Source organism: Enterobacter cloacae complex sp. 2024EL-00711, from assembly GCF_047529885.1.
Lineage (GTDB): Bacteria > Pseudomonadota > Gammaproteobacteria > Enterobacterales > Enterobacteriaceae > Enterobacter > Enterobacter ludwigii.
Genome location: NZ_JBLIZC010000006.1, coordinates 114387 through 228065 on the forward strand (window position 1 = coordinate 114387; position 113679 = coordinate 228065).

At 55.9% G+C, this 113679-nt stretch carries 107 protein-coding genes, 1 tRNA gene, 2 pseudogenes and 1 other annotated feature (2 of these 111 running past the window's edge); of the genes and pseudogenes, 49 read left to right on the forward strand and 61 right to left on the reverse strand.

Translation table 11 applies throughout. From position 1 onward, the window contains the following. Positions 1-151 carry the 5' end (the start) of an NAD-dependent DNA ligase LigB gene (gene ligB, locus ACMVME_RS17535; RefSeq protein ID WP_068795326.1) on the reverse strand. It extends 1520 nt beyond the left edge of the window, so 151 of the gene's 1671 nt are visible here — the first part of the coding sequence; it begins with the start codon at positions 149-151; its stop codon lies off the left edge, out of view. Between the two features lie 251 nt (positions 152-402). Between ligB and gmk the strand changes: the two genes are divergently transcribed. The 5 genes from gmk to recG are packed head-to-tail and all read left to right on the forward strand — an operon-like array spanning position 403 to position 6269. Continuing rightward, entirely contained in the window at positions 403-1026 is a 624-nt protein-coding gene (gmk, locus tag ACMVME_RS17540; RefSeq protein WP_014168044.1) for a guanylate kinase, read from the forward strand. Positions 1027-1080: 54 nt separating this feature from the next. After that, positions 1081-1356: a DNA-directed RNA polymerase subunit omega gene (rpoZ, locus tag ACMVME_RS17545; protein ID WP_000135058.1), complete on the forward strand. Its 276-nt coding sequence runs from the start codon at positions 1081-1083 to the stop codon at positions 1354-1356. A gap of 19 nt (positions 1357-1375) precedes the next feature. Then, the gene (gene spoT, locus ACMVME_RS17550; protein WP_014168043.1) at positions 1376-3490 is read left to right on the forward strand and encodes a bifunctional GTP diphosphokinase/guanosine-3',5'-bis pyrophosphate 3'-pyrophosphohydrolase; all 2115 of its coding nucleotides are present in this window, start codon (positions 1376-1378) and stop codon (positions 3488-3490) included. 4 nt (positions 3491-3494) lie between these two features. Next, a complete protein-coding gene (gene trmH, locus ACMVME_RS17555) occupies positions 3495-4184 on the forward strand; it encodes a tRNA (guanosine(18)-2'-O)-methyltransferase TrmH (protein WP_068795327.1) in 690 nt (229 codons plus the stop codon). Positions 4185-4187: 3 nt separating this feature from the next. Then, complete coding sequence (gene recG / locus ACMVME_RS17560) at positions 4188-6269, forward strand: ATP-dependent DNA helicase RecG (RefSeq protein ID WP_068795328.1); 2082 nt, start codon at positions 4188-4190, stop codon at positions 6267-6269. Positions 6270-6271: 2 nt separating this feature from the next. On the opposite strand, the gene gltS is transcribed toward recG, so the two are convergent. Then, the gene (gene gltS, locus ACMVME_RS17565) at positions 6272-7474 is read right to left on the reverse strand and encodes a sodium/glutamate symporter (RefSeq protein ID WP_014168040.1); all 1203 of its coding nucleotides are present in this window, start codon (positions 7472-7474) and stop codon (positions 6272-6274) included. A gap of 225 nt (positions 7475-7699) precedes the next feature. Here gltS and xanP point away from each other — a divergent pair, with 225 nt between their 5' ends. Continuing rightward, a complete protein-coding gene (gene xanP / locus ACMVME_RS17570) occupies positions 7700-9091 on the forward strand; it encodes a xanthine/proton symporter XanP (RefSeq protein ID WP_032679316.1) in 1392 nt (463 codons plus the stop codon). A gap of 119 nt (positions 9092-9210) precedes the next feature. Then, positions 9211-10914, forward strand: coding sequence for an AsmA family protein (locus ACMVME_RS17575; protein WP_414743462.1), 1704 nt, complete (start codon positions 9211-9213; stop codon positions 10912-10914). 60 nt (positions 10915-10974) lie between these two features. On the opposite strand, the gene yicI is transcribed toward ACMVME_RS17575, so the two are convergent. Both yicI and ACMVME_RS17585 read right to left on the reverse strand, forming a co-directional pair. Further along, on the reverse strand, positions 10975-13293 hold the full coding sequence (yicI, locus tag ACMVME_RS17580) for an alpha-xylosidase (RefSeq protein ID WP_068795330.1): 2319 nt from the start codon (positions 13291-13293) through the stop codon (positions 10975-10977). 12 nt (positions 13294-13305) lie between these two features. Next, on the reverse strand, positions 13306-14697 hold the full coding sequence (locus ACMVME_RS17585; protein ID WP_020882700.1) for a glycoside-pentoside-hexuronide family transporter: 1392 nt from the start codon (positions 14695-14697) through the stop codon (positions 13306-13308). 287 nt (positions 14698-14984) lie between these two features. Between ACMVME_RS17585 and ACMVME_RS17590 the strand changes: the two genes are divergently transcribed. Then, positions 14985-15079 (forward strand) — tRNA-Sec (locus ACMVME_RS17590). Between the two features lie 321 nt (positions 15080-15400). On the opposite strand, the gene ACMVME_RS17595 is transcribed toward ACMVME_RS17590, so the two are convergent. Continuing rightward, positions 15401-15838, reverse strand: a complete 438-nt coding sequence (locus ACMVME_RS17595; protein WP_068795353.1) for a GNAT family N-acetyltransferase — start codon at positions 15836-15838, stop codon at positions 15401-15403. A 62-nt stretch (positions 15839-15900) separates the two neighbouring features. Here ACMVME_RS17595 and ACMVME_RS17600 point away from each other — a divergent pair, with 62 nt between their 5' ends. Continuing rightward, positions 15901-16056 (forward strand): hypothetical protein, encoded by a 156-nt coding sequence (locus ACMVME_RS17600; protein ID WP_153852750.1) that lies wholly within the window; start codon positions 15901-15903, stop codon positions 16054-16056. A gap of 75 nt (positions 16057-16131) precedes the next feature. Here ACMVME_RS17600 and ACMVME_RS17605 read toward each other — a convergent pair whose 3' ends face one another. Both ACMVME_RS17605 and ACMVME_RS17610 read right to left on the reverse strand, forming a co-directional pair. Next, positions 16132-17178 carry a class I SAM-dependent methyltransferase gene (locus ACMVME_RS17605; RefSeq protein WP_040018368.1) on the reverse strand — a complete coding sequence of 349 codons (1047 nt, stop codon included), beginning with the start codon at positions 17176-17178 and terminating at the stop codon, positions 16132-16134. Positions 17179-17255: 77 nt separating this feature from the next. After that, complete coding sequence (locus tag ACMVME_RS17610) at positions 17256-17780, reverse strand: lipocalin family protein (RefSeq protein WP_068795354.1); 525 nt, start codon at positions 17778-17780, stop codon at positions 17256-17258. 117 nt (positions 17781-17897) lie between these two features. Between ACMVME_RS17610 and ACMVME_RS17615 the strand changes: the two genes are divergently transcribed. The 5 genes from ACMVME_RS17615 (at position 17898) to ACMVME_RS17635 (ending at position 21915) form a co-directional block, all read left to right on the forward strand. Next, positions 17898-18623, forward strand: coding sequence for a MerR family transcriptional regulator (locus ACMVME_RS17615; RefSeq protein ID WP_014168030.1), 726 nt, complete (start codon positions 17898-17900; stop codon positions 18621-18623). A gap of 99 nt (positions 18624-18722) precedes the next feature. Beyond that, the gene (gene uraH / locus ACMVME_RS17620) at positions 18723-19133 is read left to right on the forward strand and encodes a hydroxyisourate hydrolase (protein ID WP_040018366.1); all 411 of its coding nucleotides are present in this window, start codon (positions 18723-18725) and stop codon (positions 19131-19133) included. A 102-nt stretch (positions 19134-19235) separates the two neighbouring features. After that, complete coding sequence (locus ACMVME_RS17625; protein WP_020882705.1) at positions 19236-20195, forward strand: YbgA family protein; 960 nt, start codon at positions 19236-19238, stop codon at positions 20193-20195. 148 nt (positions 20196-20343) lie between these two features. After that, complete coding sequence (locus tag ACMVME_RS17630) at positions 20344-21432, forward strand: AAA family ATPase (protein WP_032679311.1); 1089 nt, start codon at positions 20344-20346, stop codon at positions 21430-21432. Between the two features lie 273 nt (positions 21433-21705). Beyond that, the gene (locus ACMVME_RS17635) at positions 21706-21915 is read left to right on the forward strand and encodes a hypothetical protein (RefSeq protein WP_219822380.1); all 210 of its coding nucleotides are present in this window, start codon (positions 21706-21708) and stop codon (positions 21913-21915) included. A 109-nt stretch (positions 21916-22024) separates the two neighbouring features. Here ACMVME_RS17635 and ACMVME_RS17640 read toward each other — a convergent pair whose 3' ends face one another. From ACMVME_RS17640 to ACMVME_RS17650, 3 genes and pseudogenes are all read right to left on the reverse strand, one after another. After that, complete coding sequence (locus ACMVME_RS17640; RefSeq protein ID WP_251858954.1) at positions 22025-22576, reverse strand: adhesin; 552 nt, start codon at positions 22574-22576, stop codon at positions 22025-22027. A 105-nt stretch (positions 22577-22681) separates the two neighbouring features. Beyond that, positions 22682-23074, reverse strand: a pseudogene (locus ACMVME_RS17645) (VENN motif pre-toxin domain-containing protein); the annotation flags it as partial. 48 nt (positions 23075-23122) lie between these two features. Beyond that, positions 23123-24010, reverse strand: a complete 888-nt coding sequence (locus tag ACMVME_RS17650; RefSeq protein ID WP_020882709.1) for a LysR family transcriptional regulator — start codon at positions 24008-24010, stop codon at positions 23123-23125. A 198-nt stretch (positions 24011-24208) separates the two neighbouring features. Between ACMVME_RS17650 and ACMVME_RS17655 the strand changes: the two genes are divergently transcribed. Both ACMVME_RS17655 and ACMVME_RS17660 read left to right on the forward strand, forming a co-directional pair. After that, on the forward strand, positions 24209-25405 hold the full coding sequence (locus tag ACMVME_RS17655; RefSeq protein ID WP_414743463.1) for an MFS transporter: 1197 nt from the start codon (positions 24209-24211) through the stop codon (positions 25403-25405). Positions 25406-25407: 2 nt separating this feature from the next. Continuing rightward, positions 25408-26436 carry an alpha/beta hydrolase gene (locus tag ACMVME_RS17660; protein ID WP_032679306.1) on the forward strand — a complete coding sequence of 343 codons (1029 nt, stop codon included), beginning with the start codon at positions 25408-25410 and terminating at the stop codon, positions 26434-26436. A gap of 43 nt (positions 26437-26479) precedes the next feature. On the opposite strand, the gene nlpA is transcribed toward ACMVME_RS17660, so the two are convergent. Both nlpA and ACMVME_RS17670 read right to left on the reverse strand, forming a co-directional pair. Then, complete coding sequence (gene nlpA, locus ACMVME_RS17665) at positions 26480-27280, reverse strand: lipoprotein NlpA (protein WP_020882712.1); 801 nt, start codon at positions 27278-27280, stop codon at positions 26480-26482. A gap of 108 nt (positions 27281-27388) precedes the next feature. Beyond that, positions 27389-28906 (reverse strand): MDR family MFS transporter, encoded by a 1518-nt coding sequence (locus ACMVME_RS17670; protein WP_068795356.1) that lies wholly within the window; start codon positions 28904-28906, stop codon positions 27389-27391. Between the two features lie 78 nt (positions 28907-28984). On the opposite strand from ACMVME_RS17670, the gene ACMVME_RS17675 reads away from it, so the two are divergent. Beyond that, a complete protein-coding gene (locus ACMVME_RS17675; protein WP_025206509.1) occupies positions 28985-29632 on the forward strand; it encodes a TetR/AcrR family transcriptional regulator in 648 nt (215 codons plus the stop codon). On the opposite strand, the gene ACMVME_RS17680 is transcribed toward ACMVME_RS17675, so the two are convergent. Continuing rightward, positions 29629-30048: a GNAT family N-acetyltransferase gene (locus ACMVME_RS17680; protein WP_014168016.1), complete on the reverse strand. Its 420-nt coding sequence runs from the start codon at positions 30046-30048 to the stop codon at positions 29629-29631. The genes ACMVME_RS17675 and ACMVME_RS17680 overlap by 4 nt on opposite strands. 186 nt (positions 30049-30234) lie before the next feature. Between ACMVME_RS17680 and ACMVME_RS17685 the strand changes: the two genes are divergently transcribed. From ACMVME_RS17685 to ACMVME_RS17705, 5 genes are all read left to right on the forward strand, one after another. Then, positions 30235-30804, forward strand: a complete 570-nt coding sequence (locus ACMVME_RS17685) for a TetR/AcrR family transcriptional regulator (RefSeq protein WP_014168015.1) — start codon at positions 30235-30237, stop codon at positions 30802-30804. Positions 30805-30950: 146 nt separating this feature from the next. Next, positions 30951-32072 carry an efflux RND transporter periplasmic adaptor subunit gene (locus ACMVME_RS17690; protein ID WP_032679304.1) on the forward strand — a complete coding sequence of 374 codons (1122 nt, stop codon included), beginning with the start codon at positions 30951-30953 and terminating at the stop codon, positions 32070-32072. Then, positions 32072-35182 carry an efflux RND transporter permease subunit gene (locus ACMVME_RS17695; RefSeq protein WP_068795357.1) on the forward strand — a complete coding sequence of 1037 codons (3111 nt, stop codon included), beginning with the start codon at positions 32072-32074 and terminating at the stop codon, positions 35180-35182. The genes ACMVME_RS17690 and ACMVME_RS17695 overlap by 1 nt, the downstream gene beginning before the upstream one ends. Next, a complete protein-coding gene (locus ACMVME_RS17700) occupies positions 35182-36546 on the forward strand; it encodes an efflux transporter outer membrane subunit (RefSeq protein ID WP_063214958.1) in 1365 nt (454 codons plus the stop codon). The genes ACMVME_RS17695 and ACMVME_RS17700 overlap by 1 nt, the downstream gene beginning before the upstream one ends. 131 nt (positions 36547-36677) lie before the next feature. After that, entirely contained in the window at positions 36678-36974 is a 297-nt protein-coding gene (locus ACMVME_RS17705; protein ID WP_020882719.1) for a YicS family protein, read from the forward strand. A gap of 27 nt (positions 36975-37001) precedes the next feature. Here ACMVME_RS17705 and ACMVME_RS17710 read toward each other — a convergent pair whose 3' ends face one another. Then, entirely contained in the window at positions 37002-37952 is a 951-nt protein-coding gene (locus ACMVME_RS17710; protein WP_014168010.1) for a LacI family DNA-binding transcriptional regulator, read from the reverse strand. A 293-nt stretch (positions 37953-38245) separates the two neighbouring features. Between ACMVME_RS17710 and ACMVME_RS17715 the strand changes: the two genes are divergently transcribed. The 6 genes from ACMVME_RS17715 (at position 38246) to ACMVME_RS17740 (ending at position 44175) form a co-directional block, all read left to right on the forward strand. Continuing rightward, positions 38246-38560, forward strand: coding sequence for a PTS sugar transporter subunit IIB (locus ACMVME_RS17715; RefSeq protein ID WP_014830072.1), 315 nt, complete (start codon positions 38246-38248; stop codon positions 38558-38560). 11 nt (positions 38561-38571) lie between these two features. Next, positions 38572-39897 (forward strand): PTS cellobiose transporter subunit IIC, encoded by a 1326-nt coding sequence (locus ACMVME_RS17720; protein WP_014168008.1) that lies wholly within the window; start codon positions 38572-38574, stop codon positions 39895-39897. A 17-nt stretch (positions 39898-39914) separates the two neighbouring features. Then, on the forward strand, positions 39915-41297 hold the full coding sequence (locus tag ACMVME_RS17725) for a glycoside hydrolase family 1 protein (protein ID WP_068795358.1): 1383 nt from the start codon (positions 39915-39917) through the stop codon (positions 41295-41297). Then, positions 41297-41599 carry a PTS lactose/cellobiose transporter subunit IIA gene (locus ACMVME_RS17730; RefSeq protein ID WP_014168006.1) on the forward strand — a complete coding sequence of 101 codons (303 nt, stop codon included), beginning with the start codon at positions 41297-41299 and terminating at the stop codon, positions 41597-41599. The genes ACMVME_RS17725 and ACMVME_RS17730 overlap by 1 nt, the downstream gene beginning before the upstream one ends. A gap of 138 nt (positions 41600-41737) precedes the next feature. Further along, entirely contained in the window at positions 41738-43117 is a 1380-nt protein-coding gene (locus ACMVME_RS17735) for a carbohydrate porin (protein ID WP_014168005.1), read from the forward strand. A 152-nt stretch (positions 43118-43269) separates the two neighbouring features. Then, positions 43270-44175, forward strand: a complete 906-nt coding sequence (locus ACMVME_RS17740; protein WP_063214956.1) for a DMT family transporter — start codon at positions 43270-43272, stop codon at positions 44173-44175. 48 nt (positions 44176-44223) lie between these two features. Here the strand turns inward: ACMVME_RS17740 and nepI are convergent, their stop codons facing one another. Further along, positions 44224-45414: a purine ribonucleoside efflux pump NepI gene (gene nepI, locus ACMVME_RS17745; protein WP_044865934.1), complete on the reverse strand. Its 1191-nt coding sequence runs from the start codon at positions 45412-45414 to the stop codon at positions 44224-44226. Between the two features lie 207 nt (positions 45415-45621). On the opposite strand from nepI, the gene ACMVME_RS17750 reads away from it, so the two are divergent. Next, positions 45622-46620, forward strand: coding sequence for an aldo/keto reductase (locus tag ACMVME_RS17750; RefSeq protein ID WP_068795359.1), 999 nt, complete (start codon positions 45622-45624; stop codon positions 46618-46620). 65 nt (positions 46621-46685) lie between these two features. Here ACMVME_RS17750 and ACMVME_RS17755 read toward each other — a convergent pair whose 3' ends face one another. Genes ACMVME_RS17755 through ACMVME_RS17775 form a run of 5 tightly spaced genes read right to left on the reverse strand, consistent with a single transcriptional unit; the run spans position 46686 to position 50326 of the window. Further along, entirely contained in the window at positions 46686-47861 is a 1176-nt protein-coding gene (locus ACMVME_RS17755) for an acetyl-CoA C-acetyltransferase (RefSeq protein ID WP_068795360.1), read from the reverse strand. Next, complete coding sequence (locus tag ACMVME_RS17760; protein ID WP_068795361.1) at positions 47858-48271, reverse strand: carboxymuconolactone decarboxylase family protein; 414 nt, start codon at positions 48269-48271, stop codon at positions 47858-47860. The genes ACMVME_RS17755 and ACMVME_RS17760 overlap by 4 nt, the downstream gene beginning before the upstream one ends. Continuing rightward, the gene (locus tag ACMVME_RS17765) at positions 48258-49478 is read right to left on the reverse strand and encodes an MFS transporter (RefSeq protein WP_047954855.1); all 1221 of its coding nucleotides are present in this window, start codon (positions 49476-49478) and stop codon (positions 48258-48260) included. Before ACMVME_RS17765 ends, ACMVME_RS17760 begins: the two co-directional genes overlap by 14 nt. A 21-nt stretch (positions 49479-49499) precedes the next feature. Then, positions 49500-50093, reverse strand: coding sequence for an HAD family hydrolase (locus ACMVME_RS17770; protein WP_063214953.1), 594 nt, complete (start codon positions 50091-50093; stop codon positions 49500-49502). Between the two features lie 14 nt (positions 50094-50107). Beyond that, positions 50108-50326, reverse strand: coding sequence for a hypothetical protein (locus tag ACMVME_RS17775; protein WP_063214952.1), 219 nt, complete (start codon positions 50324-50326; stop codon positions 50108-50110). Positions 50327-50697: 371 nt separating this feature from the next. On the opposite strand from ACMVME_RS17775, the gene ACMVME_RS17780 reads away from it, so the two are divergent. Continuing rightward, entirely contained in the window at positions 50698-51618 is a 921-nt protein-coding gene (locus ACMVME_RS17780) for a LysR family transcriptional regulator (RefSeq protein ID WP_032680032.1), read from the forward strand. Here the strand turns inward: ACMVME_RS17780 and ACMVME_RS17785 are convergent. The 9 genes from ACMVME_RS17785 to ivbL all read right to left on the reverse strand — a co-directional run bounded on the left by ACMVME_RS17785 (position 51615) and on the right by ivbL (position 60603). Beyond that, positions 51615-52067 (reverse strand): DUF1198 domain-containing protein, encoded by a 453-nt coding sequence (locus ACMVME_RS17785; protein WP_014167992.1) that lies wholly within the window; start codon positions 52065-52067, stop codon positions 51615-51617. The two genes, ACMVME_RS17780 and ACMVME_RS17785, sit on opposite strands and share 4 nt — an antisense overlap. Before the next feature lie 186 nt (positions 52068-52253). Next, positions 52254-53258, reverse strand: a complete 1005-nt coding sequence (locus ACMVME_RS17790; protein ID WP_020882732.1) for an alpha/beta fold hydrolase — start codon at positions 53256-53258, stop codon at positions 52254-52256. 154 nt (positions 53259-53412) lie between these two features. Further along, a complete protein-coding gene (uhpT, locus tag ACMVME_RS17795; RefSeq protein WP_047355947.1) occupies positions 53413-54804 on the reverse strand; it encodes a hexose-6-phosphate:phosphate antiporter in 1392 nt (463 codons plus the stop codon). A gap of 132 nt (positions 54805-54936) precedes the next feature. Continuing rightward, positions 54937-56256: an MFS transporter gene (locus ACMVME_RS17800; protein ID WP_032679295.1), complete on the reverse strand. Its 1320-nt coding sequence runs from the start codon at positions 56254-56256 to the stop codon at positions 54937-54939. After that, complete coding sequence (gene uhpB, locus ACMVME_RS17805; protein ID WP_025206526.1) at positions 56249-57754, reverse strand: signal transduction histidine-protein kinase/phosphatase UhpB; 1506 nt, start codon at positions 57752-57754, stop codon at positions 56249-56251. Before uhpB ends, ACMVME_RS17800 begins: the two co-directional genes overlap by 8 nt. Further along, positions 57751-58344, reverse strand: coding sequence for a transcriptional regulator UhpA (gene uhpA, locus ACMVME_RS17810; RefSeq protein WP_014167987.1), 594 nt, complete (start codon positions 58342-58344; stop codon positions 57751-57753). The genes uhpB and uhpA overlap by 4 nt, the downstream gene beginning before the upstream one ends. Positions 58345-58417: 73 nt before the next feature. Next, positions 58418-58705 (reverse strand): acetolactate synthase small subunit, encoded by a 288-nt coding sequence (gene ilvN / locus ACMVME_RS17815; RefSeq protein WP_014167986.1) that lies wholly within the window; start codon positions 58703-58705, stop codon positions 58418-58420. Positions 58706-58708: 3 nt separating this feature from the next. After that, positions 58709-60397, reverse strand: coding sequence for an acetolactate synthase large subunit (gene ilvB, locus ACMVME_RS17820; protein ID WP_020882735.1), 1689 nt, complete (start codon positions 60395-60397; stop codon positions 58709-58711). 107 nt (positions 60398-60504) lie between these two features. After that, positions 60505-60603 carry an ilvB operon leader peptide IvbL gene (ivbL, locus tag ACMVME_RS17825; protein ID WP_071605430.1) on the reverse strand — a complete coding sequence of 33 codons (99 nt, stop codon included), beginning with the start codon at positions 60601-60603 and terminating at the stop codon, positions 60505-60507. 525 nt (positions 60604-61128) lie between these two features. Here ivbL and tisB point away from each other — a divergent pair. The 4 genes from tisB (at position 61129) to emrD (ending at position 63985) form a co-directional block, all read left to right on the forward strand. Further along, a complete protein-coding gene (tisB, locus tag ACMVME_RS17830; protein WP_020684667.1) occupies positions 61129-61218 on the forward strand; it encodes a type I toxin-antitoxin system toxin TisB in 90 nt (29 codons plus the stop codon). A 64-nt stretch (positions 61219-61282) separates the two neighbouring features. Further along, entirely contained in the window at positions 61283-61729 is a 447-nt protein-coding gene (locus tag ACMVME_RS17835) for a GNAT family N-acetyltransferase (protein ID WP_014167984.1), read from the forward strand. A gap of 62 nt (positions 61730-61791) precedes the next feature. Continuing rightward, on the forward strand, positions 61792-62625 hold the full coding sequence (locus tag ACMVME_RS17840) for an EamA family transporter (protein WP_020882736.1): 834 nt from the start codon (positions 61792-61794) through the stop codon (positions 62623-62625). 175 nt (positions 62626-62800) lie between these two features. Next, positions 62801-63985, forward strand: a complete 1185-nt coding sequence (gene emrD, locus ACMVME_RS17845) for a multidrug efflux MFS transporter EmrD (protein WP_020882737.1) — start codon at positions 62801-62803, stop codon at positions 63983-63985. Here emrD and ACMVME_RS17850 read toward each other — a convergent pair. After that, entirely contained in the window at positions 63888-64976 is a 1089-nt protein-coding gene (locus ACMVME_RS17850; RefSeq protein ID WP_068795362.1) for a cellulase family glycosylhydrolase, read from the reverse strand. The genes emrD and ACMVME_RS17850 overlap by 98 nt on opposite strands. Before the next feature lie 85 nt (positions 64977-65061). Then, complete coding sequence (gene dsdC, locus ACMVME_RS17855) at positions 65062-65988, reverse strand: DNA-binding transcriptional regulator DsdC (protein WP_025206531.1); 927 nt, start codon at positions 65986-65988, stop codon at positions 65062-65064. A 204-nt stretch (positions 65989-66192) separates the two neighbouring features. Here dsdC and dsdX point away from each other — a divergent pair, with 204 nt between their 5' ends. Continuing rightward, positions 66193-67530, forward strand: a complete 1338-nt coding sequence (gene dsdX, locus ACMVME_RS17860; protein WP_068795363.1) for a D-serine transporter DsdX — start codon at positions 66193-66195, stop codon at positions 67528-67530. Positions 67531-67547: 17 nt separating this feature from the next. Continuing rightward, positions 67548-68840 carry a D-serine ammonia-lyase gene (gene dsdA / locus ACMVME_RS17865; protein WP_032680040.1) on the forward strand — a complete coding sequence of 431 codons (1293 nt, stop codon included), beginning with the start codon at positions 67548-67550 and terminating at the stop codon, positions 68838-68840. Here the strand turns inward: dsdA and ACMVME_RS17870 are convergent. The 4 genes from ACMVME_RS17870 to ACMVME_RS17885 all read right to left on the reverse strand — a co-directional run bounded on the left by ACMVME_RS17870 (position 68824) and on the right by ACMVME_RS17885 (position 72541). Further along, entirely contained in the window at positions 68824-69171 is a 348-nt protein-coding gene (locus ACMVME_RS17870; protein ID WP_014167977.1) for a DUF202 domain-containing protein, read from the reverse strand. The genes dsdA and ACMVME_RS17870 overlap by 17 nt on opposite strands. Further along, complete coding sequence (locus ACMVME_RS17875; protein ID WP_020882741.1) at positions 69161-69508, reverse strand: YidH family protein; 348 nt, start codon at positions 69506-69508, stop codon at positions 69161-69163. Before ACMVME_RS17875 ends, ACMVME_RS17870 begins: the two co-directional genes overlap by 11 nt. A 91-nt stretch (positions 69509-69599) precedes the next feature. After that, on the reverse strand, positions 69600-70922 hold the full coding sequence (locus ACMVME_RS17880; protein WP_068795364.1) for a 6-phospho-alpha-glucosidase: 1323 nt from the start codon (positions 70920-70922) through the stop codon (positions 69600-69602). Beyond that, positions 70919-72541 (reverse strand): alpha-glucoside-specific PTS transporter subunit IIBC, encoded by a 1623-nt coding sequence (locus tag ACMVME_RS17885; RefSeq protein WP_020882743.1) that lies wholly within the window; start codon positions 72539-72541, stop codon positions 70919-70921. Before ACMVME_RS17885 ends, ACMVME_RS17880 begins: the two co-directional genes overlap by 4 nt. Positions 72542-72764: 223 nt before the next feature. Between ACMVME_RS17885 and ACMVME_RS17890 the strand changes: the two genes are divergently transcribed. Next, positions 72765-73511 carry a GntR family transcriptional regulator gene (locus ACMVME_RS17890; RefSeq protein ID WP_014167973.1) on the forward strand — a complete coding sequence of 249 codons (747 nt, stop codon included), beginning with the start codon at positions 72765-72767 and terminating at the stop codon, positions 73509-73511. Here the strand turns inward: ACMVME_RS17890 and ACMVME_RS17895 are convergent. The 3 genes from ACMVME_RS17895 to ibpA form a co-directional block, all read right to left on the reverse strand. Continuing rightward, a complete protein-coding gene (locus ACMVME_RS17895; protein WP_020882744.1) occupies positions 73479-75140 on the reverse strand; it encodes a putative transporter in 1662 nt (553 codons plus the stop codon). The genes ACMVME_RS17890 and ACMVME_RS17895 overlap by 33 nt on opposite strands. A gap of 152 nt (positions 75141-75292) precedes the next feature. Next, on the reverse strand, positions 75293-75721 hold the full coding sequence (gene ibpB / locus ACMVME_RS17900; RefSeq protein WP_025202652.1) for a small heat shock chaperone IbpB: 429 nt from the start codon (positions 75719-75721) through the stop codon (positions 75293-75295). A gap of 136 nt (positions 75722-75857) precedes the next feature. Next, positions 75858-76268, reverse strand: a complete 411-nt coding sequence (ibpA, locus tag ACMVME_RS17905; protein WP_008500162.1) for a small heat shock chaperone IbpA — start codon at positions 76266-76268, stop codon at positions 75858-75860. Continuing rightward, positions 76262-76334: a sequence feature (ROSE (Repression Of Heat Shock gene Expression) occurs in the 5'-region of heat shock genes and acts as an RNA thermometer to modulate expression.), on the reverse strand. (Overlaps the previous gene by 7 nt.) A 248-nt stretch (positions 76335-76582) precedes the next feature. On the opposite strand from ibpA, the gene ACMVME_RS17910 reads away from it, so the two are divergent. Continuing rightward, entirely contained in the window at positions 76583-76900 is a 318-nt protein-coding gene (locus ACMVME_RS17910) for a YceK/YidQ family lipoprotein (RefSeq protein ID WP_025202651.1), read from the forward strand. A gap of 10 nt (positions 76901-76910) precedes the next feature. Here ACMVME_RS17910 and ACMVME_RS17915 read toward each other — a convergent pair whose 3' ends face one another. The 8 genes and pseudogenes from ACMVME_RS17915 to ACMVME_RS17950 all read right to left on the reverse strand — a co-directional run bounded on the left by ACMVME_RS17915 (position 76911) and on the right by ACMVME_RS17950 (position 85089). After that, the gene (locus ACMVME_RS17915; protein ID WP_068795376.1) at positions 76911-78140 is read right to left on the reverse strand and encodes a DUF3748 domain-containing protein; all 1230 of its coding nucleotides are present in this window, start codon (positions 78138-78140) and stop codon (positions 76911-76913) included. 54 nt (positions 78141-78194) lie between these two features. Further along, positions 78195-79529: pseudogene (locus ACMVME_RS17920) on the reverse strand (MFS transporter); the annotation flags it as partial. A 72-nt stretch (positions 79530-79601) separates the two neighbouring features. Next, on the reverse strand, positions 79602-80750 hold the full coding sequence (gene dgoD, locus ACMVME_RS17925) for a galactonate dehydratase (protein ID WP_014167964.1): 1149 nt from the start codon (positions 80748-80750) through the stop codon (positions 79602-79604). Continuing rightward, positions 80747-81364, reverse strand: a complete 618-nt coding sequence (locus ACMVME_RS17930) for a 2-dehydro-3-deoxy-6-phosphogalactonate aldolase (protein WP_068795365.1) — start codon at positions 81362-81364, stop codon at positions 80747-80749. The genes dgoD and ACMVME_RS17930 overlap by 4 nt, the downstream gene beginning before the upstream one ends. Further along, entirely contained in the window at positions 81348-82226 is an 879-nt protein-coding gene (locus ACMVME_RS17935; RefSeq protein ID WP_014167962.1) for a 2-dehydro-3-deoxygalactonokinase, read from the reverse strand. The genes ACMVME_RS17930 and ACMVME_RS17935 overlap by 17 nt, the downstream gene beginning before the upstream one ends. Further along, positions 82223-82912: a D-galactonate utilization transcriptional regulator DgoR gene (gene dgoR, locus ACMVME_RS17940; RefSeq protein WP_020882750.1), complete on the reverse strand. Its 690-nt coding sequence runs from the start codon at positions 82910-82912 to the stop codon at positions 82223-82225. The genes ACMVME_RS17935 and dgoR overlap by 4 nt, the downstream gene beginning before the upstream one ends. A gap of 225 nt (positions 82913-83137) precedes the next feature. Beyond that, positions 83138-83950 carry a sugar-phosphatase gene (yidA, locus tag ACMVME_RS17945; RefSeq protein ID WP_025202646.1) on the reverse strand — a complete coding sequence of 271 codons (813 nt, stop codon included), beginning with the start codon at positions 83948-83950 and terminating at the stop codon, positions 83138-83140. A gap of 113 nt (positions 83951-84063) precedes the next feature. Then, positions 84064-85089, reverse strand: a complete 1026-nt coding sequence (locus ACMVME_RS17950; protein WP_014167960.1) for a zinc-dependent alcohol dehydrogenase family protein — start codon at positions 85087-85089, stop codon at positions 84064-84066. 109 nt (positions 85090-85198) lie between these two features. Between ACMVME_RS17950 and ACMVME_RS17955 the strand changes: the two genes are divergently transcribed. Further along, positions 85199-86146 carry a LysR family transcriptional regulator gene (locus ACMVME_RS17955; protein WP_068795366.1) on the forward strand — a complete coding sequence of 316 codons (948 nt, stop codon included), beginning with the start codon at positions 85199-85201 and terminating at the stop codon, positions 86144-86146. Between the two features lie 33 nt (positions 86147-86179). Here ACMVME_RS17955 and gyrB read toward each other — a convergent pair whose 3' ends face one another. From gyrB to dnaA, 4 genes are all read right to left on the reverse strand, one after another. Further along, positions 86180-88591 (reverse strand): DNA topoisomerase (ATP-hydrolyzing) subunit B, encoded by a 2412-nt coding sequence (gene gyrB, locus ACMVME_RS17960; RefSeq protein ID WP_020882753.1) that lies wholly within the window; start codon positions 88589-88591, stop codon positions 86180-86182. A gap of 28 nt (positions 88592-88619) precedes the next feature. Continuing rightward, on the reverse strand, positions 88620-89693 hold the full coding sequence (recF, locus tag ACMVME_RS17965) for a DNA replication/repair protein RecF (protein WP_068795367.1): 1074 nt from the start codon (positions 89691-89693) through the stop codon (positions 88620-88622). Between the two features lie 147 nt (positions 89694-89840). Then, positions 89841-90941, reverse strand: coding sequence for a DNA polymerase III subunit beta (gene dnaN, locus ACMVME_RS17970; protein ID WP_014167956.1), 1101 nt, complete (start codon positions 90939-90941; stop codon positions 89841-89843). A 4-nt stretch (positions 90942-90945) separates the two neighbouring features. Then, a complete protein-coding gene (gene dnaA, locus ACMVME_RS17975) occupies positions 90946-92343 on the reverse strand; it encodes a chromosomal replication initiator protein DnaA (protein ID WP_020882755.1) in 1398 nt (465 codons plus the stop codon). Positions 92344-92943: 600 nt separating this feature from the next. Between dnaA and rpmH the strand changes: the two genes are divergently transcribed. The 9 genes from rpmH to ACMVME_RS18020 all read left to right on the forward strand — a co-directional run bounded on the left by rpmH (position 92944) and on the right by ACMVME_RS18020 (position 100463). After that, positions 92944-93084, forward strand: a complete 141-nt coding sequence (gene rpmH, locus ACMVME_RS17980; protein WP_000831330.1) for a 50S ribosomal protein L34 — start codon at positions 92944-92946, stop codon at positions 93082-93084. 16 nt (positions 93085-93100) lie between these two features. After that, positions 93101-93460: a ribonuclease P protein component gene (gene rnpA, locus ACMVME_RS17985; protein WP_014172301.1), complete on the forward strand. Its 360-nt coding sequence runs from the start codon at positions 93101-93103 to the stop codon at positions 93458-93460. Beyond that, positions 93424-93681: a membrane protein insertion efficiency factor YidD gene (yidD, locus tag ACMVME_RS17990; protein ID WP_001307474.1), complete on the forward strand. Its 258-nt coding sequence runs from the start codon at positions 93424-93426 to the stop codon at positions 93679-93681. Before rnpA ends, yidD begins: the two co-directional genes overlap by 37 nt. Positions 93682-93683: 2 nt before the next feature. Beyond that, positions 93684-95327, forward strand: coding sequence for a membrane protein insertase YidC (yidC, locus tag ACMVME_RS17995; RefSeq protein WP_014172300.1), 1644 nt, complete (start codon positions 93684-93686; stop codon positions 95325-95327). Positions 95328-95399: 72 nt separating this feature from the next. Next, a complete protein-coding gene (gene mnmE, locus ACMVME_RS18000; protein WP_032679283.1) occupies positions 95400-96764 on the forward strand; it encodes a tRNA uridine-5-carboxymethylaminomethyl(34) synthesis GTPase MnmE in 1365 nt (454 codons plus the stop codon). 111 nt (positions 96765-96875) lie between these two features. After that, the gene (locus ACMVME_RS18005) at positions 96876-98051 is read left to right on the forward strand and encodes an MFS transporter (RefSeq protein WP_068795368.1); all 1176 of its coding nucleotides are present in this window, start codon (positions 96876-96878) and stop codon (positions 98049-98051) included. Then, on the forward strand, positions 98020-98991 hold the full coding sequence (yidZ, locus tag ACMVME_RS18010; RefSeq protein WP_040018322.1) for an HTH-type transcriptional regulator YidZ: 972 nt from the start codon (positions 98020-98022) through the stop codon (positions 98989-98991). The genes ACMVME_RS18005 and yidZ overlap by 32 nt, the downstream gene beginning before the upstream one ends. 122 nt (positions 98992-99113) lie before the next feature. Next, positions 99114-99860: a 4'-phosphopantetheinyl transferase family protein gene (locus ACMVME_RS18015; RefSeq protein WP_014172296.1), complete on the forward strand. Its 747-nt coding sequence runs from the start codon at positions 99114-99116 to the stop codon at positions 99858-99860. A gap of 36 nt (positions 99861-99896) precedes the next feature. Then, positions 99897-100463, forward strand: coding sequence for an NADPH-dependent FMN reductase (locus ACMVME_RS18020; RefSeq protein WP_020882759.1), 567 nt, complete (start codon positions 99897-99899; stop codon positions 100461-100463). Between the two features lie 87 nt (positions 100464-100550). Here the strand turns inward: ACMVME_RS18020 and ACMVME_RS18025 are convergent, their stop codons facing one another. After that, a complete protein-coding gene (locus ACMVME_RS18025) occupies positions 100551-101888 on the reverse strand; it encodes an NCS2 family permease (protein WP_251858948.1) in 1338 nt (445 codons plus the stop codon). A 165-nt stretch (positions 101889-102053) separates the two neighbouring features. Here ACMVME_RS18025 and yieH point away from each other — a divergent pair, with 165 nt between their 5' ends. After that, positions 102054-102719: a 6-phosphogluconate phosphatase gene (yieH, locus tag ACMVME_RS18030; protein ID WP_014172293.1), complete on the forward strand. Its 666-nt coding sequence runs from the start codon at positions 102054-102056 to the stop codon at positions 102717-102719. An 84-nt stretch (positions 102720-102803) separates the two neighbouring features. On the opposite strand, the gene phoU is transcribed toward yieH, so the two are convergent. The 10 genes from phoU to atpG all read right to left on the reverse strand — a co-directional run. After that, positions 102804-103529, reverse strand: a complete 726-nt coding sequence (gene phoU / locus ACMVME_RS18035; RefSeq protein ID WP_008500182.1) for a phosphate signaling complex protein PhoU — start codon at positions 103527-103529, stop codon at positions 102804-102806. Between the two features lie 14 nt (positions 103530-103543). Beyond that, on the reverse strand, positions 103544-104317 hold the full coding sequence (pstB, locus tag ACMVME_RS18040) for a phosphate ABC transporter ATP-binding protein PstB (RefSeq protein ID WP_014172291.1): 774 nt from the start codon (positions 104315-104317) through the stop codon (positions 103544-103546). Between the two features lie 47 nt (positions 104318-104364). Beyond that, positions 104365-105255, reverse strand: a complete 891-nt coding sequence (gene pstA / locus ACMVME_RS18045) for a phosphate ABC transporter permease PstA (protein ID WP_014172289.1) — start codon at positions 105253-105255, stop codon at positions 104365-104367. Beyond that, positions 105255-106214 carry a phosphate ABC transporter permease PstC gene (pstC, locus tag ACMVME_RS18050; RefSeq protein WP_014172288.1) on the reverse strand — a complete coding sequence of 320 codons (960 nt, stop codon included), beginning with the start codon at positions 106212-106214 and terminating at the stop codon, positions 105255-105257. Before pstC ends, pstA begins: the two co-directional genes overlap by 1 nt. Positions 106215-106294: 80 nt before the next feature. Next, complete coding sequence (pstS, locus tag ACMVME_RS18055; protein WP_014172287.1) at positions 106295-107335, reverse strand: phosphate ABC transporter substrate-binding protein PstS; 1041 nt, start codon at positions 107333-107335, stop codon at positions 106295-106297. 321 nt (positions 107336-107656) lie between these two features. Next, positions 107657-109486 carry a glutamine--fructose-6-phosphate transaminase (isomerizing) gene (glmS, locus tag ACMVME_RS18060; RefSeq protein ID WP_044857050.1) on the reverse strand — a complete coding sequence of 610 codons (1830 nt, stop codon included), beginning with the start codon at positions 109484-109486 and terminating at the stop codon, positions 107657-107659. Between the two features lie 228 nt (positions 109487-109714). Next, positions 109715-111085 (reverse strand): bifunctional UDP-N-acetylglucosamine diphosphorylase/glucosamine-1-phosphate N-acetyltransferase GlmU, encoded by a 1371-nt coding sequence (glmU, locus tag ACMVME_RS18065; protein WP_014172285.1) that lies wholly within the window; start codon positions 111083-111085, stop codon positions 109715-109717. Positions 111086-111390: 305 nt separating this feature from the next. Continuing rightward, a complete protein-coding gene (locus ACMVME_RS18070) occupies positions 111391-111810 on the reverse strand; it encodes a F0F1 ATP synthase subunit epsilon (RefSeq protein WP_006177560.1) in 420 nt (139 codons plus the stop codon). Between the two features lie 20 nt (positions 111811-111830). Beyond that, the gene (atpD, locus tag ACMVME_RS18075) at positions 111831-113213 is read right to left on the reverse strand and encodes a F0F1 ATP synthase subunit beta (protein ID WP_006177559.1); all 1383 of its coding nucleotides are present in this window, start codon (positions 113211-113213) and stop codon (positions 111831-111833) included. Positions 113214-113244: 31 nt separating this feature from the next. Continuing rightward, positions 113245-113679, reverse strand: the 3' portion of a protein-coding gene (gene atpG, locus ACMVME_RS18080) for a F0F1 ATP synthase subunit gamma (protein ID WP_020882764.1). Its footprint extends 429 nt past the window's final position; the window shows 435 of its 864 coding nt (coding positions 430-864); its start codon lies off the right edge, out of view; it ends in the stop codon at positions 113245-113247.

Genomic DNA, 113679 nt, shown 5'->3' on the forward strand with positions numbered 1-113679 from the left:
CGCCCTGCTTCCAGTAGGCATCATCCCAGCGTTTGACTTGCGCACTCAACGTCGCAATCTCTTTCTCTGCTTTTGCCTGAGACCACACGGGACACACCGCCGTACCATAGCCGCACCACAACAGCATTAATCCGCTCATCCATCGCCACATCGCCACCCCTCCTTTGCGTTGGTGGAGGTATAACCCGACGCGGAAAACCGTGCTAATGGCAATCTTTCACTCTGCGAGGCGTTGTCAGACGTTTATTTTTATTGCTGCAAAACAGCTGTAAAACCTGAAAACGGCGCGCAAAATTCAATAATGCAGGGGAAAAAGTGTGACAAAGGCTACGTCACACAGCGGCGACGTGTATAATAAGCCCGTATGTAGGACTTCTTCGTTAACACATACAAAAGACTCTCATGGCTCAAGGCACGCTTTATATTGTTTCTGCCCCTAGTGGCGCGGGTAAATCCAGCCTTATTCAGGCACTGTTAAAAACCCAACCGTTGTACGACACACAGGTTTCTGTTTCTCACACCACGCGTAAACCGCGTCCGGGTGAAGTGCACGGTGAACACTATTTCTTTGTTGATCACGATGAATTCAGAGCGATGATTGGCAGAGACGCGTTTCTTGAACACGCAGAAGTTTTCGGTAACTACTACGGCACTTCGCGTGAAACCATTGAGCAGGTTCTGGCCACGGGCGTAAATGTGTTCCTGGATATCGACTGGCAGGGCGCACAGCAGATTCGCAAGAAAATGCCTGATTCACGCAGTATCTTTATTTTACCGCCATCGAAAGATGAGCTGGATCGCCGACTGCGTGGCCGCGGTCAGGACAGCGAGGAAGTGATCGCCCGGCGTATGGAGCAGGCAGTTGCAGAAATGAGCCATTACGCGGAATATGATTACCTTATTGTGAATGATGATTTTGATGCCGCGCTGAGCGATCTCAAAACCATTCTTCGCGCAGAACGCTTGCGTATGAGCCGCCAGAAGCAGCGACATGACGCATTAATCACCAAACTGTTGGCAGACTGAACCCACTTTCAGTATCATGCCCAGTCATTTCTTCACCTGTGGAGCATTTTAAGTATGGCACGCGTAACTGTTCAGGACGCTGTAGAGAAAATTGGTAACCGTTTTGACCTGGTGCTGGTCGCCGCGCGTCGCGCTCGTCAGATGCAGGTAGGCGGTAAAGATCCGCTGGTACCGGAAGAAAACGATAAAACTACCGTTATTGCACTTCGCGAAATCGAAGAAGGTTTGATCAACAATCAGATCCTCGACGTACGTGAGCGCCAGGAGCAGCAAGAGCAGGAAGCCGCAGAACTGCAGGCCGTAACCGCCATTGCTGAAGGTCGTCGTTAATTAAACCTGCGGGTCGCCCTTGTATCTGTTTGAAAGCCTGAATCAACTGATTCAAACTTACCTGCCTGAAGACCAGATTAAGCGTCTTCAGCAGGCGTATCTCGTTGCACGTGACGCTCACGAGGGCCAGGCACGTTCAAGCGGTGAACCCTATATCACGCACCCGGTAGCGGTGGCCTGTATTCTGGCCGAGATGAAACTCGACTACGAAACGCTGATGGCTGCCCTGCTGCATGATGTGATCGAAGATACCCCTGCCACCTACCAGGATATGGAACAGCTGTTTGGCAAAAGCGTTGCCGAGCTGGTGGAAGGGGTCTCTAAGCTTGATAAGCTGAAATTCCGCGACAAGAAAGAGGCGCAAGCCGAAAACTTTCGCAAGATGATTATGGCGATGGTGCAGGATATCCGCGTCATTCTTATCAAACTTGCTGACCGTACCCACAATATGCGCACGCTGGGCTCACTTCGCCCGGACAAACGTCGCCGCATTGCCCGTGAAACCCTCGAAATCTACAGTCCGCTGGCGCACCGTTTAGGTATCCACCACATTAAAACCGAGCTGGAAGAGCTGGGTTTTGAAGCGTTATACCCGAACCGCTATCGCGTGATTAAAGAGGTGGTGAAAGCCGCACGCGGCAACCGTAAAGAGATGATTCAAAAGATCCTCTCTGAAATTGAAGGACGTTTACAGGAAGCGGGAATTCCGTGCCGCGTCAGCGGTCGCGAAAAACATCTGTACTCCATCTACTGCAAAATGGTGCTCAAAGAGCAGCGTTTTCATTCGATCATGGATATCTACGCGTTCCGCGTGATCGTCCACGACTCTGATACCTGCTACCGCGTGCTGGGCCAGATGCACAGCCTGTACAAACCGCGTCCAGGGCGCATGAAAGATTACATCGCCATTCCAAAAGCGAACGGCTATCAATCTTTGCACACCTCGATGATCGGTCCACACGGCGTGCCTGTTGAAGTGCAGATCCGCACCGAAGACATGGACCAGATGGCGGAGATGGGTGTGGCTGCACACTGGGCTTATAAAGAGCACGGTGGTGAAAGCAGTACAACCGCACAAATCCGCGCCCAGCGCTGGATGCAAAGCCTGCTGGAGCTGCAGCAGAGTGCGGGTAGCTCGTTTGAATTTATCGAGAGCGTTAAATCCGATCTCTTCCCGGATGAGATTTACGTTTTCACCCCAGAAGGCCGCATTGTCGAACTGCCTGCAGGCGCTACGCCGGTCGACTTTGCTTACGCCGTGCATACCGATATCGGCCACGCCTGCGTGGGCGCGCGCGTCGACAGGCAGCCTTATCCGCTCTCTCAGCCGCTTTCCAGCGGCCAGACGGTGGAAATTATTACCGCACCGGGCGCACGCCCGAACGCGGCCTGGCTGAACTTTGTCGTGAGTTCCAAAGCTCGCGCCAAAATCCGCCAGTTGCTGAAAAACCTCAAGCGCGATGATTCTGTCAGCCTGGGGCGTCGTCTGCTCAACCATGCGTTGGGTGGTAGCCGTAAGCTGGCTGAGATCCCGAAAGAGAACATTCAGCGTGAGCTGGAGCGCATGAAGCTCGCCTCGCTTGATGACCTGCTGGCAGAAATCGGCCTCGGCAACGCCATGAGCGTGGTCGTGGCGAAGAACCTGCAGCAGGGTGATACCACGGCGATCCCGACGACGACGCAAAGCCACGGTCATCTGCCGATCAAAGGCGCGGACGGCGTACTTATCACCTTCGCGAAATGTTGCCGTCCTATCCCGGGTGACCCGATTATTGCGCACGTCAGTCCGGGTAAAGGGCTGGTTATCCACCACGAATCCTGTCGTAACATCCGCGGCTATCAAAAAGAGGCGGAGAAGTTCATGGCAGTCGAGTGGGATAAAGAGACGGCACAGGAATTTATCACCGAAATTAAGGTGGATATGTTCAACCACCAGGGTGCCCTGGCGAACCTGACGGCAGCAATCAATACGGCCTCTTCCAACATTCAGAGCCTGAACACGGAAGAGAAAGATGGCCGCGTCTACAGCGCCTTTATTCGTCTGACCGCCCGTGACCGCGTGCATCTGGCGAACATTATGCGCAAGATCCGCGTGATGCCGGACGTGATTAAAGTCACCCGTAACCGAAACTAGACTTATGAATTCAAAACGTTACGAGCGTATCTGCGAAATGCTCGCCAGGCGTCAGCCTGACCTGACGGTCTGCATGGAGCAGGTCCACAAACCTCATAACGTCTCTGCAATTGTCCGTACCGCAGACGCCGTAGGCGTGCATGAAGTGCACGCCGTCTGGCCGGGTGCCCGCATGCGAACTATGGCTTCAACTGCCGCAGGCAGCAACAGCTGGGTGTCCGTCAAAACCCACCAGACTATTGGCGAAGCCGTATCGCACCTGAAAGGTCGCGGTATGCAGGTCCTGGCCACTAACCTGTCCGCAAAAGCCGTCGATTTTCGTGAGATCGACTACACCCGCCCGACCTGTATTTTGATGGGTCAGGAGAAAACCGGGATCACCCAGGAAGCGCTGGATCTGGCGGATCAGGATATCATCATCCCCATGATCGGCATGGTGCAGTCTCTCAATGTCTCCGTGGCCTCTGCGCTCATTCTCTATGAAGCGCAGCGCCAGCGTCAGAACGCGGGCATGTACAAGCGCAGCAACAGCATGCTGCCGGAAGAGGAGCAGCAGCGCCTGCTGTTCGAAGGTGGTTACCCGGTGCTGGCTCGCGTCGCGAAACAGAAAAAACTGCCTTACCCCCACGTCAACGCGCAGGGCGAAATTGAAGCCGATGCCGAGTGGTGGGCCATCATGCAGTACGCAGGATAACCGATGAAAGGCCGTCTGCTGGATGCCATACCGCTCAATAGCCTGACGGGCGTAGGTGCGGCGCAAAGCAGTAAACTGGCAAAAATTGGCCTGCATACCGTGCAGGATCTCCTGCTCCATCTCCCCCTGCGTTATGAAGACCGCACCCAACTCTATAAGATTGGCGATCTGCTGCCTGCCATTTACGCCACCGTTGAAGGCGAAGTACTGAACTGCAATATCACCTTTGGCGGACGCCGGATGATGACCTGTCAGATCAGCGACGGCACCGGCATTCTCACCCTGCGCTTTTTCAACTTCAATGCGGCCATGAAAAACAGCCTTGCGACCGGTCGCAGGGTGCTGGCCTATGGTGAAGCCAAACGCGGGAAATACGGCGCAGAGATGATCCACCCGGAGTATCGCGTTCAGGGAGATCTGAGCACGCCGGAGCTGCAGGAGACCCTGACCCCGGTTTATCCGACGACCGAAGGCATCAAGCAGGCAACGCTGCGTAAACTCACCGACCAGGCGCTGGAACTGCTGGATACCTGCGCCATTACCGAGCTACTGCCGCCTGAGCTGGCTCAGGGCATGATGAGTCTGCCCGAGGCGCTGCGCACCCTGCACCGCCCGCCGCCAACCCTGCAGCTTAGTGACCTGGAAAGCGGCAAACACCCCGCTCAACGGCGTCTTATCCTTGAGGAATTACTGGCTCATAACCTGAGCATGCTGGCGGTACGGGCGGGCGCGCAGCGTTTTCATGCCCAGCCCTTAAGCCCGCGAGATGAACTCAAAGATAAGCTGCTGGCCTCACTGCCGTTTAAACCCACCGGTGCACAGGCACGCGTCACGGCCGAGATTGAACGCGATATGGCGCTTGATGTGCCCATGATGCGCCTGGTTCAGGGGGATGTGGGGTCCGGTAAAACGTTGGTTGCAGCCCTGGCTGCCCTGCGCGCAATTGCCCACGGCAGGCAGGTGGCGCTAATGGCCCCCACCGAACTGCTGGCTGAACAGCACGCTAATAACTTCCGCGCGTGGTTTGCCCCGCTTGGGATTGAAGTGGGCTGGCTTGCCGGGAAGCAAAAAGGTAAAGCGCGTCAGGCACAACAGGACGCCATTGCCAGCGGTCAGGTACAGATGATTGTCGGCACGCACGCGATTTTCCAAGAGCAGGTACAGTTTAATGGTCTTGCCCTGGTGATTATCGACGAACAACACCGCTTCGGTGTACACCAGCGTCTGGCGCTGTGGGAGAAAGGGCTACAGCAGGGCTTCCATCCGCATCAGCTGATCATGACTGCCACACCTATCCCGCGCACCCTGGCAATGACCGCCTACGCCGATCTCGATACATCGACCATCGACGAACTGCCGCCGGGCCGTACACCGGTCACCACGGTCGCCATTCCGGACACCCGCCGCAGCGATATCATCGACCGCGTGCGCAACGCCTGCACTCACGAAGGCCGTCAGGCCTACTGGGTCTGCACGTTAATTGAAGAGTCTGAACTGCTTGAAGCGCAGGCCGCGGAAGCGACGTGGGAAGAGCTGAAGCTGGCGCTGCCCGAGCTGAACGTGGGTCTGGTTCACGGGCGGATAAAGCCTACTGAGAAACAGGCGGTGATGCAGTCGTTCAAACAGGGTGAACTGCATTTGCTGGTTGCCACAACGGTGATTGAAGTCGGCGTAGACGTGCCCAATTCCAGCCTGATGATCATCGAAAACCCGGAACGTCTTGGCCTTGCGCAACTCCATCAGCTGCGCGGCCGCGTTGGCCGCGGTGCTGTCGCCTCTCACTGCGTGCTGCTCTACAAAGCACCGCTCTCGAAAACCGCACAGATGCGTTTGCAGGTGCTGCGCGACAGTAACGACGGTTTTGTGATTGCACAAAAAGACCTGGAGATCCGCGGCCCAGGCGAACTGCTGGGCACGCGGCAGACGGGTAACGCCGAATTTAAAGTGGCGGATTTACTGCGCGATCAGGCCATGATCCCCGAAGTTCAGCGCCTCGCACGCCATATTCATGAGCGCTACCCCGAACAGGCGGCAGCGTTAATTGAGCGCTGGATGCCGGAAACTGAACGCTATTCTAACGCCTGATCTCAGGCAAACATCGGCAGCATCAGGTAAAGCTTGATCACCAGCGCGTTGACGATATCAATGAAGAACGCCCCGACCATCGGGACCACCAGAAACGCCATATGCGAAGGCCCAAAACGTTCTGTGATCGCCTGCATGTTGGCGATAGCCGTCGGCGTTGCCCCCAGACCAAACCCACAATGCCCGGCCGCCAGCACTGCTGCATCGTAGTTTTTACCCATCATGCGCCAGGTTACAAACATGGCGTAGAACGCCATAAACAGTGCCTGAACGGCCAGAATAGCCACCATCGGCAGCGCCAGTGAGGCCAGCTCCCAGAGCTTGAGGCTCATCAGGGCCATCGCCAGGAACAGCGACAGGCAGACGTTGCCAAGCACCGATACGGCACGTTCAAATACGCGGTAGAAGCCCATCAGCGCCAGACCGTTACTCAGCAGCACCCCAACAAACAGCACGCACACAAACGTCGGGAGCTCGAACGCCGAACCTGCCAGCCATTGCGCAACCACTTTGCCCACCGTCAGGCAAATGGCAATCATCGCGATAGTTTCAATCAACACCAGCGAAGTGATGGTGCGCCCGACGTCGGGTTTTTCAAAGGCAGTGGGCACCAGCTCATCGTCCGGTCTTCCGTCTGGCGTACCAGAGTGCTTCACCAGATACCGCGCCACCGGCCCGCCGATCAGGCCGCCCAGCACCAGACCGAAGGTGGCGCAGGCCATCGCCACTTCGGTGGCGTTTTCAAAGCCGTAGCGCTCAGTAAACAGCTTGCTCCACGCCGCCCCGGTACCGTGGCCACCAGAGAGGGTGATTGATCCGGCCAGCAGCCCCATCAGCGGATCCAGGCCCAGCAGCGTGGCCATCCCGATACCAATGGCGTTTTGCATCACTAGCAGCCCTACCACCACGATCAGAAATACGCCGAGCACTTTGCCACCCGTCCGCAGGCTCGCCAGGTTGGCATTCAGGCCAATGGTGGCAAAGAAGGCCAGCATCAGCGGATCTTTCAGGGACATATCAAAATCAATTTCCCAGCCCATGCTTTTCTTCAGCACCAGCAGGGCCAGCGCCACCAGCAGTCCGCCGGCAACAGGTTCAGGAATGGTGTATTTCTTCAGAAGGGAAACGCTGTGTACGAGCTTACGGCCAAGCAGTAAGACCAGCGTTGCGGCAACAAGGGTCGACAACGTATCGAGATGAATCATAAAAGGCTCCTGTTATGCGCGTGTTCCATACACACGCGGCGTTATCCTGGGCCGGCTTGCGCTCGTCATGAGCCGCCGGCGCAAAAAGTGTAATTTTTTTTCCCCATGGGTTGTAGAAAACCTGCTCACAGCGGCAGATTTTCTTGTCTTTTTTTGTTGGCAATCGTTTGCTTTTACCAGGTGGTCAGATAAAATGCCCGCTTTTCCACCGTGGGATTGCCGCCGATGTCCGTTAACACCCTTGAGTCTCCCGATGCGCAACCGATTGCGCAGAAGCAAAATAGCGAACTGATTTACCGCCTTGAAGACCGTCCGCCTCTTCCTCAGACGCTCTTTGCCGCCTGCCAACACCTGCTGGCTATGTTCGTTGCGGTGATCACCCCGGCGCTGCTGATCTGCCAGGCGCTTGGTTTACCGGCTCAGGATACACAGCACATCATCAGTATGTCCCTCTTTGCCTCCGGCGTGGCGTCCATTATTCAAATTAAAGCGTGGGGGCCGGTGGGGTCTGGATTGTTGTCGATCCAGGGCACCAGTTTTAACTTCGTTGCACCGCTGATCATGGGCGGTACAGCCCTCAAAACCGGCGGCGCGGATGTTCCAACCATGATGGCGGCGCTGTTTGGCACGCTGATGCTGGCCAGCTGCACCGAGATGGTGATCTCCCGGGTACTGCACCTGGCGCGTCGCGTGATCACACCGCTGGTATCCGGCGTGGTGGTGATGATCATTGGCCTGTCGCTGATTCAGGTTGGCCTGACCTCCATCGGTGGCGGTTATGCGGCAATGAGCGACCACACTTTTGGTGCACCGAAAAACCTGCTGCTGGCCGGCGTGGTGCTGGCAATCATTATTCTGCTTAACCGTCAGCGTAACCCGTATCTGCGTGTGGCATCGCTGGTGATCGCCATGGCGGCCGGTTATCTGCTGGCCTGGGCGCTGGGTATGCTGCCGGAGAACACCCCGCAGACCAACAGTGCGCTGATCACCATTCCAACGCCGCTGTACTACGGCCTGGGCATTGACTGGGGTCTGCTGCTGCCGCTGATGCTGGTCTTTATGATCACCTCGCTGGAGACGATTGGCGATATCACCGCCACGTCTGATGTCTCCGAGCAGCCGGTCTCCGGCCCGCTGTATATGAAACGCCTGAAAGGCGGCGTGCTGGCGAACGGCCTGAACTCGTTTGTCTCTGCGGTCTTCAACACCTTCCCGAACTCCTGCTTCGGCCAGAACAACGGCGTGATCCAGCTGACTGGTGTTGCCAGCCGCTACGTCGGTTTTGTGGTGGCACTGATGCTGATCGTCCTCGGCCTGTTCCCGGCGGTAAGCGGTTTTGTGCAGCATATACCTGAACCGGTACTGGGCGGCGCAACGCTGGTGATGTTCGGGACCATCGCGGCTTCTGGTGTACGTATCGTCTCCCGCGAACCGCTGAACCGCCGCGCCATCATGATCATTGCCCTGTCGCTGGCCGTGGGTCTGGGTGTTTCACAGCAACCGCTGATCCTGCAGTTTGCCCCGGACTGGGTGAAAAACCTGCTCTCTTCCGGCATTGCGGCAGGCGGTATCACCGCGATTGTTCTGAACCTCGTTTTCCCGCCTGAGAAAAATTGATCGCCCTCACGGCAGGCTGTCAACGCCTGCCGTGACATCTCTTTACACCATTCCCGCCTTGAGCATTGCGCATAAATCGTGCATAACTCCCTTATGTGCGTTTCGCGGGATGGAAGACCATGAAATTTATTGGAAAGGTACTCGTCTATCTTCTGGTGGCCCTGCTCATTGTGGTGCTGGCGCTCTATATTCTGCTCCAGACCCGCTGGGGAGCATCTCAGGTCAGCAACTGGATAACGGTGAATACCGATTACGAACTCAATTTCGACCTGATGGATCACCGCTTTTCGTCACCTTCCCACATCATTCTGGAAAACGTCACGTTTGGCCGCGACGGTAAACCCGCCACGCTGGTGGCCAGGAAAGTCGATATTGGTCTGAGTAGCCGACAGGTCACCGATCCGCTGCACATGGACACCATTACCCTGTTCGATGGCACGCTTAATCTTTCTCCTCAGACGGCACCGCTCCCGTTCCAGGCGGACCGTTTGCAGTTGAACAACATGGCCTTTAACAGCCCCAATACGGAATGGGATCTCAGCGCACAGAAAGTGACGGGCGGCGTCAGCCCGTGGCAGCCAGAAGCAGGCAATGTGCTGGGTAAAAACGCACAGATCCAGGTGAGCGCAGGCTCGCTTACCCTGAACGGCGTGCCGGCCACCAACGTGCTGATCCAGGGACAACTCAACGGCAAAGAGGTGGTGCTGAACACCATTGGTGCCGATATGGCGCGCGGTTCGCTCACCGGGTCCGCCCTGCGCAACGCTGACGGCAGCTGGATTATCGACACCATGCGTCTGAATGAGATCCGCCTGCAAAGCGATAAGTCACTGGTGGATTTCTTCGCGCCTCTGACCACCATTCCCTCGCTGCAGATTGGCCGTCTGGAAGTGACTGACGCACGCCTGCAGGGGCCGGACTGGGCGGTGACCGATCTCGATTTAAGCCTGCGCAACCTGACACTCAGCAAAGGCGACTGGCAAAGTCAGGAGGGGCGTTTGTCCATGAACGCCAGCGAGTTTATTTATGGCTCTCTGCATCTGTTCGACCCGATCATGAATGCGGAGTTCTCCCCGCAAGGCGTGGCGCTGCGCCAGTTTACCTCCCGCTGGGAGGGCGGCATGGTACGCGCTTCCGGTAACTGGCTGCGCGAAGGTAACGCGCTGGTGCTGGACGATGTCGCCATCGCCGGGCTGGAATACACCCTGCCGCAGAACTGGAAAACGCTGTGGATGGAGCCGTTACCGGAATGGCTGAACAGCCTGACGCTGAAAAAATTCGGCCTGAGCCGCAACCTGGTTATCGATATCGACCCGGCCTTCCCGTGGCAAATCACCTCTCTTGATGGCTATGGCGCGAACCTGCAGCTGGCGAAAGATCGCCAGTGGGGCGTATGGGGTGGCAGCGCAACGCTGAACGGCGCGGCGGCGACCTTTAACCGCGTGGACGTGCGTCGTCCGTCGCTGGCGCTGAACGCTAACGCCTCAACGGTAAACATTACCGACCTGAGTGCTTTCACCGAAAAAGGCATTCTGGAAGCCACGGCGACGGTTTCACAGCTTCCGCCACGGCAGATCACAATCAGCCTGAACGGACGCGGCGTGCCGCTCAACGTGCTGCAGGCGTGGGGCTGGCCGGCGCTGCCCATTGGCGGTGATGGCAATATCCAGCTAACCGCCAGCGGCAGCGTGCAGGCCAACGCACCGCTGAAGCCGACGGTTAACGGGAAACTGAACGCGGTAAATATGGATAAACAGCAGGTGCAACAGACGATGACGGGGGGAGAGGTGTCGACACTATCCTCGCCCCAGCCCTCTCCCTGAAAGGAAGAAGAAGCAAACCCTTCCCTCCCCCCGTTGGGGAGAGGGTTAGGGTGAGTAAAATTAAAGGTGTACCACCACCTCATTACCCTCCGCTTTCACCACCACGCCCCACTCGCTCCCGGCCTCTGAGCCGCCTTTTACACCACTCAGTTTCTGCACGTTGCGCAAGCAGACCGACCAGTTTCGCGCGTCACCTGTGCCGGTAATGGTCACGGTGTCGCCGCTGCGTGTGGCTTTCAGCGTAAATGCCACAGAACCGTCCGCCGCAGGCACTTCGCTCACCGCCATCGCGCCATCGCCCAGGTTAAACAGCTGGAATGCTGTCCCTTCGTTCCAGGCGTAGTCCGGTTTCTGTTGATTGTTGCCCAACGCCAGCAGGGTGTTATCGCGCACATAGACCGGCAGGCTGCGGAAATCATGCTGCTGTTTATGCCAGCGGCTGCCCTCGATTTCATCGTTATGCCAGAGATGGGTCCAGCGCCCTTCCGGCAAATAAAACTGCACGTCACCGGCCTCAGAAAACACCGGGGCTACCATCACCGACTCCCCCAGCATGTACTGACGGTCGAGGTAATCGCATGCCGGATCGTCCGGGAACTCCAGCATCATCGCCCGCAGCATCGGTGTGCCATACTCGCGAGCCAGGGCAGCCTGGCGATAGAGATACGGCATCATCTGACATTTCAGCTGAGTGAAGTGACGCACCACATCACAGGACTCATCATCGTACGCCCACGGTACGCGGTAAGATTTGCTGCCATGCAGGCGGCTGTGGCTGGATAACAGCCCAAACGCGCACCAGCGTTTGTAGACGTGTGCCGGCGCGGTGTTCTCAAATCCACCGATGTCATGGCTCCAGAAACCAAAGCCGGACAGACCAATCGACAGCCCGCCGCGCAGGCTTTCCGCCATCGACTCGTAGTTGGCGTAACAGTCGCCACCCCAGTGCACCGGGAATTGTTGCGCACCTACCGACGCCGAGCGGGCAAACAGCACAGCCTCATCCGCGCCCACCGTTTCTTTCAGTACGTTCCACACCAGTTCGTTATATAGGTATGCGTAGTGGTTGTGCATCTTCTGCGGATCGGAACCGTCAAACCACTGGACGTCCGTCGGGATGCGCTCGCCAAAGTCGGTCTTAAAGCAGTCGACGCCACTATCCACCAGGCCTTTCAGCTTGTCGGCATACCACCGACACGCGTCCGGGTTAGTGAAGTCATAAATCGCCAGGCCCGGCTGCCATTTGTCCCACTGCCACAGGGAGCCGTCCGGGCGCTTGAGCAGGTAGCCCTTCTCTTTCAGTTCGCGAAATACCGGCGACTTCTGGCCGATGTACGGGTTAATCCACACGCAAACCTTCAGCCCTTTCTCCTTCAGGCGGCGGATCATCCCTTCCGGATCCGGGAAGGTCACCGGGTCCCACTCAAAATCACACCACTGGAAGGCCTTCATCCAGAAGCAGTCGAAGTGGAAGACATGCAGCGGCAGGTCGCGCTCCGCCATGCCATCAATAAAGCTGTTCACCGTGGCTTCATCGTAGTTGGTGGTGAACGACGTGGTCAGCCACAGGCCGAAGGACCACGCGGGCGGCAGCGCCGGGCGTCCGGTGAATCGCGTATAACGGTTGAGCACCTCTTTTGGCGTCGGGCCGTCGATCACGAAGTACTCCAGATACTCCCCTTCGACGCTGAACTGCACTTTGGAGACTTTCTCCGAACCCACTTCGAACGAGACGTTTTCCGGGTGGTTCACCAGCACCCCGTAGCCGCGGTTGGTCAGATAGAACGGGATATTTTTGTATGACTGCTCGGTACTGGTGCCGCCGTCGCGGTTCCAGGTCTCGACCGTCTGGCCGTTACGCACCAGCGCGGTAAAGCGCTCACCGAGGCCGTAGACCGTTTCACCTACGCCCAGATCCAGACGCTCAAAAACATAATGACGATCGGTACGGGTATCCTGCACGTAACCGTTGTTTTTCAGCTGACTGCCAGTAATACGCTGTCCGTTGCGCAGAAAATCCAGCGCCCAGCACTCGCCTTTGGTGACGCGCACGCTGAGGTGACCGCTTTTCAGCTCAGCAAATTCGGCATTGTTTTCAATCTCAACGTTCATCTCTTTGATGACATTCAGAGGATAGTGCGGACCGTTGTTCAGCGCGCCATGGAAGTGCTCGATACGCACGCCGACAATCCCTTCCTGCGGGGAGAAAAGACGGACGGTGAACATCAGGGTATCAAGCTGCCAGGTACGTTCTCGTACATCACGCGGCGCCACGTACACCACAAGGTCATTGCCCTGCTGCTCTACATCGAACACCTGAACCGGGCAGGTGACGTTCAGGCCCGGTTGAATGAGCCAGTTTCCATCACTGATTTTCATACTCTCGTCCTCTTAGTTCTGTAATTCTTTACTCACCGGCAGGTTGTCAAACTCCTGCTGATTGCGGCGCGCGCCGTGTGCCAGCTCGCTCATGATTTTGGTCAGGAAAGGCGTTTTCAGGGTGTAGTAGCGTTTGGCGATGATGGCGCTCAGCACGTAGCAGACCGCCGGGGCCAGGGTGAACAGGCCGATAATGATGCTGATGGTCGCGCTGTTCTGGGTTTTAGCTGCGGCGTCATAACCCCCCCCTGCCAGCATCCAGCCGATCATTGCCCCGCCCAGCGCCAGGCCGAGTTTCAGCACAAACAGCGTGCCCGCGAAGCTGATGCCGGTAAGACGTTTGCCGTTGGTCCATTCGCCGTAGTCGACGGTATCGGACATCATGACCCACTGGATCGGCGTCACCAGCTGATGCAACACCCCAATCACAAAGATGAAGGTGAACATCACCACCGTGGCATGCATGGGAACGAAGAACATCGCCACGCTGACCACTGCCAGGGCGGCGTTGGTCCACCAGAAGATGCTGACCTTGCATTTCCAGTCGGTGAGCGGTTTCGCCAGCGCAGAGCCAATCAGGTTGCCGACACAGTAGGTGGTGAGGAACGCGACAAAGATTTCCGGCGAGCCCATGATCCAGGTGCAGTAGTACATCATCGCACCGCCACGCACGCAGACGGCGAGGATATTAAGAATGGTCAGCACACCAACAATACGCCACTGGTCGTTGTGCCAGATATCTCGCAGGTCTTCGCGCATGGAGGTGGTGCTCGGCGGCACCTGGATGCGCTCTTTGGTGGTGAAGAAGCAGAACGCCAGCATCAGGAACGCGACCACCGACAGCACGGCGATCCCGCCCTGGAAACCGAACGCTTTGTCATCGCCACCAATCAGGTTAACCAGCGGCATCATCAGTACCGTCGAGAGCATGCCGCCCGCGGTCGCCAGCACAAAGCGCCAGGACTGCAGGGAGATACGCTGCGTCGGGTCGTTGGTGATCACCCCGCCCAGCGCGCAATAAGGGATGTTAACCACGGTATAGAGCAGCGTCAGCAGCGTGTAGGTAATGGCGGCATAGATCATTTTGCCGTTGAGGCTGAGGTCCGGCGTGGTGTAGGCCAGCACGCAGACAATGCCGAACGGGATAGCACCGAACAGTATCCACGGCCGGAATTTACCCCAGCGGCTGCGGGTACGGTCGGCGATCAGGCCCATGCACGGGTCCGAAATCGCATCCAGCGCACGTGCCAGCAGGAACATCGTGCCGACAAACCCGGCAGGAATGCCGAAGATATCGGTATAAAAAAACATCATGTACAACATAACGTTATCGAAAATGATGTGGCTGGCGGCGTCACCCATGCCGTAGCCAATCTTCTCTTTTACTGACAATACGTCGCTCATTTTTTTATCCTTCACGCTGTAGGGGGCGCTGAGACCGGTTACAGATTTTTAAACCATTGTTTCAGGAGCGGGTATTGCGTTTTCTTGTTAGTTGGTTACGTTTCTTGTTTTTTGTGATCGCGGTAAATATTGGCGAGCACGAAATGCTAACCTGAGGATTTTCTTAGGAATTAACTGAAACAGGGGTGTTAAGGTCAAAAGAGAGGTGAAAAAAGTGTGCCGGGGTATGTGGTAAATGCCTGAAAGTAGCTATAATGCGCCCCGCCTCCATGTAGCAATGCAGGCGCGGAAGATCGTCATCTCCGGTGAGGTGGCTGGACTTCAAATCCAGTTGGGGACGCCAGCGTTCCCGGGCAGGTTCGACTCCTGTGATCTTCCGCCAAAATTCTTTGAATAGATTTTTCTCATATTTGTTCCACCATTAAACTCAAATAATAATTAAATCTATTCACTAAAATTTTTATGTGACTCTTCTGCTTTTCAGTAATTTTTAAGTCATCCTTTTTCGTTTTTTCACCCACAAATATTCAGGCATTAAACTTTACCCATGTGTTTCAAATAATTAATTACGTTGATGTTTATTTGTTCGGTTATATTACGAATATCATAATAGCCTAACTTTAATCGTAAGGTATAATTCCTGAACGGCAAAACGCGTTTCATTTCATATCTAACGAGTAGGATATCTGCGCTAAGTTAGCATTCACTCACCCAACCGCATATGCAGCAACGGAAATGCATTCCCTTGTCCGTCCCGTTCTGAGCGCCCCACCTGCACAAACCCCATATGCTGATAAAACGCAACGCTCTGCGGGTTTTGCTCGTTTACATCCACTTCATTCGCACCAAAATGCGCAATGGCATATTGCAGCAGCAATTTCCCTACGCCCTTCCCCCGGCTCGCATCATCCACAAACAGCATTTCAATGCGGTTTTCATCGACGCCTAAAAAGCCATGAATAACACCCGCTTCATCGCGGGCAATCATAACCTTGAGATTGGGCAGATAGGCATTGAGCAATAACGGGCGCAGCGCCGCAATATCGCTTTCCTGTAAAAAATGGTGGGTGGCACGAACGGAAGACTCCCAGACTGTGACGAGACGTTCGAAGTGTGAGGGGTGTGCAGATTCGATTTTCATGAGGGGGATCATTATAGAGCGCAGCGATTAAATCAAGTATCCAGAAGCATGGAGGCAATAAAATGAAGACCTTAAATGAAGTAATAAACTCTCGAACCTGTGAAAGTCGAGAGCGTATCAAGGAAATGGCCCGGAAGTTGGTTCAGGAGACTGGTCAGCAGATAGAGCATGAAAAGCAAGAATCCCCAACAGACATTGAGAATAAAGAAACCAGCTAATCCTTCATGGCAGTTGTTCGGGTAAACCGAACAACTGAGGAACGGTAAATATTCTAGCGCCCTGTCCCCCCTAACCTAGCCCTCACCCTCAGGGAGAGGGAACTGACCGTGCGGTTTGTCATCCCCCACCTTAATCTCCATCACCGCATACACCCCGTCTTTCGGGACCACCACGGTGACATTTTCCACCGGCACGCCTGCCGCGATATGAATATCCTGCAGCTGCCGGAGCGTCCGCGGGTAAATATCCTCCCAGCCGATACAGCGCAAAATAAAATCGATTTGTGGGCTGCTGGCCAGCATATTCGAGACAATCACCGCCCCGCCGGGCTTTATCAGCCGCAGCGCACGCTGGAGAAAAATCACCGCATCGGCATCGTTGAAATAGTCGAAAATCCCCAGCGCATCCACCAGTTCGGCCTGATGCTCGCCCAGCTCATGCAGTAAATCTTCGTTACGCACCAGCGTATGGAGCAAGTTGCGCCTGAGCAGGGTCAGCTGTTCACCCACGATAATGCCTTCCTGCGCCGCCATGGTTTCGGCCCAACTGAGCGCCACAGGGTCTTTATCCACCAGCGTCAGATACACCTGCTGGCCGTCGAGCTTCGCCTCGCGCAGCGCCTCCAGCACGGGGATTGCAGCACCGCTCGCCAGGCTCACCCAATTGTTATCGTTCCCGTTGCGGATGTATTTATCCACCATCGCAGCCAGTACTTTTGCACGGGAGCGCACACCAATGGCATCGTTCGCATGGATAAACCACTGGCGGCTGTCGCTGTCCATTCGGGTTCCGTCTGGCAGGCGCTCCTCCAGCGGGTTTTGCACCACAAAAAGCGCCAGCGCAGAGGGAACCAGCCGGGTACGCCACGCGGTGAGCGCCGGACGATTGCGATAGGCTTGCCCGGAATAACGGTTCTGTGGGACAAGCACGGCCTGTCCCCCCTCTTCGTATTCAATCAACGGAGGACGAAGCGCCGGATCGGCTTTCAGCGCCCGGTTAATCGAATTGATCTCACGGGCAGTGTCGTCCTTCATCGGCCACTGGTCGCTAATATCCGGAAATGACGCACTGAAAATGGTCATATTTTCCGGTGCGTCGCCGCGAAAAGGCTGCCAGTTCATGTCGTCGTCTCCCGTTGAGCTTCTAACGGAAGTCTATCCAGGCGAGCCAGTAAAACCCTACGAAGAAAGCACGATCTTCACTGCTTAACCCACACCAGCTGATCAACCTTGAAGCCCAGACTGCGTGCGGTATTCAGGTAGTCCTGTTTCACGGCATCCGGAATCGTCGGCGTACGAGACAGGATCCACAGATAGTCGCGGTTCGGCCCGCTCACCAGCGCATACTGGTACTTATCGTCCAGCTTGATCACGTTATAGCCGCCGTAGAAGGGGCCGAAGAACGACACCTTCAGCGCTGCCGTCGTCGGTTCGCCGGTAAAGTACGCTTTGCCTTCACTCTCATCCCACTTGTTTTTAACCGGGTCGAAACCCCGGTTAAGCACGCTGATGCCACCGTCGCTGCGCTCGCCGTAGGTGGCGGTCACCTGCTCCAGCCCGCGTTCGAAGCGGTTTTCCAGGCGGGCAACTTCATACCACTTGCCGAGATAGCGGCTGGCTTCAAAATTTGAAATGGGCTTTACGCCTTTCGGTGGCGTAGGGGATTTGCAGGCCACCAGAGTCAGGGCAATGGCGACACCCGTCACAACAGGCCATAGTTTCATGAGAATTCCTTTCATTTGCACGGTTGGAAGTAAAGTGTAGTGCACCGTTACGGCGCTTCATCCCGTGAGGGAAAATTCGTAGTATATTGAGAGTATTCCTCCACTCTGGACACGGACATGGCTTACTCCATCGGCGAATTCGCCAGACTCAGCGGGATCACCGCCACGACGCTGCGGGCATGGCAGCGTCGCTATGGTTTACTCAAGCCACAGCGCACGGAGGGCGGCCATCGCCAGTACAGTGATGAGGACGTCCAGCAGGCACTGAAAATCCTCGACTGGGTGAAAAAAGGTGTGCCCATCGGCCAGGTCAAACCGCTACTGGAACGCCCCGTCCCGCGCCGGACCAACAACTGGCAAACGTTGCTTGAGACCATGCTGCAACGCCTGCAGGACGGGAAAATTGAGTCCCTGCGCCAGATGATTTACGACGCTGGCCGCGAATACCCCAGGCCAGAGCTGGTTGCAAATGTGCTGCGTCCGTTGCGCAGCCAGATGTCAGCAAACATCCCTGCCGCCATGACCCTGCGCGAGATCCTCGACGGCATTATCATCGCCTATGCCTCGTTCTGCCTTGAGGGCGACAAAAAAGCGCCGGGTGATAACATCCTGCTCAGTGGCTGGTACCTGAATGACCCGTGTGAAATCTGGCTCGAGGCCCTGACGCGTACCGGACAAGGGCACCGTATCGATATTTTGCCTACCCCCTCCACGTCACTGGCGCCTGAGATTTTCCCCGAGCGTAAATGGCTTCTGGTGACCAGCGGTAAACTGACCGCCGCACGGAAAAAGCAGGTGGCACAGTGGCAGCAGCAGGTATCCCTTGAAGTGATTATCCTCTGATTATTTTCTCCTGCGGTAAACTTCACGAAAAGTTGAATATTTTTCCGTCCCGCAAATGCTAACGTTTTCTTGTGACTGACAACCCCACAGGAAAACACAATGAAAAAAACAACCCCTCTGCTGATGCTGGCCGCCATGGCCTTTACCCCTGTCGCCTTTAGCGCCCCTGCCGGCACCCTGAGCGTACATATTCTCGACCAGCAAACCGGGATGCCGCCATCTGACGTTACCGTCACGCTGGAGAAGCAGCAGCAGAACACATGGACCCAGATTGCCAGCGGCAAAACCGACCACGACGGACGTATCAAATCACTTTATCCGCAGGATCAGGACATGCAGCCAGGCGTGTATAAAGTGACCTTTAAAACCGCTGATTACTTCCACGGCAAAAAGCTGGACACCTTCTTCCCGGAGATCCCAGTGCTATTTACCGTGACCCGAACCAACGAGAAACTTCACATCCCGCTTCTGCTGAGCCAGTACGGCTACTCGACCTACAAGGGCAGTTAAGCCACATTGATTTTAAAGGATAATAAAAAATAACTCCGCCAATACTTGGACAAATTACTCATGTTGTGTAAGTTTTAGATATACGAACTGGAGACACACACCATGACAATGAAACCTGTAATCGGTATTAGCGGATGTTTGACCGGTTCCGCCGTTCGCTTCGACGGCGGACATAAGCGTATGGGCTTTGTCATGGACGAACTGGCCCAGTGGGTGAATTTCAGGCCCGTCTGCCCTGAGATGGCCATTGGCCTGCCGACGCCACGCCCTGCACTGCGTCTTATCGTGACGGACAGCGGTGAAACACAGATGCGTTTTAGCCACGCCCCGCACGAAGACGTTACGCAAAAGATGGCTGACTTTACGGCAGATTATCTGCCTAAAATCGGCGATCTGGCGGGATTTATCGTCTGTGCAAAATCCCCAAGCTGCGGCATGGAACGCGTGCGGCTGTATGATGAAAACGGCAACCGGGGCCGCAAGGAGGGTGTCGGGCTGTTCACTGCCACCCTCCTTGAAACCCTGCCGTGGTTACCCGTGGAAGAAGATGGCCGCCTGCACGATCCGGTGTTGCGGGAAAACTTTGTTGAGCGTGTTTTCGCGCTTCATGAACTGAACACACTGCGCGCCCAGGGTCTGACGCGCCGTGCGCTATTGGACTTCCACAGCCGCTACAAACTTCAGCTGCTGGCGCACCATCAGGCGGGTTATCGTGAAATCGGCCCGTTCGTTGCCACGCTGCACGAGTGGGAAGATCTGGACGCCTTCTTTGTGGCGTACCGCGAAAAGCTGATGACCATCCTGAAAAAACCGGCTTCGCGGAAGAACCACACCAACGTGTTGATGCATATTCAGGGGTATTTCCGTAACCAGCTCAACAGCCGCCAGCGCGGCGAACTTCGCGACGTGATCCTGCACTACCGTAACGGGCAGTTGCCCATCCTCGCGCCGATCACGCTGCTGAAGCACTACCTGGCCGAATACCCTGACCGGTATCTGATGACGCAAAACTACTTTGATCCCTATCCTGATGATTTGGGTCTGCGTCTGGCAGTCAAGTGATCATAAAAATGCGAAGGCCCCATTGACCCTCAGAGGCCCAAAGCAGTACCCCGTTTAGACGACACCCTCACTGTCGTCTCTTTTTTTGCATTTAACCTTAAAGACTGTAATTATATACAGGCCTACAGTGCAAAAAAGGAGCCTGCCTGTGATCAAAAGCCTGCATATCCAAAACTACCGCTCGATTCGCGACATGTCGCTGGAGCTGGAAGCGCTCAATATCGTCTTCGGCCCCAACGGTACCGGGAAATCGAATATCTACAAGGCGATACACCTGATGCACAGCGCGGCGCAGGGGCAGTTCTCCCAGGCGCTGGCAAATGAAGGCGGTATTCTGAAGGTGTTCTGGGCAGGTAAGACCCGTAGCGACCAGCTCCGGCGGATGAACCTCGCGGTGGAAACGGACACTTACGAGTACGAGCTGCAGGTGGGCTTTGTCGAGCAATTGCCCTATCCCTCCCAGTTTCAGCTCGATCCGGTCATTAAAGAAGAGTCCATCTGGCTTACCGGTCAGCGCCGTCGCCCTTCATCACAGCTGATGAAGCGCAGGAATCAGGCGGTATTTCTCAACAACGTGCACCACGAAAAAGTGACTCACAGCGGCACGCTGTATGAAAACGAATCGGTGTTCGGGCAGCTCGGCGAACCGCATCTCTACCCGGAAGTGTCGCAGATGCGCGAGTCCCTGCGTAACTGGCGCTTTTATCATGAATTTTCCGTCTCGTCCGGCTCGGCGATGCGTGCCCCGCAGGTCGGTTTCCGCTCCCCGGTACTGGCCAGCGACGGCGCCAACCTGGCGGCAGCATTTCAGACCATTGTCGAGATTGGCGATGAAATGTTGCTGATGCGCATTCTTGATCAGGCCTTCCCCGGCTGCGAGTTTTACAGCGACAACACCGGCGGCCGCTTTCGCATGATGATGCAGCGCGAGGGGCTGAACAGGCCGCTGGAACCGGCGGAGTTTTCCGACGGCACGCTGCGCTTCCTGTGCCTGGCGGTAGCGCTGTTAAGCCCGCGCCCACCGGCCTTTATCGCGTTGAACGAACCGGAAAACAGCCTGCACCCGCAGATGCTGCCCGCGCTGGCGAGCTTAATCGCCGAGGCCAGCCGCTACTCACAAATTTGGCTCACCAGCCACTCGCCGGAACTGGCGAATTTGATTGAGAAACAGCGGTCGTTTTCATTGTATGAGCTGTCGATGGCGGAGGGAGAGACGAGGGTGGAGAGGCTCGGGTAGTTTTTTGTCTTCTTGCTTCATCAAATTGAGTGATTAATAAGTGACAACGCCTTCGACCAACCACCAGTGAACTGCGGGGATGCGCTGAAGGGCTGAAGGGCTGAAGGGCTGAAGGGCTGAAGGGCTGAAGGGCTGAAGGGCTGAAGGGCTGAGCGTCGTCAGTATTGACCAGCCAAAGATATGTGAATGACTAAGATCCCGGTTCAGTAACCGAGATCTTAGTTTTACTCTTTTCTCAGATATACCAATATACCATATGTATTTTTATTTTTTATGGGTAATCAAGACACTGAAATGTTGTATCACAGTAATTATGCCTCAGATCCAGCCCATTATTTTTTGCTACAACTTGCCGATTTTTATCATTTTTTTAGCACATTAGCGATCAATAACATTACTCCAGCAAAACTACCAATGTATATACTTATTTTACCTAAAAACAAAATAATACTCGGTGAAAAAGATATTGGTATTCCTTTATAAACTAAGAAAAAAACCTCTCCGCATGCATATAAAACGATCCCTGTCAGAAAAATTGAAACCATACTAAATACTATAAAAAAAACCAGAGGAAGAGTATATTTTAGTATTTTCATCTACCATCTCCTACTTGCTTCATTTTATACTCTGTATATTTACCTCCAACTTCTGAAGAAATACTACCACCAATGTCACCAATTGAGCTTGGCACATTGCTTGGTTTCATTTCTTTTGAAAGACCATAATCCCCTTTTATTTCAGTAAACTGTCTTAGGTCAGTGTTAAACTTGGGATCCCAACCACCTTTCCACCAGTTAGCACCAGCGTTAACTCCCCATTTAAGGCCATTGCCAGTGCCATAACCCACAACGGAACCTGCACCATTTACTAACGCACCAGATATTGGATCTTTACCTTCAAGCCAGTTTCCTAATGCACCTCCGGCCGCATTCCAGCCAACTGTTCCTCCAATACCATTTCCGGCACTGATCACATTAACCCAGCCACCAATAATAGCTGTTGTTGGGTCTATAGTTCCATCAGCTAGATAGTTGATACCAGCATTAGCACCTGCGCCTAATCCCCATAAGACCTGAGCGCTACCGGGTAAGAGAGCTACACTGCCTGTTGCAAGCGCCACCCCTACGGCATCACGTTCATTCATTGCTTTCTGACATGCGGCCCCACTCGGATTATCGGAACAGGTCGCCATATCGACGCCGTGCTGGCGTATCCACGCTGCCTGAGCCTCTTCACTACCGCCGAATAAATTATTCTCAACACTATTCTTCCCTGCACTGGCCCCGGCCGCCGCACCAGCCGTATTTCCCCGGCAAGCCCGCCAGCTATGCCCGCTGAAACAGATGCCAGCGTACTCACGGTCTGCTTTTGCTCTTCCGTCAGCGTCGACGGGTCTGTGTCCGGATAGAGCTGTCTGGCAATCGCTGTCGCAATCAGTTCGCCGGATACAGCCCCCACAGCGCCCGCTGCGGCGCTGTTGCCCTGAAGGGCGGCGGTTACGCCGCCGAGGATGGCATGGGCAATCGCTTTTGCCGCCGCGTCGTCATTAATGCCTGCATGGTGTCCGATGATGTCCTCCAGTTCCGGGGCTGAAGCCCCCCGCCAGTCCCTGGAGAGCTGCCGTGGCCGCCTGGATGCCGCGCGTAACAATGTGGGCCACAGGGCGATGATCGATGAAATCGGGTCAACGTTATCGCATCCGCAACGCATCCACCACCAGCGAAAAGGCCGGCGACGGCTGCTTTCGGCTCGGGTAGTAGAGATAATACCCCGGGAAGGGCAGACACCAGGGTTCCAGCACGCGGATTAACCGGCCTTCAGCAATATGATCGCCAAACTCGTCTTCGGGCAGGAAAGCAATCCCGAATCCCGCCAGGGCAGCTTCGACAATATGCCAGGAAGTATTAAAGGTCAGCTGGCCATTCACGCGCACGTTCAGATCGCCACCGTCCTGATCAAAATCCCAGACGTAAATCCCGCCGGATTTAATCATCCTCTGGTTAATGCACTGGTGCTGCGTCAGCTCATGCGGCGTTTGCGGAACAGGATGACGGGCGAAGTAGTCCGGCGAGGCGACCGCGGCCATACGCAACTGCGGGCCTATCGGCAACGCGATCATGTCTTTATCGATGGTATCTCCCATACGAACGCCAGCATCGAAGCGGTCGGCAACGATATCGCGAAAACCGTGATTGGCGTCGAACTCAATGTGAATATCGGGGTATTGCCGCAAAAGCGGCGTCAACTTAGGCAACAGGGTGCGCGATAACACATCGGGTCCACAGGTGATCCTCACCGTGCCGGCGGGCTTGTCGCGAAGCTCCGTCAACATGTCCAGCTCCGCTTCGATTTCATCGAAACGGTTGCCAATCGCGTTAAGCAAGCGTTCACCGGCTGCGGTGGGGGAAACGCTGCGGGTGGTGCGGGTCAGCAGGCGGATCTGCATCCGGTTCTCCAGCCCGGTTATGGCCTGGCTTAACGCGGGCTGGGTCACGCCCAACTGTGCCGCGGCACGGGTAAAACTGCCCTCACGCGCCACGGTGACAAAAGCAAAAAGATCGTTCAGGTTACGCTTCATCACACCCTCATTTATAAGCCAAACTTATAAGCTCATTAAGCATTGATTAGCTAGTCAGAATACACCCGCCGTGTAAAATTTTCACTGTGACCTGACGTCAACCACATTCCAACCTTTCATCTGCATGCGTTATTCCCGTGAATAGCGCCCGGCCCCGGCTTGTCCGAATCTGGCCGAACGAATAACAAGGTAAACACGATGTCCGCTATGGTGAACGAAACATCAGCGCGCCAGTCCCGTGCCTGCTGGAGCGGCGTGCTGGCAATGACCCTCTGCGCTTTTACGCTGGTCGCCTCAGAATTTATGCCGGTAAGTCTGCTGACGCCCGTCTCGCGGGATCCCGCCGTCAGTGAAGGCCTGGCGGGCCTCGGGATCGCGATATCCGGCGCGCTGGCCGTATTGACCAGCCTGTTTCTCTCTTCTCTTGCGGGAGGCATTAACCGCAAATCGCTGCTGCTGGGCCTGACGGCGTTGATGGCCGTCTCCGGTCTGATTATCGCCGTGGCTGAGAGCTATCCCCTTTATATGCTGGGACGCGCACTGCTTGGCGTGGCCATTGGCGGCTTCTGGTCGCTCTCCGCGGCGACCGCAATTCGCCTTGTGCCACCGCATCAGGTTCAACGTGCGCTGGCCATTTTTAACGGTGGCAACGCCCTGGCGACCGTCGTTGCGGCTCCGCTCGGCAGCTGGCTGGGGGCGACAATCGGCTGGCGCGGTGCCTTTTACTGCCTGGTGCCCGTCAGCCTGCTCGCGTTTATCTGGCAGTGGTTCAGCCTGCCTTCCATGTCCGTGGAAAAGCGCACCGCGTCGTCCACCAGCGCCTTCGGCCTGCTGAAAAACCCTCTGGTGGCAAAAGGAATGGTCGCGTGCGGCGTCTTTTTCATGGGGCAGTTCGCCCTGTTTACCTACGTGCGTCCGTTCCTGGAAACCGTGACTTTCGCCAGCGCGACGCAGTTATCGTTAATCCTGCTGGTGATTGGCGTGGCGGGTTTTATCGGCACCCTGCTGATCGGCACGTTTCTGCGCCGCGGGTTTTACACCACGCTGGTCGCCATTCCCGTGGTGATGGCGCTGATTGCCGCGGCACTGATGGCCTTCGGCCATCACCTTGCCGCCGTCACCGCCCTGCTCGGCCTCTGGGGACTGGTCGCGACGGCCGCCCCCGTCGGCTGGTGGACCTGGGTTGCCAGAACGCTTCCTGAAAATGCCGAAGCGGGTGGCGGACTGATGGTGGCAATGGTGCAGCTCTCCATTGCGCTCGGCTCCACGCTCGGTGGCCTGGCCTTTGACCACAGCGGCTGGCAAAGCACCTTTGCACTCAGCGGTGTACTGCTTATCGCCGCTGCCATGTTCACGTTTTACACCTCACACAACGACACACTTCACAGGAGTTAATCATGAGAAGATTCACCATGGCGCTCGGGCTGTTAGTCAGCGCCTTCGCCGCCAGCGCTGCCGATATGTCCCGGGGCGCAGATAATTTCTACAAAAGCGATAAGGTTACGCAGCAGAAGGTGACCTTTAAAAACCAGTATCAGATGAACGTCGTCGGCAATCTGTATAGGCCAAAAGAGGCGGATAAAAACGCCAGACTGCCGGCGATCGTGGTCGGCCATCCGATGGGCGCGGTGAAAGAGCAAAGCGCCAGTCTCTATGCGCAAAAGCTCGCGGAACAGGGCTTTGTCACCCTGGCGATTGATCTCTCATTCTGGGGGGAAAGCGAAGGTAAACCAGGGCATCTGATCTCACCAGAAATCTATTCCGATGATTTCAGCGCGGCCGTGGATTATCTGAGCACCCAGTCTTTTGTCGATCCACAGCGCATCGGGGTGCTGGGCATTTGCGGCAGCGGCAGCTTCGTTATTAGCGCGGCGAAAATTGACCCGCGCATGAAAGCGATCGCCACCGTCAGCATGTATGACATGGGCTCCGCCTTCCGCAACGGTCTCAACCATTCCGTGACGGTTGAACAGCGTAAAGCGATGATTGCCTCTGCCGCTGAGCAGCGTCTGAAAGAGTATCAGGGTGCAGAGACAGCCTACATTCCCGGGACGGTAAATAAGCTGGATGATTCTACGCCGGCTATCCAGCGTGAGTTCTTCGATTTCTATCGCACCGAACGCGGCGGGTACACGCCACAGGGCGAGAAAGAGGCGCTGACGACGAAACCGATGATGAGCAGCATCGGTAAGTTTATGAACTTCTACCCGTTCAACGATATCGAAACCATTTCACCGCGTCCGATGCTGTTTATCACGGGTGATAAAGCGCATTCGAAAGAGTTTAGCGAAGACGCCTATAAACGCGCCGGTGAACCGAAAGAGCTGTATATCGTGCCGAATGCGGGCCACGTTGACCTGTATGACCGCACGGATCTGATCCCGTTTGCAAAACTGGCCTCGTTCTTTAAAGCCAACCTGAAATAACTCGGTAAGGCGTATAACACCCTGTTATACGCCTTTGTCCTGACTACCAGCCCGGCACCGCGCCACCGTTAAAGAGGGTCTCTGCGGCCTTCGCAACTTCCGGCGACTGATACGACTGGATAAATTCCTTCACGTTTTCCGCGTCTTTGTTGTCTTCCCGCGTCACCACGATGTTCACATACGGCGAGTTTTTATCTTCAATAAACACGCTGTCATGCACCGGCGACAGCCCGGTTTGCTGGAGATAGGTGGTGCTGATAATGGCAACATCCACTTTCGGATCATCCAGCACGCGCGGCAGTTGCGCCCCTTCCAGCTCCATGATGTTCAAATGCTTCGGATTGGCGGTGATATCCAGCGCCGTCGGCAGCAGGCCAACGTCAGGCTTCAGGGTAATCAGCTTCTCTTTTTGCAACAGCAGCAGTGCGCGGCCAAGGTTGGTCGGATCGTTTGGAATGGCGATGGTCGCGCCGTCCTTCAGCTCAGACACGGATTTTATCTTGCGGGAGTAGCCGGCCATCGGGAAAACAAAGGTGTTCGCTACAGCAACCAGCTTGTAGTGATGCGCCTTGTTATCTTCTGCCAGGAACGGGCGATGCTGGAAGACATTGGCATCAAGATCGCCCTGACTGGTGGCATCATTGGGCAACAGCGAGCCGCTGAACCCCACCAGTTCCACATCCAGACCGTATTTCTCTTTCGCCACTTTTTTAGCGACTTCCGCCACGTCCTGCTCCGCGCCGTTAATCACGCCGACTTTGATGTGTTTGGCATCGCTGCCGCCTTGATCGCAACCTGCCAGCAGCAGGCCCGCGAGAACCAGAGCACCCAATCGAAGTTTCACGAGACATATCCTTTTGATAAACGTTTCAGTGACTATATCGACAACGGTACGGCTGGCTAAAAAACGAAAAAGCATCAATAAGACGGATAAGTTATATGTGCGGGGGCGCTATTGATCCGACCTGAGCATGCCCGCACGGCGTAACGGCGTTTCACGTAAAAACCACGACAGTACAAACGCCAGCACCATAATGCTTGCCGCCAGCAGGAACACCGCGTGAATGGCTGAGCCAAACGCATCAAGGTAATCGAGCCGCAGGGCCTCTGGCAGCCGATGAATGGCCGCTGGATTGAGCTCATGCGGTAACTCCGCCCCTTGCGGTAAACGGTCCATCAGACCCGATTGCAAAACGTGGGTGAAGACCGCGCCAAACAGCGCGACGCCGATGGCCCCGCCAATGGAACGAAACAGCGTGACCCCGGAAGTCGCTACCCCGTATTGATCGGCAGAGACGCTGTTCTGCACGGCCAGCACCAGTACCTGCATGACCAGCCCCAGACCCATCCCCAGCACGCCGGTAAAAATGTACAGCTGCCAGATCGGCGAGTGGATCGAGATGCGCGTCAGCAGCACCATGCCCACCACGCCAAGCAGCGTACCGGCGATCGGGAACAGACGGTATTTTCCGGTACGGCTGATAATCCGCCCGCTGATGATCGAGGTCAGCAGCAGTCCGCCCATCAGCGGGATCAGTTGCAGACCGGCCTGAGTCGGCGTGGCGTCTTTCACAACCTGCAGATAGAGCGGCAGGAAGGTGACCGAGCCAAAGAGCGACATCCCGATAATAAAACCAATCAGGCTGCAGAGCAGAAAGCTGCGATCGCGGAACAGCGAGAGCGGAATGATCGGCTCCCAGGCCAGACGCTCCTCATAGATAAACCCGGCGATACCCGTCAGGCCAAAGGCCAGAATGCACCACAGCTGCGGGTCGTTCCACTGGCGTATCGTCCCGCCTTCAGTGGTAAACAGGATGATACACAGCAGCGCCATGCTGAGGTAAATCGCCCCCAGATAATCAATCTCGTGCTTGTTGCGCCGTGCGCTGCCGTGGAACACCGCGCCTATCACCAGCAGGGCAAAGAGACCGAGCGGCAGGTTGATATAAAAAATCCAGCGCCAGGAGGCGTGCTGCACGATAAACCCGCCGATAAGCGGCCCGATCACCGTCGCCAGACCAAACACGCCGCCAAACAGCCCCTGATAGCGGCCACGCTCCGCAGGCGGAATAACGTCCGCCACGGCGGCCATGCTGATGACCATCAGACCGCCGCCGCCCAGCCCCTGCAGGCCGCGCATCAGCACCAGTTGGGTCATGTTTTGCGCCAGACCGCAGAGCACCGACCCTGCCAGAAACAGCACAATAGCGATTTGAAGGACGATTTTACGCCCAAACAGATCGCCGAATTTTCCGTACAGCGGTACCACAATGGTCGAGCTGAGGATATAGGCCGTCACCACCCAGGAGAGCTTATCCAGGCCACCCAATTCCCCAACGATGGTGGGCAACGCCGTGGAAACAATCGTCTGGTCCAGCGCCGAAAGCAGCATCACCAGCAGCAGCGCGCTGAACAGCAGCTTTATCGACGGCGCGTTTTGCGCAGGTTGAGTCATTACGTCGGACTCCATAAGAGATCGCTTGAAATTAATTAACTGGATAATTAATATTTAAGTAAGTGATGAATAAGATCAAGAGATCCTGCGACTATGCCAGCACATAAGGACAATTCTGAACCGCGCCGCCCCGGTCGACCACGCGGCGGAAAGCGGGCAACCGCCAGCCGCGAACAGCTGCTGGATATTGCGTTGAGCCTCTTTTCCCGCCAGGGAATCGCTCAAACCTCGCTGAACGCCATCGCCAAAGAAGCGGGCGTAACGCCAGCGATGCTGCATTACTACTTCAATTCACGAGAACAATTGCTCGACGCGATGATTGAGGAGCGCTTCCTGCCCTTACGTAACCGGATCGGCGCAATTTTCGCCGAAAACCCCGACTCGCCGGTCAACGCATTAACGCAAATGGTGAAGGTACTGGCCGAGCTGGCGGAGCAGCACCGCTGGTTTGCCCCGCTGTGGATGCAGGAGGTCATCGGGGAGATGCCTGTACTGCGCACGCATCTGCACGCGCGGTTCGGTGACGACAAATACCAAGCAACACTCGCCACCCTTAAACGCTGGCAGCAGGAAGGGCAACTGAACCGGGCACTCGCGCCAGAACTGCTGTTCACCACGCTGCTAAGCCTGGTGCTGGTGCCGTTCTCAAGAATGCGCAACGACGAGAGGCTACACGCCCTCTCGCCAGAGATCATTGTGCGTCATGCGCTGGCCGTGATGGGCAACGGCATCGGCGGTTAAAGGGATTTGGTCAGATAATGCCTTTGCATACCCGGGTACGGGTAATCCGGCAACGACATCTGCAGCTGATAGCCCTGCTTTTCATAGAATGGACGTGCCTGGAAGCTGACCGTATCCACCAGCGCATGGGTGCAGCCTTTGCGTCGGGCTTCGTCTTCTGCCGTTTTGATAAGCTGGCTGCCGACGCCCGATCCACGCACGGTGTCGCTGACCCACAGAAAATCGATGTTTAGCCAGTCGCCTTTGCGCACGCCAATTAACCCGCCCAGCATCACGCCCTTATCGTCTCGCACATAAACGCCAATGTCGCCGCTAAAGTTTGAGAGATCTAAAAATTGTCCGTTGTAGGCGCGAAGCCCTGTTAATAATTCTTCTTTTTCATCGTGTGTGACGTTATCCGTCGTGCTCAGATGCATATTTTTCTCCTTATTTTCTGTGCAATCTTAATATTGCACAGCCTTTCCTTCATCAAAACTCCTTTTTTTCTCCATTCTTTAAACATTGAAATATTCATTCAATAAGTACTTAAAAAAAGTCTTTCCAATACGCGCCTGAAACGTATAATGAGAACGATCATTCTCACTTTTATAGGGTAACCGACGATGAGCACAAAACTGGAAGAACGCCAAAAGCAGCGTCAGGACGACATCATCGCTGCCGCGCGTCAGTGCTTTCGCGCCAGCGGTTTTCATGCGGCCAGCATGTCGCAGATCGCCAGTGAGGCAAAGCTCAGCGTCGGGCAAATCTACCGTTATTTCAGTAACAAAGATGCGATTATTGAAGAGATGATTCGCCGTATCATCGACTCACGCATCGAAGAGATTCAGGGTAAAACGCTGGTCGAGGGGATGCCTCAGGCGCTCGCCTGGCGACAGACCCTGAATGAAGATGACGATGCGCTGATGCTTGAGATGTCGGCTGAAGCCACGCGCAATCCCCAGGTGGCGGCCATGCTGGTCGAAGCGGAAAAGCGGATGTTTGCTAATGCCTGCGCACACCTGAAAAAACAGTTTCCCCACCTGAGTGATGATCATATTCGCTGCTGCGTGGAGATTACCGCGGTAATGATTGAGGGGTCTATTTACCGTCGACTGACACCCTTAAACGTACCCTCTGAACAATTAGAGCCTCTTTATCAAAATATTTTAAATATGCTTTTCTCTGCGAAGTAATCGCATGTGAATAATTAGCGGGAAGACGTTATTCCCTTATTAACATTTCCGGCTCTGCCGGAGATGCGGTATCGCTGTGCCTTTAAATAGCCCCCTTCCTTGTTAAGCCATTAACAGGGCAGGCATCGTTCACCCTGGAAAAAATTATGAAAGCCATAACAACCTCCATCGCAGCATTATTCCTCCTGACGGGGTGCGATAATGCACAAACATCTGCTCCTCAACATCCCCTCCCGCAAGTGGGGATTGTTACGCTCCTGAGCCAACCCGTTTCCGTGGTCAGTGAACTGACCGGACGCACCACGGCCGCCATGAGCGCGGAAGTGCGTCCTCAGGTGGGCGGCATTATTCAGAAACGGCTCTTTACCGAAGGCGATACCGTGCAAGCCGGACAGGCGCTGTATCAAATTGACCCTTCCAGCTACCGCGCCGCCTACGATGAGGCCGCCGCAGCCCTGAAACAGGCGCAGGCGCTGGTGCAGGCCGATTGCCAGAAAGCTCAACGCTATACACAACTGGTGAAAGACGACGGCGTATCGCGTCAGGATGCCGAAGATGCAAAGTCCACCTGCGCGCAGGACAAGGCCAGCGTGGAGTCGAAAAAAGCAGCCCAGGAAAGCGCGCGCATTAACCTCAACTGGACCACGGTGACCGCCCCGATTGCCGGACGTATTGGCATCTCTTCGGTCACCCCCGGCGCACTGGTCACTGCCCAGCAAGAGACCGCACTCGCCACCATTCGCGGCCTGGACAATATGTACGTCGATTTAACCCGCTCCAGCGCCGATCTTCTGCGATTACGCAAACAAACGCTTGCCAGCAACAGCGAGACATTGAGCGTGTCGTTGATCCTTGAAGATGGCAGCACCTATCAGGAAAAAGGCCGTCTGGCCCTGACTGAAGTGGCAGTGGACGAATCCACCGGGTCGGTCACATTGCGCGCTGTCTTCCCCAACCCGCAGCATCAGCTTCTGCCCGGGATGTTTGTTCGCGCCAGAGTGGATGAAGGGGTAATGAGCGAGGCCATCCTCGCCCCGCAGCAGGGAATTACCCGTGATGCCAAAGGCAACGCCACCGCGCTGGTGGTGGGGGCCGGCAATAAGGTGGAACAACGTCAGCTGGAAACGGGTGACACCTACGGCGACAAATGGCTGGTGCTGAGTGGACTGAAGGCTGGCGATAAGCTGATTGTGGAAGGCACCGATAAAGTGACCGCCGGTCAGCAAGTTAACGCCGAAGAGATGAAAACCGCGGGAGGAAACGCCTGATGTTTTCCCGCTTCTTCGTGCGTCGCCCGGTTTTTGCCTGGGTGATTGCTATTCTGATTATGCTCGCCGGGGTGCTGGCGATCCGTACCCTGCCCGTCGCGCAGTATCCCGACGTCGCCCCGCCGTCGATCAAAATCTCTGCCACCTACACTGGCGCGTCGGCACAGACTCTGGAAAACAGCGTCACCCAGGTCATTGAGCAACAGCTGACCGGGCTGGATAACCTGCTCTATTTTACCTCCACCAGCAGTTCGGACGGCTCGGTAAGCATCACCGTCACGTTCGAACAGGGAACCGACCCGGATACCGCGCAGGTTCAGGTGCAGAACAAAGTTCAGCAGGCCGAGTCGCGCTTGCCGACCGAGGTACAGCAGGCCGGCATTACGGTGCAAAAATCGCAGAGTAACTTCCTGCTGATCATGGGCGTGTACGATAAAACCGACCATGCCAGCAGTTCGGATATCGCCGACTGGCTGGTGAGTAATATGCAGGATCCGCTGGCACGCGTAGAAGGCGTCGGCAGCCTGCAGGTGTTTGGTGCGGAATACGCCATGCGCATCTGGCTTGACCCGGCAAAGCTGGCGTCGTACTCGCTGATGCCATCCGACGTTCAGAGCGCCATTGAAGCGCAGAACGTGCAAGTTTCCGCCGGTAAAATCGGCGCTTTACCCGCGTCTGGTACCCAGCAGTTGACCGCCACCGTGCGTGCCCAGTCGCGCCTGCAGACGGTCGATCAGTTTAAAAATATCATCCTTAAGAGCCAGTCCAGCGGCGCAGTGGTGCGTATCGGCGACGTGGCGCGCGTGGAGATGGGCAGCGAGGATTACACGGCTACCGCCAGGCTGAATGGCCACCCGGCAGCCGGTATGGCGGTGATGCTCTCGCCGGGCGCGAATGCGCTCAATACCGCCACCGCGGTGAAAGATAAAATTGCCGAATTCAAACGGGCAATGCCGGAAGGCTATGATGTGGCCTATCCGAAAGACAGCACCGAGTTCATTAAGATCTCGGTGGAAGATGTGATTCAGACGCTGTTTGAGGCCATTATCCTCGTGGTAGTGGTGATGTATCTGTTTCTGCAGAACATTCGCGCCACGCTCATCCCCGCGCTGGCGGTGCCGGTGGTTCTGTTAGGCACCTTTGGTGTGCTGGCGCTGTTCGGTTATTCCATCAATACCCTGACGCTGTTTGCGATGGTGCTGGCGATAGGTCTGCTGGTCGATGACGCCATCGTGGTAGTGGAAAACGTCGAGCGCATTATGCGCGATGAAGGTCTGCCCGCCCGCGAAGCCACCGAAAAATCGATGGGCGAAATTTCCGGTGCGCTGGTCGCCATTGCGCTGGTGCTTTCCGCCGTGTTTCTGCCGATGGCCTTCTTCGGCGGCTCAACCGGCGTCATCTACCGCCAGTTTTCGGTCACCATTATCTCAGCGATGCTCCTCTCGGTGGTGGTGGCGCTGACCCTGACACCCGCGCTCTGCGGCTCGGTACTGCGCCATACGCCTCCTCACAAAAAAGGGTTCTTCGGCGCGTTTAACCGCTTCTACAGTAAGACCGAGCATGGCTACCAGAATAAAGTCCTGCGCGCGCTGCGCCGCTCCGCGGGCATGCTGGTGGTCTACGCCCTGCTCTGTGGCGCGATGGCCGTGGCAATGCTGAAGCTGCCCGGCAGCTTCCTGCCCACGGAGGACCAGGGTGAAATCATGGTGCAGTACACCCTGCCTGCCGGTGCGACAGCGGTACGTACCGCGGAGATCAGTCGTCAGGTTCGCGAATGGTTCCTCACTAAAGAGAAAGCCAACACCGATGTGATTTTTACGGTCGAGGGCTTTAGCTTTAGCGGCAGCGGCCAGAATGCCGGGATGGCGTTTGTCTCCCTGAAAAACTGGTCCGAGCGTAAAGGCGATGAGAACACCGCTCAGGCGATTGCCCTGCGCGCCACTCAGGAACTCGGCTCCCTTCGCGATGCCACCGTCTTTGCCATGACGCCCCCGGCCGTAGACGGCCTCGGCCAGAGCAACGGTTTTACCTTCGAGCTCATGGCCAGCGGCAGCACCGATCGCGACACGTTGCTGAAGATGCGTAATCAGCTGATCGGCCAGGCGAATCAGGACACCTCCCTGCATGCTGTTCGCGCCAATGATTTGCCGCAGATGCCGCAGCTGCAGGTGGATATCGACAACAACAAAGCCGTATCGCTGGGGCTTTCCCTGAGCGACGTCACCGATACCCTCTCCAGCGCCTGGGGCGGAACCTACGTGAATGACTTTATCGATCGGGGCCGCGTGAAAAAGGTCTACATCCAGGGAGACAGCGATTACCGCGCCGTGCCTTCCGATCTCAACAAATGGTACGTACGCGGCAGCGACAGCACCATGACACCGTTCTCCGCTTTCGCCACCACGCGCTGGGAATATGGCCCGGAGAGTCTGGTGCGCTACAACGGCTCGGCGGCCTATGAAATTCAGGGCGAGAACGCCAGTGGTGCCAGCTCCGGTACGGCGATGACCCGGATGGAACAGCTGGCGAACAACCTGCCGGCCGGCACAACCTGGGCGTGGAGCGGGTTGTCGTTACAGGAGAAACTGGCGAGCGGCCAGGCAATGAGCTTGTATGCCCTCTCCATCCTGGTGGTATTCCTGTGCCTGGCCGCGCTGTATGAGAGCTGGTCGGTGCCGATTTCAGTCATTCTGGTGATCCCGCTTGGGGTGCTGGGTGCGGCGCTGGCCGCCTCGCTGCGCGGGCTGAGCAACGACGTCTATTTTCAGGTGGCATTGCTGACCACCATCGGCCTGTCGTCGAAAAACGCCATTTTGATCGTTGAGTTTGCGGAGGCGAGAGTCGCGGAAGGTTACTCCCTGACGCGTGCCGCGCTGCGTGCGGCTCAGACGCGACTGCGTCCGATCATCATGACGTCGCTGGCGTTTATCGCCGGGGTAACACCGCTGGCCGTCGCCACCGGTGCAGGCGCCAACAGCCGCGTGGCGATTGGGACCGGCATCATCGGCGGGACGCTCGCGGCAACGCTGCTGGCCATCTTCTTTGTTCCATTATTCTTCGTACTGGTGAAACGTCTCTTCTCCGGTAAGCACGCAAACCGGAGGTCATAATGTTTCGTGTATCTGTTTTAGTGTTGGCACTGCTGAGCGCAGGCTGTGTTTCGTTAGACCCTACCTATCAGCGTCCTGACGCGCCCGTCCCGGCCACGTTGCCGGGCACCCACGGCGAAGCCACCGCCGTAGTCAGCCAGTGGCAGCAGGTGATGAACGATCACCGCCTGAACAGGGTGGTAACAATGGCACTCACCAGCAACCGCGATGTGCAAAAAGCGATTGCTGATATCGACGCCGCCCGCGCCCAGTATGGTGAGACGCGCTCGTCTCTGTTCCCGTCGGTGGATGCCAGCCTGAGCCATACCCGCAGCCGCACGCTGGCCAGCGGCGTGAGCACCAGCGATGAGGCTAACGGCACCGTCTCCAGCTTCGAGCTGGATCTGTTCGGTCGTAACCAGAGCCTCTCGCGCGCCGCGCGTGAAACCTGGCTTGCCAGCGAGTTCACGGCGCAGAACACGCGCCTGACAATGGTCAGCGAGCTGACCACCGCCTGGATTACTCTGGCGGCAGATAACAGCAATCTGGCGCTGGCTAAATCCACTCAGGAGAGCGCAGCGAACTCGCTCAAGATTGTGCAGCGTCAGCAGGACGTCGGGGTCGCCGCCGCAACGGATGTCAGCGAAGCAATGGCGGTTTATCAGCAGGCCCGCGCCAGCGTCGCCAGCTATCAGACGCTGGTGATGCAGGACAAAAACGCCCTGAATTTGCTGGCGGGCGAGACGGTACCGGAAAACCTGCTACCCGGTACGCTGGAGAGCCTGAGCGATAACGCCATCACCCTGATCCCGGCGGGCGTTAGCTCCGCCACGCTGCTGCGTCGCCCGGATATTCAGGAGGCTGAACATAACCTGTTGAGCGCCAATGCCAACATCGGTGCTGCGCGCGCCAACTTCTTCCCGACGATTTCGCTTACCGCCAGCGCCGGGGTCGGCAGCGATTCGCTCTCGTCATTGTTCAGCCACGGCATGAAGGTCTGGTCGTTCGCGCCGTCCATCTCCCTGCCGCTGTTCAGCGGCGGCAATAACATGGCGCAACTGCGCTATGCCGAAGCGGAGAAAAAAGGGCTGATTGCCACCTATGAGAAAACCATCCAGAGCGCGTTCAAAGATGTAGCCGATGCGCTGGCGCGCCGCGAAACCCTGAGTGAAGAGCTTGATGCGCAACGTGAATACGTGGCGGCAGAGCAAAAAACGCTGGATGTGGCAACGCGCAGCTATCAGGTGGGGGCGGGTGATTACCTGACCGTTCTCACCGCGCAGCGCGCCCTGTGGTCGGCACGGGCATCATTGATTGCCCTGCAGCAGACCGACTTTGAAAACCGTATTACGCTGTGGCAGTCGCTGGGCGGAGGGATTCAATAACCGCCGGTGCCGGTCCGGGTGCAGGGTTCTCATACGCAGGAAGACAAAAATTCATACTTTCGGCTGGCGTCGCTACACTGAATGTAACGATATATTTCATGGGAAGCCTGTGACGTCTAAAGGGGATTTTGATGAAAGCTGCACACCTGGTTTGCCTGCTCGTTTGTCTGCTCTTCGCCGCGTTTGTCCATGCCCAGGAAAAAGACGATCCCGTGAAAGAGGCCCAGATAAAGCAGCAGATCCTTAAAGATGTGAAGAAGGCCTGCACGCCCCAGAAAAAGCAGAGCGATAAAGCCTGGCAGGCGATGATTTTGTCGTCTGAGGCCAATCAACTGTTGATCAAAAACGCCATCACGGCCGTGAAGCGCGACAATCTGGATGCTTACTGGGACGCGGTCAGTCAGGTAGATTGTATGGAAGATTATTAAGCGTGAAGCCGGGCTTCACGCTTTTTTTTAGCGCTTTCGTACATCCGGAATAATCAAATCCCCGCGCAGAACATAGGACCCCAGCATCTGCGTTTTCTCCGTCAGCCAGCCCACAATACGTGCTGCCATAGCATCCATCGAGTATTCAATGGCCGGGATCACCGGGATACCCGGCAGATGCAGCGATCCGGCAAGGCTAAAGACCATAATGTCGTCCGGCACGGATTTATTAAACGCCTGCAGCTGCGGGATCACCCGCTGAGCTTCCTGTTCGTCCGCCACCAGCAGCGCGTTAAAATTCAGCGTGCTCGCATTGTTAAGCAACTCCTGCAGCGCAACGGATGAGGAGGTGGCATCCATAAAGACGAGGTTGCGATTAAAGGGCAGGAAATTTTTCTCCAGCGCGTGTTTATAGCCCAGCAACACCTGGTCGGCGAAACCGCTGCCTTGCGGATGGATCAGGGCTATCTGGCGTCGCCCCTGGCTGGTCAGATAGTTACAGGCGGTTTCGGCGGCAAAGGCGTGATCGAACTGGATGCTGTTGGAATTATCGGACTCCATGCAGTCAACGAGGATGACATTGTCCATCTCGACGTCCAGCGGGAAACGCGCGCCAATCACCAGGATGTCATCACATAACCCACAGGAAAGTTCTTCCAGGGCGTGCATCACTTCCGCTTTGGTATGCGCGAAGCGCAACAGCAGATGTTTTTGATGCTGGCTGAGGTGCTTTTCCAGCGCGTAAAGATAACCGGTGGTCTGGTTAATATTCTCCTGCGCGCAAATCACCCCAATACACCCCGTCGACTGGCTCAGCAGCGACTGCGCAATTACATTGGGCCGGTAGTTCAGTTCATCAACCGCTTTTAAAACGGCCTGGCGGCTGGCTTCCTTTACGCCACGCGACCCACTCAACACTCGCGATACCGTGGCTTTAGACACCCCGGCAAGACGTGATACATCATTGATTGTCGACATCTCTTTCCCCTGGCAGGCTTACTTCGCACCTGCAAATTCCATCACCGCTACGGCTCATATTATAGCCAGAATGGAGTATATCCTTTTCCGTTTTTCATGGAAACCGATTTTCCATTTCAACTCAAAATGATGTCAAAACGCGCAAATTATGTGACATGCATCTGGTTAATTAGCGTCATAAGCAGTGGATCTTGATGGTTGTCACACTTCTGTCTTTTATAAATGGAAACCGGTTTCCGTATAATGTCCAATCATCCTCGCAATAACTTTTTACATTTAGAGGATGGTTGTCGATGTTCAAGATTATGCTGTGTTGCTCTGCCGGGATGTCCACCAGCCTGCTGGTCAGCAAAATGGTCGATGTCGCGAAAGAGCGCGGGTTGCCGGTAAAAATAGACGCGTATGGCGTTTCCGAATTTGATACGCAGTTTCCGCAGTACCAGGTTGTCCTTCTCGGACCCCAGGTGAAGTACATGTTACAGACACTCTCAGACAAGGCGGCTACAAAGGGCATCCCGGTCCAACCCATCGACATGATGGATTACGGTATGCAACGTGGCGATAAAGTACTGGACTATGCTCTGTCGCTCATCGAAGCGGCACACTAAAAGGTGTTCACATGAGTTCGTTATATCAATCAATGGTCGCGGTTATTGAGCAGTCAATTACCCCGCTGGCCGCGAAGCTCGGCCAGCAAAAGTATGTGATTGCCATCCGCGACGGCTTTACCGCCGCGCTGCCGTTTATGATCATCGGCTCGTTTATGCTGGTGTTCATCTTCCCGCCCTTCTCCGCGGATACGACAAACAGCTTTGCCCGCGGCTGGCTGGATTTCTCCCAGACTTACCGTGAACAGCTGATGCTGCCGTTCAACCTCAGCATGGGCGTGATGACGTTCTTCATTTCGGTGGGGATTGGTGCAAGCCTGGGGCGTCAGTTTAACCTCGATCCGGTGATGTCCGGTCTGCTGGCCTTTATGGCCTTCCTGCTGGTGGCAGCTCCGTATGCCGACGGCAAGATCTCGACCCAGTACCTCTCCGGCCAGGGGATTTTCACCGCGCTGATCACCGCCATCTACTCCACCCGCGTGTATGCGTGGCTGAAGCAGAACAACGTGACCATCCGTCTGCCGAAAGAAGTGCCGACCGGTGTGGCGCGTTCGTTTGAGATCCTGATCCCGGTCATGGTGGTGATCGGTACCCTGCACCCGCTGAACCTGTTTATCGAAGCACAAACCGGGATGATTATCCCGCAGGCGATTATGCACCTGCTGGAACCGCTGGTCTCTGCGTCTGACTCCCTGCCTGCCATTCTGCTCTCCGTGCTGCTGTGCCAGATCTTCTGGTTTGCCGGTATCCACGGCTCGCTGATTGTCACCGGCATCATGAACCCGTTCTGGATGGCCAACCTGTCCGCAAACCAGGCGGCACTGGCGGCTGGCGCGGCGCTGCCACACGTTTACCTGCAGGGTTTCTGGGACCACTACCTGCTGATTGGCGGCGTCGGCTCCACGCTTCCGCTGGCCTTCCTGCTGCTGCGCAGCCGCGTCACGCACCTGCGCACCATCGGCAAAATGGGCGTTGTGCCCAGCTTCTTTAACATCAACGAACCGATTCTGTTCGGCGCGCCAATCATCATGAACCCGATGCTGTTTATCCCGTTCGTGTTTGTTCCGCTGGTGAACGCCTGCCTGGCGTACGGCGCCACCAAAATGGGCTGGCTGGCACAGGTGGTGTCGTTAACCCCGTGGACGACCCCGGCCCCTATTGGCGCATCGTGGGCGGCAAACTGGGCGTTGAGCCCGGTGGTGATGTGTCTGGTGTGTATGGTGATGTCAGCGCTGATGTACCTGCCGTTCCTGCGTGCTTACGAGCGTACGTTGATGAAAAACGAAGAGCAGAAAGCCCAGGCAACCGTCGGTGCCGCTGAAACAGCAAGTCATTAAGTCAAAGAGGAAAGGTCATGAAATACGCATTTCCCGATAATTTCTGGTGGGGCAGCGCAAGCTCCGCCCTCCAGACCGAAGGGACACGAGAGGGTGAAACCACCTGGGATTACTGGTTTGCCCGCGAGCCGAACCGTTTTCATAATGGCGTGGGACCGCAGCACACCTCCACGTTTTATCAACACTGGAAAACGGACATTCAGCTGTTAAAGCAGCTGAACCACAACAGCTTTCGCACCTCGATTAGCTGGGCGCGCCTGATCCCCGACGGTATCGGTGAAGTGAACCCGGAAGCGGTCGATTTTTATCATCAGGTCATTGATGAGCTGATTGAACAGGGTATTACCCCGTTTATCACCCTGTTCCACTTCGACATGCCGATGGCGATGCAGGAGATTGGCGGCTGGGAAAACCGCAACGTGGTGGACGCTTACGCCCGCTATGCGCAGATTTGCTTCGATCTGTTTGGCGATCGCGTGCTGCACTGGTTTACCTTCAACGAGCCGATTGTGCCGGTGGAAGGCGGCTATCTGTACGATTTCCACTATCCCAACGTGGTGGATTTTCGTCGTGCGGCCACCGTGGCGTATCACACCGTGCTGGCGCATGCGCAGGCGGTACGCGCTTACCGTGCCGGGCACTACGCCGGGGAGATCGGTATCGTACTGAACCTGACGCCGTCCTATCCGCGCTCGCAAAACCCGGCTGACGTCAAAGCGGCACACATTGCGGACCTGATGTTTAACCGCAGCTTCCTTGACCCCGTCCTGCGCGGCGAATACCCGGCGGATCTGGTGGCGTTGCTGAAATCTTACGATCAGCTCCCCGCCTGCAAATCGGAAGACAGTTTCCTGATTGCGGAAGGAAAAATCGACCTGCTCGGCATTAACTATTATCAGCCGCGTCGCGTGAAATGCCGTGACAGTGCGGTGAACCCACAGGCACCGTTTATGCCGGAGTGGTTCTTTGATAATTACGAAATGCCTGGCCGCAAGATGAATCCATACCGTGGCTGGGAAATTTATGAGCCGGGTATTTACGATATTCTGATTAACCTGCGCGACAATTACGGTAACCCACGCTGTTTTATTTCTGAGAACGGTATGGGTGTCGAAAATGAACAGCGCTTTATTGAGAATGGTCAGATAAACGATCAATACCGCATCGATTTTATTTCCGAACATTTGGCCTGGCTGCATAAAGGTATTAGCGAAGGGTGCCAGTGTCTTGGCTACCATATGTGGACCTTTATTGATAACTGGTCGTGGTGTAATGCGTATAAAAATCGCTACGGATTTATCCAGCTCGATTTATCTACCCAGCAGCGCACCATCAAGAAAAGCGGCGAGTGGTTTGCCGCCACCGCATTAAATAACAGTTTTGACAGAGAGTCAGTGTAATGATCGCATTAGAAGAAGCCGTAATGGAAATTATCGTCAACGCCGGTCAGTCGCGTAGCCTGTGCTTTGAAGCCCTGCACGCGGCGCGTCAGGGCAACCTTGACGAAGCCAAAAGCCTGCTGCGCGAAGCCGATGGCTACGCGCGCCAGGCGCACAAAATGCAGACCAAACTGATCGAACAGGATGCGGGCGAAGCCCGCCAGCCGATGACCTTAATAATGGTTCACGCGCAGGATCATTTAATGAATTCCCTGCTGGCACGTGAATTATCCGAAGAAATAATCCATTTATATCAGAGATAATGTATGGCGAAAAAACGTTAATGTAATCACTCTGTACCTAAAATAGAAATCCACTTGTTCTGATGATAGCGACAAACTCTGTCAGATCGGAGCGGGATGGTTATTGTCTGAATAAAATTAAACTATATTGAGATAACCATGAATTATATTAAAAAACTTCCATTAACCATGGCGGTTGTCGCCGCGCTTTGCCCAATTTCTGTACTCGCACAAGAATTTACGCAGGAGCAAATCGACGCCATCGTGGCGAAAGCGGTAGACAAAGCGCTGGCCGAACGTCAGGCCAAAATGGACGCCGCCGTCGCGAAAAAAGCGGACGTGGTCACCGAACCGCAAAGCGCGGCGCAATCACCGGACCTCGCGATTCCGTTTGGGGTTAAATTTACCGGCTATGCCCGCTACGGCGCGCACTTCCAGGCAGCCGATCAGAAATACGTGGCAGTAGACGGTTCCTATAACGGTGCATCCGCAATTGGTCGTCTGGGTAACGAAGGCAACGGCGGTGAATTCCAGCTCTCCAAAGCCTTCAAGGGCGACAACGGTGCCATCTGGGACATCAACGTGATGATCGACCACTGGGGCGACGAGGTTAACCTGAAAAAAGCCTATGCCGGTGTGACCAACATTATGGCCTCCAACCCGAACGCCTACTTCTGGGCCGGCCGTGACTTCCACCAGCGTCCACAGCAGGGTATCAACGATTACTTCTGGATGAACCACGACGGCCAGGGTGCCGGGGTGAAGAACTTCGACATCGGCGGCGTGCAGTTTGACGTTGCCGCGGTGGCCGCGGTGGAATCCTGTAGCCCGGAAGTGATGGAAGATGAGGCGAACCCGTCGCGCATTACCTGTACCGGCGGTTCCGGCACGGGCGACAAAGGTAACTACGCTGCGACCTCAAAAATCCACGGCATGAAAGTCGGCCCGCTGGATCTGGAGCTGTACGCGAACTACGGTTTTGACTCCAAAGCCATTGAGAGTGAAGAGCGTCTGAAGGCCTGGCAGGGCGGCGTGGTGCTGAGCCACACCAACGACAGCGGCGTGAATAAGGTGATTGCCCGTTATTCTGATAACGCGGATAACAGCGTATTCAACAAAACCGAAGATCTGACCACGGTCTACGCCAGCTTCGAAGGGCTGTACAAATTCACCCAGGCCACGCAGGTGGAGTACATCCTCGCCTTCCACGACTACGACAACAGCCGCGATAAAACCGACAACCGTAAGAACTACAACGCCATCGTGCGTCCGATGCACTGGTGGAACGACGTTCACTCCACCTGGCTGGAAGCGGGCTGGCAGCACGTGGATTACGACAATGGCGGTGATAACAAAGGCTGGAAGCTGACCCTGTCGCAGAACATGTCTATCGCCATGGGGCCAGAGTTCCGCCCAATGCTGCGCTTCTACGTGACCGGCGGCAAAGTGGATAACGAACGCACCGCCCGTGTGAACGGTACAAAAGATGAGACGCTGGATGATTTCAACGTCGGCGCGATGTGGGAAGCGTGGTTCTAAGCAAGGTAAAAGCAAAACGGCAACGCACGTTGCCGTTTTTCGTGTTTGCGCCCTCTCCCCGTGGGAGAGGGCCGGGGTGAGGGCATCAGGCCACACCCCACCCGGCAAGACCCATGTTATGCTACACAAAAACCAACATAACAGGGGAGAACATGGGTTCCACACGTAAAGGAATGCTCAACGTTCTGATCGCCGCCGTTTTATGGGGCAGCTCAGGGGTTTGCGCGCAGTACATCATGGAGAAAAGCCAGATCTCGTCCCCTTACCTGACGATGATTCGCCTGCTGTTTACCGGCGTCATCTTGCTGACCCTCTCCTTCGTGCATGGCGACAAGATTTTCTCGGTCATCAAACATCGTAAAGACGCCCTCAGCCTGCTGTTTTTCTCGCTGGTTGGTGCGCTCACCGTCCAGCTCACCTTCCTGCTGACGATTGAAAAATCCAACGCGGCGACGGCCACCGTGCTGCAGTTTCTCTCGCCAACGATCATTGTCGCGTGGTTCGCGCTGGCGAGGAAAAAACGTCCCGGCGTGTTTGTTTTATCCGCCATTTTGACGTCACTTATCGGCACCTTCCTGCTGGTCACGCACGGCGATCCGACCTCGCTCTCCATCTCCCCTGCCGCCCTGTTCTTCGGTATCGCCTCGGCCTTTGCTGCCGCGTTTTATACGACCTACCCGTCGACGCTTATCGCTCGCTACGGCACGCTGCCGATTGTTGGCTGGAGTATGTTAATCGCGGGGGTCGTGCTGACGCCGTTCTACGCCGGACGCGGGACCACCTTCGTGATTGATGGCAGCCTGCTGCTGGCGTTTTTCTATCTGGTGGTGATTGGCACGGCGCTGACGTTCAGCCTGTATCTGAAAGGCGCGCAGATGATTGGCGGGCCGAAGGCGAGCATTCTGAGCTGTGCCGAGCCGCTGAGCAGCGCCCTGCTGTCGGTGATTTTGCTTGGGGTGGCGTTTACGCTGCCGGACTGGCTGGGCACGCTGTTGATTGTGTCGTCGGTGGTACTGATTTCGATGGATTCGAGAAGACGGGTTCAGACATCGGCGTAGCCTGATGCCCTCACCCCATCCCTCTCCCACGGGAGAGGGAGAAAAGCATTACTTCGCCTTAACCTTCCCCGCCACCAGCAGCGCGGTCAGCAGCATCAGCGTACCGGAAATCACCAGCGGTGACGTCAGCCCCAGATGGTCCAGCGCAACGCCGCCGATCGCCGCACCGCAGGTGTTCGCCAGCTGGATCACCGCGACCTGAATCGACCCGGCTTTTTCCGCCTGATCGGCGAGCGAGCGGGTGATCCACGTCGACCAGCCCACCGGCACCAGCGCAAAAGCAAAGCCCCAGATAATCGCAATCGCCGACGCAACCCACTTATCGCTGCCCCACAGCACCAGCACCGCAGCGCTAATTGCCAGCACCAGCGGCGCACCCGCCAGCGCCACTTTCAGGGAACGCTTCAGAAACGCGGACGACAGCGAGGTGCCGACAAAGCTGGCGATACCGAAGCTCAGGAGCACCAGCGTCAGGCCATCCACATCAAACCCGGCCATGTTCATGAATACCGGGCGGATATAGGTGAAGAAGGCAAACTGTCCGGCAAATGCCATAAAGATGGCGGTCATCCCCGCCAGCACGCCCGGGCGCTTCAGCAGACTGAACATATTCTGTTTATGGTGTGCCGCTTCCCCCGGTAAGGACGGCAGCGCTTTCCAGACCCAGAGAATGCATAGCACCCCCATCACCGCGGCAGCGTTAAAGACGTTACGCCAGCCGATGATCCCGCCAAGGAAACTGCCCAACGGCGCAGCAATGACCAGCGCAATCGAAACAGCACCAAAGATCACGGAGAGGGCTTTCGGCACGGTGCGCGCGGGAACCAGACGCATGGTGAGCGAGGCCGACATCGCCCAGAAGCCGCCTAATCCCAGCCCCAGACAGGCGCGACCCAGCAGCAGCAAGGTGAAGTTATTGGCAAAGGAGACCAGCAGGCAGGAGAGCGTCAGCAGCACGCTGAACAGAATGACCACTTTGCGGCGGTCGATGGTGCCGATCACCTGGGTAATAAACAGGCTCGCGAACATCGCCACAAAGGCGGTCACGGTGACGGACTGCCCCGCCACGCCTTCGGAAATGCCCAGATCCTGCGCCATCGGTGTCAGCAGGCTCACCGGCAGAAACTCAACGGTAATCAGGCAGGCAACGCAAAATGCCACGGAGAAAACCGCCGACCAGTTGGGGCGAGTGACCTCCTGGGTCTGCGGTCTGGGCGTGGGCTGAATGTGTTCTGTCATGGCGTCACCTGAAGATAAAAACGTGCGGAAAAGTCGCGCAGTTTATCATCAAAAGTGTGACGGATTTAACGATTTGACAACTTTTGTCGTTTTTAATGAGCCTGGAGAGAGCGCGTCGTCGACTGATACCTTTTCTGCATAACGAAAATGAAAATTCAGTATCCACATTTGAGGTGAAACAATCATAGCGTCTGAAAAGGAGAAACTATGAAAACACGTAATTTATCTCAAAATCTTACCGTCAGTGCCGTCGGCTACGGTGCCATGGGGCTGAGTGAATTTTATGGCCAGACTGATGACAACGCCTCGCTGCGGGTATTGCATAGCCTCATCGATCTGAACGTGACGTTTATTGATACCGCAAATTTATATGGCCGTGGTCATAATGAAAGACTAATCGGTCATTTTCTTGCCGGGCTGGATAAAAGCACTCGCGAGCAGTTCAAAATAGCCACGAAATGCGGCATCGATCGCTCTCCCGACGAGTCTTATGCCCGCACCATCAACAATACGCCTGACTATATCATCCGCTGCTGTAATGAGTCCCTCAAGCGGCTTGGCGTGGAGCGAATCGACCTCTTTTATCTACACAGACTGAGTAACACCACCCCGGTCGAAGAGAGTATGGATTGTCTGCGCACCCTTGTGAAAGAGGGCAAGATCAACCACATAGGCCTTTGCGAAGTGTCGGCGTCAACGCTGCAACGGGCCCATGCGGTATATCCGGTCACCGCGCTGCAAACGGAATATTCTCTGTGGACACGCGATATCGAGGAAAGCATTCTGCCGGTCGTGAAAGCGTTAGGCATTGGTCTGGTGCCCTACTCGCCTCTTGGCAGAGGCTTCCTGACGGGAAAATACCTGAACAATAGCGAATTTGCAGAGGGTGATTTCCGTAAAAATAATGAGCGCTTTATGCAGTCCAGCCTCGATCATAATCGCCAGCTGCTCGATGTCATCCACCCGCTGGCGGCGAAATACGGCTGTACCGTGGGTCAGATTGCCCTTGCCTGGCTGTTAGCGCAATACGATCGGCTGGTTCCCATCCCGGGCACTAAGCACACCGGCTATCTGGCCGAGAACGCGCACGCTGCCAACATTGAGCTTGAGAAGAGCGATATTGAATCATTGAACAACCTGCATCGCCGGATAGCAATTAAAGGCGATCGCTATTCTGCCGAAGGTATGAAGGGCGTGAACGCCTGATACCTCATCATGAAAATAAAAAAACCGGGTTTTCCCGGTTTTTTTATATCGGATACGCCGTGCCGTTAGCGATAAACGCTCAACGCGACGCCTTCCCCACCGCCTACGCACAGCGCGGCGACGCCACACTTGCCGTCATTACGGACCAGGGCATGAACCAGCGTCACCAAAATCCGGCAGCCGGATGCGCCTATCGCATGCCCAAGCGCGATTGCCCCGCCGTAAGGATTGATACGATCCGGGGAAATCCCAGCCTGCTGAATCACCGCCAGCGCCTGAGCGGCAAACGCTTCGTTGGATTCAAGATGATCGACATCCTCAGGCGTCCATCCCGAGCGGGAAAGGCAGTCGGCAATGGCCTGGATCGGGGCTGCGCCCATTAATGCAGGCTGGACACCGGAATGGGTAAACACGCCCAGCGACGCCAGAACCGGCAAGCCACGCGCTTCGGCGGTATCACGCGTACAAAGCAGCACCGCAGCGGCACCGTCATTCAGCGATGAAGCATTTCCCGCCGTCACCGTTCCCTCTTCTCGGAAGACTGGCCTCAGCTTCGTCAATTTATCAATACTGGTTGCACGCGGCCCTTCGTCCCTCTCCACGCTGATCGTTTCGCCTTTTCGCGTCAGCCATTCAACCGGAACAATTTCGCGCTCAAAAATGCCGCGCGCCTGCGCTTCAAGCGCATTGTGGTGAGAGACAAGGGCATATTCGTCCTGCATTTCGCGGCTGATACCAAACTCGGTCGCAACGTTTTCTGCGGTGATACCCATATGATAATCGTTGAAGGCATCCCATAGCCCGTCAGAAACCAGGCTATCTTTGAGAGTGATATCGCCCAGCCGCGTTCCGCTACGCGACGTCATGGCGATATGCGGCGCGTTGGACATGCTCTCCTGACCCCCGGCGATCACAAACTCAGCCTCACCCGTCTGCAGCGCCTGCATGCCAAGATGGACTGCCTTAAGCCCGGAACCGCACACTTTATTGATCGTCAAACATTGCGTTTCAACGGGTAATCCGGCATTCAGAGCCGACTGCCGCGCCGGGTTCTGGCCACACCCCGCCGTAAGAACCTGACCCATAATGACCTGAGAGATATTACTGGCCTCTACGCCAGATTCTTTCAGGAGTGCCTGAATGACCCGGCTTCCCAGGTCAGCGGCGGAATGCTCCGCAAGCGCGCCCAGAAATGCGCCCGTCGCCGTGCGGCGGGCTGCAATAATGACAACCTCGCTCATGCGTCACTCCCTTTCAGTCCCGGCAACGTATGACCCGTCACAGCGATTGCCGCGCGGTAGGCGGTAAGACCGTTCATACAGGCGGGAACGCCGGCATACACCGCCATCTGTATCACAATTTCAAGCAGCTCTTCCGGCGTCACGCCGGTGTTGAGCGCGCCTCTCATGTGCAGTTCCAGCTGCGGCATAGCATTACCCAGCGTCACAAGCGAGGCGACAGTCAGCATTTCGCGCGTTTTGAGCTCCAGTCCCGGACGTCCCACCACATCCCCGAACGCATAGTCGGTTATCAGGGCGGGCAGGCCCGGGTCCAGTTCGCTCAGGCGGCGGGTGACTTTATCCGCGAGCCCTGCTTCAAGACGGTCCATGATCTCTCTGCCATAGCGCGTGCGGTCATTAATTTGACTCATAAGATTTCTCCATACGGGATTGTTTTGCGGTCAAGGTTGCAGGAATAACCGCGACAAGCAGAACGGACAGGCCGATAGCCGTGCCGGCGACGATATACAGGAGCGGCATTGAAAATGATGAAACCATCCAGGCACCGACCGACGCGCCGATACCAATGGCGGTATTGAAAAACGAAACGTAGATTGCGGAGGCCGGGAAGGCTTTATCTTCAGCCATACGTAAAACCCACGTCTGGAAGCCGACAAATATTCCTGACACGGCAACGCCCCAGATAATCATGCTGGTGAATATCAGCGCAGCAGAGAGCGAGGAACCTGACAGGCCCAGGAACAGCAGCACTGCACAGATCAGCAGTACAGACAGCGAAACCGTCAGCTTGAGATACTTATCAATCATCACGCCGGTCAGGAAATTACCGGCCAGACCCGCGATGCCGTAAACAAAAAGCACGGCGGGAATAAAGGCGGTGGACAGTAAACTCTGCGTGTGAAGCCAGGGTTCAATGTACGTAAAGGCGGCAAAGTGCGCCGTAACAGCCAGCAGGGTTGCTGAGTAAATTTTCCACAGGGTAGACGATTTCAGCACGCCCTTAAGCGCATCCAGGCCAAGCGCGCTTTTGCTGGCGATCTGGGGAACAAGCACGCTAATACCCACAAAGGCAATTACGCTCAGCGCGGCCATCAGCCAAAATGCCTGCCGCCAGCCGAAGTGGATACCAATGTAGTTGGAAACCGGTACGCCAAAAACGCTTGCTGCGGAAACGCCACCAAATACGATTGACGTCGCCGCACCAATATATCTGGCAGGAACCATGGCAACCGCCGTTGCGCCGATCATCGCCCAGAATGCACCGTGAGCAAGCGCGCCCAGCACGCGGGCACTAAGCAGCATTCCGAAGGTGTTTACCGTCGCGGCCATGACGTTAGAGATCAGAAGCACCACGGTGAGCACGAGTAAAAGCCGCTTCTTAGCCACATTGCCTAAAAAGACGGAGGCAAACAGCGCACTCAACGCCCCCACCCAGGCATAAAGCGACACGGTCATGCCCACCGCGGATTCCGAAGACCGTAATCCCTCTGCGATTGGCGTTAATAATCCGACCGGCGCCAGTTCGGTAGTGACAATAGTAAACGTTGAAATAGCCAGAATGAATAACGCAAGCCATGACCTTAACGTCATATTTTGCGGAGAGAGTTCTGAAGTCATACTACTTACCTCAATAATGGTTTAAATAATGTGCCAATTTTTTTCTGCTGCATATCGGGTAAGCGCGGAATGCTCTCCCACACAGACGGGATGCCCAATGGCTTCGAGCATTGGAATATCCGAAAGATCGTCACCGTAGGCATAACAATCCGCTGGATTAATCTCCTTATCCCGGCAAAACGTCATCAGGGCGTCTTTTTTACCCGCTCCAATTGTTTGGGGCAGACCGATTTCCCCCGTCAACTCGCCTGCGTCATTTATTATTAACGGAGCACAGAGTATGTCCGTTACCCCAAGATATTTCGCAATGGGTGACAGAATCGGAAGCATAGAGCCCGATATAAATACGGTGTACATGTTCTGTCTCTGATGGCTTTTAAGTGCTGAAACGGCACTCTCAATAAAAAATTCGTTTTCTGGCTTACGCCTGAACCATTCATGGCCCATTTCTTCCAGATAACGACAAGACACACCTTTAAACTGGCGATAATACTCTCTGTTCAGCGTCTCCCCTGGCACACCGTTTTTTACGTCGACGCGAAAGCGAGACATATAGCGTTGAAGACGATCGTTTTGATTATTTCCCCTGCACCAGAAGTCATAGAAATCAAACATGCTTTTAATATTTATTAGCGTCTCATCAACGTCAAAAAATGCGGCGTGGTTTCATCGCGCCCCTGACGATACTGCTGATAGTTATGGGCGGGCACCTCAACGTGACGAAGCTGAATATAATTTGATTCGGGTAAACTCTTTTTATTATCGATAGAGGATTCAACAAACTTAAGCAGTTCGCGACGAATATCGGCAGAAAGAACAACAGAGAAACGATGGAACATGGATTCCATTTCACTCTCAGCACACGCAATTTCTTTAATGTCATTGACAGCGCGCAGTTCCAGCAGTTCATTAACACCGTTTTCTTCACAGGAAAACTAGCGAACGTTTTCATTGATTTTTAAGGAGATAAAATCTTTCTCTGTAAAAGTATTTTTTAACGGGAAGCGTGATACCAGTACATATTTAGATGACATAATTACTCCGAATATTGATTGAGTGAGGATTCGGGTAGAAATTTATCAATATAGGAAACAATTGGAATTGTTAAATTTGTAATATATTTTTGGTATTACTGTTGAAATGGGTTTACTGCCCGCATTTAGCGTGTAATATCGAAATGGAAAAAGACGAAATACCTTTTCGCATTCAGGACCCACGTATGGCCACAGCAGAACATTTAATCAGCAATAACCTGCCCAGTATCAAACAATTACAATGCTTTCTCGCTGTCGCACATGAACTGAACTTCCGTAAGGCTGCCGAACGCCTACGCATGACTCAACCGCCATTGACGCGTCAGATAAAATGCCTTGAAGCGGTTCTGAAACGTCAGTTGTTCAGCCGCAACACGCATGACGTTAGCCTCACAGAAGCAGGCCGTGCGCTGGTTGTTCAGGCTGAAAAAATACTCAAAGACATCAGTAACCTAAAAGAAGATCCTCTCTCTTCTGAAACGAGCCTGCGTATTGGACTCACGCGGACCCTTAATTTTGAATATATTGAACCCGTGAATTCCCAGCTTCAAAAAATGAACGCGGGAGATGATGTCGAAACGCCGGACCTGACGTCAGCCCAACTGCTGCAAAGCTTGTCTAAAAACATGCTGGATCTGGTGCTGACCGGTGAAAAAGGAACGGGTCACGAAGACATTGTTCAATACCGCTGGGTCTGCCAGGAACCGTTGCTCATCGCAATGCCCTCTTTACACCCTGCCAGCCTGAAAGAGAAAGTCGCGCTGGAGGATATTAGCGATCTTCCCATTTTCTGGTTTTCCAGAAGTGCCAACCCGTCATTTTACGACAAATGCGAAAGCTACTTTGATACGCTGAAAACGCCGCTGAAGCGGATAAAAGAGCCGGATGATACCCTTGTGATGCTAAGCCGTATCGCAAGAGGGAAAGGATTTGCGCTACTGCCTCAGTCGAAATGCACCTTTAATCAGGAAGGACTTTGCTACCGTGAACTCACGGACGCCGAGGCAAAAAGGTTAAACATAGATATCTATGCCGCCACTCGCCTCAATGAAAATAGAGAGGAGATTCTTAACGCACAGAATGTGTTATGCGGGAAAACGGCTTAATGCAGGTAAAACACGCCCTCTTCCGGCAGGAAAAGCTGGTTATAGCGCAACTGGAAGGCGTTTAGCTCCTGCGGATCGGGCTCCATTTCACGCATAAAACCCAGCGTCAGACGGACCTGCGCGTCCGTGATCGGCGCGGCCAGACGGGCTTTACGCAGCATACGGTGCCAGGCAAGCAAATTCTCTTCACTGCCATCGACAATGCAGACCTGCCAGATCAGCAGCACCTGGGCCGCGTTTTGCAGATGCGCCTCGTCTGGTCGCTCAAGGTAGCGGATAAACTCATTGCCGGGCGTTTTACCGAACTGATCGATCATCGATTCCACAGGAACCGGGGTGATCCCCAGCCGCTCGCTCAGGCGTTTAATTGCGCGACGTGAATCTGAGGTCAGGACCCGAAATCCCACCACAAACACCACGGCAAGCGTTGCCAGCATTATCCAGACCATGCGTTCTCCTCTACGTCAGCCGCTCATCATAGCGGGAAACGCGCGGCGTCGACAGCGGGCAAGGCCATAATAGTGCAGTGAAAAAAGGTGGAAAACCGTTATGCGGGCAGCACCAGGTATGCTGGCGTGTAGTGCGCCGAAGACAGCCCGCGCAGAACGGGCTGCGGGGCTGTTGCTTTAGACCGGTCAGCGTGCCTGCAGCCCTTTCAGCAGCGCGTCATGGAAGCGCTGAGGGTCCTGCATCTGTGGCGCATGGCCCATGTCGTTAAACTCAACCAGCGTCGCATGCGGAATACGTTTTTCCGTCTCCTTACCCAGTACTGCATAGTTGCCCAGCGTCTTGCGGATCGCCGGCGGGGCGAGGTCTTTCCCGATGGCGGTGTTGTCTTTGGTGCCGATCATCAATAATACCGGCATCTTCAGTTCACCAAATTCGTAGATCACCGGCTGGGTATAAATCATGTCGTAGAGCAGGGCTGAGTTCCAGGCGACACGCGTTTTGCCCGGCCCATTGTTCAGCCCGGCCAGCATCGTCACCCAACGCTCATACTCCGGCTTCCACTCCCCGGCATAGTAGGTATTTTTCTCGTACTGACGAATGCCATCGGCGCTGGTTTTAAGTTCACGCTGATACCACTGATCGACCGTAATATGCGGTACGCCGCGGGCTTTCCAGTCTTCTAAACCAATCGGGTTAACCATCACCAGCTGTTCCACTTCCTGCGGCCACATCAGCGCGTAGCGGGTCGCCAGCATGCCGCCGGTCGAGTGCCCAATAACCGTCACGCGATCGACGCCGAGCTGCTTAAGCAACGCGTGGGTGTTATCCGCCAGCTGCTGGAAGGTGTACTGGTAATGCTCGGGTTTGGTGGATTTACAAAAACCAATCTGGTCTGGTGCCACCACGCGGTATCCGCTGGCGGAAAGTGCGCGGATAGTCCCCTCCCACGTTCCGGCGCAGAAGTTTTTACCGTGCATCAGCACCACGGTGCGGCCGTTGGGTTTTTCTGGCTTAACGTCCAGATAGGCCATATCAAGCGGCTGATGTTGCGAGGTAAAGGTGAAATGCTTAACCGGCCAGGCGTAATCAAACCCCTCCAGCTTCTCGCCGTACGTCGGCGCATCCGCCGCCAGAGCGGGGGAGGCAAGCGCCACCAATAGCGCAAGACAGGATAGTCGTCGGTTTACCATGCAAGCTCTCCATAACAAAACGGACAAAAGCCGCGGGGTGCGGCAGCAAAATTAAAATGTAGAGCATTGCAGGGAGCGGGTCTGTAAAGGGGGGTAAAGGTGGGATGTAAAAAAAAGCCCGGCGGTCAACCGGGCAAAGAAGTTACCTGCACACTCAGGCTACTTTTAATTTCTGCATCCGATTTTCACGGCGGATCTTACGTTCTTCCAGCACCGCGACCATCGCCATCAGGACGATACAGCCGATGGCGGCGGCATCCAGCGCGGCAAAGGTGCCCGCCCAGCCGGTGAGGCCGAAAATCGGCGTGCCGTCGGCGATCATACCCAGACCCAGCTTGGCGAAGCTGTCACCAATCAGGTAGGCGAAGGTGCCTTTAATTCCATCGGCAGCGCCGATCGCTTTTTTCGGTACGAAGCCGACTGCCGCCACGCCGATCAACAGCTGTGGACCAAACACCAGGAAGCCGAGCGCGAACAGCGAGGCCAAGTAGATATACTGGTTGCTGGCGTGCTGGTAGACGCCGAGCGTGGCGATAATCAGCGCCAGCGCGACGCAGGCCACCAGCGCGCGGCGACCATTGGCGAGGTCCGAGAGCCAGCCCCACAGCAGCGTGCCGACCAGCGCGCCCACTTCGAACAGGGTGAAGCCCTGAATCGCAACTTCTTTGGAGAGCTTCAGCTCCTGGAAGGCATACACGGTGGACCACTGGTCGATGCCGATGCGCACCACGTACAGGAAGATGTTGGAGAAGCACAGCAGCCAGATCACTTTGTTTTTCAGCACGTACTCAACAAAGATCTGCCATTTGGACATCTCGTTTTCTTCGGTCTCTTTGTCCTCTTCGCTGATCTCCTCGCCGAACAGCTCTTCGGCTTTGCCGAGGCCGTACGATTCCGGTGAGTCGCTGCCGTAGCGCAGGCCAATAAAGCCGACGATCAGGGCGATAATCGACGGGAAGATAAACATGCCGATCACGTGGCCGTCGAACAGGTAGTTTGCGCCGAACAGCGCCACGCCTGCCGCACCCGCCCCGCCGAGGTTGTGGGAGATGTTCCACATGCCGAGGTACGAACCACGCTTGCGGCGAGGGGTCCATTTGGTGATGGTGGAGTAACTGCACGACCCGCCGGTACTCTGGAAGAAACCGCTCAGGGCGTAGAAGGCGATCATCATGAACAGGCTGACGGAACCCGCGCCCATGCTGGCGCTGAAGCCGAGCATACAAATGGCGGAGAGGATAAGCATAAACGGCAGGAACTGTTTGGTGTTTTTACCGTCCGCGTAGTAGGAGACGACGGTTTTACCCACGCCGTAAGTGATGGAGAAGCCCAGGCCAATCATCCCCAGCTGCGTCATGCTCAGCCCGTAGGTTGAGATCATGTCGTTCTGCGCGATGTTAAAGTTTTTGCGGATCAGGTACATGGTCAGGTAGCCGATAAAGACCACCAGGTAAGACTGCATGAACGGTTTGAACCACATTTTACGCCGCACATCGAGCGGCAGATCCAGGGTCGGTTTGCGCACCTGATTTAAGAAGGCCAGCATGATTGGTTTACTCCTGAGCTGATTTTTGCAGCATTGTAAAAACCAGCCGGGAGCGACGCCTGAGACAGCGTCCAGGTGAAACCAGGAAAATTTCTTAGTTTTGCGCTATTCGGGATGAAAAGGTGAAGCACATCACGCTTCGTGTGCCTCGCGCGGCGCCTGCGCATGCAGGAACGGCAGCAGCAGCAGGGCCGAAATTCCTGCCGCGATGGCGATCACGGCGAAGAAACCGCTCCAGTGCCAGACGTCGATAACACGCGCCAGCGGCCAGCCGGAGAGCGAAGCGCCAAGGTAAGCAAACAGCCCGACAAAGCCCGTCGCTGCTCCCGCGGCGTCTTTGTGTGAACACTCCGCCGCCGCCATGCCAATCAGCATCTGCGGGCCAAAGACGAAAAAGCCGGTGGTGAAGAAACACGCCGCCTGCATCACGTAGCTGGCAAACGGCATCAGCCATAGCGAACCAACGGAAAGCAAAATCCCGGCGGCGAAGATCAGATTCATCGGCCCGCGGTTACCGTTGAAGAGCTTATCCGAGCCCCAGCCCGCCACCAGCGCGCCGATAAAGCCGCCCAGCTCGAACATCGTCACCGCCGAGTTGGCTGTCACCAGATCGACGCCCAGGGTTTCGGACATATACAGATTGCCCCAGTCGTTGATCGCCGCACGCACCACGTAGACCAGCACGTAGCAGAGGGAGAGTAACCAGATATAGGGATTTAACAGCACATATTTGGTGAGGATCTCTTTACGCGTCAGCCCTGCACCTTCCTGCTGTTGAGCGACTTCCATCTCGTCGCGCCGCCAGTCGCCTACCGCGGGCAGGCCCACGGTTTGTGGCCTGTCACGCAGTCGCCAGCAGAGAAACAGCCCGGCAACGATCGCCAGCCCGCCGGCAATCATCATTCCCGTGCGCCAGCCGTAGTGCAGCGCCGCCGCCCCGACCACCATCGGAATAAGCGCCCCCCCGACGTTATGCGCCGTGTTCCAGATAGCCCACCAGCCGCCACGCTCGTTGCGCGAATACCAGGCGGTGAGCAGACGGGCACACACCGGCGCGCCCCATCCCTGGAAAAAGGCGTTCAACGCCCACAGCAGCGCAAAGGCCCAGAGCGAGGTGGAGAAGCCAAACAGAATGTTCACCACCCCGGTGGCAATAAGTCCAGAGCCCATAAAATAACGGGCATTCGAGCGGTCGCTGACGATACCGGAGAAGAACTTCGACAGGCCGTAGGTGATGTAAAACAGCGTCGCCAGCAGGCCAATATCGGTGCGTGTCATCACTCCGCTGGCGAGGATTTCCGGCGCGGCGGCGTTGAAACTTTTGCGGGTAAAGTAAAAAAGCGCATACCCCAGCCAGATGGTGATCAGGATATGGCGACGCCAGTAACGATAGCGGGCGTCAATTTCACGTTTATCGTTTAGCGGGGCGGCATTCGCCGGGGTTTTAAACATGCTGACTCCTCAGCGGTAAACTGACGCTGACGCGCGTGCCGTGGGTGCAGGAGATCGTCAGGGTGCCACCCAACGCCTTGACGCGCTCACGCATGCCCGCCAGGCCAAAACCCAGCTGGCCGGAGCCCGGCGGCAGACCGCAGCCATCATCTTCAATCACCAGCATCAGGCGTTCATCCTGTTGCCATCCCTGCAGCGTTACCGCGCTGGCGCTGGCGTGCTTAACAATATTATTCAGCCCTTCCTGACAGACGCGGAACAGCGTGACGCGCTGGCCCTCGCTCAGCAAAGATTCATTGATGCGCCAGTCAAGATGGCTGACGATCCCGCGGCTTTCCAGCTCCATCTCGCGCATCAGAGACCGTACCGCCTGCTCAAGCGTAAGATCGTCCAGCTGGCGCGGTCGCAGCCTGCCAAGCAGTCGCCGCACCGAGTCATACACGCCAAGAGAGAGCTGTTCGATATGTGCCCCGCCCTGCTTTACGCCGGCGTTTTCGGCCGCCAGACGCTGAACGATGCCCGCCTGAGTGCGAATGGCGGTAATGGTCTGGCCGATGTCGTCGTGCAACTCGCGGGCCACCTCCTGCCGGACGCTCTCTTCCGTTTCCAGCAGGCGTTCTGCCAGACGGCGATTACGCGCCAGCTCGGTTTGTAATGAGTGGTTAAGTTCACGCAGGCGCTGAATCCCGGCCCCCAGCAGCAGCCCGGTCAGGCTCTGGGCCAGCAGGGAGAGCAGTAAATCGACGGGGTGATCGTGCCAGGTCTGGCTGGCAATCAGCGCGATAGCGTTCATCAGGGTGGCAATCAGCGCGCCCTGCCAGCCGTAGTGCCACGCGAGGGCAATAATCGGCAACGCCAGGCAAAACGGGGTAAAGCGCGACAGCTCATCGGGCAGGCCAAGCTGCAGCCACAGGCTGATCGCAAACAGCAGCAGATACCAGATAAGATGCCGGGCGCGCCAGTTTACCGGCTGAGAGACCAGCGCCGGTCCGAGCGGCTGCCAGACGGTACTGGTGAGGTAGTGCCAGATAACCAGGCAGGTGGGAGCCAGCGTCAGACCGCCGGTCAGCGTCAGCAGAAGGGCGTTAAGCATCTCCTCCTCGCCGGTCCACGGCAGGGACTGCAACAGCGCGGCGGCAATCAGCGCAGCCCCCTGACGCAGCAGCGTGCGCCAGTCGCGCTGGTGACGATAACGGGAGATCAGCGCCACCGGGATCAGCGTGAGTACGCTGCCCGTCACCAGTAAAGGCAAGTGCGCCAGCGCCACCTCCTGCGCCAGCCAGACCAGCATCAGCCATTCGGCGCCCAGCAGTACCGGCCAGAAACCGCGCGGACATTGCAGCATCAGCCCCAGACGCAGGCCAAACGGGAAAAGCAGCACCGCCAGCTCCGGGCGTTCAACCAGATGCAGGCTGATGCTCCACAGGCAGAACCAGGCGGCAGAGAAAATGGAAAAACTGGCAGCAACGGCGATCAGCCGTGAAAACAGCGGGTTCATTGCCAGCTGTCGAACATGCGGCGCGCCAGCTCAACGTCATTACTGACGCCGAGTTTTTCCATCAGGTTAGCGCGGTGAACGTGAACGGTTTTTGGCGACAGCCCCAGGTCCACGGCAATCTCTTTCACCGACATCCCCTGCGCCAGTTTTTCTGCCACCTGACGTTCGCGTCGGGTGAGCGGGTCCTGTCGCCCTGCCGCCAGCTTGATGGCGATATCCGGCGTCAGGTAGCACCCGCCGGTGGAGACCGTGCGCACGGCAGCGATCAGTTCGTCCGGGCTGCAGCGCTTGGAAAGAAATCCGCGTGCGCCTGCGTTCAGTGCCTGCTCCACCAGCGCCGGGCTGTCATGGACCGAGAGCATCACGATCGCCATCCCTTTCGGCAACTGGCTCAGCAGCTCGAGTCCGGAGAGATCCGGCATCGAGATATCGCAGATACAGACCTGGACACCGCGCCCGGGCAAACCTGCCAGCGCCTCACGACCGGAGCCGAACTCCGCCACCACCTGAAAATCAGGCTCAAGGTTCAGCAGCTGGGCAAATCCGGAGCGGACGATGAGGTGGTCGTCGATAAGGGCGATGGTGGTCATGGCGCGTTCCTGGCGGGTTAAAAAACGCGCTTACCTTAACGATAAGCGCGTGGGGGTTCAAGCTTTGCGCTATTTACTCGAAGAACACCGCAATTTTGTTAAACATGGTGGGATCGGACTGGTTGCGCACCACTTTCTCGACATCTTCCAGCTTATCGATCTGCGCAATCATCTGCTCCAGACGCTGATCGTCATTCACCAGTAGCCAGATGCGGCTGTGCTCGCTGCCCTGGATGGGCAGACAAAGGATACCTTCCACGTTAAATGCGCGGCGGGCAAAGAGCCCACAGACGTGCGTCATCACGCCAGGGTGGTTGCGGACGGTGAGTTCCAGAATGACGTTATCATGTTGTTTCTGCATGGCTTATTCCCCCACCATCTCAGTATTTGCCGCACCTGGCGGCACCATCGGGTACACTTTTTGTTCAGGATCGATACGCACGTGGATCAGCGCCGGGCCAGGACGAGAAATCGCCGCCTGCAGCGCCGCATGAGGGTCCGCTTCGGCGTTCAAATCGCAGGTATGCAGGCCAAAACCGGCGGCAATCTGCATAAAGTTAATCGTGCCTGGATAGGTCGCGGCAAACACGCCCTGCGTATAGAACAGACTCTGCTGCTGGTGCACCAGCCCCAGCGCCTGGTTGTTCATCAGGATGATTTTCACGTCTAACTGGTTTTCGGCTGCCGTCGCCATTTCCTGAATGTTCATCATCAGGCTACCGTCACCGGAGAAGCAGATCACCTTGCGATCGGGATTGGCCAGCGCAGCGCCCACTGCCGCCGGCAGGCCAAAGCCCATGGTCCCCAGCCCACCCGAGGTCAGCCACTGACGCGGACGGTTCAACGGGTAGGCCTGGGCGGTCCACATCTGGTGCTGACCCACATCGGTGGTGATAATCGCGCTGTCATCAACGCAGGCGGCCACGGCGTTAATCAGCCCGTAATGGCTCAGCGGGTCCCCCTCGGTTGGGATAGCGCCCGGGAACTCTTTTTGCAGATCGGCAACCAGCTGACGCCAGTCGGCGCGATCGGAAGCGTCCGTTTGCGGAATCAATTGCGCCAGCACCTCGGCAACGTCACCCTGAATCGCCACGTGCGGCTGCTTGATTTTACCCAGCTCGGCACGGTCGATATCCACATGAATGATTTTGGCGTTCGGGCAGAACTGCTCGGTCTTGCCAATCGCCCGGTCATCAAAACGTGCACCGAGAACAATCAGCAAATCCGCTTCTTGCAGAATGTAGTTCGTGCTGCGCGCGCCGTGCATCCCCAGCATACCCAGCGACAGCGGGTGCGCTTTTGGCAACATACCCAGCGCCATCAGGGTCATGGTGGTGGGCAGGCTGGCTTTCTCTGCGAGCTGGCGTACCGCGTCGGAGGCATTAATCGCCCCGCCACCCAGATAAAGCACCGGGCGTCTGGCGGCGTTAATCATCGCCGCTGCAGCCTGCACGCTCTCTGCGCTGAACTGCGGCGCTGGCGCACGTTCACCCGGCTCCGGCAGCACGTCAATCTCGATCTCTGCGGTCTGAACATCCTTAGGAATGTCTATCCACACCGGGCCGGGACGGCCGGATTGCGCAATACGAAACGCATCGCTGATAACCTGAGGAAGCTCGGCGATATCGCGAACTAAATAGTTATGTTTAGTGATGGGGATAGAGATGCCGTAGGTATCCACTTCCTGAAACGCATCGGTACCGATCATGGAGGACGGCACCTGGCCGGTGATGCAGATCAGTGGAATTGAGTCCAGGCGCGCGTCGGCGATAGCGGTGACCAGGTTAGTCGCCCCCGGGCCACTGCAGGCCATACAGACCGCAGGTTTGCCCTGCGTACGCGCCATACCCTGAGCGATGAAACCCGCACCCTGCTCGTGACGCGCCAGAACGTGACGAATCTGCGTGCTTTGGCTTAACGCATCATACAGCGGCAGCACCGTGCCGCCCGGGATCCCCGCAACCGTGGTGATGCCCTGTCGTTCCAGCAAATGAACGATTAACTGCGCGCCCGTGAAACGCGTTTTGGTGGATGTTGTGCCCGAACTTGCCATGCTCCAGTCCTTTTCTTCTGAGCCGACTTTCCGGGGAGGGTCCTTAAACGAAAAACCCCGCCCGGTTTGCGCCGGCGGGGTTTTGGATTCGTGTGTTGATCCAGTCCCTACGGCGCATTGCCGACGACCACCACCACACGCACGACGACCACTGCGGCTGGTTGCGCAGTTGCTAGTAGGGTCGAGGTGAACATGGATGCTGTCATTGGGGACCTGTGTTTGGAATCTATTGATAGAATTTATACAAACACAGCTTTTCGGGCATGACAATGGAAATATTTTCATCTGCGCAAAAATGCGTCGAAGATCACGTTTCGTTTGTTGCGTGCAGAAAACAAAAAACCTCGCCTGAGCGAGGTTTTTTTTCAGAGGTTTTGCGGTTGGTCGCCGCAGAACACACTGTGTTACGTCAACGCAAAAAGTATACGCGATCGAAGACGAACGCGCAATTCAGGCACGGATTTTGACGTTTTTGAGTATGGACCGCCTTCTGAATTTTGTCCAAAAAATACTGTTCATACATACAGTATTTATCTATACTGAGGGTGTTCGCAGTGAGCGAGGGGGCCGCAGTTCTACCGGCGCAACGAAGTCCTGGCTGAAACGGGTGGTGCCGTCAGTGCCTTAACCCCCTGAAGTGAGCACACTGTGTTACGTCAATCCAGGTGCTGGTCACAGGCGGCGGAAAGGTACGCCAGCATCGTGCTCCTTTTAACCAAAAGGAGACGCGTATGAGCGTAGTGGATATGGTGATACTTATCCTCAAACTCATTGTTGCTGTACTGCAACTACTTGATGCTGTCCTGAAATACCTTCGGTGATTCAGGTTCAAGTCGCACCTGAGAGGGGCGGGCAACCGCCCCTCTTTAATAACGAGGGAATGCTATGTCGCGTCTGTTAATTGAGCCTGTCACGCCAGAAGAACCAGGCTATATCGCCTTAAAGGCCGAAAGTATCGCATCGAATTTCAACATGCTGCGCCGGCTGGAAGAGAACTGGCAGCGCGGTGAAAACCGTTTTAACGCACCGGGCGAAAAGCTGCTGGGCGCCTTTTTGAACGGCAAGCTGGTGGGCGTATGCGGTCTTAACCGCGATCCCTTCAGCCAGCAGCCGCGCGCCGGCCGCATTCGTCATCTCTACGTCAGCGAGAAGTGCCGCGGGCTGGGCATTGGTAAGCAGCTTCTGACCGTGGTAATGGCCGATGCCAGCATCTGGTTTGATTTTCTCAACACCCACGCGCCGGACGCTGCATACGGGTTTTATCATCAGGCGGGCTTTACGCTGGTCTCGGATGAACCACGGGTCACACACCGTCTGTTTTGCGCGGTGTGACCGGCTGGCAGTATCAGGTTGTGAATGTTACAGTTGAGTGACAATTCACCGCCAGATACGCCATGACCATTACCGTCTTCTGCATTTTACTGTTCGCCGCACTGCTGCATGCCAGCTGGAACGCCATTGTTAAAGCCGGTACAGACAAGCTCTATTCAGCAATCAGCGTTAGCGGTTCCGCCGCGTTTATCGCCCTGGTATTACTGCCCTTCTCCCCACAGCCGTCTGCTGCCAGCTGGCCGTTTTTAGGGGTCTCCTGCGCGCTGCAGGTGGTGTACACGGTGCTGGTTGCAAAGACCTACCAGGTCTCCGATATGAGCCAGACCTATCCGCTGATGCGCGGTACGGCACCGCTGCTGGTGGCATTGATAAGCGTGCTGGTGCTGGGAGATAGCCTGTCATGGCTCGCGTGGTCCGGCATCGCCGTGATCTGCCTGTCGATTCTGGCTATGGCCATGAACGGCCGCATGACGTCGCGTAAGGGGGTCTGGCTTGCACTGCTCAATGCCTGCTTTATCGCCGGGTATACGCTGGTCGATGGCACCGGCGTGCGGTTATCAGACACCGCGCTGGGCTATACGCTGTGGACCTTCTTTATGAATGGCTTCTGCCTGCTCTTCTGGGCGATGATGGCACGCCGACGCGAAGCCTCCAGATACCTGCGTACGCACTGGAAAAAAGGGCTGCTCGGGGGGATCGGCACCATGGGCTCTTACGGGCTGGCGCTCTGGGCGATGACCCAGGCTCCGCTGGCCGTGGTCGCCGCCCTGCGTGAAACATCCATTCTCTTCGGGGCGCTGATCGCATTTGTGCTGTTAAAAGAGAAGGTTGCGGGCCTGCGTATCGCGGCCGCAGTGGGAATTGCGGGCGGGGCGATCCTGCTGCGCCTGGCATAAATCACTGGCAACATTAGTTGCCGATCTTGTTTACAAATCCTGCCTTTACCCCTTCTGACATTCATCACAGGAATGCTTAATTTGTCATCTCTCTGTGGTAGATTCCTCGCGCATTTATGGGAATGCGTAGTCACTTATTCTTTATTTCTCTCTTTTGGCAAAAGTATTCAGCGACATGAAAAAACACAGGAACGTTAACTTATTGTTGATGCTGGTGTTACTGGTGGCCGTCGGTCAGATGGCGCAAACCATCTACATTCCAGCGATCGCCGATATGGCAAAGGAACTTAACGTCCGCGAGGGCGCAGTACAGAGCGTAATGGCAGCTTATCTGCTGACCTATGGCGTTTCGCAGCTGTTCTATGGACCGCTGTCTGACCGCGTCGGGCGTCGCCCGGTGATTCTGGTTGGTATGTCCATTTTCATGGTGGCGACGGTGATTGCCATTACCACCCATAACCTGACCATATTGATTGCCGCCAGCGCCCTGCAGGGTGTCGGCACCGGCGTCGGAGGGGTGATGGCGCGAACCCTGCCACGCGATCTCTATCAGGGCACCCAGCTCCGCCATGCCAACAGTTTGTTAAATATGGGGATTCTGGTGAGCCCTCTGCTGGCGCCGCTGATTGGTGGCCTCCTCGATACGATGTGGTCCTGGCGTGCCTGCTACGCTTTCCTGCTGGTGCTGTGCGTAATTGTGACCTTCAGCATGGCGCGGTGGATGCCGGAAACCCGGCCAACGGACGCGCCACGCACCCGCCTTATCACCAGCTATAAAACGCTGTTCGGCAACGGCGCGTTTACCTGTTATCTGCTGATGCTGGTTGGTGGCCTGGCGGGTATTGCCGTGTTTGAAGCCTGCTCCGGCGTGCTGCTGGGTGCCGGGCTTGGCCTGAGCAGCATGGTGGTCAGTATCCTGTTTATTCTGCCTATCCCGGCCGCGTTCTTTGGTGCCTGGTTTGCCGGCCGACAGAACAAGCGTTTCTCAACGCTGATGTGGCAGTCGGTGATCAGCTGCCTGCTGGCAGGTCTGATGATGTGGATCCCGGGGCTGTTTGGTGTGATGACCGTCTGGACGCTGCTGATCCCGGCGGCGCTGTTCTTCTTCGGCGCGGGGATGCTGTTCCCGCTCGCCACCAGCGGCGCAATGGAGCCGTTCCCGTTCCTCGCAGGCACGGCGGGCGCACTGGTGGGGGGACTGCAGAACATCGGTTCCGGCGCGCTGGCCTGGCTCTCGGCGATGATGCCGCAAACTGGCCAGGCTAGTCTGGGTTTGCTGATGACGCTGATGGGCCTGCTGATTTTACTGTGCTGGCTGCCGCTGGCGTCGCGTGTTCCCCATCACGAGCAGCCGGTTTAACCGCATGATGGCCTGGCTTCTCGCCGGGCTTTTCACAAACAGGCGCGATCATGGCCTGCAGCAGCGGCTCTGGCGCAGGACGCCAGGCGCCCTCTTCCCCGTCGTAAAACTGAATATCCGCGTTGATAGCGTAGGGAATGTTGGCCTTTTGCAGTTCGCAGGCCATAAACGAGGCAAACGCCATTTGCGATGCGGTTGGGGTGAAGTGAGTTGATTCACCCACGCCCCAGCCGCCCACCCAGCTGACGTGACCGGTTTTTTGCTGCCAGTGCAGCGCGGTCGCAATACGATTATGGATAGCCGCTTTCTCCGCCACCGTCCCGGACGTCCACGGATATTTACCGTTACTCTTTAGCGGACCCCACGGGAAAATGTGCCACTCCGCCAGCAGATAATTTTGGCTGTGCGCCGGGAGTTTCAGGCTGGAGAGGTCCTCTGGCGCAGCCCGCAGACGTGGCGCGATGAAGATCATGCGATTAGCATCAATTGCATGAATGTCTTTGACGGTTTTCTCGTAAACCCGGTTAAGCGACGCGGCGTTATGGTTGAGCTTGTCCGCCGGTTCATAAATCAGGTCAAAACCCAGCAGGGGATAGCTTTGGCCGAAGTAGTGCGCCACGGCAATCCACCAGTTAATCACCTCTTTTTCCGTCTCGGCTTTCGGGTCGTTTTTATATTCATCGGCCTGATAAGCGATAATCGGGATCACCCCGTATTGCTCGCAGGCTTCCACCAGCTTACGCAGATGAATCAGCCGCGCTTCCGTCGGTTCATCGGCCACGCGGATACGCACATGGCTGATACCCTTCGCACGAAAATCGCGAACCACCAGCGGATCGAACTCCCGAATGCCGCGCTCGGTGCGCGCCCAGTCTACGTCCATCCCCACGCCCAGCTTTTGCGCATAAAGCACAGCCGTCAGCGGTGGCTCAGCGGCAATCACCCAGCCGGAAGAGAACAGTAACGCAGTGGCAATCAAAGGCTTTAACACGGTGTACCTTGCGAGAAATCAAAAGCATTACCTGTATTTAGCACGCTTTTTCACATTTGGTGTAGCGCCAAAGCGTAATAATTCTTCAGCCAGCCAGTTCTCTCAGCCAGCTAATAAAGGCATCTATTTTCGGCCACTGTCGTCCTGGCAGGGTCGACATGTAGTAATGCTGATGGCATTTAAGCGTTTTCTCCCCAAACGGTGCAATCAACTCACCGCGTTCGAGCCGCTTTTGTACCAGCCGTTTTCGCCCCATCGCGACCCCGACATGGTTCATTGCCGCGACAATCGCTAAATCAGAACGATCGAAGCCAATGCCCGATGATGATGGCATGTTCACTGCAAAATGTGCCGCCCAGCTGAGCCATTCGTCGGTACCGGAATCGTTGCTCCAGGCCTGGCGATCGTGCAGGAGCGTACAGTGGCTGAGGTGGGCGGGGTTTTTCAGCAGGTCATGTTCCCGGGCATACGCCGGCGAGCAGACGGGTAAAATCGCCTCGTCCATCAGGAAGTGATGCGTCAAATTGGCTGGCGGCGTATCGTCGAAATAGAGCGCCAGATCGATACCGGTTCGCTGCATATTGACGTTTTCATTGCCGGTCAGGATGGTCAGCGAGATCGCGGGATAACGCCGGGTGAAATCTCCGAGCATAGGCACCAGCCAGCACTGGGCAATCGACGGGCGAGAGTAAACCGTCAACGTGCCGGACAGCGCCTGGTTCTTGATATCCAGGATCTCCTGGTTCAACGTATCCAGCGACGATTTCAGCGTCCAGTAGACGCGTTTCCCCTCCTGCGTCAGCTCCACTTTACGGTGGGAGCGGACAAACAGCGCTATCCCTAACTCCTCTTCCAGCAGGTTGATACGGTGACTCACCGCACTGGGGCTGAGCGACAGCTCCTCCGCCGCCAGCGCGAAGGACTCGTGGCGGGCGGCCACTTCAAACGTATACATTTTTGACAGCTGCCAGCCGTTTAACAGCCGGTTTCGGCCTTCATTTGCGTCATTCATCGCACTTCTCACACGGACTTTTGCTGCTCAGAATACCGCTCAAAGTTGAATTTATGTGAACCAAATACGCATTAAGTGCGCTTTTTTGAGTCCAGTCACGTGTTTGATCCAATCTGGCTCATCTGAAAGGCAATTTATATCGTTTGTCAGCACCCGCTGATTTTTCGTCCAATACCCGCAAATAACATAAGGGTGAGGTGAGATATGGGTGCTCAGGTCTGGGTTGTGGCGACGCTGCTCATCAGCATCGCGTTAATCGTATTAACTATCGTAAAACTGAAGTTTCACCCGTTCCTGGCGTTGCTGCTGGCGAGCTTTTTTGTCGGTGCCATGATGGGAATGCGCCCGCTGGACATGGTAAATGCCATTGAAAGCGGTATTGGCGGCACGCTCGGCTTCCTGGCGGCGGTGATCGGGCTTGGCACCATCCTCGGCAAGATGATGGAAGTGTCCGGTGCGGCAGAACGCATTGGGATAGCGCTTCAGCGTTGCCGCTGGCTGTCAGCCGATGTCATCATGGTACTGGTGGGGCTTATCTGCGGCATTACGCTGTTTGTTGAAGTCGGCGTCGTCCTGCTGATCCCGCTGGCCTTCTCCATCGCCAAAAAGACCCATACCTCGCTGCTGAAGCTGGCCATTCCCCTCTGTACCGCGCTGATGGCGGTGCACTGCGTGGTTCCGCCGCACCCGGCGGCCCTGTTTGTCACGAATAAGCTGGGGGCGGACGTGGGGACGGTTATCGTCTACGGTCTGATGGTTGGCCTGCTGGCCTCGCTGGTTGGCGGCCCGCTGTTCCTGAAATTGCCGGGCGATCGCCTGCCCTTCAAAGCCGTCCCGGCTGAATTTTCTGACCTCAATGTTCGTGAAGAACATACGCTGCCCTCGCTGGGAGCCACGCTGTTTACCGTGCTGCTGCCCATCGGCCTGATGCTGGTGAAGACCCTCGCCGAGCTGAATATGGCAAGAGAAGGCACGCTGTATACGCTGCTGGAATTTATCGGTAACCCGATCACCGCCATGTTCATCGCCGTGTTCGTCGCCTATTACCTGCTGGGGCTGCGCCAGCATATGGGGATGGGTACGATGCTGACCCATACCGAGCATGGCTTTGGCGCCATCGCCAACATTCTGTTGATAATCGGCGCGGGCGGCGCGTTTAACGCCATCCTCAAAACCAGCGGCCTGGCCGATACCCTGGCGCACATTCTGTCGAACCTGAATATGCACCCGATCCTGCTCGCGTGGCTGGTGGCGCTGGTTCTGCACGCGGCGGTGGGGTCGGCCACGGTGGCGATGATGGGCGCAACCGCCATCGTCGCCCCCATGCTGCCGCTCTATCCTAACGTCAGTCCGGAGATCATCACCATTGCCATCGGTTCCGGTGCCATTGGCTGCACGATCGTGACCGATTCCCTCTTCTGGCTGGTGAAGCAGTACTGCGGTGCCAGCCTGAACGAGACCCTGAAGTACTATACGACGGCGACGTTTATCGCCTCGGTACTTGCACTTGGCAGCACATTCCTGCTTTCTTTCATTATCTGAGCGCGAAGAGACGTACTATGGAAAACGCAACTATCAGCACCTTAACCGCACAGTTCCCTCTGATTGAGGATCTGATTGCCCTGAAAGAGACCACCTGGCTAAACCCACGCACCACCTCGCTTGCTGAAGGGTTGCCGTATGTCGGGCTGAGCAAAGCCGATGTGGACGACGCGCATGCACGCCTTAACCGCTTTGCGCCGTATCTGGCAAAAGCGTTCCCCGAAACGGCGGCCACGCAGGGGATTATCGAGTCCGAACTGGTGGCTATCCCGGCGATGCAGAAAAGGCTGGAGAACGAATCGGGGGTGGCCATTCCCGGCACGCTGCTGCTGAAAAAAGACAGTCATCTGCCTATCTCTGGCTCCATCAAAGCGCGCGGGGGCATCTATGAAGTGCTGACTCACGCCGAGAAACTGGCGCTGGAAGCAGGGTTGCTGAGCGTCGAAGACGATTACAGCATCCTGCTGGAACCGCGTTTTAAAGCGTTCTTCAGCCAGTACAGTATCGCGGTGGGATCCACCGGCAACCTTGGGATGTCCATTGGCATCATGAGCGCACGCATCGGCTTTCAGGTTACGGTGCACATGTCTGCCGATGCCCGTGAGTGGAAAAAAGCCAAACTGCGTAGTCACGGTGTGATCGTCGTGGAATATGAGCAGGATTACGGCGTGGCGGTGGAGCAAGGACGTAAGGCCGCGGAGAGCGATCCGAACTGTTTCTTTATCGACGATGAGAACTCCCGCACGCTGTTCCTCGGCTATGCGGTGGCGGGCGAGCGGCTAAAAGCGCAGTTTGCCGCGCAGGGCCGCGTGGTGGATGCGGAACATCCGCTGTACGTCTATTTGCCCTGTGGCGTCGGTGGCGGTCCTGGCGGCGTGGCGTTTGGCCTGAAGCTGGCCTTTGGCGACAACGTACACTGTTTCTTCGCCGAGCCGACGCACTCCCCGTGCATGCTGCTGGGGGTCTACACCGGGCTGCATGATGCCATCGCCGTGCAGGATCTGGGTATCGACAACGTGACGGCCGCCGACGGGCTGGCGGTTGGACGCGCGTCTGGCTTTGTGGGCCGGGCGATGGAGCGCCTGCTTGACGGGTTCTATACTCTTTCCGATCAAAGCATGTACGACATGCTCGGCTGGCTGGCGCAGGAAGAAGGCATTCGCCTTGAGCCGTCGGCGCTGGCGGGCATGGCCGGGCCGCTGCGTGTTCCTGTCGCTTCCGCGAACGCGACCCATCTGGTCTGGGCAACCGGCGGCGGAATGGTGCCGGAAGACGAGATGGCGAAGTACCTGGCTAAAGGGAAAAAATAAACTGCAGATGGGTGACCGCAAACAGCAGTGACAACGACAGTACCGCGAGGGCGATCAGGAACTTATCGCGCACCGCCTTCGGCTGTACAAAATCGTCCTGCGTCACATCCATTACGTTGCGACTGCGGGTATAGCGCCACAAAACGATCGCCACAAGCGCCAGCACGACCAGTGAGATCCAGAATGGCACGCCTGTGCGATGCCAGTTGTGCTTGATGGCGAGGGCAATCAGCGCGCCATACCCCAGTAACGTACGCAGCCAGGCCAGCGACGTCCGCTCCGGCTGCAGGCCGGGGTCGGCTTCGCGTCGCGCTTTGCGGTTATCCACCATACAACACCAGCACCATCACCACGCCCGCTACCGCCAGCAAAATCATGCTGATGATGAGTAACCCACGCGTATAGGGGAGATCCTGCTTGAGCCGCATCGCCTTTTCGTTACGCAGCCAGCGCAGGTAGCCGTAAATGGCCAGCACGCCGGCAAACAGGCACAGCAGCAACGCCAGCACTTCGCGGATCAGCGGCGTGGCAAAATCAGGCGCGAGCTGGTCAAGCCCCACACCCGCGGCGAGAAAGCCCAACGCGGTGCGGATCCATGCGAGGAACGTACGCTCATTAGCCAGCGAGAAGCGGTAGTCAGGGGCTTCACCGAGGCGGGAAATTTTCATGAAGATTCCTTGTCTGCTACAGGCAGGTTCCAGCATAGCGTAAATCGACAAGGACAAGGAGACCGGCATCGGGCGATGCCGGTCAGGACGATTAATGCAGCGCTGGCCAGTACGCTTTGTTGGCCTCGATCAGGTCATCCAGAATCGCTTTCGCAACGGAGGCGCTCGGCACCGTTTTCGACAGCGTAATCGCCTGCCACAATTTCTGGTACGAGCGCTGCTCCCAGGCATCCACTACCAGTTTTTCCACCGCTACCTGTTGGCTCATCAACCCTTTCTGGAAGTGTGGAATATCGCCCACCGTTAACGGCTCCGGCCCGTTATGACCAACCAGGCACGGAATTTCTACCATCGCGTCGGCATCAAAGTTATGAATGGCACCGTTGTTGGGCACAATCAGCAGCATGCGCTCCTGAGTGTTGAAGGCAATCGCAGTCGCCAGATCGACGATGTACGACGCATGTTCGTCGATTTCCAGCTCCCCGGCGGACGATACACCGGCTTCGATAATCGCCCGGCAGGCGCTGAACACATGCTTCTCACGGTGATCCATCACCTCGTTAGCGCGCGTGCGTTCCGGATTGGAGTGCGCGACCACGTAGTCCGGGAACAAGTAATATTTCAGATAGGTGTTTGGCATGGTGTCTGGATCCAGCGCCTGCACATCTTTTGCCTTCGCGAACGTGTCGTTCCAGCTGGCTTCGGTATGGGCATTGTCAGAGGGCGGCACATAGCCGTTTTTCGCGACATATTCGCGCAGTTTCGGCATTAAATCATTGCCGTTTGAATCTTCAATGGATGTCCACCATCCGAAGTGGTTCAGCCCGTAGTAACGCACGCGCATCTCTTTACGGTCTTTAAGGCCGACTATCTGCGCCATACGCCCTTCTATGCCGATGGGCATATCGCAGATGTTGAGGATTTTGGCGTTGGGTCGCAGGCGACGGGTCGCTTCAGCCACGATGGCCGCCGGGTTCGAGTAGTTCAGCATCCACGCATTCGGGGAGTATTGTGTCATGTAATCGACCAGCTCCAGCACGCCGCCAATAGAGCGCATGCCGTAGGCGATCCCGCCGGGTCCGCAGGTCTCCTGACCCAGCACACCGTGACGCAGGGGGATTTTCTCGTCTTTTTCACGCATCGGGTATTTCCCCACGCGGATATGTGCCATCACAAAATCGACGTCGGTAAAGGCCGCTTCAGGATCGGTGGTGTAGCTAAACTCAATCTCCGGAGCCTGCTCTTTAAGGATGATCTTGCACGCCTCGGCGATGGTCTCCTGACGTGCGCCGTCGTTGTCATAGAATTTCAGCGCGCGCAGCGGAAAACGGTCGCGGTTGGCTAACAGCATCAGGACGATACCCGGCGTGAAGGTACTGCCGCCGCCTGCAATGACAACTGAGAATTTTTTCATGATATAGCCTCTGTCAGGGTAGTTTGTTCGTTTGTTGAAGGGGTTTTCATCAGCGATTCAAGCTGGTCTCGCACCTGAGGGACGTGCAGTCCAACAATCACCTGAATGCCGTTGCCGCGTCGCACCACACCGTGTGCGCCCAGGGCCTTAAAGACGTCGTCGCTTTGGGTTTGCGCCATGTCGACCAGCGCGATACGTAAGCGGGTGGCGCAGTTATTAATGCTTTCGATATTGGCCGCGCCGCCCAGCGCCTGCAGGAATCCGGCGGCTTGCCCAACCTGCTGGCTGGCGGCAGCCGGTGCGGTGGTTTGCCCGCGCGCCGCTTTATAATCCGCCTTGCTGTAAAGTTTGACTTCGCTCTCTTCACGGCCCGGGGTTTTAAGGTTCAACCGTTCAATCAGCGTTTTGAAGACCACGAAATAGAGGCCGGTGAAGCAAAGACCGATACCCATCTGGGTGAATACCGTCGAGGCGTGGTTGTGGAACATGGGGATCCAGTTTTGCGGCAGGAACTGGTCCAGCAGTCCGCCGCCCATGTTGCCCACGACGCCGAAGATGTACATCACCGTCGCCATCGTGGCGGCCAGAACGGCGTGGACGGCAAACAGCAGCGGCGAAATGAACAGGAAGGTGAATTCCAGCGGCTCGGTAATGCCCACCAGCACGGCGGTCAGCGTGGCCGGGATCAGCAGGCCTGCCACTTTGACGCGGTTTTCCGGTGACGCGGTGTACCAGAGCGCCAGCGCAATCCCGACAGAGCCAAACACTTTGGCGTTGCCATGAAGCGCAAAACCGCCTTCCGGGAACAGGGTTTTCAGCGGCAGCGTGCTTTGGCTAAATTCCTGAAGATGCTGCGCCCAATAAACCTGGATGCCCCCCTCGACCGCTGCCGGGCCAAAGATAAACGGACCGTAGACAAAGTGGTGTAATCCGGTAGGGATCAGAATGCGTTCCAGGAAGGTATAAACCCACACCCCCAGCGCACCGGCAGAGCGTAAAAAGGCCTGCAGGGACTCAATGCCCAGCTGCACTTTCGGCCAGCCCATCAGCGTCAGCCAGGCGCAGGGGATCATCACAAAGAACGCGAGGATAACGACAAACGAGGTGCCCTGAAAAATCCCCAGGAAAACAGGCAGCTGCTTGTCGAAATAGCGGTTGTGGATAGCGGTGACAATCCCCGAAATCACAATCGCCCCAATGATGCTGGTATCGAGCGTTTTGATACCGGCAATCATGGCCAGTCCGCTGCCGGCAGTGGGCTCAGCGGCGAAGTCGACGCCAAAGAAATGACCCCATGTCATCCCCATCGCATTGATAAAGTAGTTCCAGGTCAGAAAACTGATCAGCACCGCCAGACAGGCGCGGCCCTGCGCCTGCTTCGCCAGACCAATCGGTAAACCCACGGCAAAAATCAGCGGCATATTGCGAAACACCGCCCAGCCGCCCTCTTCAATGATGTGAACAATTTGCGCGAACAGATTATCGGGGGCGGTTAAGGCCTCGCCCACAAACAGCGGGTTGCGAAGCATGATGGCGATTCCGACCACGATCCCGGCAAAGGGAAATAACAACACCGGGGTAAACATGGCGCCGCCAAATCGTTGTATTTGACTGAGCATTTTTAAATCCTCACGTAACAACCTGTAGGGGGTAGAGGCCTTTATGATTTTTTGCTGGGCCTGAAGTGAGCATAAGAATTTACCCATGGGCGAACATGACGTGCCGCTGCGATTCGTGATCGCATTCATGGTTTTATTTTGACCAGTCAGGTCTACTTTTCGTTGTTAATATGGACATGTCAGGATGCAAGCCACACGTTAATACGGGCAGAGAGGTCTACTGGTGATCTACAAATCTATCGCTGACAGGTTGCGGCTGCGGCTGAATTCGTCGGACTACAATATCGGGAGTCCGCTGCCGGGTGAGAAAGCGCTGGCGCAGGAGTTTGGCGTGGCGCGGATGACCATTCGAAAGGCGCTGGATCTGCTGGTGAACTGGGGGCTGGTTGAACGCCGACACGGTAGCGGGACATTCGTGGCGCGTAAAGATGTCCACCACGAAACCACCAATCTGACCGGGCTGGTGGAGGTGCTGCGCCAGCAGGGAAAAGAGGTGCAGAGCAAGGTGCTACAGTTCGAAGTGATGCCCGCCCCGCCCGCTATCGCCAGCCAGCTCCGCATTCAGGTGGATGAGCGCATCTACTTCTCGCGCCGGGTGCGTTATGTCGACGGAAAACCCCTGATGCTGGAGGACAGCTTTATGCCCGTGAAGCTGTTCCGCACGCTTTCACTGGCACATCTGGAGGGGTCGAAGTTTGATTACATCGAGAAGGAGTGCGGGATAACCATCAGCGGCAACTACGAGAGCCTGACGCCGGTGCTGGCAGATAAACAACTCGCCGGTTACCTGAACCTGCCGGAACAGACGCCGCTGCTGCGGATAACGTCTCTTTCCTACAGCGACAGCGGCGAATTTCTCAATTATTCCGTGATGTTCCGTAATACCCGTGATTACCAGGTGGACTACCATCTGCGGCGCATCCACCCGGACGATCTGCTAACTCATCCCCCAGAACAGCACCGCCAGTAGCTGCGGGGTAATAATGCGCAGGAACATCACCAGCGGGTAGACCGTGGCGTATGACAGCGCCGCCGCGCCGCTGGTGGCGTGCAGGTTGTTGGCAAAGGCCAGTGCGGGTGGGTCAGTCATTGATCCGGCGAGCATGCCGCAAAGCGTCAGATAGTTCATTTTGGCGAACATCCGCGCCAGGATCCCCATCGTCAGGAGCGGAATCGCCGTGATAAATATCCCGTAACCGACCCAGCTCATCCCCTCGCCCTTCACCAGGGTATCGATAAAATCGCCCCCGGATTTCAGGCCGACCACCGCCAGAAACAGCACAATCCCCAGCTCGCGCAGCGCCAGGTTGGCGCTCGGCGGCATAAACCAGTAGAGCTTACCGATACAGCCGATACGCCCGAGGATCAGCGCCATAATCAGCGGTCCCCCCGCCAGGCCCAGCTTGAGCGCGACCGGAAAACCCGGGACATACAGCGGAATGGAGCCAAGCAGCACCCCCAGCCCGATACCGATAAAGACCGGCAACATCTGCACCTGCTGCAGTTTTTGCTGGGCGTTACCCACCATGTCCGCTACCGCATCAATGGATGACGGGCGTCCGACCAGGTTCAGGATATCGCCGAACTGCAGGCTGGCTTCCGGGCTGGCGACCAGTTCCACCCCAGCACGGTTAAGACGGGAGATCACGACGTCATAGCGCTCTTTAACCTGCAAATCGCGTATTTTCTTGCCAAGCACGTGCTCGTTGGTCACCACGACGCGCTCTACGCGCATATCGGTGCCGCGCGTGGAGAGCGAGGTCTCCACCTCCTGACCAATCACCAGCCGCGCGTTGTTTAAATCCCCGGGCTGTCCGACCAGGTGCAGCAGGTCACCCTGCTGAATAATGGTCCCGGGCGCAGGTACCATCAGCATATCGTCACGTTTAAGGCGTGAGCAGATAATATTGGCGCTGTTCAGGATCGGCACATCCTGAATCGCCATATTGTTAAGGTTGGGGTTATCGACGCGAATGTTGATGGTTTTGATCGGCATATGACCGTTGGTGAGCGTGGTTTCGTGGTCTTTCGCCTCGTTTTCGACGTTAATGCGAAAGAGTACCCGCACCAGCCACATGGAGAGCAAAATGCCGCAAATCCCAAACGGATAGGCCATGGCGTAGCTCATCCCCATCTGGTCGACAATACCGGGAGAGATGCCAAGATCGCGCAGAATTTGCTGACCCGCACCCAGTGCAGGCGTATTGGTGACCGCCCCGGAGAAAATACCCAGCACCACCGGCAGCGGAATATCGAAGAGCTTATGCAGAATGGCGGTGACCAGCCCTCCCATCACCACAATGCCGAAGGCAAACAGGTTCAGCCGTAATCCGGAGACCCGAAGGGAAGCGAAAAAGCCAGGCCCCACCTGAATACCGATGGTGTAGACGAAGAGGATCAGACCGAATTCCTGGATAAAATGGAGCATTTCGGCGCTGAGCACCAGCCCAAGCTGGTCGGCAAAATGGCCGACAAAAATCCCGCCGAACAGCACCCCGCCTATCCCAAATCCGACGCCGCGGATTTTAACATTGCCAATCCACAGACCCACCACTGCGACCAGGGCCAACACGCTAACGGTTAACGCGATATCACTCATGATCCACTTCCTGTGCATAACCTTAGTTATGCTAAGGATTCTCTCAGAGCCGCACGCGGTTGTATGGGCGATGGCGCACAAAAAAGCCCTGCCGGGGCAGGGCGTTATCTTTTCATCCTCTCCCTGTGGGAGAGGCAACAACCCGCAGAGGGTTAACTGTTCAGCGCAGGACGCTCGCTAATGGCGATACGCTGCGGTGCAATGGCTTCCGGCACGTTGCGGGTCAGGTCGATATGCAGCAGCCCGTTGGTAAATGTCGCGCCGGACACTTCCATATGGTCAGCCAGAGTAAAGCTCAGGCTAAACGGCTGATTAACCAGGCCCTGGTGCAGCCATTTGGTCTCGGTTTCTTGTTTTTCCGGCGTACCTTTCACGGTCAGGCGCGTGCCTTCGAGCTGAATATCCAGATCGTCCTGGCGGAACCCGGCCAGCGCAAGGGTGATGCGATAGTGGTTGTCATCGCTTTTTTCGATGTTGTACGGCGGAAACGTCTGTTGCTCGGTGGTGCTTTGCAGGGCATTAGCCAGTTTGTCAAAACCAATCCACTGACGCAGCAGGGGGGATAAATCGTAGTTACGCATACTAAATCTCCTTCCGAGAAGCGAGTTCGGCACAGTTTATTTTTGTGCGCAGTTGTTCCTGCAAATCCTCATGGATTCACATATGCTCCCATTACGGCAAGCAATTCTGGGTGGGCCGCTCGCGCGACCCGCATAATCAGTTGATCTCGATACGGCGCGGTTTTTTCTCTTCCGGAATCACACGTTCCAGTTCGATAAACAGCAGGCCGTTGACCAGGTTCGCGCCTTTCACGTGAATGTTCTCGGCTAACTGGAACTTGCGTTCAAAGTTGCGCTCGGCGATACCCTGATAAAGGTAGGTGCGTTCTTTCTGCTCGGCCGTATGTGAACCTTTCACCACCAGCAGGTTGTCTTGCGCGGTGATCTCCAGTTCGTTCTCTGCAAAACCGGCGACGGCAATGGCGATGCGGTAGTGGTTTTCATCAACCAGTTCAACATTGTATGGAGGGTAGCCGTTGCTCTGGCTTTGGTTATTTTCTAAATGGTTAAACAGGCGGTCAAAACCAATTGCAGAACGGTATAGCGGGGAAAGATCGAAGTTACGCATAAATAAAAGCTCCTGAAATCAGCGAGAAATTGTAGCCTTCCACCATGGACAGGCCAGTGTGCCCCTGAACACCCCGCAGGCGTGTTCGTTATCGGGTTACATTCTTAAAATGGGTCTGGAACCGGTCTTTTCAAGCGCAGCGGGCGCACTTTTTTTTGCACTTTCGTGCATCTCGCTTAGACTGGGACAACAGCACAAAGGGTTAAATTGCGATGGCTGCCACAGTGCGGGGTTATCGGGCTATCCATTTTGAACGAGGCTCGCTATAACCCTGAGTTGCAGGTTTATGCAGTGCCATTAACGATGACTGAGTGATGATGAAAAATGTTCTGATAAAGCTGACGACGTTCAGCGGGGTTGTTTTACTTTGCGGGTGTTCGAGCGTGATGTCTCACACCGGCGGTAAAGAAGGAACATATCCGGGGACGCGTGCCAGCGCTGAGATGATCTCCGATGACGATACCAACTGGGGCACAAAATCCCTGGTCATCCTGGATATGCCGTTTACGGCTGTGGCCGATACGCTTTTGCTGCCGTGGGATATGTTCCGTAAGGACAGCTCCGTGCGCTCGCGGGTAGAGAAAAGCGAGCAGCAAAATCTGGCCACCAATTCCGTCATTCCACCCGCTTAACGCCAACGCGTTAACGCTGCCCGGTTTCCGTTAGCCAAAGCTGACGGAAACCTTCTGTCTCTTCCATCCATGCAATAAAACGCCCGTCCGGGGAAAACACGACCGCATCACCAGACGGTGGATTGCCGTGATCGGACGTCAAAAACGTCACCTCTCCGGTTTGCGCATCACAGCAGGCAATCCGCTCTTCCAGCACAAATCCAAGACGTTGACCGGCTGGGTGCCAGGTAAATGCCGACTGAATGTCACTTTCGTTATGCGTCAACTGGCGTGGTTCGCCGCCTTCTGGAGCGATAAGCCACAGCTGCACAATGCCCTTATCATCACGCATCAGAAACGCAATCTGCGTCCCCTGCGGGTTACAGCGCACCCAGTGACGCGGCACGTTTACCAGCCCCGGGAATGCCCGCTGGTGGGTAAAGGTCAGCCGGCGCTGCATGACACCCGCCGGGGGCGCAGGCAGCGTCTCAGGAGTCCCCTGCAGCGGCGCATCGCCCGCGCGTTTCCATCCCTGCTCGTCGTTGGGCAGATCCACAATAAACAGTTCTGGCACTTTCTCGCCTGTCGCAGACACGGTATCGCCGATAAACGCCAGCCTGTCATTGCCCACCCAGCCCTCTTCATAGGCTCGGTTGATCTCATCGCTGCCGGGCTGAGGCGCGGGCGTCGTGCGGCTCACCAGCACGCTCCAGAAGGTGCCGGAATATTCACGTGGATGCGTCCCCTGCGGCATCACCGGGCCAAAAGGTACTGCGACGCCGACGTTGCGTAAATCGAGCGTCGGGTCACGCTCATGCAATACATGGTCGTTGTAGGTAAAGCTCACGAACTGTCCGTCAGGGCTAAAAACGTGCACGTGGCTGCCGCCACGCAGCGCGCCTGCGGTATAAGGCGGCGTGATATCCATGGCATCCAGGTTACTCACCTGACCGTTGTGTACAACCACGCCCTGACGATGATGAAAATCGTAGTGCCAGTCTGCATCCGGATTTTCCGGGCCGTGGATAAAGACATATTTGTCCTGCTGCGGATGAACGGTCACCACGCCAACATGCGCGCCGTGACTGGCGCGATAGATCACCTCGACGTCACCCGTAATAACATTGACCCGCTCAATAGTTTCACCGGTAAACGATGCGCCGGACGGACGCACATCGTAGGCCAGCCACTGGCTGTCCGGCGTCCAGGTATTGATATTGGTAAGCTGGTGATGACGGGAGGCGAAGGTGATTTGTTTCATGGCGTTACCCTGATGCGCAGTTATCGCATCAGGGTAAAACATTGCGGGGAAATAGCCTACACGTTTGACGTCACCCACCAGCAGGATGTAGGAGAGCGCACCGAGCAAGGCCACTGCGGAGATATAGATCAGTGCCGGGCCAAAGCCATAGTCCTGAGCCAGATAACCGATGACCAGCGGAACCGTGATCCCCCCCAGTCCACCGACAAAGTTGAACACGCCCCCGGTCAGACCAATCAGGCGCATCGGGGCCAGCGAGGAGACCAGCGACCAGGTTATGGAGGCAAAACCGTTACCGAAGAACGCAATCGCCATCAGCGTCATAATCCAGACCGGATCGTTGGTGTAGTTTGCACCCATGATGCAGGTGGAGATCAGCAGCCCGCAGATAATAGGCGTTTTACGCGCGACACCCAGCGAGAACCTTTTTTTCACCAGCCTGTCCGCCAGCCAGCCGGAAAGCAGCACACCAAAGAAGGCCGCCAGGAACGGTACGGTGGTCATAAAGCCCGCCTTCAGCGCGGTGATGCCTTTTTCCTGGGTCAGATAGTTCGGGAACCAGGTCAGGAAGAACCACAGCGTGGAGGTCACCGCGAACTGCCCCAGATAAACCCCCACCAGCTTGCGGTGGAAAACCAGCTTCCAGTCGGCTTTGGTCAGCGGCTGACGCGCCTCTTTTTTCACCGGCGCATCGCCATCCACCAGACCGCCACCGTCGCGGATATAGTCCAGTTCAGCGTTGCTGATACTTTTGGTGAGACGCGGCGGTTGATAGACCTTGAACCAGATCAACGACCAGATAATGCCGATCCCTCCGGTCACAATAAAGACCCAGTGCCAGCTCAGCAGTTCCTGGATCCAGATCAGCAGCGGCGTCAGGAACGCCAGGCCGACAAACTGCCCGGAGGTGTAGAACCCAACGGCCGAGGCGCGTTCATGCTCCGGGAACCAGCTGGTCACCATGCGGTTATTGGTCGGAAACGCCGGGGCTTCGAAAATCCCGGTGATCGCACGCAGGCCAATCAGCGACATCAGCCCGGTGGCAAAGCCCTGGAACAGGGTCGCCACCGACCAGCCGAAGATGGCAATGAAATAGGTCAGGCGCGAGCCGACGCGGTCAAGGAACCAGCCGCCGGGGATCTGGCACAGCGTATACAGCCAGGCAAACGCCGAAAAGACGTAGCCCATTTCCGCTTTGCTGATTCCAAACTCCTCCTGAATATGGGCTGAAGCCACGGCAAGGTTGGCGCGGTCAACGTAACAGATGACCACAGTAATAAAGATCATGACCAGCGTCAGGTAGCGCCGACGCCCGGTTTTTGCAGCAGTAACAGGAATATCCATCGCAATCTGTCTCCAGATTTTGGGCATAGCGAAGCCGCTCACCATGCCCTGTAATTTACAGAGGGTGTGTTTGTTATTGTTGAAATTACTTTTTAGTGGCGATGTGCTTTGGCTGAATTACCACTCAGCGACAGAGCCATCTTCATGACGCCATAACGGGTTGCGCCAGTCAGGCGCGTTTTTACTCAGCTCAATGACTTTGGCTTCGTCGATATCCACGCCAAGGCCCGGCTTCGTTAACGGTTTAAAGAAACCGCCTTCCATGCTGAAATCATCTTTGTTTTTCACAAAGTCGAGCAGTTCCGCGCCCTTGTTATAGTGAATGCCCATGCTCTGTTCCTGGAACACCGCGTTACGCGAGACAAAGTCGACGTGCAGACAGGCTGCCAGTGCGATCGGCCCCAGCGGACAATGCGGTGCCAGCGCCACGTCGTAGGCTTCCGCCATCCCGGCGATTTTGTAGCATTCTGTGATGCCGCCGGCATGCGACAGATCCGGCTGCAATATCGCCAGGCCGCCAGCTTCCAGCACGCGTTTGAACTCGAAGCGCGAGAACATGCGCTCACCGGCGGCAATCGGGATATGCGTCTGTGCGGCCAGTTTCGGGTAGTACTCCGCCTGCTCGGCCAACACCGGCTCTTCGATAAACAGCGGACGGTACGGCTCCAGCTCTTTAATCAGCACTTTGGCCATCGGCGCGCTGACGCGACCGTGGAAGTCCAGGCCAAATTCAATCTCGTTGCCGAACGCTTCACGGATCTGCGCCACGGTATTTACCGCGCGGTCTACCGCCCGTGCGTTGTCGATAACGCCCATCTCTTCGCAGCCGTTCAGTTTAAAGGTGTCAAAACCAATATTGCGCAACTGCCTGATACCGTCGATTACCTCCGCGGGACGGTCGCCGCCCACCCAGCTGTACGCTTTGATTTTGTCGCGCACCAGGCCACCCATCAGCTGCCAGACCGGGGCATTCAGCACTTTGCCTTTGATATCCCATAACGCCTGGTCGATACCGGCGATGGCGCTCATCAGAACCGGTCCGCCCCGGTAGAAACCCGCGCGGTACATCACCTGCCACAGGTCGTTGATGCGGGCAGGATCTTGTCCTGTCAGGTACTCGCCCAGCTCATGCACCGCCGCTTCCACGGTACGCGCACGCCCTTCAATGACCGGTTCGCCCCAGCCGACCACGCCTTCATCGGTTTCGATTTTCAGGAACAGCCAACGCGGCGGTAAACGGTACGTGGTGAGTTTGGTTATTTTCATTTCACTGCCTCTCGATACGCTTTCACAAATGCGGCCGCCTGCTGTGCGGTACGTTCGACGGATTGCCCGGCGCGATAGAGATCGCTGCCCAGACCCGCTCCGACACAACCTGCTTTGATCCACTGCGCCAGGTTTTCTGGCGTCACGCCCCCCACGGCAAAGACCGGTACGCTGGCGGGCAATACCGCTTTCAGCGCGCTGATATAGGCCGGACCAAAAGCCGATGACGGGAAAATTTTGAGCGACTGCGCGCCCGCATCGAGAGCCGCGAACGCTTCTGTTGCCGTTGCGCATCCCGGGCAGACGGTCATGCCGTAGCCCACTGCGCGACGGATCACCTCAGGGTGAATATTCGGCGTCACAATCAGCCTGCAGCCCATCTGCGCAAGCTGGTCCACCTGCTCCGGTTGCAGAACGGTGCCAGCGCCAATCAACGCCTTATCACCAAACGCGTCCACGACCGCCGGGATGCTCTTTTCCCACTGTGGGGAATTAAGCGGTATTTCCACGGCGTCAAAACCGGCGTCGATCGCTGCGCCTACGTGCGCTAAAACCTCGTCGGGCGTGACGCCGCGCAGGATAGCGATGAGGGGAAGATTAGTTTGCCACTGCATGAGCGATGCTCCTTATTCCTGCCTGAAATGCCGTGTCGCCTTCTACCGCAGCCACGTCCCGCCCGATGGCATTGAACGCCTGGCGGTAGCGAGAGGTCAGCGATGAACCCGCGACGAGGGTGATGGTCTGTTGCCCGGCGAACTGCTCGCTCAGGCTGGCGACTTCCGCGCCAATCAACAGGCCCGATAAAAATTCGCTGACCTGCGTACGGGGAAGCGTGCCCAGTACATGCGAAGCGCGAACTTCAAAAAGTTGCGGCAAAACGGCAGGGCTGGCGATACCCCGCTCCAGCCCGGCGGCAAAGGCCTCGGGCGAAGCGTCCTGCTCCGGTAACCCCGCGCCCACCAGCGAGTGCGTCAGCAGCAAGTGGTGCAGCTCACCGGTCATCACGGTGCGAAAATCGTGGATGTGCTCAGCGTCGGCCTGCACCCATTTACAGTGCGTGCCGGGCATGACGTAGACAGAAGAAGGAGAGAGCGTGCGCGCGCCAAGGAGCTGGGTCTCTTCGCCGCGCATCACATTGTGGTTATCGTTCCGGGAAACGCACAATCCTGGAATAATCCAGATATTGTCACCAACGGACGTTAACTGCTCGCCAATGGCAGCGAACGCGGCAGGTACGGGCAGATAAGGCGCGACCTTCCAGCCCACGTTACTGCCCACCATGCCCGCCATGACCACCGGCGTGGCGCCCTCGCGCCAGTTGTGTGTCACCTCTGCTAACACCGCCTCGGGGGATTTACCGTTCAGGCGCGTCACGCCTGCTTCTGATTGCCTGCTTTCCAGGCACTGCTCGCCCTGATACAGCCAGGCGCGCAGATTGGTCGATCCCCAGTCAATAGCGATGTAGCGAGATGTCATGTGATTTCCTTCAACCTTCGTGTCGAGCTGGCGATCATCGTAAGTGCCGCCTGCTCTGCCGCGTCGCCGTCCTGATGCCGGATAGCATCGAACAGCGATTTATGTTCCTGGAGCGTTTTTGGCATGTTGGCCTCATCGCCCATCCAGGTTCGTTCAAATACCGCGCGCTGTAGCGAGCTGATGGCAACGCTAAGCTGCTGTAATACCGGGTTATGAACCGACTGCAGCACCGCTTCGTGATAGCGGATGTCCGCTTCGTTGAACGCATCCCGGTTCTGGTTATTGGCAATCATGTCGTTCAGGGCGGACTCAATCTGAGCCAGGTCTCCTGACGTTGCACGTTCCGCAGCCCAACGGGCGATGGCCGGCTCTACCAGGTTTCGTACCTCACTCATCGCGCCAATCAGCCTTGGGTCGTAGTCGTTTTCCAGCACCCACTGCAGGACATCGGTGTCGAGGTAGTTCCACTGATTACGCGGGGCGACAAAGGCGCCGCGGTAGCGCTTCATTTCAATCAGCCGCTTTGCCATGAGCGAGCGAAACACTTCCCGAATGATGTTGCGCGAGGTTTCAAACTCCTCACACAGCTCTGCCTCAGCAGGCAGCGGTGAACCGGGAACGTACTTTCCACCCACGATCTGGGTGCCCAGCGTGATGACGATGCGATCGGTTTTATTGAGAGTCATGGAGAGTCCTTATGCTCTGTATGTTCAGGACTACTTTACCTCGACCGCTGAATTTCGCCTCACTTTTGCAGTACAAACGTGACGCCTTTCGTCATTACCGTGGCTGTAATGTAGTACAATCAATTAATGTTGTACTACAATACAGATCACAAAAAGAACAATTCGATAAATTCAGCGCAAAAAAAGCCCCGGTTGATAACCGAGGCTGATGAGCGTGAAACGCTGTTACTGCAGAACAAATTTCTCGATCGCGTAGGCAACGCCGTCTTCGAGGTTAGATTTGGTCACGAAATTGGCCACGTCTTTCACGGACGGGATCGCATTGTCCATTGCCACACCCATGCCCGCATATTCAATCATCGCAATGTCGTTTTCCTGATCGCCCAGCGCCATGATCTCTTCCGGTTTGATGCCCAGCGTATCTGCCAGCGATTTCACACCGGTGCCTTTATTGACGCGTTTATCCAGGATTTCGAGGAAGTACGGCGCACTTTTCAGCACGGTGTATTTCTCTTTTACCTCAGCCGGAATGCGCGCAATCGCTTTATCCAGGATGTCAGGCTCATCAATCATCATCACTTTCAGGAACTGGGTGCTCGGATCCATTTTCTCAGCTTCGCAGAACACCAGTGGGATCGTCGCGACATAGGATTCATGTACGGTGTAATAGCTGATATCACGGTTAGCGGTATAGAGCGTATTGCGATCGAGCGCGTGGAAATGGGAACCGACCTCGCGGGACAGTTTTTCCAGGAACAGGTAATCGTCATAATTCAGCGCGGTTTGCGCCACCGTGCTGCCATCCGCCGCCTTCTGTACCAGCGCACCGTTATAGGTAATGCAGTAATCGCCCGGCTGATTCATGTGCAGCTCTTTCAGGTAGCTGTGCACGCCCGCATACGGACGACCGGTGGTCAGTACCACATTCACGCCTTTTGCGCGCGCAGCGGCAATCGCATTTTTAACGGCTGGAGAAATAGTGTGGTCTGGCAGCAACAGCGTGCCGTCCATGTCGATAGCAATAAGTTTGATAGCCATAGGGTCCCCGGGATAAATGAGTGCTGCCTCATGCTAACGCGATTAAGCCCACAAAAATAGAGCTACATTGCGCAACAAAAGCCCCCTTTTACGTCTGTCCCGGGGATAACGGCTTACTCGCGGGTGAGGACTATTTTGCCAAAAGCACCGCGGTCGAGGTGTACAAGCGCCTCTTCAAGCTGGTTAAAACGGTAGCGGTGTTCAATCACCGGTTTCAGCCCCGTGACATCGACTGCGCGGACAAAATCTTCCAGCGCACGGCGGTGCCCGACGCCAATCCCCTGAATCACCGGTGATTTCAGCAAGAGTTCGCTGGCAGGCAGCGAGATTTCACTCCCGGCCAACACGCCAATGACGGATATGCGCCCGTGAACGGCAACGGCCCGCAGGGAATGTCTCAGGTTCTCCCCGCCAACGGTTTCAATAATATGGTCGATACCGCGATCCTGCGTCAGCGCGTAAATCTCGTCAGCCCAGTTCCCTTTAAGCCGGTTGATGCCCCGATCGGCACCGAGCGTTTTAGCCAGCGCCAGTTTTTCATCACTGCCCGACGTCACAAAAACTTCTGCACCGTGTGCTTTGGCGATTTGCAGCGCGAAGATTGCGACACCGCCAGTGCCTTGCACCAGCACCGACTGTCCGGCACGTAACTGTCCGCGCTCCACCAGCGCAAACCATGCGGTAAGCCCCGCGCAGGGTAAGGTGCTGGCCTCTGCGTCATCCAGCGTTTCCGGGGCGGCCACCAGCCAGTTTTCACGCATGATCACGTATTCAGACAGCATCCCCTGGAAGTAACCGCCCAGCGTCTGGTAGGGCAAATTGCGGGCGTCGCCTTTCGGTTTACCGTCTACCCACTCCGGAGAGAAGGTGGAGATGACGCGAGCACCGGGTTTAAAGCGGGTAACGCCTTCACCCGTACTGTCCACCACGCCAGCCATGTCAGATGCCGGAGTAAACGGGAAGGTGAGCGCGATCGGCATGTTGCCTTCAATGACCATTTTATCGCGATAGTTGAGCGCAACAGCGTTCACCCGCACACGCACTTCACCCGGGCCCGGCTGGGGAACAGGCGCCTGAGTGAGTCTGAGGTTTTCACGCCCAAGGGCGTCCATTGACCAGCGTTGCATCATCTCTGTCATCTTTTTCTCCTGTTATCAAATGCACTTCAGTACTGACAGTCTAACGTTGACTCATGGTCGCCAGTGGCGATACATTTTCCCACTATTGATTCCTGAAGAGCGACAATCCATGACCGATACGCTGAAGGATATTCCCGTTTTTGTTGCCGCCGTAGAGGCAGGCAGTTTTGCTCAGGCCGCGGTGCGTTTGCATTTGTCGCGCTCGGCGGTAGGGAAAAGCATTGCTCGCCTTGAAGCGCGGCTGGGAGTACGCCTGTTTCAGCGCACAACGCGTAGCCAAAGCCTGACCGATAACGGTGCCCTTTTTTATGAACGTTGCCTGCGAGCACTCCAGGAAATCCGTGGCGCGGAGTCGCTGCTGGAAACAGGGAAACATCAGGTGAGTGGCCGTCTGCGTGTTGCCATGCCGGTGCTGTTTGGTCGCCAGTGCATCGCCCCGCTGCTGATAGCCTTGACGCAGGAACATCCTGCCCTTGAGCTGGAAATGTCATTCAGCGATCGCGTAGTGGATATCGTCGAGGAAGGGTTTGATATGGCGGTGCGAAACGGCGCACTGCCGGACAGCACCATGCTGGTCGCCAGACGCCTGGGGGAACACCGAATGGTGCTGTGCGCCGCGCCGGAGTACCTGAGGAATAACGGCCAGCCTGAAACCGTTGCCGATTTACGCCAGCATAAGGCCATTAACTACCTGCGTGCCGGCAGGGTGTTACCGTGGGAACTGGCGGACCACGAAGGAACATCGCACACCCTAATTCCCCGATCATCCCTCAATATGGACGATCTGCAGGCTATCTGCGACGCAGCGCTGGCCGGGCATGGTATTGCATGGTTACCCTGCTGGATGGTGCGCAAAGAGCTGCAGAATGGAAGGCTCATCCCACTCTTAAAACAGGCGCCGGATGTGCGTTTCGACGTTCACGCGGTCTGGCAGCAGACGCCGCATCTGCCCCTGCGAGTCAGGATTGCGGTCGACATGCTGGTCAGCCGGTTACCGTCAGTCCTGTCGCTGGAACTGGATGTTGATAATTCTGCGCCCACAAAAAAGCCGCGCTAAACGCGCGGCCTCTGACTTGCGGTGTAACCACCCTTAGATATCGATATTCGCCGCTTTCAGGGCGTTCTCTTCGATAAAGGCACGACGTGGTTCAACCGCATCGCCCATCAGGGTTGTGAACAGCTGATCAGCTGCAATCGCGTCTTTAACGGTCACGCGCAGCATACGACGGCTTTCCGGATCCATGGTGGTTTCCCACAGCTGATCCGGGTTCATTTCACCCAGACCTTTATAACGCTGAATAGACAGACCACGACGGGACTCTTTCACCAGCCATTCCAGCGCCTGCTCGAAGCTTGCTACCGGCTGACGACGTTCACCACGTTCGATAAACGCATCATCTTCGATAAGACCACGGAGCTTCTCACCCAGCGTACAGATACGGCGATATTCCGGACCGGTCACAAACTCGTGCTCCAGGGGGTAATCGGTATCAACGCCGTGAGTACGCACGCGCACAATCGGTTCGAACTGCTGCTGAGCATTCTGCTGGACATCAAACTTCCACTGGCTGCCGTGCTGCTCTTTCTCGTTCAGCTCGGTTACCAGGGTGTTCACCCAGCGGGTAACAACCTGTTCATCGCTCAGATCGGCTTCCGTCAGGGTTGGCTGATAAATCAGCGCCTTCAGCAGCGATTTAGGATAACGACGCTCCATACGACCAATCATTTTCTGTGCCGCGTTAAACTCGGACACCAGACGCTCCAGCGGCTCACCGGCCAGTGCAGGGGCGTGAGAGTTCGCATGCAGGGTCGCACCATCAAGCGCGATCGCGATTTGGTACTGATCCATCGCTTCGTCGTCTTTGATGTACTGTTCCTGTTTGCCTTTCTTCACTTTGTACAGCGGTGGCTGTGCAATGTAGACGTGGCCACGTTCAACAATTTCTGGCATCTGACGATAGAAGAAGGTCAACAGCAGCGTACGGATGTGCGAGCCGTCGACGTCCGCATCGGTCATGATGATGATGCTGTGGTAGCGCAGTTTGTCCGGGTTGTACTCGTCACGGCCGATGCCGCAACCGAGCGCGGTGATCAGCGTTGCCACTTCCTGAGAAGAGAGCATCTTGTCGAAACGGGCCTTCTCCACGTTGAGGATTTTACCCTTCAGCGGCAGGATAGCCTGATTCTTACGGTTACGGCCCTGCTTCGCAGAACCGCCCGCGGAGTCCCCTTCCACGAGGTACAGTTCGGACAGCGCCGGGTCGCGTTCCTGGCAGTCAGCCAGTTTGCCTGGCAGGCCAGCTAAATCCAGCGCGCCTTTACGACGGGTCATTTCACGGGCTTTACGCGCCGCTTCACGGGCACGTGCCGCATCGATAATTTTGCCAACCACGATTTTCGCGTCTGACGGGTTTTCCAGCAGGTATTCGCTCAGCAGTTCGTTCATCTGCTGTTCAACCGCCGATTTCACCTCAGAAGAGACCAGCTTGTCTTTAGTCTGAGAGGAGAACTTCGGATCCGGTACCTTCACGGAGACAACCGCAATCAGGCCTTCACGGGCATCATCACCGGTGGCGCTGACTTTCGCTTTTTTGCTGTAGCCTTCTTTGTCCATGTAGGCATTCAGGGTACGGGTCATCGCCGCACGGAAGCCCGCAAGGTGAGTACCGCCGTCACGCTGTGGAATGTTGTTGGTGAAGCAGTAGATGTTTTCCTGGAAACCATCGTTCCACTGCAGCGCCACTTCCACGCCAATACCGTCTTTTTCGGTAGAGAAGTAGAAGATATTCGGGTGAATGGGCGTTTTGTTCTTGTTCAGATACTCAACGAACGCCCGGATACCGCCTTCGTAGTGGAAGTGGTCTTCTCTGTTGTCGCGTTTGTCACGCAGACGAATCGAGACACCGGAGTTCAGGAACGACAGTTCACGCAGGCGTTTCGCCAGAATCTCATATTCGAACTCGGTAACGTTGGTGAACGTTTCAAGACTCGGCCAGAAACGCACCATGGTACCGGTTTTGTCGGTGTCACCCGTAACAGCCAGCGGTGCCTGCGGCACGCCGTGCGTATACAGCTGACGGTGAATTTTGCCTTCGCGCTGGATAACCAGCTCCAGTTTCTGCGACAGGGCGTTAACCACGGACACACCTACACCGTGCAGACCGCCGGAAACTTTATAGGAGTTATCATCGAACTTACCGCCTGCGTGCAGAACGGTCATGATAACTTCCGCAGCCGATACGCCCTCTTCCGGGTGAATACCGGTTGGGATGCCACGACCGTCATCGGTGACGGAGACGGAGTTGTCCGCATGGATCGTGACCACGATGTCTTTACAGTGACCCGCGAGCGCTTCGTCGATAGCGTTATCTACCACCTCGAATACCATGTGGTGCAGACCGGTGCCGTCATCCGTGTCGCCGATATACATACCCGGGCGCTTACGCACCGCATCCAGCCCTTTCAGGACTTTGATACTGGAGGAGTCATAAGAATTCGACATCAACGTTTCTCGCTCATTTCAACTTGGGTTAATCCGTTATTTTACCCTTTTCCACGGTAAACATCTTCGAATTTTCGTCCGACATGTCTATAACGTGTTCAGCGCTAATCGCACTGACGAAAACCTGTGACTGCGTGGCTTTTAAGCGGCTGGCAAGCAGCCCGCGCCGCGCGTCGTCAAGTTCCGAGGCAAAATCATCTATCAGGTACAGGCAGCGTCGCCCGCTCTCGCGGGTCAAAAACTCTCCCTGCGCCAGGCGCAGCGCGCACATCAAAAGCTTGAGCTGCCCACGCGACAGCGTGTCTTCCACCGGCGCACCGTCGGCACGAATGCGGAAATCCGCCTTGTGCGGGCCATGTGCGGTGTAGGTCAGCATGCGGTCGCGCTCGAAATTTCTCTCTAACACTTCGGCATAATCTGTCTCTTTCTCCCAGCCGCGCTGGAAGGAGAAGGTGAGAGAGAATTCAGGTAAAAACTGTTTGCAGGTGTCGGCCATATCGTCGGCGATACCCGCGCTGTATTCGGCACGCCAGCAGCTGATTTGTTCCGCAAGGGGAATTAATTCCTTGTCCCACGGGCGCAGCTGGGCGTAGCGTGTCACCTGGCGCAGTGCAGCGTTACGCTGCTTAAGCAGGCGCTTCAGGTTGCTCCAGGCGTTAAAGAAACCGGCTTCGTTGTGAAAGCATCCCCAGTCAAGGAAGGCTCTTCTGTATTTGGGGCCGCCATTGAGTAAAGTAAACCCCTCCGGCGTAATCAGCTGCATTGGCATCAGCAGCGCGAGCTCAGCCACTTTGTGGCCGTCAGTACCGTCGATACGAACCTTGCTGTCGCCCTGCTTGTCTTTGGTCAGACCGATGGCCGTTTCACGCTCCTCGCCCTGCAAACGCCCGTGCAGAACAAAGGCTTCCTGTTCGTGGCGAATGACGCGGCCAATTTGCAGACTGCGAAACGCCCGTCCATGGCCGAGCGTGTAGATGGCCTCAAGCACGCTGGTTTTGCCGCTGCCGTTCGCGCCAACCAGGAAATTAAAGCCAGGGGATAAAGCGAGATCCGCGTTTTCGATATTGCGGAAATTTTTAATTAAAAGGCGCGTCAGTGACATATCTGGATTTCTTCGGGCCAGGGCGTAATCGGCTCAGCTCGTTTCAACGCGGACTGCACGCAGACCCTGGCGCGTACACGAAGTGCGAGACAGGGGCGAGCACAGCCCGGGTTGAAAAAGGCAAGTAAGATAGCCCGATAGCGTTCACTACAGCCTCATCGGCATGACAACATAAGCCGCACTTTGGCTGGCCGCATCTTCAATCTGTACACTCGAAACGGAGTCGGTCAGCAGAATGCGAACGTTCTCGCATTTAAGCGCGTTCAACACATCCAGCACATAGCTGACGTTAAAGCCGATTTCCATCTCAGTCCCGGCATAGGTGACGTCCAGAATCTCTTCTGCCTCTTCCTGCTCCGGGTTGTTGGCGGTGATTTTGATCTGATTTTCGCTCACATACAGACGCACCCCGCGGAATTTCTCGTTAGAGAGAATCGCGGCGCGGGCAAAGGCCTGCTTGAGGCTGTCGCAACCGGCTTCCAGCGTTTTGTCCGGGTTCTTCGGCAATACGCGGCGATAATCCGGGAAACGACCGTCAACCAGCTTCGATGTGAAGACAAAATCACCCACGTGAGCACGGATGTTATTGCTGCCGATCTGCACGCGCAGTGGCGTATCACCACCGTCGAGCATACGCATCAGCTCAATCACCCCTTTACGCGGTACGATCACCGAATGGTTTGGCAGCGAGTCGCCAATGGGCATAGAACAGACTGCCAGTCGGTGACCGTCGGTAGCCACGGTACGCAGCTCTTCACCTTCGGTTTCGAACAGCATGCCGTTTAAGTAGTAACGAACGTCCTGATGCGCCATTGAGAACTGCGTGGCTTCAATCAGACGCTTCATCGTTGCCTGCGGCAGGGTGAATTCAACTTCACTCTGCCAGTCGTCCAGGTTCGGGAAGTCCGCGGCTGGCAGCGTGGAGAGCGAGAAACGGCTGCGGCCAGAGCGCACCAGCATACGGTCGCCTTCCAGCTGCACGGCAATTTCAGCGCCTTCCGGCAGCCCGCGGCAGATATCAAAGAATTTACGTGCCGGAACAGTGGTCGCGCCCGCTTCATGCGGCTGAGACAGCGTAACGCGCGCGATCATTTCCATTTCCAGATCTGTGCCGGTCAGCGACAGCGTACCGTCCGCGACCTGAAGCAGCAGGTTTCCGAGAATTGGCAGCGTTGGGCGGCCACCTAATGGGCCACTCACCTGTTGCAGCGGTTTTAATAAATGTTCACGTTCAACGGTAAATTTCATAGCGTCACGATGATAATGTTCTGATTAAATTGGAAAAATCTTCTTTTATGTCGTGGCTTTCTTCGCGTAACTGCTCAATCTTACGACAAGCGTGCAGCACGGTCGTATGGTCACGGCCACCAAACGCATCGCCGATCTCCGGCAGACTGTGGTTGGTTAACTCCTTTGCCAGCGCCATCGCCATCTGACGCGGACGCGCCACCGAGCGGGAACGACGTTTAGACAGCAAATCTGCCACTTTGATTTTGTAGTACTCGGCCACCGTCTTTTGAATATTGTCGATAGTGACCAATTTTTCCTGCAGTGCCAGCAAATCGCGCAGCGCTTCACGCACAAAATCGATGGTGATCGCACGGCCAGTGAAGTTGGCATTGGCAATCACGCGGTTCAGTGCCCCTTCAAGCTCACGGACGTTGGAGCGCAGACGCTTGGCAATAAAGAACGCCACTTCACCCGGCAGGCGAATGTCGTTTTCATCGGCTTTCTTCATCAGGATCGCGACGCGGGTTTCCAGTTCCGGTGGCTCGATCGCCACGGTCAGGCCCCAGCCAAAACGGGATTTCAGACGATCTTCAACGCCGTTGATCTCTTTTGGATAACGATCCGACGTCAAAATGATCTGCTGATTACCTTCCAGCAGCGCATTAAAGGTGTGGAAAAACTCTTCCTGGGATCGTTCTTTGTTGGCAAAGAACTGGATGTCATCGATAAGCAGTGCGTCAACAGAACGGTAATAGCGTTTAAACTCTTCGATCGCATTGTTTTGCAGGGCTTTTACCATGTCCTGAACGAAGCGCTCGGAGTGCATATACACCACTTTCGCATTTGGCTTACGCGCCATAATGCCGTTGCCTACCGCATGCAGAAGGTGCGTTTTACCCAAACCCGTGCCGCCATAAAGGAACAGCGGGTTGTAAGCACCACCGGGGTTATCTGCAACCTGGCGTGCCGCCGCGCGCGCCAGCTGGTTCGATTTACCTTCAACGAAGTTATCGAACGTGTGTTTAACATTGACGTTAGAACGGTAGGTTTGCTCTGCCGGAGCAGGCACGTTGTCCCAGCCCGAACGGGTCGCCGGAAGGGCGCGCGGTGCCGGAGCGGGGGCTGCCTGAGCAGGTATTGCCACATTTACCGTTTCACGCACGGTCTGCGTGACCGGTTTTGTTCCCACTTCAAAGCGTAGCTGTGGCGCATCGGATCCGCAGAAATCATTCAGCAGTCCATTGATGTTATTAAGGTATTTATCCCTTACCCAATCGAGCACAAAACGGTTTGGCGCATACAAAGCCAGCGTGTTATCGCTCAGTTCCGCCTGCAAGGGGCGGATCCACATACTGAATTCTGTGGCTGGTAACTCATCCTGCAATCGGGCAAGACACTGCTGCCAAAGCGAAAGTGACACGGCGGACTCCACTCGAACAATAAAAGAAAACTATTGAATATTCATGATTGTTGGCGCACATCGACATGACCCTGTGCAAAAGGGTGATGTGCGAACCGCTATCTGCGGTTATACCCGGCCAGGATCGCTGGATCCCGATCGGGACCGCGGATCATAGCCTAAACTGAGCCAGAGATCTTCTGTTTCTCACAGATTCTTCCCGATTTATCCACAGGAAGATCGGAAACCGGGTAAGTGTAAACGATCCTGGGGCGAGTACCCTACGATTTAGCCCGCATATTGGAAAAATTAATGAGCACAGACAATTTCTTGCTTAAATGATCTAACGAAGATCCGGGACGATCCTTGCGCTTTGTTTGGGAGGCCGTATAATCCTCGACCCGGCGCGTGGTGCTCATCTTCCTGCGTCGTCCGTTGCTCATTTTCCACGCGAAAACGTGCGGAAATACGCGGGAAATAAGGAAAGAGAATTGACTCCGGAGTGTACAATTATTACAATCCGGCCTCTTTAATCACCCACGCTGAGGCGTTAGTCGTTCGAAACTCGTTCGGGTATACGCAAAAGTCAGTGAATTTATTCAAGTTTAGGTAGAAATCGCCATGAAACGCACTTTTCAACCGTCTGTACTGAAGCGCAACCGTTCTCACGGCTTCCGTGCTCGTATGGCTACTAAAAATGGTCGTCAGGTTCTGGCACGTCGTCGTGCTAAAGGCCGCGCTCGTCTGACCGTTTCCAAGTAATAAAGCTAACCCCTGAGTGGTTAAGCTAGCATTTCCCAGGGAGTTACGTTTGTTAACTCCCACTCATTTCACTTTCGTCTTCCAGCAGCCACAACGGGCTGGCACGCCGCAAATCACCATCCTCGGCCGCCTGAATTCGCTGGGGCATCCCCGCATCGGTCTTACTGTCGCCAAGAAAAACGTTAAGCGTGCGCATGAACGCAATCGGATTAAACGTCTGACGCGTGAAAGCTTCCGTTTACGTCAGCACGAACTGCCTTCAATGGATTTCGTGGTGGTGGCTAAAAAAGGGGTTGCCGACCTCGATAACCGTGCTCTCTCGGAAGCGTTGGAAAAATTATGGCGCCGCCATTGTCGCCTGGCTCGCGGGTCCTGATAGCCCTCATTCGGGTCTATCAACGCCTGATTAGTCCGCTACTCGGGCCGCACTGCCGTTTCACGCCAACATGCTCAAGCTACGGAATTGAGGCATTGCGCAGGTTTGGAGTGATAAAAGGCAGTTGGTTGACGGTGAAACGCGTATTAAAATGCCACCCTTTACACCCAGGTGGAGACGATCCCGTCCCGCCAGGACCCTTTGATACCAGAGAACACTAACGATGGATTCGCAACGCAATCTTCTTATCATCGCTTTGTTGTTCGTGTCTTTCATGATCTGGCAGGCATGGGAGCAGGATAAAAATCCTCAACCCCAGCAGCAGACCACGCAGACTACGACCACCGCAGCGGGTAGCGCCGCCGACCAGGGCGTACCGGCCAGTGGCCAGGGGAAACAGATTACGGTTAAGACCGATGTGCTTGAGCTGACTATCAACACCCGTGGTGGTGATGTTGAGCAGGCGCTGCTGTTGACCTACCCAAAAGAGCTGAAGTCTAACGAACCGTTCCAGTTACTGGAAACCACGCCTGAGTTTATCTACCAGGCCCAGAGCGGCCTGACCGGTCGTGATGGCCCGGATAACCCGGCTAACGGTGCGCGTCCACTGTACAACGTCGAGAAAGAGACCTTCGTACTGGCTGATGGTCAGAACGAAATCGCTATCCCGATGACCTACACCGACGCCGCGGGCAACACCTTCACCAAAACCTTCACCCTGAAACGCGGTGAATATGCGGTGAACGTGGGCTACAGCGTTCAGAACACCGGTGCGAAACCGCTGGAACTGTCGACCTTTGGTCAGCTGAAGCAGTCCATCAATCTGCCGTCTCACCGTGACACCGGAAGCAGCAACTTTGCGCTGCATACCTTCCGTGGCGCGGCGTACTCCACGCCTGATGCGAAGTACGAGAAATACAAATTCGACACCATTGCCGATAACGAAAACCTGAACGTCAGCGCTAAAGGCGGTTGGGTGGCAATGCTGCAGCAGTATTTCGCCACTGCGTGGGTGCCAACGAACGACGGTACTAACAACTTCTATACCGCGAACCTGGGTAACGGTCTTGCAGCCATTGGCTACAAATCTCAGCCGGTTCTGGTACAGCCGGGTCAAACCGGTAAGCTGGCAAGCACCCTGTGGGTCGGTCCGGAAATCCAGGACAAAATGGCTGCCGTTGCGCCGCACCTGGATCTGACCGTGGACTACGGCTGGTTGTGGTTCATCTCTCAGCCGCTGTTTAAGCTGCTGAAGTTCATCCACAGCTTCCTGGGTAACTGGGGCTTCTCCATCATCGTTATCACCTTCATCGTACGTGGCATCATGTACCCGCTGACTAAAGCGCAGTACACCTCCATGGCGAAGATGCGTATGCTGCAGCCGAAGATTCAGGCAATGCGTGAGCGTCTGGGCGATGACAAACAGCGTCAGAGCCAGGAGATGATGGCCCTGTATAAAGCAGAGAAAGTGAACCCACTGGGTGGTTGCTTCCCGCTGCTGATTCAGATGCCAATCTTCCTTGCGCTGTACTACATGCTGATGGGTTCCGTTGAGCTGCGCCACGCGCCGTTCGCCCTGTGGATCCATGACCTGTCTGCACAGGACCCGTACTACATCCTGCCGATCCTGATGGGCGTAACGATGTTCTTCATCCAGAAGATGTCGCCGACCACCGTGACCGACCCGATGCAGCAGAAGATCATGACCTTTATGCCGGTCATCTTCACCGTGTTCTTCCTGTGGTTCCCGTCAGGTCTGGTGCTGTACTATATCGTCAGCAACCTGGTGACCATTATCCAGCAGCAGCTGATTTACCGTGGTCTGGAAAAACGTGGCCTGCATAGCCGCGAAAAGAAAAAGTCCTGATTCGGTAAGTTAACGCTAAAATAAGGGCGGTCGATTGACCGCCTTTTTTATTTGTATTGAACGAGACCAACCATGAGCCATAACGACACTATCGTCGCCCAGGCAACCCCACCGGGACGCGGTGGTGTAGGCATTCTGCGTATCTCCGGCCTGAAGGCCCGCGAGGTCGCCGAAGCGGTGCTGGGTAAACTGCCAAAGCCGCGCTACGCTGATTATCTGCCGTTTAAAGACACTGACGGCACGCCGCTGGACCAGGGCATTGCGCTGTGGTTCCCGGGCCCGAACTCCTTTACCGGAGAAGACGTACTGGAGCTGCAGGGCCACGGTGGCCCGGTCATCCTCGACCTGCTGTTAAAACGCATTCTGACGCTGCCGGGCCTGCGCATTGCAAAGCCAGGTGAGTTCTCCGAGCGTGCCTTCCTGAACGACAAGCTCGACCTCGCACAGGCAGAAGCAATTGCTGACCTGATCGACGCCAGCTCCGAACAGGCAGCTCGCTCCGCACTGAACTCGCTTCAGGGCGCATTCTCGGCGCGCGTGAATCATCTTGTGGAAGCACTTACTCACCTGCGCATCTATGTCGAAGCGGCTATCGATTTCCCGGATGAGGAGATCGACTTCCTCTCTGACGGTAAAATTGAAGCTCAGCTCAATAGCGTGATGGCCGATCTCGACGCGGTGCGTGCCGAAGCACGTCAGGGTAGCCTGCTGCGCGAGGGGATGAAGGTCGTGATTGCGGGCCGCCCTAACGCCGGTAAATCGAGCCTGCTCAACGCCCTGGCGGGCCGTGAAGCGGCGATCGTCACCGACATCGCCGGTACCACCCGCGACGTGCTGCGTGAGCATATTCATATCGACGGTATGCCGCTGCACATCATCGACACGGCAGGTCTTCGCGACGCCAGTGACGAAGTAGAGCGCATCGGTATCGAACGTGCCTGGCAAGAGATTGAGCAGGCTGACCGTGTGCTGTTTATGGTGGACGGTACCACGACCGATGCCGTTGATCCGGCGAACATCTGGCCAGACTTTATTGCCCGCCTGCCGGCAAAACTGCCGATCACCGTGGTGCGTAACAAAGCGGATGTAACCGGCGAAACGCTGGGTATCAGTGAAGTGAATGGCCACTCACTTATTCGCCTGTCGGCCCGTACCGGTGAAGGCGTTGACGACCTGCGCAACCATCTCAAACAGAGCATGGGCTTTGATACCAGTATGGAAGGCGGCTTCCTTGCGCGCCGTCGTCACCTTCAGGCGCTGGAAGACGCGGCACGCCACCTCGATCAGGGGAAAGCACAGCTGCTTGGCGCATGGGCGGGTGAACTGCTGGCGGAAGAGCTGCGTCTGGCGCAGCAAAATCTGAGTGAGATAACCGGCGAATTTACCTCGGACGATCTGCTGGGACGGATTTTCTCGAGCTTCTGTATCGGCAAGTAATTACCGCTGATGATGGGTGATTTCCTCCCGGGAAATCACCTTTGTCCAAATGGCAACTCGCCTAATCCCTTTTATCCCCCTATTCTGCTTGCCTGCATCTATGGGGGGTTTATGGCTCGTTTTCTGTTTTGTAGTTTTGCGCTGGTTCTGCTCTATCCATCGGGTATTGATATGTATCTGGTGGGGCTGCCGCACATTGCCCGCGATCTGGGTGCCAGCGAGGCGCAGCTGCATATTGCGTTTTCGGCCTATCTCGCCGGGATGGCATCATCGATGGTATTTGCCGGGAAAATCGCGGACAAAGCGGGTCGTCAGCCCGTGGCCATTACCTGTGCCATCATCTTCGCGCTGGCGTCAATGCTCTGCTCCCTGGCCCAGGACAGTACCCTGTTCCTGACAGGACGCTTTATCCAGGGGGTAGGTGCCGGTGGCTGTTATGTGGTGGCCTTCGCCATCCTGCGCGATACCTTAAGCGCCCAGCGCCGTGCCAAAGTGCTTTCCATGCTCAACGGTATTACCTGCATCATTCCGGTGATGGCGCCGGTGGTGGGCTATCTGATCATGCTGAAATTCCCGTGGCAGAGCCTGTTCTGGACGATGGCGGCCATGGGTGCGCTGGTCTTTATCCTCTCGATCACGGTGCTGAAAGAGACCCATCCAGGCTCGCAAAACGCAGGCCATACGGCAACCCTTCATCCGGCCGAGACGCTGCTAAACCGCTTTTTCCTGAGTCGCCTGGCCATTACCACACTGAGCGTGGCGGTGATCCTGACGTATGTAAACGTTTCCCCGGTATTGCTGATGGAGACCATGGGGTTTGATCGCGGTGAGTATTCCACCGTGATGGCACTCACCGCGATGGTCAGTATGGCCGTCTCGTTCTCGACGCCGTTCGCACTGAATATCTTCCGTCAGCGCACGCTCATGCTAACTTCGCAGGTGCTGTTCCTCGCTGCGGGGGGGATTCTGGCGACCACCAGCACACATGCGCTGATGCTGGTAGGGATTACGCTGATTTGCGCCGGCTTCTCCGTCGGCTTTGGCGTGGCGATGAGTCAGGCACTTGGCCCGTTCTCGCTGCGCGCGGGTGTGGCAAGCTCGGTACTGGGTATTGCGCAGGTCTGCGGTTCGTCGCTGTGGATATGGCTGGCGGCGGTCATCGGCCTTAATGCGCTCAATATGCTGATCGGGATTCTGATTGGTTGTAGCATGCTCTGCATTACCTTACTTATGGTCATCCAGCCCGCGGCCCATTATGAAGAAGCCAATCAGCAGTCTCGATCTTAACCTGTTGTTGTGCCTGCAGCTTTTGCTGCAGGAGCGCAGCGTAACCAAAGCCGCGAAACGGATGAACGTGACCCCGTCCGCGGTAAGTAAATCGCTGGCGAAACTGCGCGACTGGTTTGACGATCCGCTGTTTGTGAAAACACCGTTAGGCCTGCTGCCGACACCGCTGACGATGAGTCTGGAGCAGGATCTGGCCGACTGGATGCAGATTGGCAATCAGATCCTCGATAAATTCCATCATGACTCCCCGGGCGGGCTGACGTTCGTGCTGGCCGCGGAAACGCCTCTGATGTTGATCCGTTTTAATGCCCTGCTCGAGCAGGTCAATCAGCGCTATCCACAGGCCACGGTAAAGATGCGCCACTGGGATTACGACTCGGTGGATGCCATTACGCGCGGAGAAGTCGATCTTGGCTTCACGGGCCGTGAAACGCATCCGCGCTCCCGCGAGCTGTTGAAGCTGATGCCGTGGTTTATCGACTACGAAATTCTGTTCAGCGACCGCCCTTGCGTCTATTTGCGCGAAGATCATCCGGCTCTTCAGGAAGAGTGGAACCTGGAGACTTTCCTGCGCTATCCGCATATCAGCATCTTCTGGGAGCGCAGCGACACCTGGGCGCTTGATGAGGTGCTCAGAGAGATGGGACGTGAGCGTAATATCGCCATGAGCCTGCCCGGTTTCGAACAGTCGATGTTTATGGCGGCGCAGCCCGGCCATAACTACATCGCCACGGCGCCACACTACTGCCATCACTATAATCAACTCCACCAGCGTAAGCTGATCGCCCTGCCCATTCCCATTGATGAAGCCCAGGCTGAAAAACTGACCGTTCCTTTCACGCTGATCTGGCATAAACGAAACAGCCATAATCCGAAAATCCTCTGGCTCCGTGAGACAATCAAAGCGCTATATGCCGCTCCAGCGCTTATTTTTGCCTAAGAAAATGTAAAGTTGGGTCCTCAGGCTTCTCTTACTCCCATTTACTGATTAAAACAGAAGGCAAGTTAAGCGATAATCATGTAACCGTTTAACCGAATACGACCATTATCAAGGAGCGAAAAATGGCAACGCACTTTGCAAGAGGGATACTGACAGAGGGACATCTCGTATCGGCCAGAATTTCATCCGCGTGTCACCAGGAAGCACGTAAACTGCCGGAGCATCGCCGGACGCGGTTTTTGGCATCCCGCGCGCTTCTCGCTGAGCTGATGTTCATGCTGTACGGCACCAGTGAACTGCCGGATATCCTCACCCAACCTGAAGGCCGCCCGGTCTTTGCCGACCCGGAGCTGCCGCGTTTCTCCATTGCCTACACGGGCAATATCATTGGCGTCGCGCTCACTACTGAAGGGGATTGCGGCCTGGACATGGAGCTTCAGCACGCAACCCGTGGCTTCCACGGCGCGAACCCGCACGATGACTACCCGCTTTCCAGCAATGAAAAGCTGTGGGTGCGTAACCAGAACGATCCCATCGAGGCCAGAGCTCAGCTCATTACCTTACGCCAGAGCATTCGAAAGCTCTGTGGCTGTGCATCAGACGACGCCAGCCTGCTGCAATTGCTTCCAGGCTCCGGACGCCTGCGTTCCGCTAAAGCCACGCTGGTAGAGGCGCTCAGCGATGCCGAAGACGTACTGATTTGGTCCATCGCGGTGACCCCCGCCATCGAACGATTGAAAATCTGGGAATTTGACAGTCAACACGGATGGAGTAGCCTTCCGGATGTGCCCGAGCGAGCCAACGAACCCGCCGCGCGCCTGATGAGATTAACCAGTTTACCGGCAGAAAAAGCATATACCCTTAGCTGATCCATTCAGGGTCATCATGATGAAACAGGAGTAATCATGTCTGATACGTTGAAAGTTGTTACGTTACTGGGAAGCCTGCGCAAAGGTTCATTTAACGGGATGGTTGCCCGCACGCTGCCTCAGCTGGCACCGGCAGGTATGGACATTAGCGCCCTGCCATCGATTGGCGACATTCCGCTTTACGACGCGGACGTGCAGCAGGAAGAAGGGTTTCCACAGAGCGTAGAAGCGCTTGCAGAGCAGATCCGCCAGGCAGACGGCGTGGTCATTGTTACGCCTGAATATAACTACTCCGTTCCGGGTGGCTTGAAGAACGCCATTGACTGGTTATCCCGTCTCCCGGAGCAGCCGCTGTCGGGTAAACCGGTGCTGATCCAGACCAGCTCTATGGGCGCGATTGGCGGGGCACGCTGCCAGTACCATCTGCGTCAGATCCTGGTCTTCCTGGATGCGATGGTAATGAACAAACCGGAATTTATGGGGGGCGTGATTCAGAACAAGGTCGACCCGCAGACGGGTGAAGTGGTGGATCAAAGTACGCGTGACCATCTTTCTGGCCAACTGACCGCGTTTGGTGATTATATTAAGCGAGTGAAAGCTTAAACGTAGCCTGACCCCCTCACTCTGGCCCTCTTCCACCGGGAGAGGGCGCAAACACAAAAGCCCTTTTCGACGAAAAGGGCTTTCTGTTTATTTGGCATCAATAAAAACAATCTTCAGCACAAACAGCAGCGCCACAATGATGACGCACGGGCTGAGGTCGCGGAAGCGACCGGTACCAATCTTCATGACGCAGTAGGAGATAAAGCCCAGCGCGATACCTTCGGTAATCGAGAAGCTGAACGGCATCATCACCGCGGTAATAAACGCAGGCACCGCTTCGGTTAAATCATCCCACTTCACGCGCGACAGGCTGGAGGTCATTAACACCCCCACGTAGATCAGCGCGCCGGCTGCTGCATACGGAGGCACCATGCCCGCCAGCGGCGACAGGAAGATCACCAGCAGGAACAGGATACCCACCACAACCGCCGTCAGACCGGTACGGCCACCCACAGAGACACCTGAAGAGGATTCAATGTAAGCGGTAACAGACGATGTACCGATAAACGCGCCGGTGACAGAGGAGACACTGTCAACAAACAGCGCCTGCTTCATGCGCGGGAATTTCCCATTCTCATCCGCCAGGCCGGCTTTGTCGGTCACGCCAATCAGCGTACCGGAGGAGTCAAACAGGTTAACCAGCATGAAGGAGAAAATCACGCCCGCCAGACCCAGGTTCAGGGAGCCTACCAGATCGACGTGCCCAATGACGGTGGACACGCTCGGTGGCGCGGAGACAATCCCTTTGTACTGCACATCGCCCAGCATCCAGCCCAGCAGCGTGGTGACCACGATGGAAACCAGCACGGCCGCATGAATATTGCGCGAGGCCAGGATAGCGATGATAAAGAAGCCCAGCACGCCCAGCAGCACGTTGTGCGAGGTCAGGTGACCGATGCTCACCAGCGTGTCCGGGTTAGCCACGATAACGCCTGCATTTTTCAGACCCATCATGCCGATAAACAGACCAATACCGCTGGTAATGCCCACGCGCAGGCTCACCGGAATATTGGCTATCATCCAGTAACGTACGCGGAAAATGGTCAGCAACAGCAGGCCAACCGCGCCCCAGAAGATAGCGCCCATGCCAACCTGCCATGGCAGACCCATCGCCTGGACGACCACGAACGCGAAGAAAGCGTTCAGGCCCATTGCCGGGGCCAGCGCCACGGGCAGGTTAGCGAACACGCCCATCAGGATACTGCCCAGCGCAGCGATCAGACAGGTGGTCACGAAGACGGCGCTGGTGTCCATGCCAGCAACGCCCAGAATTTGTGGGTTAACAAAAACGATATAGACCATCGTCAGGAAGGTGGTGAAACCGGCGATCACTTCGGTGCGTGCCGTTGTGCCGTGCTCACGCAGTTTAAACACGCGCTCAAGCAGACCCTGACCAGATGTCTGGGTAGTGTGTTGTTGACTCATCATCAATTTCCGAACAAGGAGGGAAAATTCGTCGCTATCCTATACCAAAATGCGACAATAGTGGCGGTTACAAGATACTTTTTTCATTGATTTTGCTTATACGGCAACGATTGCGTCTCATTAAACTGCCGTACGTAAACGTTAAACTTGTAAAAAGGGAAAGGCATGTCCGGAATTGAAGCGGTATTTTTCGACTGCGACGGTACGCTGGTCGACAGTGAGGTCATTTGTTCCCGCGCGTATGTGACCATGTTCAGGGAATTTGGCATTACGCTGGATCTCGAAGAGGTGTTTAAACGCTTTAAAGGTGTGAAGCTCTACGAGATCATCGACATCATTAACGAAGAGCACGGTGTGGATCTGGCGAAAGCAGATCTGGAGCCGGTCTACCGCGCCGAGGTCGCACGCCTCTTCGACTCCGAACTGGAGGTCATTGCCGGGGCGAATGCGCTTCTGGATGCGATGACGGTGCCCATCTGCGTGGTCTCGAACGGTCCGGTCAGCAAAATGCAGCACTCGCTGGGTAAGCTTGAAATGTTGCACCACTTCCCGGAAAAACTGTTCAGCGGCTACGATATCCAGCGCTGGAAGCCAGACCCGGCGTTGATGTTCCATGCAGCAAAAGCGATGAACGTTAACGTGGCGAACTGCATTCTGGTGGATGACTCTTCTGCGGGAGCGCAGTCGGGGATTGATGCGGGTATGGAGGTGTTTTACTTCTGCGCCGATCCGCACAACAAACCGATCGATCATCCAAAAGTGACGACCTTCACCGATCTGGCGCAGCTGCCAGAATTGTGGAAGGCTCGCGGGTGGAATATTACTCGCTAAAAAAAGCCGGATAGCGCTGACGCTTATCCGGCCTATAAGGCTCGCAGGCCCGGTAAGCTCAGCAGCACCGGGCATGTTAGCGCATCACTCTTTCGGATCTTTACCCGCCAGCAGCTTGTCCAGCTCATCGCCGCCAACGTGACGGAAATCCTGTCCTTTCACGAAGTAGAAGATGTATTCGCAAATGTTCTGGCAACGGTCACCGATACGCTCGATTGAGCGCGCGCAGAAGAGCGCGGTCAGGACGCTTGGGATCGTACGGGAGTCTTCCATCATGTAGGTCATCAGCTGACGCACGATGCCTTCATACTCCTGGTCGACCTTTTTGTCTTCACGGTAGATACGTACCGCTTCGTCCAGATCCATACGCGCAAAGGCATCCAGTACGTCATGCAGCATCTGCACGGTATGACGACCCAGCGACTCGAGGCTCACCAGCAGTGGCTGGTGCTGCTGAGAGAATTTCTCCAGCGCGGTGCGGCAGATTTTATCTGCAACGTCACCAATACGCTCCAGCTCGGCGATGGTTTTGATGATCGCCATAACCAGACGCAGGTCGCTCGCCGTTGGCTGACGCTTGGCGATAATACGCACGCAGGCTTCATCAATGGCGACTTCCATCATATTGACGTTTTTATCACCTTCGATAACGCGCTTTGCCAGCTCGCTGTCCTGGTTGTGCATCGCGGTAATGGCATCGGAAAGCTGCTGCTCAACCATGCCACCCATGGTCATCACCTGAGTGCGAATACTTTCCAGCTCTGCGTTGAACTGGCCTGAAATGTGTTTGTTAAGATTGAGATTGTCCATAGCGCGCTCCTGAATCAACCGTAACGACCGGTGATATAGTCTTCTGTTTGCTTTTTAGCGGGCTTGGTGAACAGATCGTCCGTATTACTGAACTCAATCAACTCGCCCAGGTACATAAACGCCGTGTAATCGGAACAACGCGCAGCCTGCTGCATGTTGTGGGTCACGATAACCACGGTGTAATCCTGCTTCAGCTCGGTGATCAACTCTTCAATACGGCCGGTTGAGATCGGGTCCAGAGCTGAACACGGCTCATCCAGCAACAATACTTCCGGGCGAATGGCGATACCACGCGCAATGCACAGACGCTGCTGCTGACCACCGGAGAGAGAGTAACCGCTCTGGTGCAACTTATCTTTGGTTTCGTTCCATAATGCGGCCTTGGTCAAAGCCCACTGAACGCGCTCATCCATATCCGTACGGGAGAGCTTTTCAAACAGACGTACGCCAAAGGCGATGTTGTCATAGATGGACATCGGGAACGGCGTCGGTTTCTGGAACACCATCCCGACTTTCGCACGCAGCAGGGCGATATCCTGGCTGTTGGTCAGAATGTTATCGCCGTCCAGGATGATTTCACCTTCGGCACGCTGCTCCGGATAGAGCGAATACATTTTGTTAAAGGTACGCAGCAGCGTGGATTTACCACAGCCAGACGGACCGATAAATGCCGTGACCTGGTTCCTGGCGATATCCAGGTTGATGTTCTTCAGGGCATGGAATTTGCCGTAGTAGAAGTTCAAATCACGAACCTGAATCTTACCCGGGGCAGTATCAACCATACTCATTGACTCATTTCCTCATTCGGCGCCGCGATCTGCCGCGCCGTAAAAATTTAACCGTGTTTCTGCTTCGCGAAAATGACGCGCGCCAGAATGTTCAGCAACAGTACGCAAAGGGTAATGATCAGCACCCCGGCCCAGGCCAGCTGCTGCCATTCCGCGAATGGGCTCATCGCAAATTTAAAAATCGTCACCGGCAGGTTGGCGATCGGCTGCATCATGTCTGTACTCCAGAACTGGTTGGAGAGGGCAGTAAACAGCAGCGGCGCCGTTTCGCCTGCAATACGGGCAATGGCCAGCAGGATACCGGTCATGATCCCGGAGACGGAGGCTTTCAGCGTAATCGCAGAGATCATTTTCCACTTCGGCGTGCCCAGCGCGTAAGCCGCTTCACGCAGGCTATCCGGCACCAGTTTCAGCATGTTCTCGGTGGTACGAATGACGATAGGTACCTGCAGCAGCGCCAGCGCAATCACACCTGCCCAGCCGGAGAAGTGTTCCATTTGCGCCACCACAATGGTGTAAACAAACAGACCGACCACGATAGACGGCGCAGACAGCAGGATGTCGTTAATGAAACGAATCACCTCTGCCAGCCAGGATTTACGCCCGTACTCCGCCAGATAAATCCCCGCCATAATGCCAAGCGGCGTACCAACTACCGTCGCCCAGAGGATCAGCAAACCGCTTCCCGCCAGGGCATTCGCCAGGCCGCCACCCGCCGTATTTGGCGGCGGCGTCATCTCGGTGAACAGTGACAGCGACATCCCGTCGATGCCGCGCACAACGGTCGAGAACAGGATCCAGACCAGCCAGAACAGACCGAACGCCATCGTTGCCATTGAGAGCGTCAACGCAACGCGGTTTTTGAAACGACGCTTCGCCTGCATTTTGCGACGGGATTCCGCCAGCGCAGTGGTGCTTTGCATTTCGAGAGTTGCCATTAGCGTGCCCCCTCATTTTTTGCGAGACGCAGGATCATCAGCTTGGAGATCGCCAGCACAATGAAGGTAATCACAAACAGGATCAGGCCCAGTTCCATCAGCGCCGCGACGTGCAGCCCGGATTCCGCTTCGGCAAATTCATTCGCCAGTGCGGAAGTAATACTGTTACCCGGCATGTAGAGGGAGGCGCTGTCGAGCTGGTAGGTGTTACCGATAATAAAGGTCACCGCCATGGTTTCACCCAAAGCACGGCCTAAACCCAGCATGACGCCGCCAATCACCCCATTTTTGGTGAACGGAAGGACGATGCGCCAGATAACTTCCCAGGTGGTGCAGCCGATGCCGTAGGCCGACTCTTTCATCATCACCGGGGTTTGTTCGAAGACATCGCGCATTACCGCCGCAATGTACGGAATAATCATAATGGCGAGGATCACCCCCGCAGCCAGAATACCGATACCGAAAGCCGGGCCAGAGAACAGGGTGCCGACAAACGGAATGGCGGAGAGAACATTACCCACCGGTTCCTGGAAGTACGTTGCGAACAGGGGAGCAAAGATAAACAGGCCCCACATGCCGTACACGATACTTGGAATAGCGGCCAGCAGTTCAATGGCGATACCCAGTGGACGACGCAACCAGCCCGGCGCCAGTTCCGTCAGGAACAGGGCAATACCAAAGCTCACCGGCACCGCAATCAGCAGGGCGATAAACGACGTCACCAGCGTGCCGTAAATCGGCACCAGCGCACCGTAGATATCGTTCGGCGCATCCCACTCTTTGGTCCACAGGAAGGAGAAACCGAATTTCTGGATGCTCGGCCAGGAGGAGAAAATCAGGGACACGATAATGCCGCCCAGCAGCAATAGCACAATCAGCGCAGCCAGTTTGACCAGCGCGCTGAAAATCATGTCACCTTTTTTACCCGGAGGGTTAAATGCAGGCTTTGTTGCAGCCATAAATCACTCTTCTGTTAAACGCGTTTACGAAATCGGCGGGTAGCGCGAGCGCCACCCGCCATTTTCGTCAGAATGCTAAATTAATACAATGCTTTACCGCTGCTGTCTTTCACGTTGGTTTTCCATGCAGCGCGAATCTGCTCAACCACGTTGTCCGGCAGGGTGGCGTAATCCAGCGCGTTAGCCTGTTTGCCGCCGTTTTTGTACGCCCAGTCGAAGAACTTCAACACTTCAGCGCCCTGCTCAGGTTTCTTCTGCTCTTTGTGAACCAGAATGAAGGTGGTAGAGGTGATTGGCCACGCACCATCGCCTTTCTGGTTAGTCAGATCCTGAGCGAAGGATTTGCTCCAGTCAGCGCCTTTTGCAGCGTTAGCAAAGTTCTCTTCAGTCGGGCTGACTGGCTTACCATCGGCAGAAACCAGTTTGGTGTAAGACAGGTTGTTCTGCTTAGCGTACGCATACTCTACATAGCCGATAGAACCAGGCAGACGCTGTACGAACGCGGCGATACCGTCGTTGCCTTTACCACCCAGACCGGTTGGCCAGTTAACGGTAGAACCGGAACCGACTTTAGATTTCCACTCTTCGTTCACTTTCGCCAGGTAGCTGGTGAAAACGAAAGAGGTACCGGAACCATCTGCACGACGAACCACTGCGATGTTCTGCGAAGGCAGTTTGACACCCGGGTTCAGTTTGGTGATGGCTTCGTCATCCCATTTTTTGATTTTACCGAGGTAGATGTCACCCAGGGTTTTGCCGTCCAGGACCAGCTCGCCTGATTTCAGGCCTGGAATGTTAACGGCCAGCACAACACCACCGATAACGGTCGGGAACTGGAACAGGCCTTCCTGCGCCAGTTTGTCATCAGACAGTGGAGCGTCTGATGCGCCGAAATCAACGGTATTCGCGGTAATTTGTTTTACGCCACCGGAGGAGCCGATACCCTGATAGTTAACCTTGTTACCGGTTTCTTTCTGGTAGGTATCCGCCCATTTGGCATACACCGGCGCAGGGAAGGTTGCACCAGCGCCAGTCAGGCTTGCTTCTGCAAATACAGAGAACGCGCTCAGAGATAAGGTCGCGGCGACAACAGTTGCGACAGTGGTACGCATAACTTTCATAATGTCTCCTGCAAGATTTTCGTAAATCGTTGTTTAGTGGCTACGATGAGCAAAATAGGACAAACAGGTGACAGATAAATGTACGAATTATGACAGTTTTATGACAATGAAAATTTAGCTTAAATATCAGTAAAAATTCATTTAATTATCATCTAGTTAACCACTTACATGACAGCAAGTTTTCAGAAATATTTTCTTTATGTGACACTGAAAAAAGTAGCTGAAGATGACAGATTGTCATAAATAAAAATGCGGATGGGTTGATTAAAAACAAACCAGGAAGGATAAAAAAGCTCCACCCGAAGGTGGAGCCTGAGGGGATTATTCTACGGTGACCGATTTCGCCAGGTTACGTGGCTGGTCAACATCAGTGCCTTTGATCAGCGCGACGTGGTAGGCCAGCAACTGCAGCGGAACGGTGTAGAAGATAGGGGCAATCACCTCTTCCACATGCGGCATCTCGATGATGTGCATATTGTCGCTGCTCGCAAAGCCGGCGTCTTTATCGGCGAAGACGTACAGTACACCACCGCGGGCGCGGACTTCTTCGATATTGGACTTCAGTTTTTCCAGCAGTTCGTTGTTAGGTGCCACAACGATGACCGGCATGTCTGCGTCAATCAGCGCCAGCGGGCCGTGTTTCAGCTCGCCTGCTGCGTAAGCTTCCGCGTGGATGTAGGAGATCTCTTTCAGCTTCAACGCGCCTTCCAGCGCAATTGGATACTGATCGCCACGGCCGAGGAACAGGGCGTGATGTTTGTCAGAGAAATCTTCCGCCAGCGCTTCAATGCGTTTGTCCTGAGACAGCATCTGCTCAATACGGCTTGGCAGCGCCTGCAGGCCATGAACGATGTCATGCTCAACAGCCGCATCCTGCCCTTTCAGACGCGCCAGTTTCGCCACCAGCATCAGCAGAACGGTCAGCTGAGTGGTAAACGCTTTGGTGGAGGCCACGCCGATTTCCGTGCCTGCGTTGGTCATCAGCGCCAGATCGGATTCACGAACCAGCGAAGAACCCGGCACGTTACAGATGGCCAGAGAGCCCAGATAGCCCAGCTCTTTAGAGAGACGCAGCGCCGCCAGGGTGTCCGCCGTTTCGCCAGACTGGGAAAGGGTGATCATCAGGCTATTACGACGCACCGCGGATTTGCGGTAGCGGAATTCTGAAGCGATTTCCACGTCACACGGAACACCGGCCAGGGATTCAAACCAGTAGCGGGAGACCATACCGGAGTTGTAGGAGGTACCGCAGGCCACGATCTGAATATGCTCAACCTTACCGAGCAGCTCATTGGCGTTGGCACCCAGTTCGCTCAGGTCCACCTCGCCGTGGCTGATGCGCCCGGTCAGGGTGTTTTTGATGGCGTTCGGCTGCTCGTAAATTTCTTTCTGCATGTAGTGACGGTAAGCGCCTTTGTCGCCTGCGTCGTACTGCAGATTGGATTCGATCTCCGGGCGTTTCACCTGCTCGCCTTTGGTATCGAATACCGTCACGCTGCGACGCGTCACTTCCGCGATATCACCCTCTTCCAGGAAGATAAAGCGACGGGTAACCGGCAGAAGTGCCAGCTGGTCAGAGGCGATAAAGTTCTCGCCCATGCCCAGACCGATAACCATTGGGCTACCGGAACGTGCGGCCAGCAGCGTGGACGGATCGCGTGAATCCATGATTACCGTACCGTATGCACCGCGCAGCTGAGGGATCGCGCGCAGCACCGCTTCACGCAGTGTACCGCCCTGCTCCAGCTCCCAGTGAACCAGGTGAGCAATAACTTCGGTGTCGGTTTCAGAGACGAAGGTATAGCCGCGCGCTTTAAGTTCTTCGCGCAGCGGTTCGTGGTTTTCGATAATGCCGTTATGCACTACCACGATGTGTTCGGACACATGCGGGTGCGCATTGCCTTCAGACGGTTCGCCGTGGGTCGCCCAGCGGGTGTGCGCAATACCCGTGCCACCGTGCAGCGGATGATCTTCCGCAGCCTGGGCCAGCATCTGCACTTTACCGAGACGACGCAGACGGGTCATATGCCCTTCTGCATCCACAACTGCCAGACCGGCAGAGTCGTAACCACGGTATTCCAGACGACGTAAACCTTCGAGAAGAATTTCAGCAATATCACGCTGCGCAACTGCGCCAACAATTCCACACATAGTTTAATTTCCTGATTATGGCGTTATGCCATGCGTTGTCGCTGACCTGTATTTGCCCTTTCCGGGCACCCCGAGCCTTGTAGAGAGTGGGGTTATTGTTATAAGTACTGCCTTTGGGGGGAGGATTATGTTATCCCCTCACCCCATCCCTCTCCCCAGAGGGGCGAGGGCAAAAAACACCGCACCGAACGAGCGCTCTCCTCGCGGGAGAGAGCGGGGTGCAGGTCGTTACTTTTTCTTCACCGGGCGTTTCCAGCCCTGCTTGTGAACCTGCGGCACGCGGCTCAGCACCAGCTCATTGTCGGCAACATCGCGCGTCACGGTCGTCCCAGCGGCAATGGTTACCCCGTTCCCGACCGTCACCGGTGCCACCAGCTGTGTATCAGAACCGACAAACACATCATCACCGATGATGGTTTTAAACTTGTTGGCACCGTCATAGTTGCAGGTGATTGTTCCTGCACCAATGTTCACGTTATCGCCAATTTCTGCATCGCCCAGGTAGGTTAAATGGCCGGCTTTGGAACCTTTGCCCAGACGCGCTTTTTTCATCTCAACGAAGTTGCCAACATGGGCGCCTTCGAGCAATTCAGCGCCAGGGCGCAGACGTGCGAACGGCCCAATGGTGCATGCCGCGTCCAGATGTGCATCTTCAACCACGCTGTACGGGCTAATGTCGCAGTCGTCACCGATGACGCTGTTTTTGATAACACAACCGGCACCAATTTTGACGCGGTGGCCAAGCGTGACGTTGCCTTCAAGGATAACGTTAGTATCGATTTCAACGTCGCGCCCGTGAGATAAGGTCCCGCGCAGATCGAAACGCGCCGGGTCGCGCAGCATAACGCCTGCCAGGAGCAGTTTTTCAGCCTGTTCGGACTGATAAACGCGTTCCAGGCGGGAAAGCTGAAGGCGGTTATTCACCCCTTCGGTTTCGCTAATGCGTGCCGGATGAACCGCCGCAATCTCACGCCCTTCCTGATAGGCCATCGCGATGATGTCGGTGATGTAGTACTCACCCTGCGCATTATTGTTGGTGAGCTTCGACAGCCAGCGCTTCAGGTCCGCGCCATTGGCAATCAGGATACCGGTGTTGATCTCCTGAATCTGACGCTGTGCGTCGCTGGCATCTTTATGCTCAACGATACCCGTTACGTTACCGTTTTCGCGGGTAATGCGGCCATAGCCGGTCGGATCGTCAAGCACGACGGTTAACAACCCGATGCCACCCTGCGGTTTAGCTTCACGCAGGCGGGCAAGGGTGTCGACAGAGATCAGCGGGACGTCGCCGTAAAGCATCAGAATATCTTCGTCATCCGCAAAGAACGGGGCGGCCTGCTGCATGGCGTGTCCGGTCCCCAACTGTTCTGCCTGAAGCACCCAGTTGAGTTTGTCATCGTTCAGCGTCTTTTTAAGCAGATCGCCGCCGTGACCATAGACCAGATGGACCTGACGGGCACCCAGTTCATTAGCGGCATCAATGACATGCTGCACCATCGGCTTTCCTGCCAGCGTGTGCAGTACCTTTGGAAGATCGGAATACATGCGGGTACCTTTACCGGCGGCAAGGATGACCACGCTCATTGTATTGTTCAACATACGCGTCCTGACTGTAATTTGAGTAAGAAGTTAAACCCGTTGACGTTGAAAATTCTACATATTTTGCGTCATAAAATGGAATGGCGGTAAAACGTTCAACATCAGCCAATAATGGCTATTTGAGGCCATTTTTAGGGGCAGAGTAAACCCCTTTTTCTGTGGAAAATAGCCTTCTCGCGATAAGTCGCTAGCACACACAATAGCTTAGCTATTCTTTTGGATCATGAATAAAGATCGGTGTGATACGACACCATAAAAAAAGCCAGCCTGGAAACCAGACTGGCTTTGTGCTTTTCAAGCCGGTGTTACATCGCTTTTTTGGTCAACTCGATAACGCGCAGTTTCGCGATCGCTTTGGCCAGCTCCGCAGACGCCTGAGCGTAATCCACGTCACCATGAGAGCTGCTAATGTGCTCTTCAGCCTTACGCTTCGATTCCAGGGCTCGTGCTTCGTCGAGATCCTGGCCACGAATAGCGGTATCGGCCAGAACGGTCACGCTGCCAGGCTGCACTTCAAGAATGCCGCCGGACAGATAGATAAACTCTTCATGACCGAACTGTTTAACGATGCGGATCATACCAGGCTTAATGGCGGTGAGCAGCGGTGCGTGACCCGGGAAAATACCCAGTTCACCTTCACTACCCGTTACCTGGATTTTCTCGACCAGACCAGAGAACATTTGTTGCTCTGCGCTGACGACGTCCAGGTGGTAAGTCATTGCCATATCACCCTCCGATTAAGGCGTTAAAGTTTTTTGGCTTTTTCCACGGCTTCGTCGATGGAACCAACCATGTAGAACGCCTGCTCCGGCAGGTGATCGTATTCGCCTTCCATGATGCCTTTAAAGCCACGGATGGTGTCTTTCAGGGAAACGTATTTACCCGGAGAACCGGTGAATACTTCCGCAACGAAGAACGGCTGGGACAGGAAGCGCTGGATCTTACGCGCACGTGCTACCACCAGTTTGTCTTCTTCAGACAGCTCATCCATACCCAGGATGGCGATGATGTCTTTCAGTTCCTGGTAACGCTGCAGCAGGGACTGTACGCCACGCGCGGTGTCGTAGTGTTCCTGACCCACAACCAGTGGATCCAGCTGACGGCTGGTGGAGTCCAGCGGGTCAACGGCCGGGTAAATACCCAGAGACGCGATCTGACGGCTCAGTACCACGGTTGCGTCAAGGTGCGCAAAGGTGGTGGCTGGGGATGGGTCAGTCAAGTCATCCGCAGGTACGTATACCGCCTGAACGGAGGTAATAGAACCGGTTTTGGTAGAGGTGATACGTTCCTGAAGAACACCCATCTCTTCCGCCAGCGTCGGCTGATAACCTACCGCTGAAGGCATACGACCCAGCAGTGCAGATACTTCAGTACCGGCCAGGGTGTAACGATAGATGTTATCAACGAACAGCAGAACGTCACGGCCTTCGTCACGGAACTTCTCAGCCATAGTCAGGCCAGTCAGCGCAACGCGCAGACGGTTTCCTGGTGGCTCGTTCATCTGGCCGTAAACCAGGGATACTTTGTCCAGAACGTTGGAGTCGGTCATTTCGTGGTAGAAGTCGTTACCCTCACGAGTACGTTCACCTACGCCCGCAAATACGGAGTAACCGGAGTGCTCGATCGCGATGTTACGGATCAGCTCCATCATATTTACGGTTTTACCTACACCCGCACCACCGAACAGACCAACTTTACCGCCCTTCGCAAACGGACACATCAGGTCGATAACTTTGATGCCGGTTTCCAGCAGTTCCTGAGAGCTGGACAGCTCTTCGTAGGAAGGTGCTGCGCGGTGGATAGCCCAACGCTCTTCTTCACCGATGTCGCCTTTCATGTCGATTGGTTGACCCAATACGTTCATGATACGACCCAGTGTTGCTTTACCTACCGGGACTTCGATCGGGTGCTCAAGGTCTTTAACTTCCAGACCACGACGCAGACCGTCGGAAGAACCCATCGCGATGGTACGCACGATACCGCCGCCGAGCTGCTGCTGAACTTCCAGCACCAGGCTCTCGTTACCATTCTGTACCTCAAGCGCGTCGTACACGCGTGGTACGGCGTCCTGAGGGAACTCGACGTCCACCACGGCGCCGATTACCTGGACAATCTTTCCAGTAGCCATCTTGAATCCTCTACGTAATTCGTAAACCTGGTTAAACCGCGGCGGCCCCCGAGACGATCTCGGTGAGTTCCTGAGTAATGCTGGCCTGACGAGCTTTGTTGTAAACCAACTGCAGCTCTTTAATCAGGCTGCCGCCATTATCGGTCGCGGCTTTCATCGCCACCATTCGTGCGGCCTGCTCGCTGGCCAGGTTTTCTACAACGCCCTGATAAACCTGAGATTCAACGTAACGACGCAGCAGGGTATCCAACAGCGGTTTCGGATCGGGTTCATACAGGTAATCCCAGGATTTTTGCTTCAGCTCGTCATCTTCTGATGCCGGTAAAGGCAGCATCTGAGTGAGCGTTGGAACCTGAGACATGGTGTTAATAAATTTGTTGCTGACAACGTACAGTCTGTCCAGACGGCCTTCATCGTAAGCCTGCAACATCACTTTAACCGGGCCGATCAGCTCGGACAGGGAAGG

Excerpts from the sequence above, each read along its gene's own strand:
- dsdC (WP_025206531.1), bottom strand. The coding sequence starts at position 65,988 with ATGAATGACGCAAATGAAGGCCGAAACCGGCTGTTAAACGGCTGGCAG.
- ACMVME_RS17880 (WP_068795364.1), bottom strand. The coding sequence starts at position 70,922 with ATGAAAAAATTCTCAGTTGTCATTGCAGGCGGCGGCAGTACCTTCACG.
- ACMVME_RS17650 (WP_020882709.1), bottom strand. The coding sequence starts at position 24,010 with ATGAAGCGTAACCTGAACGATCTTTTTGCTTTTGTCACCGTGGCGCGT.
- atpD (WP_006177559.1), bottom strand. The coding sequence starts at position 113,213 with ATGGCTACTGGAAAGATTGTCCAGGTAATCGGCGCCGTGGTGGACGTC.
- ACMVME_RS17715 (WP_014830072.1), top strand. The coding sequence starts at position 38,246 with ATGTTCAAGATTATGCTGTGTTGCTCTGCCGGGATGTCCACCAGCCTG.
- ivbL (WP_071605430.1), bottom strand. The coding sequence starts at position 60,603 with ATGACAGCATCCATGTTCACCTCGACCCTACTAGCAACTGCGCAACCA.
- ACMVME_RS17770 (WP_063214953.1), bottom strand. The coding sequence starts at position 50,093 with ATGTTTGATTTCTATGACTTCTGGTGCAGGGGAAATAATCAAAACGAT.
- dsdX (WP_068795363.1), top strand. The coding sequence starts at position 66,193 with ATGGGTGCTCAGGTCTGGGTTGTGGCGACGCTGCTCATCAGCATCGCG.
- phoU (WP_008500182.1), bottom strand. The coding sequence starts at position 103,529 with ATGGACAATCTCAATCTTAACAAACACATTTCAGGCCAGTTCAACGCA.
- pstB (WP_014172291.1), bottom strand. The coding sequence starts at position 104,317 with ATGAGTATGGTTGATACTGCCCCGGGTAAGATTCAGGTTCGTGATTTG.
- gyrB (WP_020882753.1), bottom strand. The coding sequence starts at position 88,591 with ATGTCGAATTCTTATGACTCCTCCAGTATCAAAGTCCTGAAAGGGCTG.
- uhpA (WP_014167987.1), bottom strand. The coding sequence starts at position 58,344 with ATGACCACCATCGCCCTTATCGACGACCACCTCATCGTCCGCTCCGGA.
- ACMVME_RS17670 (WP_068795356.1), bottom strand. The coding sequence starts at position 28,906 with ATGGAGTCCGACGTAATGACTCAACCTGCGCAAAACGCGCCGTCGATA.
- ACMVME_RS17600 (WP_153852750.1), top strand. The coding sequence starts at position 15,901 with ATGAAGACCTTAAATGAAGTAATAAACTCTCGAACCTGTGAAAGTCGA.
- ACMVME_RS17735 (WP_014168005.1), top strand. The coding sequence starts at position 41,738 with ATGAATTATATTAAAAAACTTCCATTAACCATGGCGGTTGTCGCCGCG.
- glmU (WP_014172285.1), bottom strand. The coding sequence starts at position 111,085 with ATGTTGAACAATACAATGAGCGTGGTCATCCTTGCCGCCGGTAAAGGT.
- ACMVME_RS17700 (WP_063214958.1), top strand. The coding sequence starts at position 35,182 with ATGTTTCGTGTATCTGTTTTAGTGTTGGCACTGCTGAGCGCAGGCTGT.
- yidC (WP_014172300.1), top strand. The coding sequence starts at position 93,684 with ATGGATTCGCAACGCAATCTTCTTATCATCGCTTTGTTGTTCGTGTCT.
- uraH (WP_040018366.1), top strand. The coding sequence starts at position 18,723 with ATGAAAAAAACAACCCCTCTGCTGATGCTGGCCGCCATGGCCTTTACC.
- ACMVME_RS17895 (WP_020882744.1), bottom strand. The coding sequence starts at position 75,140 with ATGAGTGATATCGCGTTAACCGTTAGCGTGTTGGCCCTGGTCGCAGTG.
- trmH (WP_068795327.1), top strand. The coding sequence starts at position 3,495 with ATGAATTCAAAACGTTACGAGCGTATCTGCGAAATGCTCGCCAGGCGT.
- ACMVME_RS17660 (WP_032679306.1), top strand. The coding sequence starts at position 25,408 with ATGAGAAGATTCACCATGGCGCTCGGGCTGTTAGTCAGCGCCTTCGCC.
- ACMVME_RS18005 (WP_068795368.1), top strand. The coding sequence starts at position 96,876 with ATGGCTCGTTTTCTGTTTTGTAGTTTTGCGCTGGTTCTGCTCTATCCA.
- yidA (WP_025202646.1), bottom strand. The coding sequence starts at position 83,950 with ATGGCTATCAAACTTATTGCTATCGACATGGACGGCACGCTGTTGCTG.
- recG (WP_068795328.1), top strand. The coding sequence starts at position 4,188 with ATGAAAGGCCGTCTGCTGGATGCCATACCGCTCAATAGCCTGACGGGC.
- ACMVME_RS18070 (WP_006177560.1), bottom strand. The coding sequence starts at position 111,810 with ATGGCAATGACTTACCACCTGGACGTCGTCAGCGCAGAGCAACAAATG.
- ACMVME_RS17695 (WP_068795357.1), top strand. The coding sequence starts at position 32,072 with ATGTTTTCCCGCTTCTTCGTGCGTCGCCCGGTTTTTGCCTGGGTGATT.
- ACMVME_RS18025 (WP_251858948.1), bottom strand. The coding sequence starts at position 101,888 with ATGAGTCAACAACACACTACCCAGACATCTGGTCAGGGTCTGCTTGAG.
- recF (WP_068795367.1), bottom strand. The coding sequence starts at position 89,693 with ATGTCACTGACGCGCCTTTTAATTAAAAATTTCCGCAATATCGAAAAC.
- rpmH (WP_000831330.1), top strand. The coding sequence starts at position 92,944 with ATGAAACGCACTTTTCAACCGTCTGTACTGAAGCGCAACCGTTCTCAC.
- ACMVME_RS17575 (WP_414743462.1), top strand. The coding sequence starts at position 9,211 with ATGAAATTTATTGGAAAGGTACTCGTCTATCTTCTGGTGGCCCTGCTC.
- ACMVME_RS17885 (WP_020882743.1), bottom strand. The coding sequence starts at position 72,541 with ATGCTCAGTCAAATACAACGATTTGGCGGCGCCATGTTTACCCCGGTG.
- dgoR (WP_020882750.1), bottom strand. The coding sequence starts at position 82,912 with ATGACTCTCAATAAAACCGATCGCATCGTCATCACGCTGGGCACCCAG.
- yidZ (WP_040018322.1), top strand. The coding sequence starts at position 98,020 with ATGAAGAAGCCAATCAGCAGTCTCGATCTTAACCTGTTGTTGTGCCTG.
- ibpB (WP_025202652.1), bottom strand. The coding sequence starts at position 75,721 with ATGCGTAACTACGATTTATCCCCCCTGCTGCGTCAGTGGATTGGTTTT.
- emrD (WP_020882737.1), top strand. The coding sequence starts at position 62,801 with ATGAAAAAACACAGGAACGTTAACTTATTGTTGATGCTGGTGTTACTG.
- ACMVME_RS17790 (WP_020882732.1), bottom strand. The coding sequence starts at position 53,258 with ATGGTAAACCGACGACTATCCTGTCTTGCGCTATTGGTGGCGCTTGCC.
- dnaN (WP_014167956.1), bottom strand. The coding sequence starts at position 90,941 with ATGAAATTTACCGTTGAACGTGAACATTTATTAAAACCGCTGCAACAG.
- ACMVME_RS17610 (WP_068795354.1), bottom strand. The coding sequence starts at position 17,780 with ATGAAACTATGGCCTGTTGTGACGGGTGTCGCCATTGCCCTGACTCTG.
- ACMVME_RS17950 (WP_014167960.1), bottom strand. The coding sequence starts at position 85,089 with ATGACAGAGATGATGCAACGCTGGTCAATGGACGCCCTTGGGCGTGAA.
- yidD (WP_001307474.1), top strand. The coding sequence starts at position 93,424 with ATGGCGCCGCCATTGTCGCCTGGCTCGCGGGTCCTGATAGCCCTCATT.
- ACMVME_RS17800 (WP_032679295.1), bottom strand. The coding sequence starts at position 56,256 with ATGTTTAAAACCCCGGCGAATGCCGCCCCGCTAAACGATAAACGTGAA.
- glmS (WP_044857050.1), bottom strand. The coding sequence starts at position 109,486 with ATGTGTGGAATTGTTGGCGCAGTTGCGCAGCGTGATATTGCTGAAATT.
- ACMVME_RS17760 (WP_068795361.1), bottom strand. The coding sequence starts at position 48,271 with ATGAGTCAAATTAATGACCGCACGCGCTATGGCAGAGAGATCATGGAC.
- yicI (WP_068795330.1), bottom strand. The coding sequence starts at position 13,293 with ATGAAAATCAGTGATGGAAACTGGCTCATTCAACCGGGCCTGAACGTC.
- ACMVME_RS17765 (WP_047954855.1), bottom strand. The coding sequence starts at position 49,478 with ATGACTTCAGAACTCTCTCCGCAAAATATGACGTTAAGGTCATGGCTT.
- ACMVME_RS17840 (WP_020882736.1), top strand. The coding sequence starts at position 61,792 with ATGACCATTACCGTCTTCTGCATTTTACTGTTCGCCGCACTGCTGCAT.
- ACMVME_RS17915 (WP_068795376.1), bottom strand. The coding sequence starts at position 78,140 with ATGAAACAAATCACCTTCGCCTCCCGTCATCACCAGCTTACCAATATC.
- rpoZ (WP_000135058.1), top strand. The coding sequence starts at position 1,081 with ATGGCACGCGTAACTGTTCAGGACGCTGTAGAGAAAATTGGTAACCGT.
- ACMVME_RS17690 (WP_032679304.1), top strand. The coding sequence starts at position 30,951 with ATGAAAGCCATAACAACCTCCATCGCAGCATTATTCCTCCTGACGGGG.
- ACMVME_RS17785 (WP_014167992.1), bottom strand. The coding sequence starts at position 52,067 with ATGGTCTGGATAATGCTGGCAACGCTTGCCGTGGTGTTTGTGGTGGGA.
- ACMVME_RS17640 (WP_251858954.1), bottom strand. The coding sequence starts at position 22,576 with ATGAATGAACGTGATGCCGTAGGGGTGGCGCTTGCAACAGGCAGTGTA.
- nepI (WP_044865934.1), bottom strand. The coding sequence starts at position 45,414 with ATGACAGAACACATTCAGCCCACGCCCAGACCGCAGACCCAGGAGGTC.
- ACMVME_RS17725 (WP_068795358.1), top strand. The coding sequence starts at position 39,915 with ATGAAATACGCATTTCCCGATAATTTCTGGTGGGGCAGCGCAAGCTCC.
- uhpB (WP_025206526.1), bottom strand. The coding sequence starts at position 57,754 with ATGAACCCGCTGTTTTCACGGCTGATCGCCGTTGCTGCCAGTTTTTCC.
- ACMVME_RS17720 (WP_014168008.1), top strand. The coding sequence starts at position 38,572 with ATGAGTTCGTTATATCAATCAATGGTCGCGGTTATTGAGCAGTCAATT.
- tisB (WP_020684667.1), top strand. The coding sequence starts at position 61,129 with ATGAGCGTAGTGGATATGGTGATACTTATCCTCAAACTCATTGTTGCT.
- gltS (WP_014168040.1), bottom strand. The coding sequence starts at position 7,474 with ATGATTCATCTCGATACGTTGTCGACCCTTGTTGCCGCAACGCTGGTC.
- pstS (WP_014172287.1), bottom strand. The coding sequence starts at position 107,335 with ATGAAAGTTATGCGTACCACTGTCGCAACTGTTGTCGCCGCGACCTTA.
- ACMVME_RS18020 (WP_020882759.1), top strand. The coding sequence starts at position 99,897 with ATGTCTGATACGTTGAAAGTTGTTACGTTACTGGGAAGCCTGCGCAAA.
- mnmE (WP_032679283.1), top strand. The coding sequence starts at position 95,400 with ATGAGCCATAACGACACTATCGTCGCCCAGGCAACCCCACCGGGACGC.
- ACMVME_RS17705 (WP_020882719.1), top strand. The coding sequence starts at position 36,678 with ATGAAAGCTGCACACCTGGTTTGCCTGCTCGTTTGTCTGCTCTTCGCC.
- ACMVME_RS17635 (WP_219822380.1), top strand. The coding sequence starts at position 21,706 with ATGGGTAATCAAGACACTGAAATGTTGTATCACAGTAATTATGCCTCA.
- ACMVME_RS17930 (WP_068795365.1), bottom strand. The coding sequence starts at position 81,364 with ATGCAGTGGCAAACTAATCTTCCCCTCATCGCTATCCTGCGCGGCGTC.
- ACMVME_RS17835 (WP_014167984.1), top strand. The coding sequence starts at position 61,283 with ATGTCGCGTCTGTTAATTGAGCCTGTCACGCCAGAAGAACCAGGCTAT.
- ACMVME_RS17955 (WP_068795366.1), top strand. The coding sequence starts at position 85,199 with ATGACCGATACGCTGAAGGATATTCCCGTTTTTGTTGCCGCCGTAGAG.
- ACMVME_RS17750 (WP_068795359.1), top strand. The coding sequence starts at position 45,622 with ATGAAAACACGTAATTTATCTCAAAATCTTACCGTCAGTGCCGTCGGC.
- xanP (WP_032679316.1), top strand. The coding sequence starts at position 7,700 with ATGTCCGTTAACACCCTTGAGTCTCCCGATGCGCAACCGATTGCGCAG.
- ACMVME_RS17935 (WP_014167962.1), bottom strand. The coding sequence starts at position 82,226 with ATGACATCTCGCTACATCGCTATTGACTGGGGATCGACCAATCTGCGC.
- ACMVME_RS17875 (WP_020882741.1), bottom strand. The coding sequence starts at position 69,508 with ATGAAAATTTCCCGCCTCGGTGAAGCCCCTGACTACCGCTTCTCGCTG.
- uhpT (WP_047355947.1), bottom strand. The coding sequence starts at position 54,804 with ATGCTGGCCTTCTTAAATCAGGTGCGCAAACCGACCCTGGATCTGCCG.
- ACMVME_RS17755 (WP_068795360.1), bottom strand. The coding sequence starts at position 47,861 with ATGAGCGAGGTTGTCATTATTGCAGCCCGCCGCACGGCGACGGGCGCA.
- ACMVME_RS17710 (WP_014168010.1), bottom strand. The coding sequence starts at position 37,952 with ATGTCGACAATCAATGATGTATCACGTCTTGCCGGGGTGTCTAAAGCC.
- ACMVME_RS17615 (WP_014168030.1), top strand. The coding sequence starts at position 17,898 with ATGGCTTACTCCATCGGCGAATTCGCCAGACTCAGCGGGATCACCGCC.
- ACMVME_RS17775 (WP_063214952.1), bottom strand. The coding sequence starts at position 50,326 with ATGGAATCCATGTTCCATCGTTTCTCTGTTGTTCTTTCTGCCGATATT.
- ACMVME_RS17730 (WP_014168006.1), top strand. The coding sequence starts at position 41,297 with ATGATCGCATTAGAAGAAGCCGTAATGGAAATTATCGTCAACGCCGGT.
- ACMVME_RS17740 (WP_063214956.1), top strand. The coding sequence starts at position 43,270 with ATGGGTTCCACACGTAAAGGAATGCTCAACGTTCTGATCGCCGCCGTT.
- ACMVME_RS18015 (WP_014172296.1), top strand. The coding sequence starts at position 99,114 with ATGGCAACGCACTTTGCAAGAGGGATACTGACAGAGGGACATCTCGTA.
- ilvB (WP_020882735.1), bottom strand. The coding sequence starts at position 60,397 with ATGGCAAGTTCGGGCACAACATCCACCAAAACGCGTTTCACGGGCGCG.
- ACMVME_RS17655 (WP_414743463.1), top strand. The coding sequence starts at position 24,209 with ATGTCCGCTATGGTGAACGAAACATCAGCGCGCCAGTCCCGTGCCTGC.
- dsdA (WP_032680040.1), top strand. The coding sequence starts at position 67,548 with ATGGAAAACGCAACTATCAGCACCTTAACCGCACAGTTCCCTCTGATT.
- ACMVME_RS17910 (WP_025202651.1), top strand. The coding sequence starts at position 76,583 with ATGATGAAAAATGTTCTGATAAAGCTGACGACGTTCAGCGGGGTTGTT.
- ACMVME_RS17675 (WP_025206509.1), top strand. The coding sequence starts at position 28,985 with ATGCCAGCACATAAGGACAATTCTGAACCGCGCCGCCCCGGTCGACCA.
- ACMVME_RS17595 (WP_068795353.1), bottom strand. The coding sequence starts at position 15,838 with ATGAAAATCGAATCTGCACACCCCTCACACTTCGAACGTCTCGTCACA.
- ACMVME_RS17680 (WP_014168016.1), bottom strand. The coding sequence starts at position 30,048 with ATGCATCTGAGCACGACGGATAACGTCACACACGATGAAAAAGAAGAA.
- ACMVME_RS17780 (WP_032680032.1), top strand. The coding sequence starts at position 50,698 with ATGGCCACAGCAGAACATTTAATCAGCAATAACCTGCCCAGTATCAAA.
- ibpA (WP_008500162.1), bottom strand. The coding sequence starts at position 76,268 with ATGCGTAACTTCGATCTTTCCCCGCTATACCGTTCTGCAATTGGTTTT.
- ACMVME_RS17685 (WP_014168015.1), top strand. The coding sequence starts at position 30,235 with ATGAGCACAAAACTGGAAGAACGCCAAAAGCAGCGTCAGGACGACATC.
- pstA (WP_014172289.1), bottom strand. The coding sequence starts at position 105,255 with ATGGCAACTCTCGAAATGCAAAGCACCACTGCGCTGGCGGAATCCCGT.
- pstC (WP_014172288.1), bottom strand. The coding sequence starts at position 106,214 with ATGGCTGCAACAAAGCCTGCATTTAACCCTCCGGGTAAAAAAGGTGAC.
- gmk (WP_014168044.1), top strand. The coding sequence starts at position 403 with ATGGCTCAAGGCACGCTTTATATTGTTTCTGCCCCTAGTGGCGCGGGT.
- ACMVME_RS17605 (WP_040018368.1), bottom strand. The coding sequence starts at position 17,178 with ATGAACTGGCAGCCTTTTCGCGGCGACGCACCGGAAAATATGACCATT.
- ACMVME_RS17585 (WP_020882700.1), bottom strand. The coding sequence starts at position 14,697 with ATGAGCGACGTATTGTCAGTAAAAGAGAAGATTGGCTACGGCATGGGT.
- ilvN (WP_014167986.1), bottom strand. The coding sequence starts at position 58,705 with ATGCAGAAACAACATGATAACGTCATTCTGGAACTCACCGTCCGCAAC.
- dgoD (WP_014167964.1), bottom strand. The coding sequence starts at position 80,750 with ATGAAAATAACCAAACTCACCACGTACCGTTTACCGCCGCGTTGGCTG.
- ACMVME_RS17870 (WP_014167977.1), bottom strand. The coding sequence starts at position 69,171 with ATGGTGGATAACCGCAAAGCGCGACGCGAAGCCGACCCCGGCCTGCAG.
- yieH (WP_014172293.1), top strand. The coding sequence starts at position 102,054 with ATGTCCGGAATTGAAGCGGTATTTTTCGACTGCGACGGTACGCTGGTC.
- ACMVME_RS17625 (WP_020882705.1), top strand. The coding sequence starts at position 19,236 with ATGACAATGAAACCTGTAATCGGTATTAGCGGATGTTTGACCGGTTCC.